108 protein-coding genes, 3 pseudogenes and 1 riboswitch are annotated in these 107,130 nt (G+C 62.5%); of the genes and pseudogenes, 40 read left to right on the plus strand and 71 right to left on the minus strand.

All coding sequences use genetic code 11. The features are described from left to right. From ACYP01_RS11455 to ACYP01_RS11490, 8 genes are all read left to right on the plus strand, one after another. A partial coding sequence (locus tag ACYP01_RS11455) for an MCE family protein (protein WP_459680017.1) occupies nucleotides 1-646 on the plus strand: 646 nt, incomplete at its 5' end. Continuing rightward, on the plus strand, nucleotides 643-1,653 hold the full coding sequence (locus tag ACYP01_RS11460; RefSeq protein WP_050656749.1) for an MCE family protein: 1,011 nt from the start codon (nucleotides 643-645) through the stop codon (nucleotides 1,651-1,653). The genes ACYP01_RS11455 and ACYP01_RS11460, both read left to right, overlap by 4 nt. Next, nucleotides 1,650-2,642 (plus strand): MCE family protein, encoded by a 993-nt coding sequence (locus tag ACYP01_RS11465; RefSeq protein ID WP_037132399.1) that lies wholly within the window; start codon nucleotides 1,650-1,652, stop codon nucleotides 2,640-2,642. The genes ACYP01_RS11460 and ACYP01_RS11465 overlap by 4 nt, the downstream gene beginning before the upstream one ends. Then, complete coding sequence (locus ACYP01_RS11470; protein WP_037132219.1) at nucleotides 2,639-3,718, plus strand: MCE family protein; 1,080 nt, start codon at nucleotides 2,639-2,641, stop codon at nucleotides 3,716-3,718. The genes ACYP01_RS11465 and ACYP01_RS11470 overlap by 4 nt, the downstream gene beginning before the upstream one ends. Next, nucleotides 3,718-4,791, plus strand: a complete 1,074-nt coding sequence (locus ACYP01_RS11475; RefSeq protein ID WP_459680020.1) for an MCE family protein — start codon at nucleotides 3,718-3,720, stop codon at nucleotides 4,789-4,791. Before ACYP01_RS11470 ends, ACYP01_RS11475 begins: the two co-directional genes overlap by 1 nt. Continuing rightward, complete coding sequence (locus ACYP01_RS11480) at nucleotides 4,788-6,026, plus strand: MlaD family protein (protein WP_003945746.1); 1,239 nt, start codon at nucleotides 4,788-4,790, stop codon at nucleotides 6,024-6,026. The genes ACYP01_RS11475 and ACYP01_RS11480 overlap by 4 nt, the downstream gene beginning before the upstream one ends. Further along, nucleotides 6,023-6,547 carry a hypothetical protein gene (locus ACYP01_RS11485; protein WP_003945512.1) on the plus strand — a complete coding sequence of 175 codons (525 nt, stop codon included), beginning with the start codon at nucleotides 6,023-6,025 and terminating at the stop codon, nucleotides 6,545-6,547. The genes ACYP01_RS11480 and ACYP01_RS11485 overlap by 4 nt, the downstream gene beginning before the upstream one ends. A gap of 129 nt (nucleotides 6,548-6,676) precedes the next feature. Continuing rightward, nucleotides 6,677-7,558 carry an HhH-GPD family protein gene (locus ACYP01_RS11490; RefSeq protein WP_007726916.1) on the plus strand — a complete coding sequence of 294 codons (882 nt, stop codon included), beginning with the start codon at nucleotides 6,677-6,679 and terminating at the stop codon, nucleotides 7,556-7,558. Here ACYP01_RS11490 and ACYP01_RS11495 read toward each other — a convergent pair. Continuing rightward, nucleotides 7,555-8,580 carry a hypothetical protein gene (locus ACYP01_RS11495; RefSeq protein WP_459680023.1) on the minus strand — a complete coding sequence of 342 codons (1,026 nt, stop codon included), beginning with the start codon at nucleotides 8,578-8,580 and terminating at the stop codon, nucleotides 7,555-7,557. The two genes, ACYP01_RS11490 and ACYP01_RS11495, sit on opposite strands and share 4 nt — an antisense overlap. A 59-nt stretch (nucleotides 8,581-8,639) precedes the next feature. Then, the gene (locus ACYP01_RS11500; RefSeq protein ID WP_230359481.1) at nucleotides 8,640-9,551 is read right to left on the minus strand and encodes a hypothetical protein; all 912 of its coding nucleotides are present in this window, start codon (nucleotides 9,549-9,551) and stop codon (nucleotides 8,640-8,642) included. Between the two features lie 224 nt (nucleotides 9,552-9,775). Here ACYP01_RS11500 and ACYP01_RS11505 point away from each other — a divergent pair, with 224 nt between their 5' ends. Then, nucleotides 9,776-12,463, plus strand: a complete 2,688-nt coding sequence (locus ACYP01_RS11505; RefSeq protein ID WP_459680026.1) for a helix-turn-helix transcriptional regulator — start codon at nucleotides 9,776-9,778, stop codon at nucleotides 12,461-12,463. Between the two features lie 39 nt (nucleotides 12,464-12,502). Beyond that, entirely contained in the window at nucleotides 12,503-12,928 is a 426-nt protein-coding gene (locus ACYP01_RS11510) for an HIT family protein (RefSeq protein ID WP_459680029.1), read from the plus strand. Here the strand turns inward: ACYP01_RS11510 and ACYP01_RS11515 are convergent. Beyond that, complete coding sequence (locus tag ACYP01_RS11515; RefSeq protein ID WP_007726925.1) at nucleotides 12,913-13,650, minus strand: alpha/beta fold hydrolase; 738 nt, start codon at nucleotides 13,648-13,650, stop codon at nucleotides 12,913-12,915. The two genes, ACYP01_RS11510 and ACYP01_RS11515, sit on opposite strands and share 16 nt — an antisense overlap. Nucleotides 13,651-13,695: 45 nt before the next feature. Between ACYP01_RS11515 and mhuD the strand changes: the two genes are divergently transcribed. From mhuD to ACYP01_RS11530, 3 genes are all read left to right on the plus strand, one after another. Then, nucleotides 13,696-14,004 (plus strand): mycobilin-forming heme oxygenase MhuD, encoded by a 309-nt coding sequence (mhuD, locus tag ACYP01_RS11520; RefSeq protein ID WP_007726927.1) that lies wholly within the window; start codon nucleotides 13,696-13,698, stop codon nucleotides 14,002-14,004. An 88-nt stretch (nucleotides 14,005-14,092) separates the two neighbouring features. Then, nucleotides 14,093-14,231: riboswitch (cobalamin riboswitch) on the plus strand. A 25-nt stretch (nucleotides 14,232-14,256) separates the two neighbouring features. Beyond that, nucleotides 14,257-14,451: a CbtB domain-containing protein gene (locus ACYP01_RS11525; RefSeq protein ID WP_003945915.1), complete on the plus strand. Its 195-nt coding sequence runs from the start codon at nucleotides 14,257-14,259 to the stop codon at nucleotides 14,449-14,451. Next, entirely contained in the window at nucleotides 14,442-15,218 is a 777-nt protein-coding gene (locus ACYP01_RS11530; protein ID WP_459680034.1) for a CbtA family protein, read from the plus strand. Before ACYP01_RS11525 ends, ACYP01_RS11530 begins: the two co-directional genes overlap by 10 nt. A 59-nt stretch (nucleotides 15,219-15,277) precedes the next feature. Here ACYP01_RS11530 and ACYP01_RS11535 read toward each other — a convergent pair whose 3' ends face one another. Both ACYP01_RS11535 and ACYP01_RS11540 read right to left on the minus strand, forming a co-directional pair. Continuing rightward, complete coding sequence (locus ACYP01_RS11535) at nucleotides 15,278-17,113, minus strand: NAD(P)-binding domain-containing protein (protein ID WP_459680038.1); 1,836 nt, start codon at nucleotides 17,111-17,113, stop codon at nucleotides 15,278-15,280. A 140-nt stretch (nucleotides 17,114-17,253) separates the two neighbouring features. Beyond that, nucleotides 17,254-18,399: a hypothetical protein gene (locus ACYP01_RS11540; protein WP_459680041.1), complete on the minus strand. Its 1,146-nt coding sequence runs from the start codon at nucleotides 18,397-18,399 to the stop codon at nucleotides 17,254-17,256. A 219-nt stretch (nucleotides 18,400-18,618) separates the two neighbouring features. Between ACYP01_RS11540 and ACYP01_RS11545 the strand changes: the two genes are divergently transcribed. Continuing rightward, entirely contained in the window at nucleotides 18,619-19,398 is a 780-nt protein-coding gene (locus ACYP01_RS11545) for an acetoin reductase (protein ID WP_020906092.1), read from the plus strand. A gap of 77 nt (nucleotides 19,399-19,475) precedes the next feature. Continuing rightward, a complete protein-coding gene (locus tag ACYP01_RS11550; RefSeq protein ID WP_459680241.1) occupies nucleotides 19,476-20,744 on the plus strand; it encodes a GAF domain-containing protein in 1,269 nt (422 codons plus the stop codon). Here the strand turns inward: ACYP01_RS11550 and ACYP01_RS11555 are convergent. From ACYP01_RS11555 to ACYP01_RS11565, 3 genes are all read right to left on the minus strand, one after another. Next, on the minus strand, nucleotides 20,723-21,367 hold the full coding sequence (locus tag ACYP01_RS11555; RefSeq protein WP_007726933.1) for a DsbA family oxidoreductase: 645 nt from the start codon (nucleotides 21,365-21,367) through the stop codon (nucleotides 20,723-20,725). The genes ACYP01_RS11550 and ACYP01_RS11555 overlap by 22 nt on opposite strands. Before the next feature lie 76 nt (nucleotides 21,368-21,443). Next, a complete protein-coding gene (locus tag ACYP01_RS11560) occupies nucleotides 21,444-22,097 on the minus strand; it encodes a response regulator (RefSeq protein WP_042451934.1) in 654 nt (217 codons plus the stop codon). 48 nt (nucleotides 22,098-22,145) lie between these two features. Beyond that, nucleotides 22,146-23,501 (minus strand): sensor histidine kinase, encoded by a 1,356-nt coding sequence (locus ACYP01_RS11565; protein ID WP_459680046.1) that lies wholly within the window; start codon nucleotides 23,499-23,501, stop codon nucleotides 22,146-22,148. A 24-nt stretch (nucleotides 23,502-23,525) separates the two neighbouring features. On the opposite strand from ACYP01_RS11565, the gene ACYP01_RS11570 reads away from it, so the two are divergent. Together ACYP01_RS11570 and ACYP01_RS11575 are read left to right on the plus strand one after the other, a co-directional pair. Continuing rightward, the gene (locus tag ACYP01_RS11570; RefSeq protein WP_003945701.1) at nucleotides 23,526-24,041 is read left to right on the plus strand and encodes a DUF4352 domain-containing protein; all 516 of its coding nucleotides are present in this window, start codon (nucleotides 23,526-23,528) and stop codon (nucleotides 24,039-24,041) included. Continuing rightward, complete coding sequence (locus tag ACYP01_RS11575; RefSeq protein ID WP_064111334.1) at nucleotides 24,038-24,520, plus strand: hypothetical protein; 483 nt, start codon at nucleotides 24,038-24,040, stop codon at nucleotides 24,518-24,520. Before ACYP01_RS11570 ends, ACYP01_RS11575 begins: the two co-directional genes overlap by 4 nt. On the opposite strand, the gene ACYP01_RS11580 is transcribed toward ACYP01_RS11575, so the two are convergent. Beyond that, entirely contained in the window at nucleotides 24,495-24,929 is a 435-nt protein-coding gene (locus tag ACYP01_RS11580) for an OsmC family protein (protein ID WP_007726950.1), read from the minus strand. The genes ACYP01_RS11575 and ACYP01_RS11580 overlap by 26 nt on opposite strands. Before the next feature lie 98 nt (nucleotides 24,930-25,027). Further along, nucleotides 25,028-26,251, minus strand: a complete 1,224-nt coding sequence (locus tag ACYP01_RS11585) for a TetR/AcrR family transcriptional regulator (RefSeq protein WP_039972781.1) — start codon at nucleotides 26,249-26,251, stop codon at nucleotides 25,028-25,030. A 339-nt stretch (nucleotides 26,252-26,590) separates the two neighbouring features. Between ACYP01_RS11585 and ACYP01_RS11590 the strand changes: the two genes are divergently transcribed. From ACYP01_RS11590 to fadD5, 3 genes are all read left to right on the plus strand, one after another. Further along, nucleotides 26,591-27,580, plus strand: coding sequence for an NAD(P)H-dependent flavin oxidoreductase (locus ACYP01_RS11590; protein WP_459680051.1), 990 nt, complete (start codon nucleotides 26,591-26,593; stop codon nucleotides 27,578-27,580). After that, nucleotides 27,577-28,356, plus strand: a complete 780-nt coding sequence (locus ACYP01_RS11595; protein ID WP_459680053.1) for an enoyl-CoA hydratase — start codon at nucleotides 27,577-27,579, stop codon at nucleotides 28,354-28,356. The genes ACYP01_RS11590 and ACYP01_RS11595 overlap by 4 nt, the downstream gene beginning before the upstream one ends. A gap of 95 nt (nucleotides 28,357-28,451) precedes the next feature. Continuing rightward, nucleotides 28,452-30,041, plus strand: a complete 1,590-nt coding sequence (fadD5, locus tag ACYP01_RS11600; protein WP_042451945.1) for a fatty-acid--CoA ligase FadD5 — start codon at nucleotides 28,452-28,454, stop codon at nucleotides 30,039-30,041. Nucleotides 30,042-30,098: 57 nt separating this feature from the next. Here the strand turns inward: fadD5 and ACYP01_RS11605 are convergent, their stop codons facing one another. From ACYP01_RS11605 to ACYP01_RS11640, 8 genes are all read right to left on the minus strand, one after another. Then, nucleotides 30,099-30,578, minus strand: a complete 480-nt coding sequence (locus ACYP01_RS11605; protein WP_054825400.1) for a nucleoside deaminase — start codon at nucleotides 30,576-30,578, stop codon at nucleotides 30,099-30,101. Between the two features lie 77 nt (nucleotides 30,579-30,655). Then, the gene (locus ACYP01_RS11610) at nucleotides 30,656-33,199 is read right to left on the minus strand and encodes an ATP-dependent Clp protease ATP-binding subunit (RefSeq protein WP_003945604.1); all 2,544 of its coding nucleotides are present in this window, start codon (nucleotides 33,197-33,199) and stop codon (nucleotides 30,656-30,658) included. A gap of 297 nt (nucleotides 33,200-33,496) precedes the next feature. Then, nucleotides 33,497-34,354 carry an esterase/lipase family protein gene (locus ACYP01_RS11615; protein ID WP_459680057.1) on the minus strand — a complete coding sequence of 286 codons (858 nt, stop codon included), beginning with the start codon at nucleotides 34,352-34,354 and terminating at the stop codon, nucleotides 33,497-33,499. Nucleotides 34,355-34,392: 38 nt separating this feature from the next. Then, a complete protein-coding gene (locus ACYP01_RS11620; RefSeq protein ID WP_047269726.1) occupies nucleotides 34,393-35,289 on the minus strand; it encodes an esterase/lipase family protein in 897 nt (298 codons plus the stop codon). 150 nt (nucleotides 35,290-35,439) lie between these two features. Continuing rightward, a complete protein-coding gene (locus ACYP01_RS11625; RefSeq protein WP_003945673.1) occupies nucleotides 35,440-35,778 on the minus strand; it encodes a histone-like nucleoid-structuring protein Lsr2 in 339 nt (112 codons plus the stop codon). Between the two features lie 642 nt (nucleotides 35,779-36,420). Next, a complete protein-coding gene (gene lysS, locus ACYP01_RS11630; protein WP_003945834.1) occupies nucleotides 36,421-37,932 on the minus strand; it encodes a lysine--tRNA ligase in 1,512 nt (503 codons plus the stop codon). Between the two features lie 11 nt (nucleotides 37,933-37,943). Then, nucleotides 37,944-38,447, minus strand: a complete 504-nt coding sequence (locus tag ACYP01_RS11635; RefSeq protein WP_054826783.1) for an anthrone oxygenase family protein — start codon at nucleotides 38,445-38,447, stop codon at nucleotides 37,944-37,946. Further along, complete coding sequence (locus ACYP01_RS11640) at nucleotides 38,444-39,277, minus strand: NAD(P)H-binding protein (protein ID WP_459680061.1); 834 nt, start codon at nucleotides 39,275-39,277, stop codon at nucleotides 38,444-38,446. The genes ACYP01_RS11635 and ACYP01_RS11640 overlap by 4 nt, the downstream gene beginning before the upstream one ends. An 80-nt stretch (nucleotides 39,278-39,357) precedes the next feature. On the opposite strand from ACYP01_RS11640, the gene ACYP01_RS11645 reads away from it, so the two are divergent. After that, nucleotides 39,358-40,317, plus strand: a complete 960-nt coding sequence (locus tag ACYP01_RS11645; RefSeq protein ID WP_459680063.1) for an AraC family transcriptional regulator — start codon at nucleotides 39,358-39,360, stop codon at nucleotides 40,315-40,317. Nucleotides 40,318-40,338: 21 nt separating this feature from the next. On the opposite strand, the gene ACYP01_RS11650 is transcribed toward ACYP01_RS11645, so the two are convergent. From ACYP01_RS11650 to ACYP01_RS11715, 14 genes are all read right to left on the minus strand, one after another. Beyond that, on the minus strand, nucleotides 40,339-40,761 hold the full coding sequence (locus tag ACYP01_RS11650; RefSeq protein ID WP_003945445.1) for a rhodanese-like domain-containing protein: 423 nt from the start codon (nucleotides 40,759-40,761) through the stop codon (nucleotides 40,339-40,341). Next, the gene (locus tag ACYP01_RS11655; RefSeq protein WP_007726989.1) at nucleotides 40,758-41,276 is read right to left on the minus strand and encodes a cysteine dioxygenase; all 519 of its coding nucleotides are present in this window, start codon (nucleotides 41,274-41,276) and stop codon (nucleotides 40,758-40,760) included. The genes ACYP01_RS11650 and ACYP01_RS11655 overlap by 4 nt, the downstream gene beginning before the upstream one ends. A 261-nt stretch (nucleotides 41,277-41,537) precedes the next feature. After that, nucleotides 41,538-42,353, minus strand: coding sequence for a type III pantothenate kinase (locus ACYP01_RS11660; protein WP_007726991.1), 816 nt, complete (start codon nucleotides 42,351-42,353; stop codon nucleotides 41,538-41,540). A 3-nt stretch (nucleotides 42,354-42,356) separates the two neighbouring features. Then, entirely contained in the window at nucleotides 42,357-42,803 is a 447-nt protein-coding gene (panD, locus tag ACYP01_RS11665; RefSeq protein WP_003945761.1) for an aspartate 1-decarboxylase, read from the minus strand. A 27-nt stretch (nucleotides 42,804-42,830) separates the two neighbouring features. Then, complete coding sequence (gene panC / locus ACYP01_RS11670) at nucleotides 42,831-43,763, minus strand: pantoate--beta-alanine ligase (protein ID WP_459680068.1); 933 nt, start codon at nucleotides 43,761-43,763, stop codon at nucleotides 42,831-42,833. Then, complete coding sequence (locus ACYP01_RS11675) at nucleotides 43,756-44,697, minus strand: Rossmann-like and DUF2520 domain-containing protein (RefSeq protein ID WP_003945822.1); 942 nt, start codon at nucleotides 44,695-44,697, stop codon at nucleotides 43,756-43,758. The genes panC and ACYP01_RS11675 overlap by 8 nt, the downstream gene beginning before the upstream one ends. Before the next feature lie 110 nt (nucleotides 44,698-44,807). After that, a complete protein-coding gene (locus tag ACYP01_RS11680; protein WP_215515638.1) occupies nucleotides 44,808-45,929 on the minus strand; it encodes a DUF6779 domain-containing protein in 1,122 nt (373 codons plus the stop codon). Nucleotides 45,930-45,997: 68 nt separating this feature from the next. Further along, nucleotides 45,998-46,465, minus strand: a complete 468-nt coding sequence (locus ACYP01_RS11685) for a DUF3180 domain-containing protein (protein WP_153213529.1) — start codon at nucleotides 46,463-46,465, stop codon at nucleotides 45,998-46,000. Between the two features lie 17 nt (nucleotides 46,466-46,482). After that, the gene (gene folK, locus ACYP01_RS11690; RefSeq protein WP_042451964.1) at nucleotides 46,483-46,986 is read right to left on the minus strand and encodes a 2-amino-4-hydroxy-6-hydroxymethyldihydropteridine diphosphokinase; all 504 of its coding nucleotides are present in this window, start codon (nucleotides 46,984-46,986) and stop codon (nucleotides 46,483-46,485) included. Continuing rightward, nucleotides 46,983-47,348, minus strand: coding sequence for a dihydroneopterin aldolase (folB, locus tag ACYP01_RS11695; RefSeq protein WP_003945780.1), 366 nt, complete (start codon nucleotides 47,346-47,348; stop codon nucleotides 46,983-46,985). The genes folK and folB overlap by 4 nt, the downstream gene beginning before the upstream one ends. A gap of 1 nt (nucleotide 47,349) precedes the next feature. Beyond that, on the minus strand, nucleotides 47,350-48,210 hold the full coding sequence (gene folP / locus ACYP01_RS11700) for a dihydropteroate synthase (RefSeq protein ID WP_020968349.1): 861 nt from the start codon (nucleotides 48,208-48,210) through the stop codon (nucleotides 47,350-47,352). A gap of 5 nt (nucleotides 48,211-48,215) precedes the next feature. Continuing rightward, nucleotides 48,216-48,833: a GTP cyclohydrolase I FolE gene (gene folE, locus ACYP01_RS11705; protein ID WP_019746783.1), complete on the minus strand. Its 618-nt coding sequence runs from the start codon at nucleotides 48,831-48,833 to the stop codon at nucleotides 48,216-48,218. A 59-nt stretch (nucleotides 48,834-48,892) separates the two neighbouring features. Beyond that, the gene (gene ftsH, locus ACYP01_RS11710; RefSeq protein WP_269614206.1) at nucleotides 48,893-51,475 is read right to left on the minus strand and encodes an ATP-dependent zinc metalloprotease FtsH; all 2,583 of its coding nucleotides are present in this window, start codon (nucleotides 51,473-51,475) and stop codon (nucleotides 48,893-48,895) included. A gap of 267 nt (nucleotides 51,476-51,742) precedes the next feature. Further along, on the minus strand, nucleotides 51,743-52,390 hold the full coding sequence (locus tag ACYP01_RS11715; RefSeq protein WP_459680076.1) for a FadR/GntR family transcriptional regulator: 648 nt from the start codon (nucleotides 52,388-52,390) through the stop codon (nucleotides 51,743-51,745). Between the two features lie 99 nt (nucleotides 52,391-52,489). Between ACYP01_RS11715 and ACYP01_RS11720 the strand changes: the two genes are divergently transcribed. Then, entirely contained in the window at nucleotides 52,490-53,830 is a 1,341-nt protein-coding gene (locus tag ACYP01_RS11720; protein WP_042451970.1) for an SLC13 family permease, read from the plus strand. Between the two features lie 28 nt (nucleotides 53,831-53,858). Beyond that, nucleotides 53,859-55,268, plus strand: a complete 1,410-nt coding sequence (locus tag ACYP01_RS11725) for an acyl-CoA synthetase (protein WP_459680080.1) — start codon at nucleotides 53,859-53,861, stop codon at nucleotides 55,266-55,268. A gap of 40 nt (nucleotides 55,269-55,308) precedes the next feature. Here the strand turns inward: ACYP01_RS11725 and hpt are convergent, their stop codons facing one another. Genes hpt through dacB form a run of 4 tightly spaced genes read right to left on the minus strand, consistent with a single transcriptional unit; the run spans nucleotide 55,309 to nucleotide 59,327 of the window. Beyond that, complete coding sequence (hpt, locus tag ACYP01_RS11730; RefSeq protein ID WP_003941159.1) at nucleotides 55,309-55,863, minus strand: hypoxanthine phosphoribosyltransferase; 555 nt, start codon at nucleotides 55,861-55,863, stop codon at nucleotides 55,309-55,311. Nucleotides 55,864-55,866: 3 nt separating this feature from the next. Next, complete coding sequence (tilS, locus tag ACYP01_RS11735) at nucleotides 55,867-56,844, minus strand: tRNA lysidine(34) synthetase TilS (protein ID WP_228401850.1); 978 nt, start codon at nucleotides 56,842-56,844, stop codon at nucleotides 55,867-55,869. After that, complete coding sequence (locus ACYP01_RS11740) at nucleotides 56,845-57,918, minus strand: zinc-dependent metalloprotease (protein WP_459680245.1); 1,074 nt, start codon at nucleotides 57,916-57,918, stop codon at nucleotides 56,845-56,847. Beyond that, nucleotides 57,918-59,327 (minus strand): D-alanyl-D-alanine carboxypeptidase/D-alanyl-D-alanine endopeptidase, encoded by a 1,410-nt coding sequence (gene dacB / locus ACYP01_RS11745; RefSeq protein WP_165638579.1) that lies wholly within the window; start codon nucleotides 59,325-59,327, stop codon nucleotides 57,918-57,920. Before dacB ends, ACYP01_RS11740 begins: the two co-directional genes overlap by 1 nt. Before the next feature lie 103 nt (nucleotides 59,328-59,430). Here dacB and ACYP01_RS11750 point away from each other — a divergent pair, with 103 nt between their 5' ends. Continuing rightward, on the plus strand, nucleotides 59,431-59,922 hold the full coding sequence (locus tag ACYP01_RS11750; protein ID WP_020968339.1) for an inorganic diphosphatase: 492 nt from the start codon (nucleotides 59,431-59,433) through the stop codon (nucleotides 59,920-59,922). 106 nt (nucleotides 59,923-60,028) lie between these two features. Here the strand turns inward: ACYP01_RS11750 and ACYP01_RS11755 are convergent, their stop codons facing one another. The 3 genes from ACYP01_RS11755 to ACYP01_RS11765 all read right to left on the minus strand — a co-directional run bounded on the left by ACYP01_RS11755 (nucleotide 60,029) and on the right by ACYP01_RS11765 (nucleotide 62,775). Then, nucleotides 60,029-60,859 (minus strand): crotonase/enoyl-CoA hydratase family protein, encoded by an 831-nt coding sequence (locus ACYP01_RS11755; protein ID WP_003941098.1) that lies wholly within the window; start codon nucleotides 60,857-60,859, stop codon nucleotides 60,029-60,031. Between the two features lie 46 nt (nucleotides 60,860-60,905). Next, nucleotides 60,906-61,112, minus strand: a complete 207-nt coding sequence (locus ACYP01_RS11760; RefSeq protein WP_124568973.1) for a hypothetical protein — start codon at nucleotides 61,110-61,112, stop codon at nucleotides 60,906-60,908. Between the two features lie 133 nt (nucleotides 61,113-61,245). Continuing rightward, nucleotides 61,246-62,775, minus strand: a complete 1,530-nt coding sequence (locus ACYP01_RS11765; RefSeq protein ID WP_233405644.1) for an LCP family protein — start codon at nucleotides 62,773-62,775, stop codon at nucleotides 61,246-61,248. A gap of 122 nt (nucleotides 62,776-62,897) precedes the next feature. Here ACYP01_RS11765 and ACYP01_RS11770 point away from each other — a divergent pair, with 122 nt between their 5' ends. After that, nucleotides 62,898-63,716: a polysaccharide deacetylase family protein gene (locus tag ACYP01_RS11770; protein ID WP_003941121.1), complete on the plus strand. Its 819-nt coding sequence runs from the start codon at nucleotides 62,898-62,900 to the stop codon at nucleotides 63,714-63,716. A gap of 4 nt (nucleotides 63,717-63,720) precedes the next feature. Then, entirely contained in the window at nucleotides 63,721-65,700 is a 1,980-nt protein-coding gene (locus tag ACYP01_RS11775; RefSeq protein WP_078377438.1) for an amino acid permease, read from the plus strand. Nucleotides 65,701-66,186: 486 nt separating this feature from the next. On the opposite strand, the gene ACYP01_RS11780 is transcribed toward ACYP01_RS11775, so the two are convergent. Further along, nucleotides 66,187-67,083, minus strand: a complete 897-nt coding sequence (locus ACYP01_RS11780) for an SDR family oxidoreductase (protein WP_459680087.1) — start codon at nucleotides 67,081-67,083, stop codon at nucleotides 66,187-66,189. Between the two features lie 140 nt (nucleotides 67,084-67,223). Here ACYP01_RS11780 and ACYP01_RS11785 point away from each other — a divergent pair, with 140 nt between their 5' ends. The 3 genes and pseudogenes from ACYP01_RS11785 to ACYP01_RS11795 all read left to right on the plus strand — a co-directional run bounded on the left by ACYP01_RS11785 (nucleotide 67,224) and on the right by ACYP01_RS11795 (nucleotide 69,305). After that, nucleotides 67,224-67,817: a TetR/AcrR family transcriptional regulator gene (locus ACYP01_RS11785; protein ID WP_459680091.1), complete on the plus strand. Its 594-nt coding sequence runs from the start codon at nucleotides 67,224-67,226 to the stop codon at nucleotides 67,815-67,817. Between the two features lie 97 nt (nucleotides 67,818-67,914). Further along, a pseudogene (locus ACYP01_RS11790) lies at nucleotides 67,915-68,355 on the plus strand (transposase); the annotation flags it as partial. Between the two features lie 608 nt (nucleotides 68,356-68,963). Further along, nucleotides 68,964-69,305 (plus strand): hypothetical protein, encoded by a 342-nt coding sequence (locus ACYP01_RS11795; protein WP_257899053.1) that lies wholly within the window; start codon nucleotides 68,964-68,966, stop codon nucleotides 69,303-69,305. Nucleotides 69,306-69,589: 284 nt separating this feature from the next. Here the strand turns inward: ACYP01_RS11795 and ACYP01_RS11800 are convergent, their stop codons facing one another. Continuing rightward, nucleotides 69,590-69,736 carry a hypothetical protein gene (locus ACYP01_RS11800; RefSeq protein ID WP_459680095.1) on the minus strand — a complete coding sequence of 49 codons (147 nt, stop codon included), beginning with the start codon at nucleotides 69,734-69,736 and terminating at the stop codon, nucleotides 69,590-69,592. Nucleotides 69,737-69,938: 202 nt separating this feature from the next. Next, complete coding sequence (locus ACYP01_RS11805) at nucleotides 69,939-70,184, minus strand: hypothetical protein (RefSeq protein WP_459680098.1); 246 nt, start codon at nucleotides 70,182-70,184, stop codon at nucleotides 69,939-69,941. Between the two features lie 457 nt (nucleotides 70,185-70,641). Between ACYP01_RS11805 and ACYP01_RS11810 the strand changes: the two genes are divergently transcribed. Then, nucleotides 70,642-70,884 carry a hypothetical protein gene (locus tag ACYP01_RS11810; protein ID WP_065351888.1) on the plus strand — a complete coding sequence of 81 codons (243 nt, stop codon included), beginning with the start codon at nucleotides 70,642-70,644 and terminating at the stop codon, nucleotides 70,882-70,884. Nucleotides 70,885-71,688: 804 nt separating this feature from the next. Further along, complete coding sequence (locus tag ACYP01_RS11815; protein WP_459680100.1) at nucleotides 71,689-72,723, plus strand: AurF N-oxygenase family protein; 1,035 nt, start codon at nucleotides 71,689-71,691, stop codon at nucleotides 72,721-72,723. A gap of 93 nt (nucleotides 72,724-72,816) precedes the next feature. Here ACYP01_RS11815 and ACYP01_RS11820 read toward each other — a convergent pair whose 3' ends face one another. The 15 genes from ACYP01_RS11820 to ACYP01_RS11890 all read right to left on the minus strand — a co-directional run bounded on the left by ACYP01_RS11820 (nucleotide 72,817) and on the right by ACYP01_RS11890 (nucleotide 82,635). Beyond that, a complete protein-coding gene (locus tag ACYP01_RS11820; RefSeq protein WP_459680103.1) occupies nucleotides 72,817-73,071 on the minus strand; it encodes a hypothetical protein in 255 nt (84 codons plus the stop codon). After that, on the minus strand, nucleotides 73,068-73,457 hold the full coding sequence (locus ACYP01_RS11825) for a hypothetical protein (protein ID WP_459680106.1): 390 nt from the start codon (nucleotides 73,455-73,457) through the stop codon (nucleotides 73,068-73,070). The genes ACYP01_RS11820 and ACYP01_RS11825 overlap by 4 nt, the downstream gene beginning before the upstream one ends. Before the next feature lie 43 nt (nucleotides 73,458-73,500). After that, nucleotides 73,501-73,650, minus strand: a complete 150-nt coding sequence (locus ACYP01_RS11830; protein ID WP_378505456.1) for a hypothetical protein — start codon at nucleotides 73,648-73,650, stop codon at nucleotides 73,501-73,503. A 62-nt stretch (nucleotides 73,651-73,712) separates the two neighbouring features. Further along, a complete protein-coding gene (locus tag ACYP01_RS11835; protein WP_459680109.1) occupies nucleotides 73,713-74,519 on the minus strand; it encodes a tetratricopeptide repeat protein in 807 nt (268 codons plus the stop codon). A 13-nt stretch (nucleotides 74,520-74,532) separates the two neighbouring features. Next, complete coding sequence (locus ACYP01_RS11840; protein ID WP_459680111.1) at nucleotides 74,533-75,147, minus strand: hypothetical protein; 615 nt, start codon at nucleotides 75,145-75,147, stop codon at nucleotides 74,533-74,535. Between the two features lie 353 nt (nucleotides 75,148-75,500). Further along, entirely contained in the window at nucleotides 75,501-76,286 is a 786-nt protein-coding gene (locus ACYP01_RS11845; RefSeq protein ID WP_459680112.1) for a hypothetical protein, read from the minus strand. Nucleotides 76,287-76,403: 117 nt separating this feature from the next. Then, a complete protein-coding gene (locus ACYP01_RS11850) occupies nucleotides 76,404-76,877 on the minus strand; it encodes a hypothetical protein (protein WP_452622151.1) in 474 nt (157 codons plus the stop codon). Nucleotides 76,878-77,007: 130 nt separating this feature from the next. After that, nucleotides 77,008-77,190, minus strand: a complete 183-nt coding sequence (locus tag ACYP01_RS11855; protein WP_452622150.1) for a hypothetical protein — start codon at nucleotides 77,188-77,190, stop codon at nucleotides 77,008-77,010. A gap of 25 nt (nucleotides 77,191-77,215) precedes the next feature. Then, a complete protein-coding gene (locus tag ACYP01_RS11860; RefSeq protein WP_452622149.1) occupies nucleotides 77,216-77,593 on the minus strand; it encodes a hypothetical protein in 378 nt (125 codons plus the stop codon). A gap of 321 nt (nucleotides 77,594-77,914) precedes the next feature. Beyond that, nucleotides 77,915-78,193, minus strand: coding sequence for a zinc-ribbon domain-containing protein (locus ACYP01_RS11865; RefSeq protein ID WP_459680117.1), 279 nt, complete (start codon nucleotides 78,191-78,193; stop codon nucleotides 77,915-77,917). A 65-nt stretch (nucleotides 78,194-78,258) separates the two neighbouring features. After that, complete coding sequence (locus ACYP01_RS11870) at nucleotides 78,259-78,801, minus strand: hypothetical protein (protein WP_452622147.1); 543 nt, start codon at nucleotides 78,799-78,801, stop codon at nucleotides 78,259-78,261. After that, entirely contained in the window at nucleotides 78,801-80,987 is a 2,187-nt protein-coding gene (locus tag ACYP01_RS11875; RefSeq protein ID WP_459680120.1) for a hypothetical protein, read from the minus strand. Before ACYP01_RS11875 ends, ACYP01_RS11870 begins: the two co-directional genes overlap by 1 nt. Further along, a complete protein-coding gene (locus ACYP01_RS11880; RefSeq protein ID WP_452622145.1) occupies nucleotides 80,984-81,388 on the minus strand; it encodes a hypothetical protein in 405 nt (134 codons plus the stop codon). Before ACYP01_RS11880 ends, ACYP01_RS11875 begins: the two co-directional genes overlap by 4 nt. Nucleotides 81,389-81,507: 119 nt before the next feature. After that, nucleotides 81,508-81,912: a hypothetical protein gene (locus ACYP01_RS11885; protein WP_063315417.1), complete on the minus strand. Its 405-nt coding sequence runs from the start codon at nucleotides 81,910-81,912 to the stop codon at nucleotides 81,508-81,510. Between the two features lie 120 nt (nucleotides 81,913-82,032). Continuing rightward, nucleotides 82,033-82,635, minus strand: a complete 603-nt coding sequence (locus ACYP01_RS11890; protein WP_459680123.1) for an MspA family porin — start codon at nucleotides 82,633-82,635, stop codon at nucleotides 82,033-82,035. 822 nt (nucleotides 82,636-83,457) lie between these two features. Here ACYP01_RS11890 and ACYP01_RS11895 point away from each other — a divergent pair. The 3 genes from ACYP01_RS11895 (at nucleotide 83,458) to ACYP01_RS11905 (ending at nucleotide 88,702) form a co-directional block, all read left to right on the plus strand. Beyond that, nucleotides 83,458-85,059: an ABC transporter substrate-binding protein gene (locus tag ACYP01_RS11895; RefSeq protein WP_459680126.1), complete on the plus strand. Its 1,602-nt coding sequence runs from the start codon at nucleotides 83,458-83,460 to the stop codon at nucleotides 85,057-85,059. A gap of 1,637 nt (nucleotides 85,060-86,696) precedes the next feature. After that, nucleotides 86,697-87,245: an AAA family ATPase gene (locus ACYP01_RS11900; RefSeq protein ID WP_459680129.1), complete on the plus strand. Its 549-nt coding sequence runs from the start codon at nucleotides 86,697-86,699 to the stop codon at nucleotides 87,243-87,245. A gap of 635 nt (nucleotides 87,246-87,880) precedes the next feature. Continuing rightward, nucleotides 87,881-88,702: an HAD-IIB family hydrolase gene (locus ACYP01_RS11905; protein WP_459680132.1), complete on the plus strand. Its 822-nt coding sequence runs from the start codon at nucleotides 87,881-87,883 to the stop codon at nucleotides 88,700-88,702. Here ACYP01_RS11905 and ACYP01_RS11910 read toward each other — a convergent pair. Next, nucleotides 88,702-88,908, minus strand: a pseudogene (locus ACYP01_RS11910) (lipid-transfer protein); the annotation flags it as partial. The gene ACYP01_RS11905 and the pseudogene ACYP01_RS11910 overlap by 1 nt on opposite strands. A 306-nt stretch (nucleotides 88,909-89,214) precedes the next feature. Here ACYP01_RS11910 and ACYP01_RS11915 point away from each other — a divergent pair. Together ACYP01_RS11915 and ACYP01_RS11920 are read left to right on the plus strand one after the other, a co-directional pair. Continuing rightward, nucleotides 89,215-90,441 (plus strand): MFS transporter, encoded by a 1,227-nt coding sequence (locus tag ACYP01_RS11915; RefSeq protein ID WP_021333800.1) that lies wholly within the window; start codon nucleotides 89,215-89,217, stop codon nucleotides 90,439-90,441. Between the two features lie 118 nt (nucleotides 90,442-90,559). Continuing rightward, entirely contained in the window at nucleotides 90,560-91,045 is a 486-nt protein-coding gene (locus ACYP01_RS11920) for a DUF6301 family protein (protein WP_459680135.1), read from the plus strand. 26 nt (nucleotides 91,046-91,071) lie between these two features. Here ACYP01_RS11920 and ACYP01_RS11925 read toward each other — a convergent pair whose 3' ends face one another. Together ACYP01_RS11925 and ACYP01_RS11930 are read right to left on the minus strand one after the other, a co-directional pair. Then, on the minus strand, nucleotides 91,072-91,374 hold the full coding sequence (locus ACYP01_RS11925; protein WP_459680138.1) for a hypothetical protein: 303 nt from the start codon (nucleotides 91,372-91,374) through the stop codon (nucleotides 91,072-91,074). Between the two features lie 223 nt (nucleotides 91,375-91,597). Continuing rightward, nucleotides 91,598-92,728, minus strand: a complete 1,131-nt coding sequence (locus tag ACYP01_RS11930) for a lipase family protein (protein ID WP_459680141.1) — start codon at nucleotides 92,726-92,728, stop codon at nucleotides 91,598-91,600. Here ACYP01_RS11930 and ACYP01_RS11935 point away from each other — a divergent pair. Then, on the plus strand, nucleotides 92,701-93,039 hold the full coding sequence (locus ACYP01_RS11935) for an IS3 family transposase (protein ID WP_459680144.1): 339 nt from the start codon (nucleotides 92,701-92,703) through the stop codon (nucleotides 93,037-93,039). The two genes, ACYP01_RS11930 and ACYP01_RS11935, sit on opposite strands and share 28 nt — an antisense overlap. Before the next feature lie 126 nt (nucleotides 93,040-93,165). Here ACYP01_RS11935 and ACYP01_RS11940 read toward each other — a convergent pair whose 3' ends face one another. Further along, entirely contained in the window at nucleotides 93,166-93,816 is a 651-nt protein-coding gene (locus ACYP01_RS11940) for a hypothetical protein (RefSeq protein ID WP_459680146.1), read from the minus strand. Nucleotides 93,817-94,087: 271 nt separating this feature from the next. After that, on the minus strand, nucleotides 94,088-94,420 hold the full coding sequence (locus ACYP01_RS11945) for a hypothetical protein (protein ID WP_020968326.1): 333 nt from the start codon (nucleotides 94,418-94,420) through the stop codon (nucleotides 94,088-94,090). A gap of 524 nt (nucleotides 94,421-94,944) precedes the next feature. On the opposite strand from ACYP01_RS11945, the gene ACYP01_RS11950 reads away from it, so the two are divergent. Next, nucleotides 94,945-95,466, plus strand: a complete 522-nt coding sequence (locus tag ACYP01_RS11950) for a 2-oxo-4-hydroxy-4-carboxy-5-ureidoimidazoline decarboxylase (protein ID WP_459680149.1) — start codon at nucleotides 94,945-94,947, stop codon at nucleotides 95,464-95,466. Nucleotides 95,467-95,522: 56 nt separating this feature from the next. Here ACYP01_RS11950 and ACYP01_RS11955 read toward each other — a convergent pair whose 3' ends face one another. From ACYP01_RS11955 to ACYP01_RS11995, 9 genes and pseudogenes are all read right to left on the minus strand, one after another. Further along, entirely contained in the window at nucleotides 95,523-95,978 is a 456-nt protein-coding gene (locus ACYP01_RS11955) for a tellurite resistance TerB family protein (RefSeq protein ID WP_003941110.1), read from the minus strand. An 84-nt stretch (nucleotides 95,979-96,062) separates the two neighbouring features. Next, nucleotides 96,063-97,619, minus strand: coding sequence for a TerD family protein (locus ACYP01_RS11960; RefSeq protein ID WP_083745009.1), 1,557 nt, complete (start codon nucleotides 97,617-97,619; stop codon nucleotides 96,063-96,065). 40 nt (nucleotides 97,620-97,659) lie between these two features. Further along, a complete protein-coding gene (locus ACYP01_RS11965; protein ID WP_047269678.1) occupies nucleotides 97,660-98,553 on the minus strand; it encodes an SGNH/GDSL hydrolase family protein in 894 nt (297 codons plus the stop codon). Nucleotides 98,554-98,711: 158 nt separating this feature from the next. After that, nucleotides 98,712-100,120 (minus strand): annotated as a pseudogene (locus ACYP01_RS11970) (TerD family protein). Between the two features lie 27 nt (nucleotides 100,121-100,147). After that, nucleotides 100,148-101,005: a hypothetical protein gene (locus ACYP01_RS11975; protein ID WP_007727039.1), complete on the minus strand. Its 858-nt coding sequence runs from the start codon at nucleotides 101,003-101,005 to the stop codon at nucleotides 100,148-100,150. Beyond that, the gene (locus ACYP01_RS11980) at nucleotides 101,002-102,111 is read right to left on the minus strand and encodes a cysteine protease StiP family protein (protein ID WP_003941082.1); all 1,110 of its coding nucleotides are present in this window, start codon (nucleotides 102,109-102,111) and stop codon (nucleotides 101,002-101,004) included. Before ACYP01_RS11980 ends, ACYP01_RS11975 begins: the two co-directional genes overlap by 4 nt. After that, nucleotides 102,108-103,397: a phosphoribosyltransferase family protein gene (locus ACYP01_RS11985; RefSeq protein WP_050655990.1), complete on the minus strand. Its 1,290-nt coding sequence runs from the start codon at nucleotides 103,395-103,397 to the stop codon at nucleotides 102,108-102,110. Before ACYP01_RS11985 ends, ACYP01_RS11980 begins: the two co-directional genes overlap by 4 nt. Beyond that, nucleotides 103,394-104,551 carry an HpcH/HpaI aldolase/citrate lyase family protein gene (locus tag ACYP01_RS11990; protein WP_042950575.1) on the minus strand — a complete coding sequence of 386 codons (1,158 nt, stop codon included), beginning with the start codon at nucleotides 104,549-104,551 and terminating at the stop codon, nucleotides 103,394-103,396. The genes ACYP01_RS11985 and ACYP01_RS11990 overlap by 4 nt, the downstream gene beginning before the upstream one ends. 92 nt (nucleotides 104,552-104,643) lie before the next feature. Beyond that, nucleotides 104,644-105,789 carry a hypothetical protein gene (locus ACYP01_RS11995; protein ID WP_007727045.1) on the minus strand — a complete coding sequence of 382 codons (1,146 nt, stop codon included), beginning with the start codon at nucleotides 105,787-105,789 and terminating at the stop codon, nucleotides 104,644-104,646. A 243-nt stretch (nucleotides 105,790-106,032) separates the two neighbouring features. Here ACYP01_RS11995 and ACYP01_RS12000 point away from each other — a divergent pair, with 243 nt between their 5' ends. Then, entirely contained in the window at nucleotides 106,033-106,608 is a 576-nt protein-coding gene (locus ACYP01_RS12000; RefSeq protein ID WP_003941199.1) for a TerD family protein, read from the plus strand. Between the two features lie 137 nt (nucleotides 106,609-106,745). After that, a partial coding sequence (locus ACYP01_RS12005) for a DUF475 domain-containing protein (RefSeq protein WP_459680157.1) occupies nucleotides 106,746-107,130 on the plus strand: 385 nt, incomplete at its 3' end.

Below are 107,130 nucleotides of genomic sequence, written 5' to 3' on the forward strand. Positions count from 1 at the left end.
GATCGGCGAATCGCTCGATTCAGTCCACCAAGCGTTGGTCGGTGCGCAGCCCGTCATCGACGGACTCGGTGACGACCTCGACGACATAGCCACCCTCGCCGACAGTCTCTCGACGAGTGCGCCGGACATGCTCGCCGCATTCGAGAACTCCATCACCACATCCAAGACCGTCGTCGAGAAATCCGACGGGTTGGCGGGGCTTCTGCGTGCCGGCACCAGCACGGGAGCTGCTGCCACGAGTCTGATCGGTGACAATCGCGACCGCATGATCACCTTGGTCGACGACGCCGATTCCCTGACCGGCGCAATCACTTCGCGGCCGGACCACATCACCACCTTCTACAACGGCCTGCGCAATCTCACGATCAAGCTCCCGCCCGCGTTGGCGCATGGTCCGTGGCTCAGCACCGATCTACGGCTGTCCGTCACAGATCTGTATCCGTACGGAAAGACCGACTGCCCACAGTACGACGGAAACCGCGGACCCAACTGTCCTGCCGCCGCGACCGCGTTCGGCGGAACCGTCGGCCCGGTCGGCAGCCCTGCCGAACAGTCCCTGATCTCGGCTCTCACCCAGGGCGGTACAGCTTTGGACACTCTCGTGGCGGGGCCGGTATTTCGCGGCACGACGGTGGTGGGCAGATGAGCGTGAAGAAATCTCTGATCAGGTTCGGACTGTTTGCTGCACTGTCGATTCTCGCCACCGTGGTTGTGGTGAGCACCCTGATCAACCCAGTCTCCGGGTCGAGTTCGCAGTACCGGGCCGTCTTCGTCAATGCCTCCGGCCTGGTCACCGGCAGCGATGTTCAGATCGCCGGGGTGCGAGTAGGGCGCGTCGACAGCGTCGAGTTGGTGAACAACCAAGCCGTCGTCGGCTTCGAACTCGAATCTGCACAACGTATTCCGTCCGACGGTCGCGCTGTGGTGAGGTACGCAGACCTGTTGGGAGCGCGAACAATTTCGATCGAACCCGGACAGGCCGAACGCGCAACAGGCAACTACCTCTCCCCCGGGGCCACAATTCCCGTGGAACAGACTCAGCCGGCGATCGACCTCACCGACATCCTCGGCGGATTCCGTCCCCTGTTCGACGCACTTGACCCCGCAGAAGTCAACGAGCTTGCCGCACAGGTCGTCCAGGTATTCCAAGGACAAGGTTCCACCATCGAAAGCCTGCTGGAGCGCACTGTTGCCGTCACCGAGAACTTGACGTCCCGGGACGCGATCTTGGACCAACTACTGAACAACCTCGACCGGGTCCTTACCGTGACCACGACGAATCGACCCAACTTCGTCGAGATGATCAACACGCTCGACACACTGGTCGGCGGTTTGGCACAGGACCGCCAACAGATCTCGGCCGCAGTGGATTCCGCAGGCGCCCTGACTTCTTCACTTCAGGACCTGGTGACGGGCGTGGAACCGGACTTGGCTGGCGCGCTGACTTCGATCGATCAGTCGGCTCGCGTCGTCGTCGACAATCGTGAGTCGCTGGCGACCGGTATCACCGCTTTCGATCAACTGTTCACCCAGTTGGGGATCGCGATGAGCTACGGAAGCTGGGCGAACATCTACATCTGCAACTTCCGGCTCAGCGCGCTGGACCAATCGGTGACTCTCGGCGGCCCCGAGCGTTCGGCGGTGTGCCGATGAACTGGCTCACCGTCAAGAACCCGGTCCGCAACGGAATCATCTGCATTCTCGTCGGAGTCGGTGTGGTTCTGGCCGCACTTGTTGTCCCTCAACTGATCTTGAAGGTCAAGACCAACGAGTACCACGCCGTCTTTGCCAACGCCACCGGGTTGACGCAGGACGATCCGGTCAACGTCGCGGGAGTCCCGAGCGGGGTGGTCACCTCGTTGGCGGTCAGCGGCAACTCGGTTGAAGTCACCTTCCGACTCGACGACGGCGTCACTCTCGGCGAAGACTCCCGTGCGGACATCAAGATCTCGACTCTGCTCGGCCGACGCTCGCTCGACGTCACTCCGAACGGATCGCGCTCGTTACCCGCAGGTTCGACCATCCCCATCGAGAACACGAGCGTTCCGTTCACTCTCGACGATCTCGGTCGAGGAGCACAATCCACGTCGGAAAACCTTGATCTGCAACAACTGCGAAATATGCTGACCGTGGTGTCCGACAACTCACCGGACGATCCCGAACTCATTCGCCGCTCACTCGAGGGAATCGACGCACTCTCCGGAGTAGTCAACGACAACGACGTTGCGCTCCGTTCACTTCTCACCGGAGCGCAGCAGACGACCGCAACACTGATCGAGCAGAAGGACACTCTGGAAACCCTTCTGGGGAATGCGGATCTGGTGATGTCCACGATCGCCGACCGGCGAGATGTGCTGAATGCGCTTGTACAAGACCTGAATCAGTTGAGCACCACACTTGCCCAGTTCCTGGGCGACAACCAGGCTTTGGTCGACTCGGTCATGGGAGACATCCACGTGGTGACGGGAGTTCTGTCCGAGAACGAACAATCACTGACCACACTGCTCGACAACTTCGCCCCCAGCGTCCGCTACGTCACCAACGCAACCGGTAACGGCAACTGGCTCGACCTCAACTCACCCTCCACCCTCATCCCGGACAACTGGTTGTGCGTCGTCGGGCTCGTTCAGGGGTGTCGATGACCACGACCGTCAAGAAACTCGCCGTGCTGGCAGCGATTGTGATCTGCGCGATCGGTGCCGTCCTGTTCGTCACGCGTGACGAACACAGACTCACTCTCACCGCCGAATTCACCTCGACCGACGCTATCTTCACCGGGAACACGGTGACGATTCTGGGAGTTCCCAGCGGGAGGGTCGAGAGCGTCACGCCGGAAGGGTCCCGGGTACGAGTGGCGCTGAGCCTGCCATCCGGAACACGTATACCCGCCGACGCGCAGGCCTGGGTCCTGTCTCCCTCGGTCATCAGTGACCGCACGATCGAACTCGGCCCCGGCTACGAGGACGGTGAGTTCCTCACCGACGGCGCGGTGATCCCTCTCGAACGCACTCACTCCCCGCTGACGTGGGACCAACTCACCGCATCGGTGAACGAATTGACGGTGGCGCTCGGCCCTGGCGCCGACGGCGGCGGGATCGGTGACCTCATCGGAGAAGGCGCCCACGCGTTGGACGGCAACGGGCAAGCATTCAACGATGCCGTTCGGTCCATCTCACAGGCCAGTTCGGTACTGGCGGGTGCAAGTCCCGACATCTCCGAACTGGTGAAGAACCTGAACACCCTCGTGCAGTTGATCGCGGACAACCAGACCAAGGTCGACTCCCTGTCGAACTCGGTGACAGTCACCGCCCGCACGTTCAGCGCCCAGCGAGAAGACATCAGCGGGGCGCTCGATTCCCTGACCACGTTGCTCGGACAGGTCTCAGCGCTACTCGCCGAACACGGCGAGGCGGTCACCGCCGATCTGGGTACGCTCGCACAGTTGGCCGGTGCAGTCGCGACCAAACAGGATCAACTGCGCGAGATCATCGAAACGGCACCAACGGGATTCGAGAACGTCGCCAACCTCGTCACCGAAGAAGGCCGAGCCAGAGCACGATTGAACGTCGCCACCGATCTCTCACAGTTCGACACGACGCGAGAACTGTGCGAGAAGATGCCGATACCGCTGTGCACCGGGCCGGGAATCGTCAATCCCATCGAATTTCCTTCGGCAGGCAGCTCCGACCTGGCACGCATCCTCGGTGGGGGCAACTGATGGCGTCGAACAAGTCCGTGGTGAGCGTTGTCGTGGCACTTGTCATCGCGGCGCCATTGACCGGCTGCAGTCTCAACTTCCAGCACCTCCCCCTCGGACGCGGTCTGCCAGGAGAGTCGTACCCGCTGAACATGGAATTCGTCGACGCGTCGTTACTTCCCGTCGGCGGCGAGGTGCGGATCGGCCAGGCAGTGGTCGGCAGAGTCACGTCGATGAGCGCGCAAACCTTTGCAGCCGTGGTACATACCGAAATCGCGTCGGACATCGAACTACCTGTCGGCACCCGCGCTCGGATCGAACTGTCGACCCCGATCGGCGATGCGTTCGTCAACCTCGAAGTTCCGGTCGATCCAGCGGGCCCCATTCTCGAACCAGGTTCCACCATCGAGCGATCGGAGACCGTGCGCGGACCCGATGTCGCACAACTGCTCGGCGCCGTCGGAACTCTGTTGAACGGCAGTGGGTTGGCGCAGGTCAAGAACATCGTCAGTGAGGCTGATCAGATTCTCGACGGCAGGGAGGAGACGATCCGCGATCTGCTTGCGCGCCTTGACACTTTTCTCGGAACACTTGACGACCGAAAGGAATCGATCAATTCGGCACTGGATTCACTGAACCGGCTCAGCGCTCTGATCGGAGACGAGAGCGCCACCATCGACGAAGGCTTGCGCACACTCACACCCGCATTGGGCGTGATCGCCGACCAACGACAACCGCTCCTCGATCTACTCGACGAAACCGATCGGCTCAGTACCGCAACCAATTCCGTACTCGACCAGTCGGCCGACCAGATTTCCGAGATCACCGGACGACTGTCACCCATCCTCGACCAGTTCTCGGCAATGGGGCCGACACTGGGTGAGACGATGGCCAACCTGGACAACGCAAGAGTGCTCCTCGCGCGTGCCAGCCCAGGCGATTACGTGAACATCGACCTCGACGTCGATGTCGAGGGCACCGTGACCGGAGTGCTCAACGAGATAATCCCGGGCGCCGCACCGCCACTGCCACCTCTGCCCGCCTCCGATCGGGAACTGCCGATCACGACACCCCTGCAAGGAGGAACGCGATGAAGAACCGAACCGTCTATTTCGAGATCGCCGCCTTTCTCCTCATCGCGGTGGTCAGCACGACGTACGTACTCCGGCAAGTCGGTGCCGGAGATCCGTTCACCGGAACCTTCTCGGTCACCGTCGAATTGGAGAACGCGGCCGGAATCGCTCCCGGTTCGGAAGTGGCCTATCGCGGAGTCACCGTCGGCGACGTCGAGTCGGTGGAGGTGGACTCTGCCCAGGACCTCGTCGTGATGACGTTGAGCATCGCCGCCGACAAACAGATCCCCAACGATTCGCATGTGGCCATCAGCCAGGACACCGCCGTTCCGGTATTGAAAGTTCAGTTGTCCTCGCAGACCGACGGCGGCCCGTATCTGGTTGAAGGTTCCGTTGTTCCGACTGAGCGCACTTCGATCCCGGTCGCGTTGGGAACCGTGATTGCGAATTTCAACGCTGCTGCCGACACCGTCGATCCGGCAGACCTGCGAACCCTCTCGCACGAACTCGGCGAGGGATTGAACGGATTGGGTCCGGATCTGCAGGCGCTCGTCGACAACTTCGACGTGCTCGCGCGCACTGTCCAATCCGATCAACCGCGTGTCAACACACTCGTCGAGAACTCGCGCTCACTGTTCACTGCGAACGAGGAAAATGTTGACGCTCTTCCCGAAGTTGCACTCACACTTCGCCAATTGACAGATCAGGTACGAAACTCCGATCCGCAACTGCGCACACTCCTCGATCGAAGCCCGAGTGTTCTCGACAATCAGATACTGCCTCTCATCGAACAGAGTCGTGAGCCGTTCAGTCTGCTGTTGGCCAATTCTCTCGTCTCCACTCAGATCGTCACTGCACGGATGCCCGCCGTCGATGCCTTGTTGGTGGTGGTGCCCAAAGGATTCGAGAAGTTCGGAAGTATCGTCAAAGACGGACGGGCACAGCTTGATCTGATCACAGCACTCGGACCGGTCTGTATCTACGACACGCCCCGGCGATCGGTACAGGACACCTCACCGACCACGCTCGACAAGAACCAACACTGCGCGGACCAGTCGGGCCGGATCCAGAATCGCGGATCGCAGAACGTCCCCACCGGAGCTGGAACGATCGACGGGGTTGCTGAATACGATCCTGCCCTCGGAACGGTCGCAGCCGGTGACGGAACGTCGATTCGTCTGGGCCTCAACGGTGGTCAGAACACCGTTCTCGGTGACAACTCGTTTGCCGCACTACTAGTACAAGGAACGCAATGACCGAGACAACCGAACCCCAGACGCCCACAATCGTCGACAAACCCAAGCGGCTTCGCAAGCAGACCGTAGCGATCGTTGCCGGCGCCCTGGTCGTGGTCGCGGCGCTCGGATGGGGCGCATTCGCGACCTGGCAGAAATCGGTCGACGAAAACGCGCGTACCAGCGCCCTGGACAGCGGACGGCAATTCGCCACTGATCTTGCGACGTACAACTTCCAGAACCTCGATCAGAATCTTTCCGTGGTCCGTGACAATTCTGTCGGCGAATTCGCCGGTCAGTACGCCCAGGTGGCAGCCAACCTGCAGAACATGATCGTGCAGTATCAGGCGACCTCGTCCGCTCAGATCATTTCAGCCGGGCTGGCGAGCAGTGATCGCGACAACGCCGAGGTGCTCGTGTTCCTCGATCAGACGATCACGAACACCAACTCCCCCGATCCGAGAATCGACCGCAACCGGATGCAACTTTCGCTGGTCCGCGAGGACGGCGAGTGGAAACTGAGCAACGTGCAGTTGTTGTGACCCGGCGGTCGGGCGTCAAAGACAGCCGTGTCGGCGACTGCCGATAAAGTGGCCCCCACAAGTCGACGTCTCCTTCGTCGACCGGGAGCGCAAGGTTCGAGGAGTGTGTCGGTAGCAGTGGCAGTGGCAGTGGCAGTGGAATCTTCGGTGCTGCTGAAGTGGTACTCCGAGACGGCTCGCGACCTGCCGTGGCGACGCGAGGGCGTCAGTGCCTGGCAGATCCTGATGAGCGAGATCATGCTCCAGCAGACGCCGGTGGTGCGCGTTGCGCCAATCTGGGAAGAGTGGGTCGAGCGCTGGCCGGTGCCGTCGGCGATGGCAGCGTCGAGCCAGGCAGAGGTGCTTCGCGCGTGGGGCAAACTCGGTTATCCACGACGCGCGCTGCGGTTACACGAATGCGCGGGCGTCCTGGCTGCCGAGCACGGCGACGTGGTGCCGGAAGACGTCGATACCTTGCTCTCCCTACCGGGAATCGGTTCGTACACCGCCCGCGCCGTGGCGTGCTTCGCCTACGGACAGCGAGTGCCTGTGGTGGACACCAACGTACGACGCGTAGTTGCGCGAGCCGTCCACGGCAATGCCGAACCCGGGAACCCGTCCAACACGCGAGACCTCGCCGACGTCGCGGCGCTGCTGCCGAGGACGCGTGCGCGCGCCGCCACCTACAGCGCAGCTCTCATGGAACTCGGTGCACTGATCTGCACGGCGCGGAACCCGAACTGCGAGAACTGCCCTTTGCCGAACTGCGCGTGGGTCGCTTCTGGCAAACCTGCACACACCGGACCACCCAAGAAGGTGCAGAAGTTCGCGGGCACAGATCGCCAGGTTCGTGGAAAATTGATGGCCGTTCTTCGCGAGAGTCACCGTCCGGTCGAGCGCGCGCAACTCGACATCGTCTGGCCGGCCGATCCGGGTCAGCGTGACCGTGCGTTGCATTCACTGCTGGTCGACGGACTGGTCGAGCAGACCGATGACGGCCTGTTTGCGCTGGCCGGAGAGGGTACGGCTTAGCCGACTCGCAGCGGGGTGCATTCTTCGGCTGTGGGTTCGTCGGTCTGGAGCGGTGCGACTTCCGGATCAGAACGCCGAAGTACAGCAGGAACGGCAGGCACCACCGGATCGCAAGGCGCAAGTGTCGGAATCTGTAGGGCAGCGCCGGGTGGGGGCCCGCTGGTGGAGGTCGCCGGCTCGGCGCCGACGTTCGGGCTATCCGTGGACACCGCGCGCGACCCGTCTGGGGACAGCGCGATCAGCAATCCCGTCAACATGAGTAGAAGCGGCAGTACTATTGCCGCCGCCCACCGGACCCTGTTGACGGGCCGGACAGCCATGCCGCCACCGGACCGAACTTCGCTTCCGCGATCGGCCGCTACCAGCGCAGCCCCTATCGCCAGTTGGGTCCGCTCGCCGAGAAACAGGAAGCCGAGACCTGCCAGTTCAGCGGCTTCCGCGGACGGCTGCCGAGAGTCTTCCTTCACGAGCATCGCGACGAGCATCTTGGGTACAGGGTCTCGTTCGGCGACGAGGAGGTCCAATGTCGCAGCAAATGTCGAGCTGTCCGCAAGCAACTCGGCCGTGTCGTAACGATGCGCCGAGTCCACGACGCCTGCTCTCGGGTCGACGGCCGCGATCACGGTCTCACTGCCGTCCGGCCAGAACGCGAGAATCGGCGAAACACCAATGAGAGCGTCGACCGTCCGCAGGTAGGCAAGCCGTGCGTCGAGGCCGTTGACCAACTCGATGTTCTCGAAAGGACTGGAGGACAACGAATCCGAGACAAGGTCGCGCACGTCCGCACGCTCGCACATCACTCCGACGACGGTGGGGCACAGATTCGAGCGCAGGGCTCGGCCGGTGGCGACCTCGGCCGCGGAGGCGAGTGCGCGCGCCGACGCTTGCGGAGAGGGAACAGTCCCGTCTGCACCCCAGGGGTGACGGAACTCGTCGATCGAGCCCAGGAGGGGCGTGTCTGCATCTACGAGAGCTGTTGAAATTGACTGATTTTCGAATACAACGCCCAGGCTTTCACGCACTGGATCCTCCATTGACTGCTACTGACTGTTACGAGTGTTGCCATTCCTGCGAAGCTGTATCAGAACGTCAGGCCACCGACCGCCATTGCACCTGGTTCCAGCACCACGTCCACCGGCGCTCGGCCGTCGACCGTGACGCGATACGTCCCCGGTAGCAGTCCGACAAACGAGAAGTGACCCTCGAACGGTTTCACCGTCCGCGCTGTCGCGTGCCCGCATTGATCGACGCCGTTGATCACCACCGCCTCCGAGATACCCGATGTCACCAGACCTGAGATTCGTCCATCTGCCGAGACAGCAGCCCACTGGCTTCTCTGACCACCAACAGAAATCCCGTACGGATCACACACTCCCGGGGTGGTCGCCACCCGCACCGTGACATCGCCCGACCGCACGCGAACCGCCCCCCGATCTGCGGTGACCAGTGCAGCGATCGGTAGACCGTCGGCGTCTTCCCGCTTTCCCGCAGTCATCGTCGCCGTTCGGGTGAAGTACCGGTCCGCTTCCAGATTGCCTATCAGGCAATGTAATCCGACCTCGTCGACACCCGAGCCGTCTCCGCAGTAATCAGGCACGGACGGCAGAACGAAACCTCGAGGCACCGGAAGTTGCACGACCACGTCGGAGAGCGGGTTGCCCCGGACACCGATGTCGATGACATACGTCACCGGATCACCCTCTCGGACAATGCCGTTGGACGGTCCCGAATCGAGCCCTGGACCGTCAGCGGGATCGAAGGGCGGTGCACCGTCAATCGCCGTCAGCTCGACGGTGAAGGGAGGCACGAACTCTCCCTCGGCCGCCAATCGAACATCCGACTGCATCGGCAGCAAGCCGAGCGCAGCAGCGCCGACCACCAGAGCTCCGGTCACGACAACTATGCCGATACCTCGCACTCCTCGGCGCCACGCTCTCGGCCGGAGTCCGACGACAACGGCCTTCGACCGCACCTCTGACAGACGAGTTCTCACGACGCTCCTTCGATGTCTGACTCTCGGGCCTCCGACAGGCGCTCGCGGCCACATTTGGCGAATCCCGAGCTACGTTCAATAGAAGTCGCTCGAGGGGCTCGAAAGCCAATGGTGACGGCGTGATTGTGTGGGTGAACTTCTCTCAGCCGGGGTGAATTCCCGGGTGAATTGCCCGGGATGGCACGCTCTGGATTCGCACCAGCTACGCTCCTCCCTGTAGATAGATGGATCGAGACAATCCGCCCAAACTCTTCAATCATTGCGGGGCGCGAAAGCAGAAAGGGTCCGCGTTGATGTTCGGGATGGACGGCCACGACTGGGCAGCTATTCCCGAAAGGCGCACCCTCGCGACGTCGATTCCCCGGCAAGCGCTCTTCGACAAACTTGACCGACGTGCCGCGCTGACCATCGTCCGTGCACCGAACGGCCACGGGAAATCGTCGTTGATCGCATCGTGGCTGCGCGCCCATTTGGCATCCGAACGAATACTCGTCTGGGTCTCGGCCCCACGGCCCTCGTCGACACTCGAAGATTTCTGGGCCGTTGTCCTCGATCGAATCCACGCTGCCGGAATCGCACTGCCCGACGTCGACGATCTCGCCGATCCTTTCACCGCTGTCGCCAAATCCCTGAACGCCCTCAGCCGCCCCGTGCTGCTCGTGCTGATCAGGCCGGATCTGATATCGGAACCAGAGTTGGACGATCAGTTGATCGAACTCCTCGCCCTCTGCCACAACCTGGACCTCGTGGTCACGCTCTCGGGCTTCGGCATGTTCTCCGAGCCGTACCTGCTCGACACCGACCACGAGGTGATAAGCGCGAGTGAGCTGTTGTTCACGAGAGCCGATACCGCCCATTTGCTCGCACAAGCTGACGTACACACGACTGACGGTGATGCAGAACAAATCACATCCCTGACAGGTGGGCTGCCAGCGCTGGTTCGTGTCGCCGTTCCCGCCGTCCAGACATCGGGTAGCCGCAACCGCGAGCAGATGATCAGGAAGAACATCGCGCAGGCGATCGACGACTACGTGAACAAATCCGTTCTCATGACCGCTGATCATGTGAAACAACTCGAGTTCCTGCTCGCGACGGCCTTTGCGCGATCGATCACCGTCGACATCGCCGCCATGCTGTTCGAGTCCCAACACCCTGAGGATGGCGAGACCGTTCATCAGATTCGCGTGCGCCTGGCGATACTGGAGACAGCCGGGTTGTTGTCACGGGTCGAGACCGAAGCCGAAGAAACCTGGGAGCTGCCTCCCGCCATTCGTCGATCGATACTCGCGCACCAAAAGCGCGCTGGAGTCGATCCGGCGCAACGTCTTTCGTTCCTCGCACACAACCGACTCGACCACGGTCATCACGCGTCGGCGGTGGACTACGCGGTCGAGGCACAGAACTGGACCCTGGCAGTAGACATCGTCGAGCAACACTGGGTGACGATGATCGTCCACAATCTGGACTCGGTTCGCTCTGCTCTCCAACGGATTCCGGCGGAAGCTGCGGACAAACACTCTGCCGTGGAGGCGGGGCGCGCACTGTTCACGATGCATCCGAGCGAGCGCTCGACGGTAGTCGACTTGCTACCCGAATCGCCGGCAGAACTGTGGGCTCTCGGCGCTGAATCCGGCGCGAAGGACGCCTTGAGCATTGCCTGCGTTCAATCGATCATGCTCAGGATGGCAGGCGAGTACGGGCTCGCAGCAGAAACCACCAGGCGCCTGTCTCATCTCAGTCGCAGTGCGCTGGAGAACAACCCGGAAGCGGTCAGCGCACAGCTCCCTCTCATGCGACTTCAATGGGCGATCAATTTTCAATTGAGCGGCAGGTTCACAGAATCCACGATCAAGGCTCGAATGGCGTACCACGGCGCCCTGTCTCATGGAGTCGACTTCATCGCTCGTAACTCTGCGGGAAGTGCCGCCCTGAATTGGGCGCTGGCTGGTGAGCCGCGGCAGGCCACACACTGGTCCGAACTCGAACAGAAGCATCCGGACCCCGGCGGTTGGCTCGAACCTGTGGTCAAGATCGCCGGCCTGACAGCACGGGCGCTCACTGCTCTCGACACACTCGACTTCGACGACGCACGTCTCGCATTGACCGAACTCGGTCTTCCGTCCGACACCGAGGAACTGTGGGCATTCGTCGTCTATGCGCATTGCCAATTCGCCTTGACCTCCGGCGACCACACTGCGGCACTACTGTTGCTCCACAATGCGATCGAAGCACATTCCAAGCAGTACACGGCTACATCTTTCGCGCTTCCTCTGTTGCAATCCGCAGAGATCGATCTCTTGCTCGCTCTCGGACAGGGGAACAATGCCGTAGCACTGGCCAAGGAGATCATCGATCCTGCAGCCAACCCGTGGACGCTCACGTCGGTGGCGCGTTTACGTCAGCGGATCGGCCAGAACGAGGCCGCGGTGGCGCTGTGTCACCAGTTCGACTGGTCTGGCGTATCCTATCCGCGGGCACAGATGGAATCGCTTCTGGTGCAAGCGGTTGCACACTCCGAGCTGGGTGAGCCACGCCTCGCCTCTCAGGAGTGGTCCAGAGCGTGCAGCATCGCGGATCAGACCGGACTTCTACGTTCGTTCGCGACCATCGCATCGTCGGACGTCGAGAAACTCGAATCGATGGCCGAAACGAAATCGCGTGCACTCGCCGAATTCTCGAAAAGGGCTCCTGCGGAATCTTTTCCGGAATTCGTACATATCGTGGAGCTGACCGAACGCGAACAGAAAGTCCTCTCACTCCTGGCGCTCGGCATGGGGTCGGCTGCGATGGCCGACAAACTGTACGTGTCCGTCAACACCGTCAAGACTCAACTGCGCACTCTCTACAAGAAGCTCGACGTACACAATCGAAACGAAGCGATCACGAGGGCACGCCAACTGCGCTTGCTGTAGTCCGGGGTCGGATCTGATTTCGGACTACATTCTGTAGGCATGAGCACCGATTCCTGCGTCTTCTGCAAGATCGTCGCGCTGACCGAGCCGGCGATTCTCGTTCACGAGAGCGAGACAACTCTCGCATTCCTCGATGCACGGCCGGTGAGTCGCGGACACACCCTGGTGGTCCCCAAGCGTCATGCAGAGAACCTCGATGCTCTCGAAAGTCACGAAGGCGCAGAGATGTTCCGCGTCGGCACGCTCATCGCAGGAGCTCTACGCCGCTGCGACATCGCCGCTGACGGAGTCAACTTTCTCGTCAACGACGGGCGTGCCGCGGGCCAAACCGTGTTCCACTCGCACCTGCACGTCGTCCCCCGCCATCGCGGCGACAAGGCGAAGTTCGCTGCTGGACTCCTCGCCGGGCGAGCCGTCGAGCTGGAGCAGGTGGGCGCGTCGATCCGAAGTCAGCTCACCGTGTGAAGGAATTCCGTCACCACTTCGCGATAGCGCTGCGGTTGATCGTCGTGGACCAGGTGGCCTGCATCGGCAATACGTACGTACCGAGTTCCCGGCCTCTCGGCCATCTCTCGCATCTGTCCCTCAGGGGTGATGGTGAACTCTCCCTCGATCAGCAAGGTCGGCACCTCGATCGCCTTCCACTGATCCCAGAAATGCCTCGTGCCCCACTCCTCCGAGATGTCGCGGAAGGTCGACACGTCGCCGTGCAGGTACCACCCGTCGTCGCGGCGGTCGAAAGAGTCGAGAAAGTACTGGCCGGCGACGGGGCCGAAGAATTCCTTCATCGCCTCCTCGGAAGCAAACGGCTGCGGCCACGCCGAGATCATCTGCGCCCAGTCCGCAGCGGTGCGTCCACGAAAGTCCGGGGCCATGTCTTCGAGGACCAGCGCACAAACCTTTTCGGGATGCGCGGCGGCGAAGCACCACGCATGCAGAGCCCCCATCGAATGACCGATCACGATCATCGGCTCCTCGATGGACGCAACCGCCGATGTCAGGTCCTCGACGAATGCCTCGGTAGTCAGTGCCGCTGGCGCCGGCCTGCCGTGACCGGCAGCGTCGAAGGTGTAGACGTGGCCGAACTCGCGGATCCACGGCACATGGCGACGCCACGTTCGGGAGCTGCCCATGAGGCCGTGCAACAACAGAATCGGTTGTCCCGTTCCACCTTCGTCATGCAACACGAGTGTCACGGTACGCGGTGAAGGTGCGCGGGTAATGTCGCTTGCATGGCAGTCGTGAAGATCAATGCAATCGAGGTCCCCGAGGGCGCCGGCCCCGAACTGGAGAAGCGCTTCGCAGCACGCGCTCACGCAGTCGAGAACTCCCCGGGCTTTCTCGGATTCCAACTCCTCCGCCCCACCGCCGGTGAGAGCCGCTACTTCGTGGTGACTCAGTGGGAGTCCGAGCAGGCGTTCGCCGATTGGCGTGACGGCCCCGCCCGTGAAGCCCATTCCGGCGAGCGCGCGAAGCCCGTCGCTTCGGGTGCGTCGTTGCTCGAATTCGAAGTTGTCCTGGACGTCGCCGCAAAGAGCTGATCTCGAGCGATTGTGCCTGCCTTGGCGGGCACAATCGACGGTCATCTCGGCTTCACGCGTTGACACGGTGCGGGCTGTAGTGCAAAAGTTCGCATGTAAACGCGATGGTCCGACAGGAATCCGGTGAAAGCCCGGAGCGGTCGCGCCACTGTAATTCGAGGTGAAGTGCCTTTTTCGGCACGACTATTTCGACAGCCAGACACTTCGGCCATCGCATGGACCTAGGGGACGCGAAAATCCCAGGAGGCTTCGATGGCTCTCGCCTATTCTCCCGATACGTCGATCGATTCGACTCGTCTTGCTTTCCTCGCCGCTGCAGTAGTTCTGTTCGCGATGCTGGCTCTCTACCTGGTCGGGTTCGACCAGGGCGCTATCTCTCGCACCGGCATGTACATGCATGAATTGATGCACGACGGTCGACACTTGATGGGCCTGCCGTGCCACTAGTCGACAATTTCACGAAGCTTCTCATTCGTGGTTTGTTGGCTGGTCTGATCGCAGGCATCCTTGCCGGCGGAGTTGCATTCGTGCTGGGTGAACCGCACGTCAACGCTGCCATTGCGATCGAAGAAGCCAACAGCGCCACCGGTGAGGTTTCCGGCGAAGCCGCTGGGCATTCGCACGGTGACGAAGAAGAACCACTGGTGAGCCGCGACGGGCAGCGCGCCGGGCTGTTCCTGGCCACGGCGCTTGCCGGACTGGCGCTCGGGGCGATCTTCTCGGTCGTTGCCAATTACGCTCGACGACTCACCGTAATGTCCGGGCCGTTGTTGGCGATCACCATCGCCGTCGGTGGTTGGCTGGCTATCGAGGCTGTCCCCTTTTTCAAGTACCCGGCCAATCCGCCGGCCGTCGGAGATCCCGACACCATCAACCAGCGCACACTGCTGTGGCTGGCCGCCGTGATTCTCGGGCTGCTGTCCGTCACCGCGGCAGCAGCGGCTGCAAAGGCAGTTTCCGGGCACGAGTTCCTCAGTGTGCGCATCGCTGCTCCGGTGGCTGCGTTCCTGGTGATCGTCGCGATCGGTTACGTCTCGCTTCCCGGCATCAACGAGGTGGGCGAGGACTTCCCGGCAACTCTGCTGTGGGAGTTCCGACTTTCCTCGCTCGCTACGCAGGCGACGCTCTGGCTCGTACTCGGGTTGGCATTCGCCTTCCTTACCGAGCGCGCGACCAAGAACACCGAAGTAGCAAAGAAGTACGCCCTTCGCTGAACCTGCTGTGCGCCTTTATTAACCTCCCGCGGTTAATAAAGGCGCACAGCAGTTCTTTTTCAGCTCAGATGATGCACTTCTTGCAGTCCGTACACCGGCGTCGGGATGCCCTCGTAACGCGCCTTCAATTGCAACGCCAAGTACAGCGAGTAGTGGCGCGACTGGTGCAGATTGCCTCCGTGGAACCACAGCGCTTCCTGCTGCGTCGGCTTCCACATGTTGCGCTGCTCGCCTTCCCACGGTCCCGGATCCTTGGTGGTGTTCGACCCCAGGCCCCACACCTTGCCGACCTTGTCGGCGGTGTCCTGACCGATCAGATCCGCCACCCAGCCGTTCATCGAGCCGTAGCCGGTCGCGTAGACCACCACGTCGGCAGGCAATTCCGTACCGTCTTCGAGGATCACGCTGTTCTCGGTCAGCTCACGAATGTTGCCGTGCGCGAGCTTGATGTCCCCGTTCGCGACCAGTTCGGCCGCGCCGACGTCGATGTAGTAGCCCGAGCCGCGTCGTAGGTACTTCATGAACAGGCCCGAACCGTCGTCGCCCCAGTCGTGCTCGAAGCCCGCCTTCTCGAGGCGATCGTAGAAATCCTTGTCGCGCTCACGGATTGCGTCGTACACCGGGATCTGGAACTCGTGCATGATCCGGTACGGCAGCGAACCGAACGTGAGGTCCGCCTTGTGTGTCGTCATGCCGGCGGCCAGTGCTCGCTCCGAGTACAGATCGCCCAAGCCCAAATCCATCAGCGAATCCGACTTCACGATGTGCGTCGAGCTGCGCTGCACCATCGTGACGTCGATACCGTTCTCCCACAGTGCGCCGCAGATGTCGTGCGAGGAGTTGTTGGCCCCGATCACGACGACCTTCTTGCCCACGTACTGATCCGGGCCGGGGTGCTTGCTCGAGTGGTGCTGATCGCCGAGGAACTTGTCCTGCCCGGGGAACGTCGGAACGTTGGCCTTGCCGGACATACCCGTCGCCATCACCAACTGCTTGGGACGCAACGTCAACTTCTCGCCGTTGCGGTTGACCTCGACGGTCCATTCCTGGGTCTTCTCGTCGAACGACGCCGAGGTGCAGGTCGTGGAACTCCAGTACGGAACCTCCATGACCTTGGTGTACATCTCGAGCCAGTCGCCGATCTTGTCCTTGGGCGCGAACACCGGCCAGTTGTCGGGGAACGGCATGTAGGGCAGGTGGTCGTACCAAACCGGATCGTGCAGGCACAGGGACTTGTAGCGTCCGCGCCACTGATCGCCGGGTCGCTCGTGGCTGTCGATCACGATGGCCGGTACTCCGAGCTGACGCATCCGGGCGCCGAGCGCGATGCCGCCCTGGCCGCCGCCGACGATCACGACGTAAGGCTGTGTGGTGTAACCGAGTTCGCGGTCTTCGATCTCCTTCTGCTCGGCCCACGTGATGCGGTTCGGGTCTGCCCCATGCTTGGCGCCGCGCGGACGACGAGTGCCCTTGCCTTCTTCGTGTCCCTTCAACTCCTGCAGCGACGTCAGCAGGGTCCAACCTTCATCTCCCTTCAAACGAAGGTGCCCGTGCGCGCGACCGGTTGCAGTCTCGAACTCGATCCAGGCTGACGTGACGCCGTCGGCCTCGTCGGGTGTCTCGGTCGTCCGAAATCCCGAAGGATCGGTGTCGTCGAGTCGCGCGGAGAGCATGTCGGCGATCTGCTCGCGACCCTCGACGGTCTTGATGTTCCAGGTGAACGACACCAGGTCTCGCCAGAAGCTGTCGAGTGCGAATTTGCCTTCCACACGCTCGATGTCACGAGCCGCGAGGGCCGACTCGAAATCCGCCAGCCAGGCGTCGACGCGCTCCTGAGGTGTCACCGCCGTCAACTTCACCTCGGGGGTGACTGCGGAATCGATGGTTTGCGTCATCACTTCTCCTTGTTTGTGAATGTGACACACAGCACATCCCATAAGTGGCCCCGGTCACAAGCGTTGCAGTCTGTTGCAATCAGTGGACGCGGTGCCGGCGTCCGATACCGGTTACCCGCACCGAGGTGCGGGCAACCGACTCACCCCTCAGCAGGCTTGAATCTGCCGAGTCCCAGCGACTGAAATCCCACGACGTAGAACAGCGTCCACAACACGGCCCAATCCACGAAACCCAGTGCATTGCCGTGCAATCCGTCGACAACTGCCGGCTCGTGAAGAATGTACTCTGCCGCAAAGCGGTAATAGAACAAGAATGTGACCACCGCGAGCGCAAACGTGAGCAGCGCGCGGATCGCCAGGTTGACCCCGTCCGCAAAGCCCGTGGGCTTGTTACCGAAGGCGTTGGCCCAGAAGATCATCCAGAAAGCCCAGCACACCCCGAGCTGCGCCGGGAATTGATGGATCACACCGCCCAACTCGGCAACGGCATCGCTTCCCACCAGCGTCTTCACGACCGGAAGTGCCACGAAGTACAAGCCGGTTCCGACGGCGAAGTTACCGATCGTGGCTGCGAGCGCCGTCTTACCCCCGCCGCCGAACAGTCGCCACGGCCAGTTGTCGAGCGTCTGGCCAGTCAGGATCACGACCACCACGACGCAGTAGAACCACCCGAGCACGGTGTCGACGGTCATCAACGGATCCGTGGCGGACAGCGACACGGACGGCAGACCGAACACGAAGTACAGCGCCAGCGTCGGGACGGCGACAAACGCGATCTCACACAAACCCACCAACGGCTGCTTCATCCCCAGGGAAGTCCACGGCCAATGCTGCCAGTTCAGGACCACCATCACCCAGGTCCCGAAGCCGAAGAGCACGAACAGCGCACCCGCGAAATATCCGAGGCCGCCCTCACGATCGGCCGCGAAATCCGGGTACAAACTCCCCAAGCCGTTTGCCAGGAGCCACGTCACCACGACGGCGAAGGCCGCGGTCGCGACCATGATCGCCAGGCCTTTCGCCGGCTGTGGGAGTCGATCGAAGCCGGCGAACTCGCAATTGAAGCCGATGAACACAACAAAAAGGATTGCCCAGAAAAGCGCCGCGTTGAACGGCAGAGGATAGAAACTCCAGGGACTGGTGGTCGGATCGGCCAGAAGGTACCAACTCGCCACGGCCAGCACGAGAACGATCACGAGGTTCGCGATCCCGAACCCGATCCAGCGGCGTGACGGTTGTCGGCTCGGCGTGGCCGGTTCCGTGGGTGTGTCGACTGTAGCGGTCATGTGCCCTCTCCCAGATTGTCTCGCAAGATGATTCGCGAAGTGGTGGCGCAACTATGGAACCGCCGCGCGGGGTACCGGGAGGGTTGCCGAGGGTTGCAACTGCTGTCCGATTTTCCGGAATTGCAACACGGTGCAACCCTTCCGCATTGTGGTCGCCGTCACATACAAATCACTCACCGGTTCACAACCGACTGGTTCACTGCTTACGAGGAGATCTGCATGAGCATCACGGGCAAGGTAGTACTGGTCACCGGCGCCGGCCAAGGAATCGGACGCGGAATCGCTCTCCGCCTCGCCCACGACGGCGCCGACATCGCGTTGGTCGACCTCGACCAGACCAAGCTGGATGCGGTTGCCGACGAGATCAGACAGATCGGTCGTCGTGCGACGACGTTTATCGCCGATGTCAGCGATCGCGCGCAGGTTCACGCCGCAGTCGAACACGCGCACAGTGAGTTGAGCGGATTCGACGTCATCGTCAACAACGCGGGAATCGCTCTCGTCGGCCCGATCTCCGATGCGACGCCGGAAGAGGTCTCCAAGATCTGGAGCGTCAACGTCGACGGTGTCCTGTGGGGAATTCAAGCTGCAGCGGCAAAGTTCCAGGCGCTCGGTCAGCGCGGAAAGATCATCAACGCGTCGTCCATTGCCGGTCACGACGGGTTCGCCATGTTAGGTGTTTACAGCGCAACAAAATTCGCGGTCAGGGCCCTCACTCAGGCTGCGGCCAAGGAATACGCGTCCGACGGAATCACCGTCAACGCGTACTGCCCCGGCGTCGTGGGCACCGACATGTGGGTGACGATCGACAAGAGGTTCGCCGAGTTGACCGGTGCGCCAGAGGGCGCCACCTACGAGAAGTTCGTCGGCGGAATTGCGCTGGGTCGAGCTGAAACCCCCGACGACGTAGCCGGTTTCGTCTCGTACCTCGCTGGGCCCGATTCCGACTACATGACCGGGCAGGCCGGTCTCATCGACGGCGGTCTCGTCTACCGCTGACCGAGGTGTCTTCACTGAAAGCGGCGTCTTCGCCGAAAGCGGTGTCTTCACTGAAAAAGCGGTTGCCAGAGCCTGCGATGCCGCCCGGCGAGGATCCTCGCGACTACGCGAGGACCCTCGCCGCGGTGTACGACGCGACGATGGCCGGAGACCGCGCACCGGCCCGCCCGAGGGACGTGGTTCGCCAATCGTGGCAGCGCCTGCGCGAACTCGGTATCGATCCCGAGCACAGCCGGGTCGAACCGTCGATGGACGTCGCGGAACTCGATCTCCGTCGTCGTGAGTCCGGACTGTACGACGTCCTCGACGACGTGACACGCGGACTCGAATCGGTCACCGCGAGCGGTGAGAACATCATGGTCGTCGCAGATCTTCGCGGAACTGTACTGTGGCGCAGCGGTTCCCATCGCGTACTGGACCAAGCTGCGCGTCTGGGATTTGTCGAAGGGGCGAACTGGGCGGAGGACAACGTCGGCACCAATGCCATCGGAACGGCATTGGTGTCACGACAGGCGGTTCAGATCTTCTCGGCGGAACACTATGCGCGCAGCCATCATCCGTGGACGTGTGCGGGGGCGCCCATCCGCGATCCGCGGGACGACCGTGTCATCGGCGTCGTCGACATCAGTGGTCCTGCCAAGACCGTCCATCCCACGACGCTCGCTCTGGTCGACGCCGTCGCACGCCTCGCTCAATCACACCTGCGCGACAAGCATCGGGACAATCTCGATCAACTACGTTCTGTTGCAGGGCCGATGCTTGCACGAAGCGGATCACCCGCATTGGTGATCGATACTCATGGCTGGGTAGCGGCGGTCGATGCGTTACCTCATCGCTCGCGCGTGCTGCTCCCCGCAGCTTTGGCTCCCGGCAGGACATGGTTCCCGGCCCTGGGCCTGTGCGAACTGGATCCGCTTCCCGGCGGGTGGCTGGTTAGACCGATCGCCACCGGCGAGAGAATCAGCGCGCCCACGGTGCATATCGATCTGCGCGATTCCGAGAACATGTCGGTGACCGTCACGTCGGGTTTCGGCGAATGGGCATACGCCCCCACCCAACGACATGCGGAGATTCTGTTCCTCCTCGGATCCGAGAGACGGGGACTGACTGCATCGCGGTTGGCGCAAGATCTGTTCGGCGACCCGGCCCGCACGGTGACCGCGCGGGCCGAGATGTCGCGACTGCGAAAGAACCTCGCCGGAGTTGTTGCAGCGCAGCCGTACCGGTTCGTCGATGCAGCGCACGTGACGTTGTCCTGCCCCGTGAACGGCGCACATCTGTTGCCGTTTTCGAATGCCCCGGCGGTGCGTGCCGCTCGCCTTACTCAGGCCGGTTCGGAGGCCTGAGTGAGCAACTGCAGAAACACCTCTTCGGGCTGAGCGCCGGATACTGCGACCGCACGGTTGGCGACAAAGAACGGAACGCCGCTGACCTGCAGTTGGCGGGCCATGGACAGATCTTCGCGGACAGCCTCCGCTGCGGCATCGGAGCCCAGTTGCTCGCGCACGACGTCGGCGTCGAGGCCGACGCTCACGGCCAGCTCGACCAGCACCTCACGGTCGTCGATCACCTTGCCGTCGCTGAAGTGCGCTTTGAACAGCGCTTCGAGGAGTTCGTTCTGCCGCTCACCCGCGAGATGCAGCAACCTGTGCGCATCAAAGGTGTTGGCGGCGATCACGGTGTCGAAGTCCAAGGTCAAGCCGACCTCGGCTGCCGTCGCGCTGACGTGGGCAAACATCTGACGTACCTGTTCAGGGGCCATCCCCTTCATCTCGACCAAGGCGTCGAGTTCGGTTCGTCCCTCTCCCACCGGGGTCTCCGGAGCGAGCTGGTACGAGCGCCAGATGACGTTGACGCGGTCCTTGTTCTCGAAACGATCCAGAGCCGAAAGGAACCTGGTCTTTCCGATGTAGCACCACGGACAAGCGACGTCAGACCACACTTCGATGGTCACGTCTTGGTCAATCACGATTTGATCAGTCACCGAAGGTGCAACAACGAACAGGGCCGGGATTAGTCCCGGCTCGCGTCACGAGGTCACAGAATCACGTGACCAGACCACACCGGAACGCGATCAACGACGCACTCACCCGGTTGGGCACACCGAGCTTGGCGAACAACGAGGAGATATGCGTCTTGACGGTGGTCTCACCGAGGTACAGCCGCTCCGCGATGACGCTGTTGGCCGCGCCTGTCGCCAGGATTGTCAGCACTTCGCGCTCACGCTCGGTGAGCGAAGCGAGGGGAGTCAGGTCGGGTGCTTGCCGACGCGGCGCCGAGGCCACGATGGCACGTAGAGAATCGGAGCTGAACAACGAGTGGTCCGACGCCACCACCCGTACTGCCTGCTGGAACGCCTGTGGGGCCGCGTCCTTGCTCAGAAAACTGTGCGCGCCCGCCTCGACCGCCTGCACGACCATGTCGTCGACGTCGAAGGCGGTCATCGCAATGACCTTCGGCGGATTGCTCATGGTCATCAACTCTCGGGTGGCCTCCAAGCCACCGACCCGTGCCATCTTCAGATCCATCAGCACCACGTGCGGACGAAACCGAGTGACTTTGGCTGCGACCTGATCGCCGTCCTCGGCCTCGGCAACCACCACGATGTCCGGCGCTGCTTCCAGGATGTCCTTCATTCCGCGCCGAACCCAGGCGTCGTTGTCGACGATCAAAACTGTGATGCGCGAGTCAGCGTCCATAGTGCGCTCAGATTACCCAGAGCCCCCGACAGTCGGAGGGTGGGAGGGTTACGACGACCAGGGCACCCAGCAACTGACGAGGAAATCGTCCCCCAGCGCGCCTGCCTCCACCTTGCCGCCGATTTCTCTTGCCTGTTCGGCCAACCCGCGTAAGCCGGACCGCGAACCGATCGACGTCATGGGTGCAAGCTCGCTCAGCTTGTTGCGTGCGAGGATACGAATTCCGTCGTGCGGCGACCCGGTCACCGAAATGACGAGCATCTGGTCGCTCGCGTACTTCTGGACGTTGGTCAACGATTCCTGAACGACGCGATAACAGACGTGCCCCGCCAACATTCCGACATCACCCGGGAGCAACTCCGATTCGAGACGGCAGTGAATGCCCGCGGCGCGTGCACCGTTGACCAGATCGCCGATCGCGTCGATCCCCTGGTGCCCGCCGTGTTCGCGGCGATCACCGCTTCCCCTGAGCACTCCGACGATTCCCTTCAATTCGTCCAAAGCCTCGTGCGCGGTGGTTCTGATCATCGCAGCGGTGTTGACGACCTTCTCGGGATTGTCTGCCGCGCTGACCTGTAACCCACCGGCGAACAACGAAATCCGGCTCAGACTGGCCGCGATCGTGTCGTGCATGTCGCGCGCGATCCGCGTTCGTTCCTCGGTGCGAATCATCTCGTCGCGCATCACGTCTGTTTTCTCGGTGGCAAGATCCCGTACGTGCTCTGCCTCGACGAGTTCGGTTCTGGTCCGAATCAGGAGCGAGAGCGCCACGACGATGCCGACCATGACGGCTGCGACGAGCCACGGGATCCAGATGGCGACGTCGTATTGAACAACCGCCGAACCGTCCTTGGGTTTCATCGTTCCCATCGTGAGAACGGAGTACTCACGATTGCGAAAAGCGTCGTAGGTCAACGAAATTCCGCACGCGACGAAGACAGCTGCCGCAGCGGCAGCAAGCCGAGGCCCACGCGCGATCCGAGCAACGGCGAACAATGCGATGAGCGCCGCCGTCGCATCGGTGGGGAAGAACAACGGGCCGACCAGCGTGATCGCCAGAACCACCCAGGGATACTGATGGCGCCACACAAGCGATATCCCACCGGCCACGCCCAGGACGAACCCGATACCGACCAATACCGGTGGCATATTTCCCGACGCGCCTGCGATGCCCACCGTCATGAAGGAACAGAAAAGGCTGAACGCGACAGCGGCGGTAGTCCATACGCGTCGTCGCACAACGGTTCCTTTGGTGCTGATCACCGAGCAAGCGTATCCACCGCCACCGACGCCTCGAATCAGCCGAACGGGTGGACGAACCGCCAGGCTCCGACCGAAAGGATGAGGCGGACCGATCTTTCGACCGAAGCGGTGAGCAGTCCTCACATCGTTGACTTGTGCCATACCAACTCTCGAAAGGCGCACATCATGCGATCACTCCGCACTCCCCTCGCCCTCCTCGCCGTCGGCGCAGCCCTGTTCGCAACCATCGCCTCGGGCGAGACCGACGAAGCGAAGAAGGTCGACGACAACGGTTCTTCCGCCGCACCTGCGGCCGCCTTCGGAATCGGTGACGTCGTCGAACTGGGCGACTGGCGCGTCCAGGTACACGGCGTCGTCGATCCCTACGTCTCGACCAATCAGTTCATCACCGCTGATCCCGGAAACCGCTACGTCGTGGTCGACACCGAGGTCACCAACAACAGTGACAAGCCGTCGACGGTCTCGTCGATGATGTGCTTCGAACTGCAGGACTCGGCAAACAAGTCGTACAACATCACGTTCACCGACAGCAGCACGTCGAGTGTCGACGGAGAGCTTGCGCCGGGCGCTGCCAAGCGCGGCGAATTGGCGTACGAGGTCCCCGAAGCCGCCACCGGTCTGCGCCTTCAGTTCAAGTGCGATCTGTTCTCGTCCGGCTCGGCAACCATCAACCTGTCGTGAATCGTCCGGGCGATCTGCTGCTGAATCCGTGGGCACTGGTCTCGGTGGCCGTCATCTTGATCAACGACCACGTACTCAAAGGGGCATTCGGGAACACGATGACGGGCAAGCTGTCCGACGTCGCCGGTGTGTTCCTGCTTCCCCTGCTTCTGCTCTCGGTTCTCGAGGTGCTCAGGCGAAGTCTGGTGGGGCGAGCAGCGATCGCCTGGTCCATCGCGGTCACGGGGATCGGCTTCGCCGCCGTGAAGGTGATACCGCCGATCGGCGACGCCTACGAGTGGGTGATCGGGTTTCTCCGCCTGACCGCAGGAGGATTCCGCGGAGATCTCTTGCCGATCCTGGTCTATCGCGATCCCTCGGACCTGTGGGTGCTCCCGATCCTGTTCGCGAGCTACCTGGTCGTCACACACAACCGCACTCGGGCGCCGGAGGGGGCGCCCGAGCGCGAGATGATCAGTCCAGGGCCGCATCCAACGTGATGTCGACGCCGGTCAGTGCCTTGCTGACCGGGCAAGTTTCCTTGGCCGCCTGGGCAACCTTGGCAAAACCGTCGGCGTCGAGGCCGTCGACCTCGGCGCGAACGGTGAGCTTGATTCCGGTGAGCTTGAATCCGACCGTGTCGGGGCCGAGTGACACGTCCGCGGTGATGTCGAGGCTCTGCGGGGTCCCGCCGGCCTCGGCGATCAGGGCCGACAACTGCATCGCGTAGCAGGACGAATGCGCCGCGGCGATGAGTTCCTCGGGGCTGGTGGTTCCGCCGGCCTCCTCAGCTGCGCGCTTGGGGAACGACACGTCGAAGGTGGCGACGCCCGAGCTGGTGAGTTCCACCTGTCCCGATCCGGCCTCGAGGGTGCCGTTCCAGGCGGTGCGTGCGGTACGAGTTGGCATTGCTGTCCCTACTTCCGTCTTCACATGATTCGGTGAACGCCTTGCGATCACGAACCTACCCGCGATACGTGAAGTCACACCTACTGTTTCGGGCGGGACTACCCGAGGAGCGTCGCGGACAGCAGTTTCTCGACGCGGGCCTGCGCGGAGTTCTCCGAGGAAAAGTGCACGATTCGGCCGATGTCGAAGACCAGTCCGAGCGCCGCGTGGACGAGGAACCGCGCTTGGACGATCGTCAACTCCGGACGCGCCTCGACACACAAGTGCGCCCACTCCTCGACGTTCAAACGCTGAATGTTGCGCAACTCGGTCCGTGATCGATCCGGCAAGCTGCCGATCTCGGCAAAGTACACGGCCAACAGTTCGCTGGTTCCGAACGAAACCTCGACGTACATCTTCGCCAACGTCTCGACGGCCGCGAGAGGAGTCTCCGACTCAGCCAACGCCGAGCCCAACGTCATAGTCAGACGATCGGACGCACGGTGGAAGGCCGCAGCAAGAAGGTCGGCCTTGCTCGCGAAGTGCCGATACACACTCGACGCGTTGATACCCGCCGCGGCACCGATCTCCTCGATGCTCACGTCGTGGTAGCCGCGCTGATAGAACAGCAACACTGCTTCCTGAAGCAGCACTTCGCGTTTCGACGTCCGTACGAGGCCTGTTTTGCGTTCGGACGCCCCTGCCCTCGCGCCGTCCTCCTCGGCAGCGGGCAATTCGACGCCGATGACGGACCAGCATGCCGCAAGAATCAGCGCTTCGATCTGCTTGGCGGACAACGCAGATCGATGACCGGTGATACTGGCGATCACACTGAGCACGGCAGGCGCGATGAGTTCTACATCCGCCGGGTCGAGTTCCGGACGAACCGCTGCCAGCGGCTCGGCGATCCGAAGATTGAGCGTGCGCATTCCCACCCGCAATTGCTCACGATCCTCGTCGACCAGATACCTGCCCTCCCATCGGTAGAGCCCTCCCCGGCGCCGATTCTCGATCGTCGCGCGGATGACACCCACCATCGTGGAGTTCAACTGCTCGCGTGGATTTTCGTTTCCGTGCACAGCTGGATCGCTGGCATCCAACAACGCCTGCGTCAGGTTGTTCACGGTGTAGACGAACAGGGCGTATTTCGTGGGGAAATGACGATAGAGGGCCGGACCGGAAATTCCGACCTTCGCGGCGATCTCGTCGATGCCCACCGCGTGGTAGCCACGTTCGCTGAATGCTTCCGCAGCAGCGGCCGCGATTTGCGCCTTCCGATTCTTCGGACGCGTCCGTGGTGCAGGGTCGCCGCCACGCACGGAGACGCGTGTCTGTCCGGGCACCTGACCCTCCACTTCCGTTGCTTTCTCTTGCACTGCCTTCGTCCGCTGCACCGCACTTCCACGAGCGCGAGTCCGAACGGATCATGTTAACCGTCGCGAAGGTCGCAATTCGCGCCCGGTACTGCTTCACCCGAAACCCTACAACGCAGTTGTAGCGGCGGACGGATTCCGGAAAAAGAGTCTTGACACCCGCTCTCTCAGCGGTGTTATGTTAGTGACGATTCGCACAATCTCGCACGTAGTCCGCTGGCGGGCTCGTTCCCTGCGGCGTGAAGTTTTCTTCGCCCGCAAGAGGGTTCGATGCCGAATGACCGACCGTAAGAAAGTAGTTGTGAGCAGATGATTCGCACTCGCTTCACCGAAATGTTCGGCGTTGACCATCCCATCGTGCAAGGGGGCATGATGTGGGTGGGACGGGCAGAACTTGTTGCGGCCACGGCAAATTCCGGCGCCCTCGGGTTCTTGACGGGCCTCACTCAACCCACACCGGAAGACCTCGTCAAGGAAATTGCTCGAACCCGCGATCTCACCGACAAGCCTTTCGGCGTCAATCTCACTATTCTGCCGTCGATCACGCCGCCGCCGTACGCCGAATACCGCCAGGCGATCATCGAATCCGGGATCAAGATCGTCGAAACCGCCGGTTCCAATCCGATCGATCATCTTCCGCATTTCAAGGACGCGGGCGTGAAGGTTATCCACAAGTGCACTGCAGTTCGACATGCGGTCAAAGCCGAGAGACTGGGCGTCGACGCCGTCAGCATCGACGGCTTCGAATGCGCCGGGCACCCAGGCGAGGACGACATACCAGGGCTCATTCTGATTCCGGCGGCCACGCAGCAACTCACGATTCCGGTGATCGCTTCAGGCGGAATCGCAGATTCACGTGGACTCGTCGCGGCGCTTGCGCTCGGAGCAGACGGCGTCAACATGGGAACTCGCTTCATGTGTACCGCGGAATCCCCTGTCGCACAATCGGTTAAAGAGCAGATTGTCACAAACACCGAACGCGACACCAAGCTGATCTTCCGGACGCTTCACAACACCGCGCGCGTAGCCGCGAATGCGATCAGTGCCGAGGTCGTCGACATCGAAGCACGTGGCGACGCGCAGTTCAGCGACATTCAGCATCTGGTAGCCGGAGCCCGCGGACGCAAGGTCTTCGAGGACGGCGACCTCGATGCAGGCATCTGGTCCGCCGGACAGAGCCAAGGATTGATCAACGACATCCCGACCGTCGCAGACATGATCGACCGCATGGTCTCGGAGGCCGAACACCTCATCACCTCACGGCTTTCCGGATTCGTCACCGCTGTGAGCGCGGTATGACCGCCACCGCCGAGACGGGTTTTCGCTCCGAAATCACCGACGGTGTACTGCGATTGACCTTCGACCGCCCGACGCGGATGAACGCGATCGATCTGCCCACGATGACTGCTTTCGCAGCTGCCGTCCACGACGGCGGCGCAGACCCGGCCGTTCGCACCATCGTCATCACCGGATCCGGTCGAGCGTTCTGCACCGGAGCCGACCTCGCCGCAGCGGCCACCAACCCCGCAGACCCGAAAGTCGTCATGGATGCGGCGACGTCGCTGATTCGCGCCATCACCAGCGCCCCGGTCCCGGTGATCGCCGCGGTCAACGGCCCGGCCGCCGGCGTCGGCGTGTCCATCGCTCTAGCCGCGGACCTGACGTACGCCGCATCGAGCGCCTATTTCCTCCTCTCCTTCGTCAACATCGGCTTGATGCCCGACGGCGGCGCCAGTGCGTTGGTACCGGCAGCGATCGGACGCGCCCGAGCGGCCGAGATGGCATTGCTGGGCGAGCGAGTTTCCGCCGAGGACGCAGAGCGGTTCGGGCTCGTGTCCCGCACCGTCGCCGACGACGCGTTCGACGCACTCGTCGACTCCGTCGTCGATCGCACGTCGAAGGCTCCCCGACGCGCCCTCGAACTCACCAAGCGCGCACTCAATGCGGCGACACTGGACCGCCTCGATGCTGCGCTGGAGCTCGAAAATACCGGTCAGGCAGAACTTCTCACTGGCGAGGACTTCAAAGAAGGCGCGATGGCGATGCTGCAGAAACGCGCGCCCCACTTCAAGTAATCACTGCGAATTTTCGTTAACAAAACCACTGTACGAATCGACGGCTCACTGTAGCCTGAGTCACACAATCACCCACGCATGAGAGGAACCCATCGATGGCCTCCACCGATGCAGTCTCCGAGGCGCAGCGTTCACGCCGCACCAACTGGAACAATCAGATCGCCAGGCATGCGCAGATGATTCCCGATCGCACCGCACTGCGATTCCTGGGCGATTCCATCACCTGGAGCACCCTCGACGCACGCGTCGAGAAGCTGGCGGACGCTCTTGCCCGACGCGGCGTCAGCTTCGGCGACCGCGTGCTCATCCTGATGCTCAACCGCCCCGAATACCTCGAGGTCGTGCTCGCGACCAACGCACTGGGCGCCATCGCTGTTCCGGTGAACTTCCGTCTGACACCACCCGAGGTCGCTTATCTGGTAAACGACTCCGGCTCCAAAGTCATTGTCGCCGAAGGACCGTTGGCTCCGTTGGCCGGAGCTGCGCGAGCCGCGTCCGAGGGTATCGACATCTCCATCACCGTAGGCGCCCCCGCCGAGGGTGACAGCCTGAATTACGAGGACTTGATCAGCGAAGAGGGCGAGTCGCACGCGTTCGTCGACATCCCGGACGACACTCCTGCACTCATCATGTACACCTCGGGAACCACCGGTCGCCCCAAGGGCTCGGTGCTCTCCCACTCCAACCTGTCTTCGCAAGCATTGACCTGTATCAGGGCCTTCCACCTGTTCAATGCCGATTCCATCGGCTTCTGTGCGTCGCCCATGTTCCACATCGCAGCCCTCGGTTCCATAGCGCCGAGCCTGCAACTCGGCACGACCACGGTGATCCATCCGGTCGGCGCATTCGACCCGGGTCAACTACTCGACATTCTGGAAGCCGAGAAGGTCACCAGCTTGTTCCTCGTGCCCGTGCAATGGCAGGCCGTGTGCGCAGTACAGAAGGCGCAACCTCGAGCACTGTCGCTGAAGAACATCTCGTGGGGCGCCGCACCGTCGTCCGATACGATCCTGCGGGCAATGGCCGAAACCTTCCCGGACGCATTCAATGTCGCGGTCTTCGGTCAGACCGAGATGTCGCCCATCACTTGCGTTCTCGACGGCGAGGATGCGATTCGTAAGCTCGGATCCGTCGGTCGGGTCATCCCGACCATCTCGGCCAGGGTCGTCGACGAGAACATGGACGACGTGGCACCCGGTGAAATCGGTGAAATCGTCTACCGCGGGCCCACGATGATGAGCGAATACTGGAACAACCCCACCGCCACCGCTGACGCCTTCCACGGTGGATGGTTCCACTCCGGCGATCTCGTTCGAGTCGACGACGAAGGCTTCGTCTACGTCGTGGATCGCAAGAAGGACATGATCATCTCCGGCGGAGAGAACATCTACTGCGCGGAGGTGGAAAACGTTCTCTACGAACACGAATTGATCGTCGAAGCGGCCGTCGTCGGTCGCCCCGACACCAAGTGGGGCGAGGTGCCGGTAGCGATCGTCGCGATGGCGCCAGGTTCAGCCGTGGACCTGACCATCGAGGAGCTGAGCAGCTTCCTCAACGATCGTCTCGCGCGCTACAAGCACCCGAAGGACATCGTCGTCGTGGAAGCACTGCCGCGCAATGCAAGCGGCAAGGTCGTCAAGGGTGAACTGCGAGAGAAGGTTCGAGCGGTCGACGCAGTTTCCTGACTTCACACGCAAACGGGCGGCACCTCCAGCGAGGTGCCGCCCGTTTGTGTGTGCCCGTCAAGCACTCGGCGAATGCAACTTCCGATGCAGTTCTCGCACCAGCGGAACCAACTCCGGCACCGGGCCTTCGACCGGGACGTTCGGCGCAACCTCGTTGACGGACAGAGACTTCACCGGCGCCGGGGACACACCCCACTCCGCGAGCCAGTCGCCGAGTTGAGCCGAAGAGCAGATGTAGACGATACGTCCGAGGCCCACCCACGCGTGCGCGGCCGAACACATCGCGCAGTGCTCTCCCGAAGTGAACACCGTTGCCGTCGAACGCTCTTCCGGCGTCAGATACTGAGCCGCCCACCGAGCCAGCTCGAACTCGGGGTGGCGAGTGTTGTCGCCGCCCGCGATCCGGTTACGATCCTCCGCCAGAAATGTTCCGTCAGCCGCTGCCAGGACGGAACCGAAAGGTTCGTCGCCCGCATCCAATGCTTCCGTTGCCAATTCGACGCAACGACGCAGGTGACCCAGTTCGATGTCGTTCATGTGTACGCCCTCTCCCGTGATACACGAAACGGGCGGCACCGGTGAGGTGCCGCCCGTTCGTTACCTACTCTGCTGTACTACTCTGCTGCGCTTTCGCTTTCGCCGGCCTTGGTCAGCTCGATCGGCGGTGCGTCCGGCACGTCGATCGGCTTCTTGGTAGGCGTGAACGTGAACTTCGCGTCCTCGCCCGAGCCTTCGCCGTCCCAGTTCTCGACGTCGACGAGCACGATGTGGCCGGGTCCGATCTCTCCGAAGAGGATCTTCTCGGACATCTGGTCCTCGATCTCGCGCTGGATGGTGCGACGCAGCGGTCGTGCACCCAGTACCGGATCGAATCCGCGCTTGGCCAGAAGCGACTTGGCCTTGTCGGTGACCTCCATGGCCATGTCCTTGTTCTTGAGTGCCGCCTCGACGCGAGCGAGCATCAGGTCGACCATCTGAACGATCTGCTCGTTCGTGAGCTGATGGAAGACGACGATGTCGTCGATACGGTTCAAGAACTCGGGACGGAAGTGCTTCTTCAGCTCGTCGTGAACCTTGAGCTTCATGCGCTCGTAGTTCGACTCCGTGCCCGTTCCCGAGCTGAAGCCCAGGCCGACTGCCTTGGAGATGTCAGACGTACCGAGGTTGGACGTGAAGATCAGCACCGTGTTCTTGAAGTCGACGGTACGTCCCTGACCGTCGGTGAGACGGCCGTCCTCGAGCACCTGCAGGAGGGTGTTGTAGATCTCCTGGTGTGCCTTCTCGATCTCGTCGAACAGGACAACGCTGAACGGCTTGCGGCGCACCTTCTCGGTGAGCTGGCCACCCTCTTCGTATCCGACGTACCCGGGAGGGGCACCGAACAGACGTGAAGCGGTGAAGCGGTCGTGGAACTCGCCCATGTCGATCTGGATCAAGGCGTCGTCGTCGCCGAACAGGAAGTTGGCGAGCGACTTCGCGAGCTCCGTCTTACCGACACCGGACGGGCCGGCGAAGATGAACGAGCCCGAGGGACGCTTGGGATCCTTCAGACCTGCACGCGTACGACGGATCGCCTTCGAGACGGACTTGACCGCCTCTTCCTGGCCGATGATCCGCTTGTGCAGTTCCTCTTCCATGCGGAGCAGACGAGTGGTCTCCTCCTCGGTGAGCTTGAAGACGGGGATACCGGTCCAGTTGCCCAGAACCTCGGCGATCTGCTCGTCGTCGACCTCGGCAATGACGTCCAGGTCGCCCGCACGCCACTGCTTCTCACGCTCAGCGCGCTGAGCAACGAGGGTCTTCTCCTTGTCACGCAGGTTCGCAGCCTTCTCGAAGTCCTGCGCGTCGATCGCGGACTCCTTCTCGCGACGCGCGTCGGCGATGCGATCGTCGAATTCGCGCAGGTCCGGCGGTGCAGTCATCCGACGGATGCGCATTCGCGCGCCCGCCTCGTCGATGAGGTCGATCGCCTTGTCCGGCAAGAAGCGGTCGTTGATGTAGCGGTCGGCCAGCGTCGCCGCTGCCACGAGAGCACCGTCCGTGATGGAGACACGGTGGTGAGCCTCGTAGCGGTCACGAAGACCCTTGAGGATCTCGATGGTGTGCTCGACGGTCGGCTCGCCCACCTGAACGGGCTGGAAACGACGCTCGAGGGCAGCATCCTTCTCGATGTACTTGCGGTACTCGTCGAGCGTGGTGGCACCGATGGTCTGCAGCTCACCGCGAGCAAGCTTGGGCTTGAGGATGGAGGCCGCGTCGATAGCGCCCTCGGCCGCGCCCGCACCCACGAGGGTGTGCAGCTCGTCGATGAACAGGATGATGTCGCCGCGGGTGTTGATCTCCTTGAGAACCTTCTTCAGGCGCTCTTCGAAGTCACCGCGGTAACGGCTGCCGGCCACGAGCGACCCGAGGTCGAGCGTGTACAGCTGCTTGTCCTTGAGGGTCTCGGGGACCTCACCGTTGACGATTGCCTGAGCCAGGCCCTCGACCACAGCGGTCTTACCGACACCGGGTTCACCGATGAGAACCGGGTTGTTCTTGGTACGACGCGAGAGAACCTGCATGACACGCTCGATTTCCTTCGAGCGGCCGATGACCGGGTCCAGCTTGCCTTCGAGGGCAGCTTGCGTCAGGTTGCGACCGAACTGGTCGAGCACGAGCGAGGTGGACGGCGTGCCGGCCTCTCCGCGGGTGCCACCGGTTTCGGTGGGCTCTTTGCCCTGGTAGCCCGACAGCAGCTGGATGACCTGCTGGCGGACGCGGTTGAGATCGGCACCGAGCTTGACCAGAACCTGGGCTGCTACGCCCTCACCCTCACGGATGAGACCGAGCAGGATGTGCTCCGTACCGATGTAGTTGTGTCCGAGCTGCAGCGCTTCGCGCAGACTCAGCTCGAGGACTTTCTTGGCGCGCGGTGTGAAGGGGATGTGACCGGACGGAGCCTGCTGGCCCTGGCCGATGATCTCCTCGACCTGGCTGCGGACTCCCTCGAGGGAGATACCCAACGACTCCAACGACTTGGCTGCGACACCTTCGCCCTCGTGAATGAGGCCGAGAAGGATGTGCTCCGTGCCGATGTAGTTGTGGTTGAGCATCCTGGCTTCTTCTTGAGCCAGGACAACAACGCGCCGCGCGCGATCGGTGAACCTCTCGAACATCGCTCTCCCTCACACTCTCCGGCGGGCAGGTTCGAGACCGGATGTCTCGTCCCTGGTCGCCGCGTTTCGCTCCGGCACTACAGACTGATCGCCTCGCCGGTCAGCGGACTGACGTCCACGAATCGACAAAGGTTGCACGACCCCACTTATTACTCTAGAGGGCGCGAAGTCCACCTGCTGCTCCTCCACCCGATTGGCGGCGGAAGCCGGACTGCTTACCGTTCACAACGTCGCAGCTGAGGGAATCGTTTCCCGGTTCCTGTACGCCTGAAGCGAACAGCGATTTTCGACGCCTGATCAGCCGAATATCGGGAGTACCCGAGCGCACGGCACCTCACGCGGATTCGACGGATCCAGCGCGTTGAGCATCAGAGTCGCCGTTCGCTGCGACGCCACCAGCGCGATGTGATCCGACAGGTCCTGCTCGCAACCGTCCTGAACAACTATGTTCGACGCGTTCGACGCGGCCAGTATTCCGCTGCTGTACGGAACGACCACTCGATCGAACCGAGTCACGATGTTGGTGTACTCGACGTCATCGGAGTAGACGCCCGCGTCGCGCAGTTCGGTGACGAAGGTGGCGTTGTCGAAATCCGGTCCCCCGACGCCTTCCGGCGGCCCGACCTCCGAGCCGTCCCACAACGGAGCGATGGAGACGATCTTGGAAACCTTCGCGTCGCCGCCGAGAAACTTGGCGTAGTACGCACTGACCGTCGTCCCCTGAGAGTGTCCGATCAGGTCGACCTTCGAGGCACCCGTCGCAGAGAGAACGTCGTCGACGAAGTCCGACAACTGCCCTGCGCTGTCTCCGAGTGGTGCGAGACCGCCGGCTGCGGAAATCGGCCACGGCTGGTCCGTTCGCTTCCCGAAGGTGAGCGCAAAAACGCAGTGTCCCTCGTTGACCAGTACGGGTGCGAGTACGCCCCAATTGGTCTGACGGTTGGCCGCCGTCCCGTGCACAAGGACGACTGGATCAGGATGAGCAGCGGAAGGCGTGCACGAGAAGTCGTTGGTGCCAGGGGCCGATCCGCCCGGGTTGGTCGCTTCGAGGGCAATTCCACTGAGGAAACCGGACGGAACGGGAAGAGGTTCGTTCGCCGACGCAAGAGACGGCGCGGACGCGGCCACGGCTCCCGCCACAGCGAGAGCGCCCACGCATGTTCGAATCCCCACCGAAGGCCTCCGCAAATTGATCAACCCACGACGGGCAATACCGAGTTGCACGGTACCGGCCGCTGATGCGCGGGGTCGAGTGCATTGAGAGCAAAAGTCGCGGCGCGCAGCGATGCCGCGATTGCCAGGTGATCGGAGATGTCTTGCTCACAACCGTCCTGGACGACGATGTTGGTGGCGTTCGGCCCAGGCTCCAGCCCATTTGTATACGGCAGCACCAGTTCGTCGTAGCGGGTCGTGATGTTCGTATAGTGAACACCCGGCGCGTAAACGCCTCCCGCACGGAGATTTTCGATGAACTCCGAGCCTGCCCCCATGTTCAGACATGCCTTGCAGATCGGGAATCCGGCCTGCGCTGCCTCGGATACCCCGAGTTCGCGAAGGCTGCGGCCGACACTTGCCTGCTCGTTTCCGAGCGTCCCCTTCCACAGCGACGCCACCGAGACGATGTTGTCCACTTTATCGGCACCACCGAGGAACTTCGCGTAGTACCCGTTGATGATGGTGCCCTGGGAATGTCCGATCAGATCTACCGATGTAGCACCCGTGGCATCAAGTACTTGATCGACAAAATTCGACAATTGTGCTGCGCTGGAAGGAATTTCCTGCATTCCACCGATGGCCGACAACGGCCACGGCTGCTCGGGGAAGTTGCCGTATGTCAGCGCGAAGACGCAGTAGCCCTCGTTGGCGAGCAACGGCGCATAGGTGGCCCAGTTGGTCTGCCTGTTTCCACCCGTTCCGTGAACGAGCACAACCGGATTGGGATGTTCGGCAGTCGGTTTACACGAAAAGTCATTGGATCCAGGAGCTGAACCGCCAGGATTTCCCAACTCCTGAGGAACACCGGCAAGGAAGGCATTGGGCACGGGCAACGGGGCCTGAGCCGAAGCCACGGAGGTGAACCCGACGAGCATCAGAGCGGCAAGAACCACGCCCCCGAACAACCTGTTTCTGTGCACGACCGACTCCTCTACGAGAGATGCGAACCGTGCAGACGCTAACAAACTAGAACGCGTTATCAATCCGTTTCGGCAAAATGCGCCCGAATCCATTCGCGATCCATTTCAGACGGCCTTTTCGTAGGCTCGGCGCACCTCGGTGGAAATACGACCGCGGGCCGAAATCTCGAAGCCGGCACCCTTGGCCCATTCGCGGATGGCGGCACTCTGATCGCGGTCCGCAACGGGACGGGATTTGGTCACCGCTCCGTTGACTGATTTGGCGGAATTCGACTTTCTCGCATGAGGAATCCACTTTTTCAGTGCATCGCGCAGTTCCGCGGCGTGGGCGGCGGTGAGATCGATTTCGTAAGCAACTCCGTCGACGGAAAACTCCACAGTTTCGTCCGCGGGCGATTTTTTGTCCAGATCGTCAACCATCGTGACAACAACCTTTTTCACCACGACCATTCCTCCCCAGATCCTTCGATAAGCAGCGACAATAGCACCTGGACAAACGTCCTGTCTCGGCTCGTCAGGATGATTGGGACTTCTCGCCGCCGGGTATGCCGGTCGACTTGTCTTGCGACAAGCACAGTGCCGATACACTCCTCGCGACGCATCGGGGGATGCATCCAGACGGGGGAATCATGACAGACGACGGCTCGAGAAAAGACCTCTACCGAGCGCAATCTTCGCCTCCAAGAACGGCACTCTCGCCAGTATCGCTTACGGCGGACCCACGAATTTCACCATCTCCGGACGCCCTGCGATCCGGCACGCCGCAACCGTCACGAATATCCCGGCGGACAACGAATGCTATCCGCCCTCAGCACAATTCGATGTCGTCACCACACCCGGATACTCCACAGCCGAGGTCATGGTCTTCCTTGTCCAGTCGGATCAGGGACTACCTGACGCACTCAACCAGGGCACGATCGACCAAATCATCGCAACAATTCGAGAGTCCGAAACTCGGGCGACCGCGCATGGATGAATCCTTTGCCGCAGGCGAATGTCGTTGGGAACTATCGAATACCTTGGGAGCGCCTCAACTGAAAAAGGTTCGGCCGCAACATGTGCGGCCGAACCTTGATCGAAGTAAAGCTAGCGAGCGGACGGACGAACGATCGGGAAGAGGATCGTCTCGCGAATACCGAGACCAGTCAAAGCCATCAGCAGTCGATCGATTCCCATGCCGGTGCCGGTGGTCGGCGGCATGCCCTGTTCCATCGCGGCGAGGAACTCCTCGTCCAGCACCATCGCTTCGTCGTCGCCTGCCGACGCGAGGCGCGCCTGGTCGACAAAGCGCTCACGCTGGATGACCGGGTCGACAAGTTCGGAGTAGCCTGTCGCCAACTCGAATCCGCGGATGTACAGGTCCCACTTCTCGGTGACACCCTTCTTGCTGCGGTGATCACGGGTCAGGGGCGACGTCTCGACCGGGAAGTCACGGACGAACGTCGGCACGTACAGCTGATCGCCGCACTGGTGTTCCCACAGCTCCTCGACAAGCTTGCCGTGGCCGTAACCCTTGTCCTTGGGAACCTCGAGGCCGACCTTCTCCGCCAGAGCGAGAAGCTCGTCGACCGTCGTATCCGGCGTGACCTCGGTGCCGATGGCAGCCGACAGCGACGGGTACATCTCGAGAACCTGCCACTCGCCACTGACGTCGTACTCGGAACCGTCGGCGAGGGTGAGGACCTGCGTGCCGAATGCTTCCTGCGCAACTTCCTGGACGAGTTCACGAATCATCTTCGCGGAATCGTCGTACGTGCCGTAGGCCTCGTACGTCTCGAGCATCGCGAACTCGGGCGAGTGAGTGGAGTCGACGCCCTCGTTGCGGAAGTTGCGGTTGATCTCGAAGACCTTCTCGATACCGCCGACGACGCAACGCTTGAGGAACAGTTCCGGCGCGATACGCAGGTACAGGTCGATGTCGAGGGCGTTCGAATGCGTGACGAACGGGCGAGCTGCCGCGCCGCCGTGCAGCGTCTGCAGCATCGGCGTCTCGACCTCGAGGAAGCCGCGGCTCTCGAGTGCATTGCGCAGCGCACGGACAACAGCGACGCGCTTGCGGGCGTTGTCCCGAGCCTCGGGGCGAACGATCAGATCCGCGTAGCGCTGACGCACCCGGGACTCTTCGCTCATTTCCTTGTGAGCAACCGGCAGGGGGCGCAGCGACTTGGACGCGATCTGCCACGCGTCAGCCATCACGCTGAGCTCGCCGCGACGGGAGCTGATGACCTCACCGTGGATGAAGACGAAGTCGCCGAGGTCGACGTCGGACTTCCAGGCAGCCAGTGCCTCTTCGCCGACGCCGGCGAGGCTGATCATGGCCTGCAGCTGGGTACCGTCGCCTTCCTGCAGAGTCGCGAAGCACAACTTGCCGGTGTTGCGCATGAAGATGACGCGGCCGACGACGCCTACCAGCACACCAGTCGCCGTGTCCGGCTCGAGTTCCGGGTACTCCGCGCGGATCTGCGCGAGCGTGTGGGTGCGATCGACCGAAACCGGGTACGCCTCCTGCCCCTGCGCCAGGATCCGTTCACGCTTCTCGCGCCGGATACGGAGCTGCTCGGGGGTGTCGTCGACTGGCTGGGCTTCTACATCACTCACGGGGTACAAGACTACTGGGCCGTGTCCACCGCGTTTGTTGCTGGTAGCACCGCGGCCACCGCGAGCACGATTCCCGACAGCAGGTACAGCCCGACCCGAACGTGATTCCACATAGTCCAACCCGCCTCGTACGACGCCCATGCGGCCGCGTCGGTAGTGCTGACCGAGGCAAACGCGTCGTTGCGAGGGACGTGGTAGATCGCGGTCACCGCGAAGGACGCGAGCACCCCGACGCAACCAACGACAGCAAGGACCCAGCCGTCCGGTCTGGAGATCGCTGCCCAGATTCCAGCGGCGATCGCGGTGAGCGCCGATCCGACCAGCGGCAGCATCAACGCACTACGCGGCGCTTCGACGTTGATCGCCTGCATCGACGTGATCGCGGTATGTGCATCGACCGACCGCAGAGCGGGCATCACGAAGGACGAGAAGGCAAACAACGCACCACCGGCGACGAGCGCGCCGAGCGCAGTCACCCCGAGCAGCAGCTCCAAGAAAATCTCGGATTTCTTCACGACCAGACCCCCGTTCGGGCAGCCTCGGCGGCAAAAGTGGTGAAATCTCGAGCGGGTCGTTCCAGGACCGCTTCGACGACGCCGGTCACACTTTGATTTCGTCCGTCGAGAACCTCGGCAAACAGGTACATGAGTAACTCCACGACGTCACTCGGGACGCCGACCTCCGCCATGCCGTCGGAAAACTGTTTGAGTCCAATTCTTTCGAATGTCACGAGACGACCCGACGCCGTCGAAATCGCATCCACCGCCGCCGCGAAAGTGAGCAACTCCGGACCTGTCACCTCGAGAACTCGGCCGAGGAGGTCGGTTCGAGTCAATGCGGCCACCGCCACGTCGGCGAGATCGTCGACGTCGATGAACGGCTCCCCCACCTCACCGACCGGAAGTGCCAGGTGGCCTTCCCGAATCGGATCGAGTAGGTACCCCTCACTGAAGTTCTGGGCAAACCAACTGGCCCGCACCACAGCCCATTCCAGACCGCTGTCGGCGAGAACCTGCTCGGCTTTCTGCGCCGCCGGTTCACCGCGCCCGGACAGGAGCACCATGCGACGAACCCCTTCGCGGTACGCAAGCTCCGCGAACTCCTCGATGTGAGCGCTCGATTCCGGAACAGCCAGATCTGGCGCATACGTCACATATGCCACGTCGACGCCGGACACTGCTGGCTGCCACGTCGTCTGATCGTTCCAGTCGAAACGCGTCCCGGATGTTCTCGACGCGATTCGGGTACGGATTCCCACCGCCGTCAGCCTCTGCGCAACGCGCGCACCGGTCTTGCCGGTACCACCGATCACTACTGCCGATTGAATGTCGCTTGTTGTCGTCATGCACTCATTCGACCGCGGAGCGTCAATACGATCCATAGCCGAAGGTCGCAAAAACATACGCCAGCGTCTACCGTCGAAGCATGGATGCATTGTCGATGATGCTGGCCGGATCGCGGGCGGAGGGCGCTTTTCTACTGCGCTCGCTGCTCGATCCACCGTGGTCATTACGTATCGAGGACCACGCACCGATCACCGTGCTGGTTCTGGTTCGAGGCAGCGCGGTCGTCGTCTCCGACACCGGACAGACAGAAGATCTCGAGGCCGGCGACGTTGCACTGTTGCGCGGCCCCGATCCGTATACGGTCGCCGATCACCCGGACACACCAGTCCACGTACTGATCGACGAAGCACAGAATTGCGCTGCGGTCGACGGCACAGCACTCGAGGACATGTCGGTTCTCGGCGTTCGCACCTGGGGCAACTCGACCAGTGGTCAGACCGTCATGCTCACGGGCACATACCGTTTGGACTCCTATGTCAGCCGTCAGATCCTCGACAGCCTGACACCCGTCGCGGTAGTACGACGCAGCATCGAAACCGCGCCGATGACAAACCTTCTGGAACAACAGATCGCCGCCGACGGGCCGGGGCAGGAAGTGTTGCTGGACAGGCTCCTGGACCTTGTCCTGATATCGGCGGTCCGTACGTGGTTCGCCGAGAACCCGAATCGATCACCGCGATGGATCAAGGCCTACGAGGATCCCGTCATCGGGCATGCCTTGCGGCTCATACACAATCGGCCGGAACACCCCTGGACAGTCGCGAGCCTGGCCCAGGAGTCCGGCAGCTCGCGAGCGGCCTTCGCGCGCCGGTTCACCAGCCTCATGGGGCTCGGACCTGTCGGCTATCTGACCGAGTGGCGACTGTCCGTGGCGGCGGATCTACTCGCAGACCCGGCACGAACGGTGTCGTCGATCGCGCGAGAAGTGGGCTACTCGAGCCCCTTTGCCCTCACAACCGCGTTCACCCGTCATCACGGAATGAGCCCGAAGATGTACCGCCAGACCCGCTGTGCGCCTTTATTAACCGCCCGCGGTTAATAAAGGCGCACAGCAAATACCTCAATGAGCCGAAACCGCCGCCAACTCGCGGGAGCAATGACGAACTCCGCTGAGCGCACCGAGCAGGCCGGCGGCCTTGATCGCCTGGTACCCGCCCACGAGATCGGTGGCCTTGTGCAGACCCAACTGCTGCAACGACGCTGCGGCCAGGCTCGAGGTGTACCCCTCGGAGCAGACGATCACCCACTCGACGTCGTGGTCGGTGGCCAACGCGAGGTGTGCGCTGCTGGTGGGGTCGAGGCGCCATTCGAGCACGTTCCGCTCGATCGCGAGTGCGCCGGGAAGAGTTCCCTCGATGGCGCGCTGCGCCTGCGGGCGAATGTCGACGAAGATCGCGCCGCGGTGGAAGGCTTCGGTGAGCTGGAAGACGTACATACGATCGATCTGTGCGCGAGCGTCGTCGAGCATTTGGTCGATGGTCATTTGGTGCCCCCCTCGGGCAGGTCGGTCAGCTCGGTACGGGTGCGACGAAGTGTCCGGTGATCCGTCACTTCGTAGAAGGACATTGCCGTCAGCGGCGGCGAGTACGCGTGAACGCTTAGAGTCGGTGCATCAGAGCTGATTTCGATCGGAGCACCGGGAGCATCCGTCGAACGCACGACATCGTGAACCCAGCCGAGCGGGAACGAAGCCTGGTCGCCGGCGTCGAGCTGGCGTTCCACCAGGGCGTCACCGGCCCAACGGAATTCGGTGAGCGAACCACTGAGGACGGTCAAGGCGCCGAACGAGCCTGCGTGGTCGTGCAATTCGGTGTTGCGTTCGGGTACCCAACTGATGAGCCACACATCGACGTCGTCGTCCGCGTGCAAGCGGGTGGACCAACGGTCGAGCGTCGGGAAGGTGTCGGGGATGAGGTGGTCGAAACGGCCGTCGAGCACGCCGTTTGCTCCCTCGTCGGTCAGCCGCAGCAGATCGGCCGGGCGAAGGCGGGTGGGCAACGACGCACCACTCGGGCGGCGTCCGGACGCCCCACGATTAGCGCTACGACCTGCGGAAACCGCACGGTCAGCAGTAAGGGTCGGGGCCAAAACAGAGAGATCTGCAGAATATGTGGATAGCACGAGCTAGCTCCAAGGAATGTGAATTGGTCAAGGCAGCGGTCAGCCTCGACAACACTCCTGAGCACCCATGCAGCGATTCACGAGCACCATTGTGGCATAACTTTTGCAATCGCGAAACCGCTGGAACGAAACCATCGATCAGGCGACGGGTCGTCGACCGGATCCACGACGCGCCTGATTGCGCTCGAAGACCAACCTCAGCCCCTCGAGGGTGAGGTCCCGTTCGAGGTGATCGATGGTGTCGGATTCGGGAATGATCAGCGGTGCGCTGTCCCCGGTCGCGATCACGGAGACGTCGTCACCACCGAACTCCGGTAGTTCGTCGCGGACGCGGTTGACCAATCCGTCGACGAGGCCTGCAAAGCCGAATACCGCACCGGACTGCATGCATTCGACGGTATTCTTGCCGACAACCGAACGCGGGCGCACCAATTCGACCTTGCGCAGCGCAGCGGACTGCGACGCCAAGGCATCGGTCGAGATCTCGAGTCCGGGCGCGATGCAGCCGCCCAGAAACTCACCCTTGGCGGAAACGACGTCGACACAGGTCGACGTACCGAAGTCCACGACAATGCATGGCCCCTCGTAAAGATGGTGAGCGGCAAGGCTGTTGACGATCCGGTCGGCTCCCACCTCTTTGGGGTTGTCCACCAGCAGTGGCACTCCGGTGCGAATACCCGGTTCGACCACCACATGGGGAACGTGACCCCAGTACCGCTCGAGCATCACACGGATTTCACGCAAGACGGACGGCACTGTCGACAGCGCCGCAACGCCGGTGATCTGATCGACATGAGAACCCAACAGCCCACGGAAGGTCAACGCCAACTCGTCGGCAGTCATCCGAGGATCGGTTCGCATTCGCCAGTCCTGCAACAGCTTCGAATACTCACCAGTCCCGGAGAACAGACCGAGAACGATGTTGGTGTTCCGGACGTCGACCGTGAGCAGCATGGATTACACCAGGCTGGATTCGCGCGAGGCCTCGAGCGTCGACAGCATGCGTGGGGTGATCAGACCCGAACCCTCCGGCGCGTGAGCCGGGTCTGAACCGAGTTCGATCTGCTTGTTGTCGGCATCGACGAAGACTACGCGCGGGGAGTACTCCTTGACTTCCTGCTCGTTCATCACGCCGTAGGCGATGAGGATGACCAGGTCGCCTGGCTTGACCAGATGCGCTGCCGCACCGTTGATTCCGATGACACCAGTTCCGCGCTCGCCGGCAATGACGTACGTCTCGAGACGCGCACCGTTGTCGATGTCGACGATGCACACCTGTTCGCCTTCGAGGAGGTCTGCGGCGTCCATCAGATCCTGGTCGACGGTGACGGAGCCGACGTAATGCAGGTCGGCGTGAGTCACGGTGGCGCGGTGGATCTTCGACTTCATCATCGTGCGAAACATATCCAGGTCCTTACTCGTGAAAAGTGCTCAGTGAGACAGCAGGTCGTCGATGGCGTCGGCGGATGGGTCGGTGTCACGCTCGAGGAAGCCGGTTCCCACCGCGACACCGACGTTGTCGATCAAACGGGTGGTTCCGAGCTTGGCGGCCACCAACAGTCGGCCGTCACCTCGCTCGGGCGCGGGGCCCAGATCGACGCCCCGAACCTCGAGGTAGTCGACCTCGATTTCCGGAACAGCTGCCAGAACAGCGCGTGCGGTTTCCAGGATTGCTTCCGCTCCCCCAGCCGCCGCGTGTGCACCGGCGATCAGAGCGGCGGACAGCGCGACCGCTGCCGCGCGCTGGTTCTCGTCGAGGTAGCGATTGCGAGAGGACAACGCGAGGCCGTCGAACTCGCGAACCGTCGGAACTCCGATGATCTGTACATCGAAGTTGAGATCCCACACCATCTGACGGATGAGCGTCAGCTGCTGGTAGTCCTTCTCACCGAAGTACGCGTGATTGGGTGCCGCGATCTGCAGCAGCTTCGCCACTACCGTCAGCATTCCCGCGAAGTGAGTGGGGCGCGCTCCGCCTTCGAGTTCGCTACCCAACGGGCCCGGCACGATGGTGGTGCGCTGACCACGCGGGTACATCGTCTTGGCGCTCGGCGCGAACACCAATTCGACGCCCTCGGCGCGCAACAGGTCGAGATCCGCATCGAGAGTGCGCGGGTACGCGTCCAGGTCTTCACCGGCACCGAACTGGAGCGGGTTCACGAAGATGGAAACGATCACGAGGGCGCCGGTGACCTTGGCCTGACGAACCAGTTCGATGTGGCCGGCATGCAGCGCACCCATCGTCGGAACGAGCGCCACCTGACGCCCGACACCTCGCAGTGCCCGCGAGACGCGCCGAAGCTTGTCCGGATCGTGGTGCACCGTCAGTTCGCCGCGCTTGTATCCGCCCTGCAGATCACTCACGACGGTCACCTCCCGTTTCAGTCAAGATGTCGAACAATTCGGTGGGGGCGCCCACCCGCTGGGCCGATCGCAAGGACATTGCCCGATAGCCGGCAGCGAGCTCCGGATCCAGGTCTGTCAGTACGCGCAAATGTGTGTCGACGGCAGCAGCGTCGCCGCGTGCCACCGGGCCGGTCAACGCCGAGGGACCGCGTCGTAGCGCGTTGTCCAAGGCCGCCGACAGCAGCGGCTGCAGGACTCGCTCGGCCACTCCACCCGGATCGCCGTCGACCAACTGCTGACCGAGCAGCTCGTCACCTTGCAACGACGCTCGCAGGGCCTCGACGGCGTCGACCACGAGCGTGACCAGGTGATTACTGCCGTGAGCCAGTGCGGCGTGGTAGAGCGCGCGGTTCTCCTCGCGCACTCGGACGGGCTCGCCGCCGATCTCGAGGACCAGTGACTGCGCGATCGCGTAACCGATGTCGTCGGCAGCGGTGATTCCGAAGCATGCCGACGACAGCCGTGCGGTGTCCTCGTCGTGACCGGTGAACGTCATCGCCGGATGGATAGCCAGGGGTAGTGCGCCCAGTTCGGTGAGTGGAGTCAGGATCGCGATCCCGTTGGCACCGGACGTATGGGCGACGAGCGTGCCCGGCTTGACGGCATGGGTGGCCGCCAGACCTCGAACAAGATCCGCAAGCTGATCGTCAGGAACGGCGAGAATCAGCAACTCGGAACGAGCTGCGACGTCGGCAGCCGGAAGAATTTCGGTATCGGGAAGCCGCTTCACAGCGCGGGCAACCGAGGCGCTGGAAACGGCGGAGCAAGCGCTGACAACATGACCGGCTCGCTCCAATGCGGCACCGACAGCTGTTCCGACCCTGCCTGCGGAGACAATTCCTACCGTCAATCGCGCAGGTGCAGGTCCATTAGTGATCCCGAAGGAAGTCACCGGATTCCTCTCGTTCGTTCCAGTCCCGCTCGGCGGGTACCAGACGTTCTGCGTCCGAGGATATCCTTCGCCCGAACCGTCATGCCATGGCCGGGCGAGTGATCTGCGACTCAGTCCTCTCGGCGACGGCGTCGACCGGAGCCTTCGGACGGGTTGTTCGAACTCAGATTCGCCATGATTTCGGCGACGGTCAATCCGTTGGAATGAGCACCACTGGCGGCATCTTCCGGAGCAGCACGGCGACGACGTCGCGGCTCCGCGTCAGGCTCCGCAGCGGATTCGGGTTCAGCTTCCGCGACAGCTTCGGGAACAACCGCGGGAACAACCTCGGGCACCTCTTCGACGACAGCGTCTTCGATGACGGCATCTTCGATGTTCGGGGCCTGGGCGGGAGCCTTGACTTCAGGCTCGACCGGCGCGACCGGCTCCGAATCCTTCTTCACCGGAACGTCTTTCACCGTTCGTGTCGGCGAGGAACTCACCGGAGAACTCGGTGCTTGGTTCCCGCTCTGGGGCTTCTGCGTCTCTTGTGGCTTCTGCGTCTCTCGAGACTTCTGGGTCGGGATGACGCGCGGCGCCACGAAGCTGCTGTCACGCCACGACGTCTCCGCGAACACGACGGTTGTCTCAGCAGTCACCGGATCGTCGTTGGGTGAAGCCAAGCCGCCGACGTTCGGTGCCGGTTGGCTGGGCCCGCTCTGGCCGGCGCCGGGAACGTACAACCCCGACGGTGCCGGCTGGTACGCGCCGTACGAACTACCGCCAAGTTCCGGCACTCGCGTCGAATCGGTCTTGAGCGCGGTCTGTTCGGGCAGCAGCCCACCTTCGAACAGTGCTTCGAGGTTTCGGCGCAGCGCCACCAATTCGGCGCGCAACCCGGCCAGCTCCTCCGCGTCCGCGGTCACCTCACGTCGCACGCGACCTTCGACGCTCAGTTCGTACTCGCGTCGAGCAGAAATTTCACGTTCGAGCTGCAGTTCGTACACGGTCTGCAGATCGGCAACCTTGGCTTTGTCCAGTGCCGACTCACGCCGATACTTGGTCATGGCGATAGCGCCGAGGGTGGCTGCCCACAGAGCGACGACCAGACCCACCCGAAGAAGCTGAACGCTGTTGCTGAAAATCAGAAACAGCGAAGCAATGACAGCAAGTGCCAGAAGAGCAGCAATGATCATCTGGCTCGCGCTGCGCTTGCTTCGGCGCGCAGACTTCGATCGACCAGAATTTGTCATGGTTGCCAGGGTACTTGCCGAGACCGGGGTCGCCACGTACCTCGGTGGGTGATTTGCCGACCAGGCTGTCAGTGCGCAGGCTCGTCAGGTGTATCTTCCGGCGTCTTGCAACAATGTTCGAGCCACAGAGCTGCCGCTACCAGCGCAATTGCGGCGCCCAACCCCACCCACGCGCCCGGCGTGTCGGAGGCTGCAGCCTGCAGAACCGAGCGCTGTGGGATGAGATACACCAGCACTCCGACCCAGACACCGACGGTAGCTGAACCGACCAAAGCGGATGCTTTGGCCAATGCCAGCGCTCGGGCGGCGGTGATCGGATGAAGCTGTCTGAGCCCGTCGCCGACCTGCCGGTTCTTGACGCGTGAACGAATGACAAAAGCGAAGACGGCCTCGGCAACGGCGACGAAGTAGAGCGACGCTCCCGCATAAACGGGGATGGGCGGCATCGAACCGTAGAACACGCGAATCAGAATCCAGGTGGCCACGGCCGCCACTGCGGCGAGTACCGCGAGTTCACTGATCCGGGTCGGCTTCAAACCCTTGTCTTTTTCGGTCACCGCGCAAGCACCATATCGGTAGTGCGGACACCTTCGCGCTCAGTGCGATCGAGGCCGTCGAGAATTTGTGCCACCGGCAACTTCTGGCCGTCGACGATCAGCGTCGCGTCAGGCTCGACGTCCAGCCAGGGAACGAGAACGAATGCCCGAAGATGCGCGCGCGGATGCGGAAGTGTGAGCACGGGATCGGAACTGACGACGCCTTCGCAGTCGACTACGTCCACGTCCAGGCTCCGTGGCCCCCACCGCTGTTCGCGCACCCGGTCTGCGGCTTCCTCGAGAGCTTGCGAGCGGCGAAGCCATTCAGCGGCATCGGCTTCGGGATCGTCGACCACCACCACCGCGTTGTAGAAATCCTGCTGCTCGACGCCACCCCACGGCGCGGTCGAGTAGACCGGTGAGACAGCAACGACGGCGCTGCCCAACCCGTCGACAACGGACTGCAGGTGAGCCACGCTGTCGCCGATGTTGGAACCGATCGACAGAACAGCGCGCGTCATGCCGATCGGGTCCGATGCGCGACGACGGCAACGTCCGCAAAAACCAGCGGAATCGGTGCCGACGGTTTGTGGACAACAACCTCGACGCTCTCGACTCGCGAATCTTTCATGACGTCGTCGGCGATCTCCGCGGCGACGGTCTCGATGAGATCGCGCGACGGGCCGGCGACTATCGCTGCGGCGGCTTCCGCCAACTCGCCGTAGTGCAGGGTCTGCGTCAGGTCGTCCGACGCCGCGGCGGGAGCCAAGTCCATCCATACGGTGATGTCGATGAAGAAGTCCTGACCGTCACGCTTCTCGTGGTCGAACACTCCGTGATTGCCGCGAACCTTCAGTCCGCGCAATTCGATTCGGTCCCCCATGTCAGGCCCTTTCTCGTCCACGGTTCCAGGCGTCGACCACGGCAATGGCGTCGAGCGAAGCTTGTGCGTCGTGCACCCGAACTCCCCAGGCGCCTTCGCGCGCTGCAAGGGCGGAGACCACGGCCGTCGCAGTCTCGCGGCCACCAGGTGGACGCGGATTGCCGTCGGGATCGCTGAGCAGAGACCCCAGGAACCGCTTGCGGGAAGCGCCGACCAGTACCGGGAATCCGGTCGCGTTGAACTCGGGTAGTGCTCGCAACAGGGCCCAGTTGTGGTCGGCGTTCTTCGCGAACCCGAGGCCGGGGTCGAGGATGATCGACGACGAATCGACCCCTGCCTTCAACGCCAGATCGACCTGCGACAGCAGTTCGTCACGGACGTCGCGGACCACGTCGTCGTAGTGATCGGCGCTGCCACGATGGACGTAGTCACCGGCCGAGCGCCAATGCATGAGGATCCAGGGCACTCCGGCGTCGGCCACAACGGAGGCCATGTCGGGGTCTGCGCGACCACCCGATACGTCGTTGACGATGCCTGCGCCCGCTTCGATCGCGGCGGCGGCAACGGAAGCACGCATCGTGTCGACGCTGACGCGAATTCCGGCTGCCACGAGTTCTTCGATCACCGGGGCAATTCGGTCCGCCTCGAGTTTCGGATCGACGCGGGTGGCTCCGGGGCGCGTCGACTCGCCGCCGACATCGACGATGTCGACGCCGATGCGTTGCAGTTCGAGCCCGCGAGCGATCGCCGCGTCACGATCGAGAAATTGACCACCGTCGGAAAACGAATCGGCAGTGACGTTCAGAATCCCCATCACGACCATCCGGGCCGGATCGCTGCCTGCAACGGGAGCCGCGGACATCTTGCTCACTTACGCAGGATGAGGTCCAGCGCTTCGGACCGTGAGGCCGCGCTGGATTGCAGGAGCCCACGAACCGCAGACGTGGTCGTGCTGGCTCCGGGCTTGCGGATACCGCGCATCGCCATGCACAGATGCTCGGCTTCGATGACGACGATGGCTCCACGCGGGTCGAGCTTGCGCATCAATGCGTCCGCGATCTGACTGGTCAGGCGTTCTTGAACCTGCGGACGCTTGGCGTACAGGTCGACGACGCGCGCAAGCTTCGACAAACCGGTGACCTTGCCCGACTTTCCCGGGATGTAGCCAACGTGAGCAACACCGTGGAAGGACACCAGGTGGTGCTCGCACGTCGAGAACATCGGAATGTCTCGCACGAGCACCAATTCCTGGTGACCCTCGTCGAAAGTTGTGTTCAACGCGTCGTCGGGCTCGGAGTACAAACCCGCGAAGATCTCCTTGTACGAGCGCGCAACCCGGGCCGGCGTATCGAGCAGGCCTGGGCGCTCCGGATCTTCCCCGACCGCGATCAACAATTCCCGTACGGCAGCCTCTGCCCGCGCCTGATCGAACGGGCGGCCCGTTCCGAGCGACACCAGTTCACTGGCCACATCATTCACCGACAACCGAACTCTCCTCGAGAATTGTTCACAGGTCCCCCGCCGCAGAGCCTAGTGGCGCAAGGTCAGCGAGATCCGTCCGGTCCGTCCCAGCGAACGGTGCTCGGTCCCTCGTCCTCAGCCGAATGATGCGGAGGAGGAGTTTGCGGCTGTTCCGGTGCGGGGCTCTGCCACTGGTTTTCACCCGACGGGTTTCCCCGGTTCGGATCGGCGAAGGGTCCACTGTCCGGATACTGCACCGGGTAGTCGGGCTGCGCGGGGTAACGACGGCCGGGGTGCGGCTGCTCCGGGTACGCCTGCTGTCCCGGGTGCGGCTGGCCGTACTGCCCCTGATCGGGCTGGGGCTGACCGTGTTGGGGCTGACCGTACTGGCCCTGCGACTGGTTCGGCGGGGTCGGATTCTGTCCACCGGTGTACCCACCCGACTGCTGTCCGGGGTACGTCGGCGACGGGTTCTCACGCGGAGGCCAACCCGGTGCCGACCATCCGGCGGGCGCTCCGTAGTCGGGTGTTCCCGGTTGCGGAGTCTGCTGCGGAGCACTCGGCTGCGGGTACGAAGGCTGTGCGTAGCCGTTCGAGGGTCCCTGGTTGCCGTTGTTGGGGAGACCACCGTTGTTGGGGAGACCACCGTTGTTGGGGAGACCACCGTTGGGGGCACCGCTGTTGGGTGCACCTGCCTTGACGAGAACAGGTGCGGCAGCGGGCTCCGGCCAGGTTTCGCCGCGCTCGATCGCGAGTTCGCGAGGAGTCTTCACCGGCGGACGATCCGAAGGCGTGCGCCCACCGAAATCGTTGAAAGCCGTGATGCGCGGACGCTTTTCGACGCCGGCAAGGATCTTCTCGAGGTCCTTGCGAGTCAACGTCTCACGCTCGAGCAGTTCGGTAGCGATGAGGTCGAGCGCATCGCGGTACTCGTTGAGGATTGCCCACGCTTCGGTGTGCGCTGCCTCGATGAGGTTGCGCACCTCTTCGTCGATTTCACGGGCGATCTCGTGTGAGTAGTCGGACTGAACGCCCATCGAACGGCCGAGGAACGGATCCCCGCCCTCCTGTCCGTAGCGAACCGCGCCGAGCTTGGCACTCATGCCGTATTCGGTGACCATCGCGCGGGCGATCTTGGTCGCCATGTCGATATCGGACGACGCTCCGGTGGTGGGCTCGTGGAACACCAACTCCTCGGCGGCGCGTCCACCCATTGCCATGACGAGACGAGCGATCATCTCCGAACGCGTCATCAAACCCTTGTCGTCCTCTGGCACGGTCATCGCGTGGCCACCCGTGCGACCGCGAGCGAGGATCGTGACCTTGTAGACCGGCTCGATGTCAGGCATTGCCCAAGCAGCCAGCGTGTGACCGCCCTCGTGATACGCCGTGATCTTCTTCTCGTGCTCGCTGATGATGCGACTCTTACGCCGCGGTCCACCGACAACACGATCCACCGATTCCTCGAGCGAGGCTTCGGTGATGACGGTTCCGTTTTCGCGTGCGGTGAGCAGCGCAGCCTCGTTGATGACGTTGGCGAGATCAGCACCCGACATTCCGACGGTCCGCTTGGCGAGACCTTCGAGGTCGGCGTTGGGATCGATCGGCTTGCCCTGCGAGTGCACGCGCAGGATCGCGCGGCGACCGGCGAGGTCGGGGGCGCCGACCGGAATCTGGCGATCGAAGCGTCCCGGACGCAGCAGTGCGGGGTCGAGGATGTCGGGGCGGTTGGTTGCGGCGATCAAGATGATGCCGGTGCGATCACCGAAGCCGTCCATCTCGACGAGCAACTGGTTGAGTGTCTGCTCGCGCTCGTCGTGTCCGCCGCCCAGGCCTGCGCCGCGCTGACGACCGACGGCGTCGATCTCGTCGACGAAGATGATGCAGGGGCTGTTCTGCTTGGCCTGCTCGAACATGTCGCGAACACGCGAAGCACCGACACCGACGAACATCTCGACGAAGTCAGAACCGGAGATGGTGAAGAACGGGACGCCGGCTTCGCCTGCGACAGCGCGAGCGAGCAGCGTCTTACCGGTTCCGGGAGGGCCGTACAGCAGCACACCGCGCGGAATCTTGGCGCCGAGCGCCTGGTAGCGAGCCGGGTTCTGCAGGAAGTCCTTGATCTCGTACAGCTCTTCGACAGCCTCGTCCGCACCGGCGACGTCGGCGAACGTGGTTTTCGGCATGTCCTTGGTGAGCTGCTTGGCCTTCGACTTACCGAATCCCATGACTCCGCCGCGACCACCGCCGCCCTGCATCCGGTTCATGACGAAGAAGAAGATGCCGAACAGAATGATCATCGGCAGCACGAACAGAAGGATCGACGTCAGCCAGCTCTCCTGAGTGACCGTCGTGTTGAACTTGTCCGCACCGGCGCCTTCGACCTTGTCGAAGATCTGCTCCGACGCACTCGCGGGGTACTTCGCCAGGATCTGCGTCTTACCGTCGGTGGCGTCGTTGCCGTTCTTGAGCCACAGACGAACCTGCTGCTCACGGTCGTCGATCTGCGCTGACTCAACGTTCTTGGCGTCGAGTTGGGAGATCGCGACCGAGGTGTCGACGGTCTTGAAGTCGCGGGTGTCGTTGCTGAAGTAGCTGAAGGCATAGATCACCAACAGCACGACGGCTACGAGTAGCACGTTACGGAACACAGTCTTACGGTTCATACAGGTCGGCCGATGTGGCCGGTCCTTTCGAGAGTGCGGGTCTGCCAGGTCGCCTTCCGGCTGCCAACCGGACACCTGCAGGTTACCGCGATCGGCCCCATCGATGCCCGCCAGCGGCCGTGCCGCTTGGTTGGAACGGTCGTCACTGTGTTCAACGTGCGCATTGCCGATCAGGTTCCCGGGCTACGTCGCAGCACAGTTTCCTGTGAGCGAACATGCTCATAGTGGTTATCGTGCGTTTTTCCGACGCTTGTCCGTCGTTATTCGTCAGGCCGTGTCGGAGAGGATTCCCGCAACAGCGTCAGCGGCGCCCGATTGGTCACCGTCGATGATGCGGTGAGCGAGATGATCGAGTCGCGAAGACAGTCGAGCCGAGGATTCGGGCACGTCCGCCTGCTGGGCGATGGTCTCGTCGAGGTCAGCCAGTAAACCACCTCCGGCCAGGTGCCTGACGCAGCGCCACGTCTCGGCGAAGTTTCTCGCGGTCCCGTCGTCGGTCAGCATCGCGACCCGCAGCGCAGCGTTGAGATTCGACGCCGCCGCCCGGGCCAGGCCGGCCATGATCGCTTCCCTGGCAGCAGTCAGTTCGTCGACGGTTCGGTCTTGCAACCGCACTCCCGAGTCCGCAGATCTACCCGCGTCGGCCGTCGGAGCTTCGCGAATCACCGCTCCGTTACCGTGCTGGATTTCGACTCTGCCCCGAATCTCGAGGGCCACGAGCGCTTGAGCCAGCGACGCGCGACTCACGCCGAGTTCGGCAGCCAGGCTGCGTTCGGGAGGAAGCCGATCGCCGGGCGAAAGGCCTTGAGCCTCGATGAAATTCGAAATGTGCTCGGCCAACTGCTCGTACAGACGCGGACGCTTCAATCGTCCGGGCAGGCCCGAGCGCGAGCCGGGCGATGACGTCGAATTCATGCCTCGGAGTGTACTTGACAAATGGAGCAGTGGCAGAGAGGCTAGGCCAATTCCAAGTGATGCAGACCACAAGCTGGTCGCGAACGGATTGAGAGTTCGATGGCAAATGTCATAGCCCTGTCAGTACTTGTCCTGGTGTTCGTCATATCCACCGTGAGGTCGGTGAACATGGGTGCGCTTGCCCTGGTGGCTGCCTTCGTCGTCGGAACACTGGTCTTCACCGTCGATACCAGCGAGATCCTCGACGGCTTCCCGGCCAGCCTCTTCGTCATCCTGGTCGGCGTCACCTATCTGTTCGCGCTGGCCAGAAACAACGGCACGGTCGACTGGATCATTCACGCGGCCGTTCGGGCGGTCAGAGGACGAGTGGCTCTCGTGCCGTGGGCGATGTTCGCGGTGTGCGCGGCCGTCACCGCCATGGGCGCGGTCAGTCCCGCTGCCGTCGCCATCATCGCGCCCGTGGCAATGGGCTTCGCCACCCGCTACCGAATCCACCCCATGCTGATGGGCTTCATGGTCGTCCAGGGCGCAACGGCGGGCAGCTTCTCCCCCATCGGAATCTTCGGTGTCATCACCAACGACGTCATGCGCCAGAACGGCCTCCCGTCGAGCCCGGCCTTGCTGTTCGTCTCGACCTTCGCGGCCGCGGCCGTTGTTGCTGCCATCGCGTACGTCTCGTTCGGCGGTCGCGCACTGATTGCGCGCGGCGCCTCCGAGCGCGTGCTCGTCAACGCAGTCGGCAACGCGTCTGGCGGTGGCGACACCATCACCGGTTCGGGTTCCGGTGACAGCTCGAAGGGTGGCGGCAAGTCCTCCGGTGGGACCGCTCCGCACGAGGGAGCACTCAATCTAGAGCGCCGACTCACCCTGCTCGGACTGGCTTCACTTGCACTCGGCGCCTTGGTCTTCGACCTTGACGTCGGCTTCACCGCACTGACTGTCGCGGTACTTCTCACCCTGATCTTCCCGGCCTCCGCCCGCGGCGCCGTCGACAAGATCAGCTGGGGCACCGTGCTCCTCATCGGCGGAATTGTCACGTACGTCGCTCTTCTGCAGAACCAGAACACCGTCCAGTGGCTCGGGGATTCGGTTGCACACGTCGGCATTCCACTTCTCGCAGCCTTCTTGATCTGCCTGATCGGCGCGATCGTATCGGCGTTTGCATCCACCACCGGAATCCTGGGAGCACTTATCCCCTTGGCTATTCCCTTCCTCATGACCGGTCAGGTCAATGCAACCGGTCTGGTCATCGCGCTGGCAATCTCCTCGTCTCTGGTCGATTGCAGTCCGTTCTCGACCAATGGCGCTCTGGTGGTGGCGAACGCCGCTCCGGAAGAACGCGACGTGGTGTTCGGGCTGACGATGCGGTGGGGCATGACCATCATGGTGGTGACGCCGATTCTCGCCTGGCTGCTGTTCGTTGTTCCCTGGTCCGTCTGAATCTTCACTCAAAGAAAGGGAACTCGCGATGAACAGCGAATCCACACTTCTGCGCTCCCTCGACCCCCGCATCTTCGACGATCACGGAGCGGCGGTCAGTTTCGGCGAAGGCGCAACCCTCTCTCGCGCCGACTTGTTTGCCGCCGCCACCGCGGTCGCCGATCGAATCCATGGTGCACAGCGAGTGGCAGTACAAGCCGCCGCCCGCCTCGAGAAAGTGGTCGCCGTCGCCGGCGCGCTGATCGCCGGTGCTGCCGTGGTCCCGATCCCACCGGACTCCGGCCCGCTCGAACGTCAGCACATCATCGCCGATTCCCAGGCCGAACTGATACTCGGAGACGGACCGTCGGATTCGAGTATCCCGTTGATTCCCATCGATATTCACGCGCGATCTGCGACGTCCTATCCCGAGCCGAGCGCGGCAGCTACCGCACTGATCATGTACACCTCAGGAACCACCGGAGCTCCGAAAGGCGTTGTCCTCTCGCGAGCATCGATCGCAGCGGATCTCGACGCGCTCGCTCATGTGTGGAATTGGACGCCAGAGGACACACTCGTCCACGGACTGCCCCTCTTCCACGTCCACGGGTTGATTCTCGGCGTGTTGGGCGCCTTGCGCGTGGGTTCGCCGCTGATTCATACCTTCAGACCAACTCCGGATTCGTATGCCGCAGCGGGTGGCTCGTTGTACTTCGGTGTTCCGACCGTCTGGTCACGCGTGTGCGGTGAGCCCTCGGCGGCAGCAGCATTGCGATCCGCGCGCTTGCTCGTGTCCGGAAGTGCACCACTTCCGGTTCCATTGTTCGAGCGGATGAAATCGCTGACCGGGTTGGCTCCCGTCGAGCGCTACGGAATGAGTGAAACCCTCATCACCGTCAGCACGACGCACGACGGCGAACGTCGCCCGGGTTGGGTCGGGCACGCCGTTCCGGGAGTCAGGACGAGGTTGCGCGGCGAGAACGGCGAATTGTCGGCGCACGACGGAGAGCAGCTTGGGCAACTGGAAGTTGCGGGCGCCGTTCTCTTCGACGAGTACCTCGGGAACCCCTCGAAGACAGCGGAATCCATGACCGAAGACGGCTGGTTCCGCACCGGCGACATCGCGGTGATCGACGACAGCGGATTCCACCGCATCGTAGGTCGCGAGTCGGTCGACATGATCAAGTCCGGTGGATACCGCATCGGTGCAGGCGAGGTGGAACAGGCACTTCTGGCATACCCCGGCGTTCGCGAGGCCGCCGTCGTCGGTATGCCGGACGACGATCTCGGCCAGCGCATAGTCGCCTTCATCGTCGGCGACGTATCGGACTGTGCAGTGGTTTCGGACTTCGTCGCCGAATCACTGTCGATCCACAAGCGCCCACGCCAGGTTTGTCTGGTGGACAGCTTGCCGCGCAACGCTATGGGCAAGGTCCAGAAGAAGCTGCTGACGCCCTGAGTCGGGTTCGCGCCTGAGCCGCACTCAGGCGCGAGCAGGCTCAGCCGCCGTAGACCTCGGGGTCCAGGGTGCCGATGTACGGCAGATCGCGGTACCGCTCGGCGTAGTCGAGGCCGTAACCGACGACGAACTCGTTGGGGATGTCGAAGCCCACGTCGCGGACGTCGACGTCGATCTTGACCGCATCCGGCTTGCGAAGCAATGTGACGACCTCGAGCGAAGCGGGGTTACGCGTCTTGAGGTTGCGCATCAACCACGACAGCGTGAGACCGGAGTCGATGATGTCCTCGACGATCAGCACGTGGCGACCGGCAATGTCCTTGTCGAGGTCCTTGAGGATGCGGACGACGCCCGAAGACGAGGTCGAGGATCCATAGGAGCTGACGGCCATGAATTCCATCTGCGACGGGATCGGCAGGGCGCGGGCGAAGTCGGTCATGAAGAAGACCGCTCCCTTGAGGACGCCGATCAGCAGGAGATCCCCTTCGGGGGCGCCTGCCGGGTAACGCTTGGCGATGTCCTCAGCCAGTTCCGCCGTTCGTGCACGGATCTGTTCTTCGGAGATCAGTACCGATGCGATGTCGCCCTCGTACACGCGTCAAACCCTTCGTCGGTCTTCGAATCCGAGGATCAGCCTGCCACGTCGCCGGGCCGCCACCAACCTCGCCTCCGGTGTTCCGCCCCCGATCGCGACGCCGCCTTGCCCCCGCCAGTCGGTCACCAGGGCGTCGACTGCGCGTAACTGTTTGTCCGTCAATGCTTTTGCGCCGCCCTGCAGCAGCCAGGCCCGCAGAGCGCGTCGGCGGATTGCGGTGGGCGCTTCGGCAAGTGTGTCCACTTCCACTTCTCCGTCGACGACAACCCGTAGGAGTAGGGCTTCGGCGTACTCGTCGAGCGCCTCACCGTCCTCACGCAACTGCGTCGCGGTTCGGGCCAACGCTTCGGGAACTCCCCCGCCGAGAATTTCTTCGAGCAGCGGCAACGCCTCGTGCCGCAGACGTACGCGAGTGAACTCGGGATTGTTGTTGTGCGGGTCCTCCCACGGCGTGATTCCCAGGTCGACGCAGGCCGCCCTGGTCACCGATCGCCGGATGCCGAGGAGCGGCCGTCCCCAGGGAGCGTCGAATGCAGCCATACCTTGAATCGATCGCCCACCGGACCCGCGCGAGAGTCCGAGAAGCACGGTCTCGGCCTGATCGTCGAGCGTGTGTCCGAGCAGAACCGGGAGGTCAGCCCTCGCGTCGCGTAGGGCGTTATACCGAGCCTCACGCGCAGCGGCTTCGAGACTCCCACCATCGGCTACGTCGACTGTCAGCACCGTCGCGGTCCGGCAACCCAGCGCCAGCGCCTGGTCTGCGGCCGAGCGCGCGACGGCATCCGAACCATCTTGTAGGCGATGGTCCACGATCAACGCGTCGACCGAATCGGTTTCCGCCACCGCTGCTGCTGTCAGCGCCAACGAATCGGCTCCCCCCGACAGGGCGACGACCACACGGCGTCGTGGCTCGAATGCGACCGTCCACGCCCGCACGGCCTGTCGCAGCGCCAGGAGGGCAGGCGTCTCAGGCAACAGCATCTAGCCGAGAACGCGCTTTACCCACGCGTCGGGATTGTCGATCTCGTCGAGCAACGGCAAGGTCTCGGGCCCGGTCCAGATGGTGTTGAACTGCTCCATGCCGACCTTGAGAACTACCGCGTCGACGAAGGCCTTGCCGCGTACGTACTGCGCCATCTTGGCGTCCATGCCGAGAAGCATCTTGATGATCCGCTGCACGGGGTTGGACTTGCGCTGCCGACGCTTGTCGAAGGCCGCGCGGATAGTTGCCACCGACGGCACCACGGCGGGGCCGACGGCGTCCATCACATGGTCTGCATGCCCTTCGAGGAGGGTGCCGAGTACAAGCATCCGATCCAGCGCGTCACGCTGAGGCTCCGCCTGCGAGGCGCGCAGCAGCCCGATGATGCCGCCCGCCGTCGCACCGTCACTGGAGTCGGGTTCCTTCCGCGAGCGCAGCTCTGCAGCAAGGCGCCCGACAACGTCGGTCATCGACTCGTCCACCGTCGCACCGAGCGTTTCGACGGATTCCTTCATGTACTCCGCTAGCCACGGCGAGGACGAGAACTGAACCCGGTGCGTGACCTCGTGCAGGCAGACCCACAACCGGAAGTCACTCGGGTTCAGCCGAAGGGACCGTTCGACGGAGACGATGTTCGGTGCGACCAGAAGCAGGGTGCCGTGCTCGCCGGTGAACGGGTCGTACTGCCCGAGGATCGCCGAAGACAGGTACGCCAGCATTGCACCGGCCTGCAAGCCCGCCGGCTTTCCGACGATGAGATTGCCACTGCCGTCAGGGTCGGCGCCGGTGAGATGTGCCATCGACCGCGAGGCCGCCGTGATCCACCCGGCCCGGTCAAGCACGTCAGCAGCCGGGACCGGTAGACCGTCGGCCAGCCCGGTCACTTCACGAACCGGCAGTTCTGCGCGCTCGGACGCTTCGGCGAGTTCTGCGGTTGCCGTCTCGGCCGTGTAGCGAGACATCGCGGGGCCGCCGCGCGCCAGTTTTATCCCGGCTTTGGCGGCAAGACTCCAGTCGACGGCACCACCGAGCGGAGCCGAGGCTTCATCATCTTGTGGAGTCTTTTCGGCCACTATTGGCACCCGCAATTCCTCAATGCTCCGGCAATCGCGTCCAGGGCAGGACGGCTCACTTCTGGCGGCCGGTCATTGGACATCAGTGCGAAGGTGAGCACTCGCCCGTTCTGATCGACCACGAACCCTGACAACGCGCTGGCCGTTGAGAGAGTTCCCGTCTTGGCTCGCACCCAACCCGCACCGGTTCGGTTTCCGGACGCGTAGCGGTCGGACAAACTTCCTGTTCCGCCGGCCACCGGAAGGTAGTCCAGCAGCGGACGCAGTTTCGGATCACCGTCACCGGCCGCAGCCGTCATGACGCGATCGAGTACCTGAGCGGGAATGAGATCGTCGACGGACAGTCCGCTGGAATCGTGCAGCGATACACCGGTGTAGTCGAACCCGGCCGCCTGCAGGGTCTTGCCGGTCGCGTCGACTGCTCCGGTGAACGAGGCTTCGATTCCGGAGGCAATCGCGACCTCACGCCCGATGGTCTCTGCGAGCACGTTGTCGGAATGTTCCATCATCTGCAGCAGCCGGTCGCTCAGCGGCGCCGACTGCACGGTGGCGATCGGCTTGGCACCGGCAGGCGCCGCGCCGAGACTCACGTTGGCGGGATCGACACCGAGGGCCTGAGCGAGGACCTTGCCCGCGTCCAACGCGGGCGTTTCCGAACGCGGCGACTCGTCTTGAGTGCCGTCGTACCGACCACCTTCGATCATCACCGATTCGATCGGGGTGATGTAGCCGGCCGCGATGTCAGCGGGGAACCATCCGGTGGCCATGTTGTCGCCCTTGAACAAGCTCGAGTCGACCACGACGCTGGTCACCGGCGTACCGGCAGCCTTGATCTGGTCGACGAGATCCGCGATGTGAGCCGCATTGGCGTAATACCCGCTCTGCCCCTTCGGCGTCGCGGTCAGCGTCGGGTCACCACCGCCGACCAGAACGACCTGCCCGGGGCTCGTTCCGGGAACCACCGTCGTGGACAGCCGGTGGTCGAGCGGCAACTTCAGCAGTGCCGCCGATGCGGTCAGCACCTTCGTCGTGGACGCGGGCGTCATCGGCGTCGACGGGTCCGTGCTCCAGAGAATGTTTCCGGTGAGCGCATCAGCGACTACTCCGGTGAACTTCCCCAGATCCGGGTTGGCCACGGCCGGGCCGATCGCCGCTGCGATTCCCGACGCGCTCGGGATCGGTGCGTCCGTCGGGACGGGCACCACCTGGGGTGACGGCGTCACGAGCGCAGGCTGAGGCGACGTAGTCACGGTCGCGCTGCCCGCGGTGTCGTTCGACGTACCGAGTTTCACGACGACAACTCCGGCGACGGCCAGTACAACCACTGCACCGACCGCCAGAAGGATGCGGAAGTTACGCCGTCGACTCTCTTCCAACGAGCCGATCTTCTTCTTTCCTTGGCCCGCCAACGCCCCTCCGTCTGTGCTCTGCCTACTGGGTGGTCAGGCAACCTTATCCTTGACCCGATATCCTTCCGACGAATCATTACCGACACGACAGCGAGGAATCGGCGTGGAGTTCGACGTCACCATCGAGATCCCCAAGGGTCAGCGCAACAAGTACGAGGTCGACCACGTAACCGGTCGCGTCAAACTCGATCGCTACCTCTACACAGCTTTCGGCTACCCGGCCGACTACGGCTTCATCGAAAACACCCTGGGTGAGGACGGCGATCCGCTCGACGCCATGGTCCTGCTCCCCGAGTCGGTCTTCCCCGGCGTCATCGTCGAGGCTCGCGCAGTCGCGATGTTCAAGATGGTCGACGAGGCCGGCGGAGACGACAAGGTCCTCTGCGTTCCGGCCGGCGACCCCCGCTGGGATCACATCCAGGATCTGGGTGACATCTCACAGTTCGAGCTCGATGCGATCAAGCACTTCTTCGTCCACTACAAGGACCTCGAGCCGAACAAGCACGTCGAGGCAGCCAACTGGGTCGGCCGCGCCGAGGCAGAGGCCGAGATCGAGGCTTCGATCAAGCGTCTCGCTGCCGACGGCGGTCACTGAGCTCGAGTTCTCAGGCCTTACGAAAATCCCCGCACATCGGAAGATGTGCGGGGATTTTTGTGCTGTTTTTACTCACCCTTGCAGTTCCTACTCACCCTTGCAGTTCCTACTCACCCTGGAAGACTGGCGGGCGCTTCTGGAAGACGGCGGTGATGGCCTCGGTCAGATCCTGCGAAGGCAGGAACGCCGCGTTCCAGGCTGCGACGTAGCGAAGGCTGTCGTTCACGCTCGCGCTGCGGGTGTGATCGAGCACGTCCTTGATCCCGTGGACGACGAGCGGCGGGTTGAGCGCAATCTCCTTGGCGGTCGCGCGCGCCGCTGCCAGTACCGCGTCGGCATCGTCGAAAACGTCGTTGACGAGGCCGATCTTCTCGGCGCGCGCTGCGTCGATGTCCTTGCCGGTCAGAGCCAACTCACGCAGGTGTCCGTCGCCGATGATCGCGGGCAGACGTGCGAGACTGCCCATGTCTGCGACGATCGCGACCTTGACCTCTCGGATGCTGAACTTGGCATCGGCACTTGCGTAGCGGATGTCCGCCGCCGTGATGAGGTCGACGCCGCCGCCGATGCACCAGCCCTGAACAGCTGCAACGACGGGCTTGCGGCAGTCTGCGACGGCATTGATGCCCGACTGCATGCGCTTGATCATGTCGTGGAACTTGGTGCGCGGGCCTGCCTGAGCCTTGTCTGCGAGGACGGCACCGAATTCACCGCTCATCGCCGGCAGGTCCAGTCCGAACGAGAAGTGCTTGCCGGAACCGGCGATGACGATTGCACGCACCTCGGGGTCGGCGTCGAGGTCGGCGAAGATTTCGGGGAGTTCACTCCAGAAATCCGGCCCCATCGCGTTGCCCTTGCTCGGCCCGATCAGCGTCACCTGGGCGATGTTGTCTTCGCGCTCGACGGTGAACGCATTCCAGCTCTTCTGTTCAGTCATTACTCAAGAGTAACTAAAGGTCGGGCTCAGCCGAAGACCGCTGCCTTCATCCGAAGATTCCTGCCTCGTCAAGTACCAGTACGACGAGGGTGACGGCCATCAGGGCGAACATGATGAGCATCGCCATCCTGGCCGCCCGCTCACTGGTCGGTGGGAAAACGCGCTGCGCCGGATGCTCGGCCACGTACTCGGACAAGGACATGGTCCTGGCACGTGAGCGTGTCGGATTCTGTACCGCTGCTGTTGTAGCCATGTCGGTGATCCTTTCAACTACGCAATCTCAGTCAGGTACCCCAAAGGTGAAGTACCCGACTGAGTTCGACTTCTCCAATGTAGACCCGCAGATCGAAGAAGTCAGCGTGAGTTTGGTGCAAATTACCTGAGAATCAGTCCACACAGGGAATGCCGCCATTCGCGTCGGCCCGGATGGGTGATCCCTGCGCTCCCGTATCGGGAACGGTGCCGGCGGATACCGACGAGTCCGACTGCGCCGGAGCGGCCGAGAACACGGTCTGCGCATTGTCCTCACCGATCAGTACAGACACTGATTCGGCCGCTGCCTGCTCGTTAGGCACTGCGGCCACGCCCAACTGCTCGGCCAGCGCCTCTGCGACGGCTTTGGCGCCGACTCCATAGCTGACCACCGACTTTGCCGTCGCAGCTGCGGTGCTCACCTCTCCGACTTCGACTCCCGACGCTTTCGTCGCCGCTGCCAACGCGGCGCCCAACCCGTCCGTCGCGGTTCCGTTGCGGATATCCACAACTTCGTTCCCGGTCGAGACAGCAGTGTCCATCGCAGGTGCAGATGCCGAGTCACCTCCCGCGAAGATCCGCGACACTTCACTACGCAGACGCGCCGGATCGACCATGTTGACGTCCTGGCCGTCGACGGTCTCGTATCCCTCGATGGGCAGGGTGTAGAAGTCGATGTTCCCACCTGCGAGAGCGCTTGCCTGAGAAGCGAATCGGACGGGATCCATGGCAGAATCGATCACCACGTCCTTCTTCACCACGTCGGCCAGTGCCGTCATCTTCGGAATGTTTCCGATGACGCCGGAGCCCTTCAAGTTGGCGATCACCGCGCTGATGAAAGCCTGCTGCCGGTGGGTGCGATCCAAGTCCCCGTTGTCCAGGCCGTGGCGTTGACGGACAAACGAAAGTGCCTGTGACGCATCGAGAGTCTGAACTCCGGCCGGGAAGTTGGCGCCCGAGAAGTCATCCTGCACCGGATTGTTGAGGCACACCTGAACGGGGCCGATAGCCGAGACGACGTCGTAGAAGCCCATCAGGTTCACTTCGGCAAAGTGATCGATCGGAACCTTGAGCAGATTCTGCACGGTGGTCAGTGTCGACCGTCTTCCGACTTCACGCGCTTGTTGTTCTCGTGCAGCAGGATCCGTCACCCCGTCCGCTATCAGTTTGGCGTCCGCATCAGCCTTCGCCATTCCGTACGCTTCCTTGATCTTGGCCATTCCGTAGCCGGGAACAGCGACGTAGTCGTCGCGCGGGATCGCCACCGCACTGGCCTTGCCGCCATCGCCCGGAACATGGAGCAGGATAAGCGTGTTCGTGTTGTATCCACCCACATCGCTGTCCCCCGCATGCAGCTTGTCGGTGACGAACTCTGCCGGCAGATCGCTGCCGTCCATCGCCTTGCGACTGTCGAGCCCGATCAACAAGATGTTGGTATCCCCGTCGAGCGAACTGCCGGCGTCGTCACCGAGGGCGGAGAGCGCATCCGACCGGTACAGCCCCGACGTCAGATCCGACTGCACGTACCACCCGATTCCGACGCCCACCAGAATCGTCGTCGACAGGGACGCCGCCGCCAGCTTGCGCCCCACCGAGAGCGTCGACCGCTGCGGTTGACGCCTACGCCTGTGCCTGGTTGCCGAGTGTCGAGGTCGCGGTTCCACGGCCGACACGCTATCCACCGTTCCTGAGTAGAACCTGTCGATACCGGACACGGCTGGTCTTTCGCTGAAAGAACGCTGAGAATGAAGTCCGAATTAGGCAAATCTGCTCTAGGCTCCGCCCTGTGGACCGCCGACGCTTCCTCAGTGCCCTCGCAGCAGCAACTCTGACCGGAACCGCCGCGGTGACCATGGGAACCGCGTGTTCGTCACGTTCGGTCGGGACGGCAATCGCTGCAGCCGACGAACCAACCGACCCCGTCCCTGTCCCGGATCTCCCGCCTGCCTTGTTGCCGCCTCCACCGCCGTCTGCCCGGGTGCCGCTGCCCGCCGGCGGATCGTTGACCGCGTTACCCGGCGGTGGGGATCTGTTCGCCCTGACGGTTGACGACGGAGCCAGCTCCGAAGTCGTGCGCCTCTACACACAGTTCGCAAAAGACACCGGCATCCGTTTGACGTACTTCGTCAACGGGCAATACAACTCGTGGACCGAAAACGCCGGACTTCTCAGACCGCTGGTCGAGAGCGGACAAATTCAGCTCGGCAATCACACCTACTCGCACCCGGATCTGACGTCCGTGCCGAAGCAGCAGATCGCCGACGAGCTGACGAAGAACGGCACGTTCCTGCGCAACACCTACGGCGTGGACGCGGCGCCGTACTTTCGGCCGCCTTACGGAAGGCACAACGCGACAGTCGATTCCGTGGCCGCGAGCGTCGGCTACACCGTGCCCACCCTCTGGTACGGGTCACTGTCGGATTCTTCGTTGATCACCGAGGAGTACATCCTCCAAATGGCGAACCAGTACTTCAATCCGGGGGCCATCGTGATCGGACACCTCAACTATCTGCCCGTGACCCACGTGTATCCGCAACTGGTGGACATCATCCGGAGCCGAAACCTGCGGACTGTCACGCTCAACGATGTCTATCTGAAGCCGTGACGCCGTGGTGACCGCAGCCGACAACGAGGTCCCGGCCGACAACACGGCTCCGTCTGTGAAACAACGCACCGAGGCCTGGCTGCTCGCGGACATCACCGAGGAACCAGCCGGACATCTGGGGCCACACCGGATGGCGCCGAAGAAGGAGAAGCGCCACCCGTGGTGGAAGGTGATGTGTCTGACGGGTGTCGATTACTTCTCCACTCTCGGTTACCAACCCGGTATCGCGGCACTGGCGGCCGGCACGTTGGCTCCCATCGCGACAGTCGTATTGATCCTGCTGACACTCTTCGGCGCTCTACCGGTCTACCGGCGAGTGGCTCGCGAGAGTCCGCATGGCGAGGGTTCGATCGCCATGCTCGAGAAGCTGCTGCCCAAGTGGCGCGGCAAGATCTTCGTTCTCGTGCTTCTCGGCTTCGCGGCCACCGATTTCCTCATCACTATGACGCTCTCGGCTGCCGATGCCACGGCGCACCTCGTCGAGAACCCTTTTGCTCCAACCTTTCTCTCCGGACACACCGTCGCCGTCACCCTGGTTCTGCTCGCGCTCCTCGCTGCGGTCTTCCTCCGCGGATTCACCGAAGCGATCGGTATCGCGGTCGGATTGGTCGCCGTCTACCTCGCCTTGAACGTGGTGGTCATCTCCGTAGGTCTGTGGCACATCGCGACCGCGCCGTCGTTGGTCACCGACTGGACGCGCGCCATGACCACCGAGCACGGAAACCCGGCGATGATGATCCTGATCGCGCTGATCGTCTTCCCGAAGTTGGCTCTCGGTCTGTCCGGCTTCGAAACCGGCGTCGCGGTCATGCCGCAGATCAAGGGCGATCCGCACGACACCGAACAGAATCCACGTGGCCGAATCAAAGGCGCACGGCGCCTGCTCACCACTGCGGCGCTGATCATGAGCGGATTCCTGCTGACGTCGAGCCTGGTCACCACCATCCTGATCCCAGAAAACGAGTTCCAACCCGGAGGCGCTGCCAACGGTCGCGCGCTTGCCTTTCTCGCCCACGACTATCTGGGTGAGATCTTCGGAACCGTCTACGATCTCAGCACGATCCTGATCCTTTGGTTTGCCGGTGCGTCGGCAATGGCAGGGTTGCTCAATCTTGTTCCGAGGTATCTCCCCCGCTACGGCATGGCGCCGTCGTGGGCCCGAGCCGTGCGTCCGCTGGTCCTCGTGTTCAGCGTCATCGCCATCACTGTCACGATCTACTTCGACGCCGGTGTCGACGCTCAGAGTTCCGCGTACGCAACCGGTGTCCTCGTGCTCATCTCGTCGGCGACCGTCGCCGTTGCACTGTCCGCTCGTAAGCACGGTCAGCGAAAACTGTTCGTGGGGTTCAGTTTTGTTGCAGTTTTGTTCGTCTACACGACGATCGCGAACATCTTCGAACGTCCAGACGGTGTGAAAGTGGCGTCGTTTTTCATCGCCGCGATCATGGTGGTGTCCTTCCTTTCCCGGATCTCGCGAGCCTTCGAACTACGGGCAACCTCTGTCGAATTCGACGAGACCGCGCTGCAATTCATCGCCGAGGCAGCCGAGAAGGGTTACCTCGCGATGGTGGCGCACGACGTCGATCGTCTCGACGAGGACGAGTATCGGCAGAAGGAATCGCAGCAGCGCGCCGAAAGCAACATCCCGGAGGCGGAGTCGATCATCTTCATCGAAGTAAATGTCACGGACTCCTCCGAATTCAGCACCGACCTCCTCGTCCACGGCCGACAGCGCGGTGAGCACCGGATCCTCTGGGTCGACAGCCCTGCTGTCCCCAACACCATTGCGGCGGTTCTCCTGCGGACGAGAGACATCACCGGCGTGATTCCCGACGTCTACTTCGAGTGGACCGAGGGAAACCCGATCATGTACCTGCTCCGCTTCCTGTTCATCGGTGAGGGCGAAACCGCTCCCGTGACCCGTGAGGTCCTCCGCCGCGCCGAACCCGACCAGTCCCGCCGGCCACACGTCCACGTCGGTTGACGCGGCAAACGACGAGTAGAGGGTTGGTCCAGGCCATGCCCCAGGAAGATCGCACAGAAAGAAGTGCTGCGTGCCTATATTCAGGCGAAACTCGCGGATATCACATCTTGCGTGCGAGGCTCGCCCTGAAATCCATTGCGATGGTGCGGATCTATAGGACGATCGGCCCCCGCTGCACCCACACGTCGAAGCGACTGGCTATCGCAGGTTCGATTCGTCTGCCACCAAGCGATAAAGGACGTATCCAGAAAACACTATTATGGAGACGACGCAGAGAACGAGCATGATGTCGAAGAAGATAGTCATGTTTCCCCTCATGGGTTCGACCAGAATCGATTCGTTTATCCCCGCGGAAGTTTCTCCGCGAAAATGTCCTGTTCCGCAACTCCAATCGTGTGACGGCGATTGCGCCTCACCACCCGAGGCACGGCTCAGCACTACTCAGAGTGAGGGCTTGGCAGTGTCATGCGCTGCGCGAAGGGTCACTTACGATTCCTGATCCGCTGACACGAGGTCGCGGAAGTAGTCGGAGAGACGGTGAGTGCCAGTCCGCTCGCCCACCGACTCACGTTGGAGCCCTTCGATGAAGAATCGAGCCAGCGACGACGGGCGCGGCCCCAGGCGATCCGCGGTCCAGATGACAGGCCGGACGAATCCGGCAGGGACCGGGACCATTCGGGGCCGCTTGTCCACCGCGGCGAACGCCAAGTCCACGATGTCGCGATACCTGTAGATGTCCGGGCCACCGACATTCCACTCACCGGACTCGTCCCCGAGTCGGTCGACACAGAAGGCTGCGAGGTCGGCGCCGTGGATCGGGTTCAGTCGCGCAGTTCCGGCACCGAGGCCGAACGCAAGGCCGCGACGGGCCATGTCGAGGAACTCGGAAGCGTCCGAGAAGTACCCCGAGGGATTGACGATCTGCGAAGCCGCCTCGCTCCGCCGCAGCGCCTCCACGAACGCCGCCTTCGACCGCATCACCATCGAGGTGCCCTCGTGGACATGCATGACGTTGACAAACAGAAACGACGACACCGAGTCCAGCTCCGCCAACTGCAGCAGACGCAAGTTTGCTTGAAAATCGATGTCCCAGGGGTCAGCGTGTTGCCTCGTCACACCCAACGCTGAAACCACCCGGTGCACACCGTGACACAAATCTGGAATCGTACTGCGATCGCCGATGTCTCCGATCACCCACTCGTCTACCAGGCCGCTTAGAGATGGAGCTCCGAACGCCCCCGAGCCCTCCGCCCGATCGCGTGAACGCACCAGCGCCCTCACCCGATAGCCGCGTTGATGGAGCTCACGCACCAGGTACCTACCCATATACCCCGTCGCCCCGGCAACTAGTACGGTCTGCGCTTCCACGTGCACCCCCTCCATTCATGTACTGCCTAGTCCAAGAATACAGTACTGCCATGCGATGACTTCGACACGCCAAAGGAGGTCCTGTCGGCCCACCTGGACAATGGGAACGTCGGGCCACCTCGGATAGCCGGCAACAATGAGATGGAGGAAACGTGATGGCGCGTCCCGCACGACCGTTGGACCCGGCGCGCTCTCGCGCGCTACTCGATGCCGCCGGCGTCGCATTCGCAACACACGGTTTCGAGCGGGCCTCGCTCAACTCGATCCTGGCCGAGGCGCGATTCCCGAAGAGCTCCTTCTACCACTACTTCGGGGACAAGACGACACTGTTCGAGCGCGCCGTGGAAGCCGGAATGGACGCGCTGCGCGCAGCGGTGACACCACCGAACATCGACTCACTCGATCAGCACAGCTTCTGGCCGCAGATACGTCAACTCGGTGATCAACTCCAGATCGCCGCCACCTCGGACCCACGCACCCAGATTGCCGGACGCCTGCTTCACGCCGCCGACGTCCCGCCCTCACCCACGCTCGACGCTCTTCGCCACTCGATAACGAACTGGCTCACACACGCACTCGAAAGAGGCCGCGACCTCGGCCAGATTGACCTCGACACCCCCCTGGAGCTTCAACTACACCTACTGATCGCCGTCCTCACGGAAGTCGACCGATGGGTGCTCGCCCACAACGCGAACACCGACTCCACGTCCGCGGCACTGCGCGTACTCGAACGCTTGCTCGTCGCGTGATCATGGCTCCTGAATATGTCAATCGGAACTATCAGATAAACGGTTGAGTCGGTCTTGGTTCGACACGCCGAGCTGAGCTAGGCGAGAAGGATCGATCATGACCGAAACACTGGATCCCATGGCGGCCGAGGTGGATCAGAAACAGCTGGCCGAGCAACTTCTGGCACAAGCCAAGGAGCACGGCGTGGAGTTGATGGGCCCGAACGGGCTGCTCAATCAACTCGCCAAGAATGTCCTCGCTTTGGATGCGGAGATGACCGAGCACCTCGGCTACGACAGGCACGACTCGGCCGACCGGGGCAGCGGCAAACTCTCGAAACGGTACCGGTCGAAAACGGTCTTCACCGAGACTGTACCGGTGGAGATCGGCGGAGATCGGTGTCCGCGGGACATCGATTCCTCGTTCGCCCCGCAGATCGTCAAGAAGCGACAACGCCGCCTGGCCGGTATCGACGAGATGGTATTGTCCTTGTCCGCAAAAGGAATAACCACCGGGGAAGTGTCCGACCACTTCCAGGACGTCTATGGGGCAACGGTCTAGAAAGACACAGTTTTCGGGATTGCGGACAGAAGCGTTCCGTCTAGCAAGGAGGTTTCTCGGAATGTCCTTGCTTTCTTCGAACCTTCGGAGCGTTTACCCGCGATGAACTCGGTTGGACATGGCCACCGGATACCGCGCATGAACGTAAGACCCTCGCGGATTCTCTCCACAGCACACCCGCCTTCGCATGTCTGAAGCAGGTATTTCAGCTATCTGACGGCCTGAACCTGGTGTTTTCGCCACCACCATGCACCGTGCGCTCGCTCAGAATCTTCGTGCCGTGCCCCCATTTTTGGGGGCACTTGGCGATGTTCGCGGACCTGCAGGTCGCACTCGCGACATTGCCGCCGCCATTCGAACCGCAATCGCTCGAAACGAAGACGCCGATACCATCGATCAACGTACTCAGGCGGCCGAGGACGGAGGCCTCCCACTGTCGCTCTGGTAGAGCGCGACATCGCTCGGCAGGACCTGCGTGGGATTGTAATTCGTTGCAGTGCATTGCATTTACCATATGTTGGTTATCGGCGATCATTATTCGCACTTGGATTGCAAACTCGAAGTACTCAGACGTGCCCGACCTTGCCGATCAAAGGAGCCATCGGGTGGCACGCTTGCCGATCAAAGAAGCCATCGGCTGGCGCGCTGCCCGCGATGGCGGCTCAGGCGAACCGTTCACCGACCTGTGGATCGAAGAGTCGGTAGCCGAGGGGGCGCATCGCGTCGATGACCGCATTCGCATGCTCGCTTTGGAATCCGTAGCCAATGAACTCGATCAATTGCTCACCGATGTACACATCGAACATTGGGGTGCCCTCCGCGGCAGTCCCTGGCGGGCGCAAGAACTGCCCGTCCCACGCCCAACCTGGGAGATCCTCCACAAATGCCTGCAAGATGCAATCGCGGTCTACAGCATCGACGCCGCTCACGTGCTGCTCGTCGTTTAGCCGCGCGTAGACGTGGGAGAGGTCGAGATCATCGCCTCCCGCCCAGAACGCCAGGTTGTAGCTCATGGCTCTTAGTATGCCTGCGCCTTGACCTCTGTCGAGATTTCTTTACTGACTGCCGAGCAGGTGAGCCGAATTCCGTTCCGATGCAAACCGTCTCGAATCATGTTCTGACGCATTAATTCAGGCAGTGTCGGCCTGAACATGGCAAGATCCGCGCGGTTCTGCGCTGTAGGAGCACTGGAGACAACTCTCGTAACTGGTCGATACCGGCTGTGTGGCGTTCATTCCGCGATGTTCACTGGATCGATCGGGTGCTGAATTGTCGGGTTCCACGAGGCAGCGGCGACGTAGGACTCGAAGTCGCGCGCGGGTTTACCCAGGACGTGCTGGACGGTGTCGGTGACAGCCGCCGCTTCTCCGTCGCGCACCAGGCCCAGGTATCCATCGAGAACCTGGACGTCTGCTTCGGGAAGCCCCGAGCGATCAGTCCGGTGTTGAACTCCACAGGCGCGATGTCGGCGAAAGTTATCTCGCGGCCGGCCGCAGCGGAGATAAGAGAGAACGCTTCGCTAAGGGAGTAGGCGCGGGGACCAGTAAGTTCGTACGTGCACCCCGCGTGGCGCGAATCGATCAGTGCGGCAACGGCAACCTCTGCGATATCCCATGCGTCGATAAACGACTCCTTGCCTCACCCACAAGCAGGATCAGCGATCCCGAGAGCACCGCGTCGCGGAAGAAACCCTCGTCGAAGTTCTGGTAAAACGACGACGGCCGCAAAATTGTCCAATCCATCCCGGACTCCTTGACCGCTCGTTCCGAAGTCAGATAGCGCGGATCACCCACGTGATCGGCGCCGCGTCCGGAGAGCTGGACCACCCGGCGCACCTGCTAAACACCGGGCCGCGAGCACGCCGCTACGTGGGTGCAACACGCGCAGTCCGCTTGACCTGCCAAACAGCGTTTCGGACTCCGTGGCGCTGTTCATGTTGTTCGCGAGCCATTCCGCGTCCGGCTGGACCATCGGTTCTCGCAGGCAGCAGCGGCCGCCGTTGTCTTGGATGTAGTGGGTGAAGTCCTCGTTCTCGTACCACCGCGTTCTCCGGTGCGAGGTATCACGACACAGCGTGTGGGAGCAGCTGTTTCGGTCGTGGTGATGCCTTCCCGCGAGTCGGTAGAGTCGCTCCCCTGCCACCATGACGAGTGTTTCCATCAACTTCGCAATGCCAAACAACCGTCTCGGGCTCAGCACCGATATCGAGAGTGCTCGACTACAGTCCCCTTCATAGGACGGTCCTGTGGAGTCGGATATGTGGCGACATCGTGAGCAGAAGCAATGGGCGAGGTTTCTCCGACAGTCAATCGTTCACCGTTTCGCCGCTCCCTCACAGCCGCGGTGATCAGTTCGGCCGGCTCGTCGGTGACAGCGGTGGCGATGCACACTTGGGGCGCCCACCTCGTCTACAGCCCAACGCGTTCCGGCTTGGACCGCTTCATGCTCGGTCCCGCCGAACACGTCGGTCAGATTCTTCCTGCCGCCCACAGGACGGCGCGCCGCGACAGCAACACCCACCACTAAAGCCAGTGCCGTATAGAGCGCGATCACACCATGAAGGCCACCGCCGATCTACCGGGAGCGCCCGACGCGAACTCCGCTCTTGCAGGGCTCGGCACTGAACAAGTCTCAGCCAACCGACGGCACTTCGGTGATGGCGTCGGCGGTCACGAGCATGTCGATCTCGACGCTGTTGGTTCCGTCGCCATCGGTGACGCGCACAGTTACCCCTGCCAGAGCCATTGGTCGTCGTGCATTTCCGCCCAGAATTTCAATTCAGATAACGACTTCCATCGAAACTGGTTGTTACACAGTCACTTAAGAAAGAGAACTGACACAACTTGAAAGTTACCGGTGAGATATTTCCACTGTTACCGATCGCCATCCGAGCAACAAACCACGGGCCATCGGATCCCCGTCGCGTGACGAAAGACGTGCGGGCCGATCCACATGATCAACTGTCTGCGCCGCCTCGGATGTCGTCGCGGTGCAGGGACGCGAGTTCGGCGAGGTGAGTTCCGACCCGATCAAGCGGGACACCGACCGTGACGAGATCGCGAGAACCTCGTCCTGCACCTATCCCACCGTATAGGTCGGCAGATGCACACAACGGCCTAACGTCGACCACGTCCAGCGCCGTAGTCTCGACAGCAGGACCCACACCACCATCAAATGCCGAGAGCTGCGTGCATGGTGCGATATTGAGCGTCCCTTTCGCCCTTCCGGACTTACCCGTGGACGTGCAGACTCATACAGTTACTGTGGACGCGTAGTCACACTTAGTTTACTGTGGGCACATCTGAGATAGATGCCACAAAGGAGCCCGAAATGCAGTTCCTAACACTTCGTCGCACACGGCGTAACGCGCCATCTGTCCGGTTAGCTCCGGGGCGCAATACCGTCAACGAACATCGCGATTACCACGACACTCTGCGCACACTGTCCGAGGCATCCTCGACAGGGCTCCACTTCGAGGCGTTCAAAGACATCGCCTGGAATTCGCCCGAATTCGCCGCCCCCGCGGACGACCCAAGATGGACACTCCCCGCGGTCGACCCCTTGTCCCACACCGACTGGTACCACGCGCTCTCACCCCAGGAACAACGGCGGGTTGCCCGGATTCGGCTCGCATCTATAACAAAGACCGGCTCCCAGTTCGAGCAACTGCTCCTTCTCGGCGGTACCCAGTTCTTGATGGGCCTGGCGAACGAGAACCCCGAATTCCGCTACTTCATGCACGAACTCACCGAAGAGACACACCACATCCAGATGTTTCAGGAGTTCACCAACCGGGTGGCTCCGGAGGTACACGGTGCCCCAACGTGGCTTGTCAAGGCCTTCCCCCTGGTCGGTTCGCTGGGATCGCTGTGGCCCAGTTTCTTCTTTCAGATCATCCTCGCTGGAGAGGAGCCGATCGACCACATCCAGAAGAGCATCATGCGCGGCGGTGGCATTCACCCGCTCACCGACCGCATCATGCAGATCCATCTCGCCGAGGAAGCACGTCACATCGGGTTCGCCCATGCATGGTTGCGCCATCACGCTCCGCGCATGAGCCGATTCAACCGCCTCGCACTCGGCCTCACCACGCCTGTAGTCATGCGCATAGGGTTTTGGTCCATCGTCGTCCCTAGCCGGCAGGACGCGACGTTGCTGGGTATCCCCCGCAATGTTCTGCGCGAGACCTATTCGATGCGCAACCCCGATTTCCGGCGACTCCTTGCAGAGTCCTGCGCAGACGTCCGGAGCCTCGCCGACGCCAACGGAATGCGCACCCGGCTCACCCTCTGGTCCTGGCGGCTTACCGGAACCGACGGCCGGCTGTCGCGTTACCGCAACGAGCCGTCGAGGGCCGCGGCTTGACGATCTGCAACCCGCGACGCAGCTGCCCCTCTCCCACTTCGACAGACAGCTGCGTTACCCACTCACCGCGGTCGAGGCAATGGCGCACAGATATCAGCGCGCCAACCACAGGCCCACACCCGAATCGCCCCATCGAACGGTCAACATGGATACACCGGCGAGGATGCCGCACAGCGCCCCGGTGATACCGAGTGCGTACGGGGCGGTGGAGGTGGCCTCGTACATCACGATCGCCCCGACGCCGACGATAACGCTCATGATCATCACGCCCAGGAAGGCGACGGAACCCCATCGCCGCTCCCACTGCGCGTACAGCGCCTCCGGGAGATCCTCGTAGGGATCAGTCATGGCGCGGCTCCGTCGTCGGGGTGCGTGCCTCGAACCTGATGGTCGTTGCGCGTGTAACCAGGTTTGTCGTATCGGTTCACGGGCCGCTTGTTCCGGTCGATGATTCGTGTCAGCCACAGCATGTAGACGTAGTCGAATCCGTTGGGGTGCTTCTTCGTCAGGAAAGGAGTCCACAGCCACGCCATCCATACCGCGAGGAGACCACCCAACACCAGGTAAGCAAGGATCGACTGCTGCGTATCAGCGAGCCACAGGAAAACGATCGCCGCTACCCACGAAGACCAGTAGATCAATCCGGCGTGGCGACGGTGCATCACCGGCGGCGTCGAGACGATCATCGCCGTCACGGCCGCGGCACCAGCCGCCACGGCAAAGAACGTGGTCATCGCGGCAACTCGAATTGCCCTGCAATCCCGGTACGCGCGCTCATTAGAATCCGGTCTTGCCACGGTGTGGTGGGGAAAGCTCATGGGGGACATCGAAATCGACGGCGCTGTAGCGTGCACCCCGCGATTCGTCCGTCGGCGAGACGTCCGCAGGGAGGGCGGTGTAGTCGATCGGAGCCTGCTCGTCCGCCATGCCTGTCGATCCTTTCAATTCAGTACCCGTGAAGGCTGTTTCGTCGATAGCGACTAGCCCAGTCAGGGGCGGGGGTAGCCCTTCTCCTTCAGCAACTGCTGAGCCCGCTCGTACCCGGCATCAGCCGAAGCTGTCATCCAACGCCGACCCTTCTCCGTGTCCCCACTTGCCAGATACGACGCCGACAGCAGGTACATCGCTTCACCGCTACCCACTGCGGCTGACTTCTCCAACCACACCCGCGCCCGGCCGTGCACACGTGCCTTGATGAAATGCCCGCCCAAAAGGTTCGCCGCCCGTATGTGACCGGCGCTGGCGGCCTTCTCCAACCACGCGAGCCCGGTGCGTTGGTCGGTGTCGAGAAGCTGCGCACCGACTTCGGACATCGCGTCGACCTGGCCCGCCTCGGCTGCTTTTCGCACCCAGTCGAAACTTTCGTCGCGATGTCCGTCGAAGCTCAGATCGCGGCCGTGCTTGTACATTGCGTCCGGATCACCTGCCTGTGCTGCGGTGCGGGTCGCCTCGGGGTCGTCGCTGACCATCATCATCGGAAGTCGAAGGATCATGTCGTGAGCGCGCGTATCTCCGGCATTGTTCGCTGCCTCGAACCACGTTCTCGCGGCGACGAAGTCATCTGCTCGCATCGAGATGAGTCCCATCCAGAACATCGAGATGGAGCTACCGGCCTCCGCTGCGCGGGTGAACCACACTGCGCCGCCGCCGAAATCGTCACGCGCACACATCACTAAGGCCACATTGGTCATGGCGCCGACGTCGCCCGCTTCGGCGCTGCGAGTCGCAGAGTCGAGCTGCTCGTCAGTGAAAGCGGTGGTGTCCGGGAATGGCAGCTCACCGATCAAATCGAACATGGTCGCCGTCCCTTCAGAGAATCTTGATGGTGTCGTGAAGCTGTTCGGCGTCGTCGATCTGTTGTTGAGTGGCGCCGTCGGAGACAGTGGTCGTCAGGAAGAGGATCGCCAAGCCCGGTCCGTCGATGCGAGGAACCGCGATCACCGTGGACTTGGAGGCGAGAGTGAGATAGCCCAAGTCCCCGCGTGTCTCGATGACCACCGCGTCGTGTCCGTCGATTGTTGTCGGCGTGGATGTCACCTCCGCGCCTTTCGCCACGGAGGTGACCATGTCGATTCCGACCTGAAGTAGTTCGGCAGAGCCGACATCCGGGTTAGGTGCGTTCTTCGATGCGAAGCCCGCGACATCTCGCGCTGCGGGACTTGTCGCGGTCCTTTTCCGGGTGAAGCTGAGTGTGTCGTCGAAGCCTGGTGTGTCGTCATCGACGGCCCAGCTGCCAGGTTTGAGGACCGACCACCTCGGCGGTCCGACTTCTCCTGGCTGACTGACGAATTCGGTTCCCCTGGAACGCTGCGCATCTACCTCTGGCGCACCAACCGACGAACCTTCAGCGCTGCTGCTGCAGCCTGCCACGACAGGAAGGAACACTGTCGCACTGAGCACCAACGCCGCGAGTGCTTTCTTCATCGTGGACTCCTCGTCGTGGCTGCACCACGCCGCGCATTGCGCAACGTGTAACCCGGATTGTCGGGTTCTGGACATCCAGTCAACGATATCCTGCAAACAAGTAGCAACCGGCGCTACTTACTTGAGAGTCAGATCACAAGAATCGGAGATTCGACAACGGTGAACGCGTCAGCGTTCTCGGGAATACGTTGCCTCTGAAGAACCCGCTCCCCACCCTGATGGCGATCGCTATGGAACCCCTCACGAACCCCATGTCGCCCCTCAAGATATCCCCGGCAAGTCCGTCAATCTGCGGCCATGCGGTGAGAGACGTTCCGGCAGGGCAGCTCCCGCTTCAGCGCTACGAAGATCTATCACACCAGTCGTGAACCTTTCGGTAGCCTGATCTCCCGTCGTTCGGTGGGCAGGCTTGCCGCGGCACGGATGCCGCGGATGTCATCGGCAGTCAACGGCGCGGACAGATCGCGCTGTATGACCACGGTGCCGTCCCGATACCGAAATGCCTCCACGGTGGGCGGGAGCTGGGTTTCGTCGACGGGGAACTCCTGACCCAAATAGGTGCAGCTGCCGATCGTCGCACCGCCTGGCACGTACCTCTGAAGCCGCGACTCAGCTCGCCGGTAGAGGACCGCTGTGGGGGCGTCCCAGATATCAGTCAGCCCTTGAACGAGTCTCAATGCCAGTGTGATCCGAGATTCGTCGGCGAAAGTGCAGATGAAACTTCCCGTCCCCGAAGTGCCCCCGAAACCGGCCACCACTCGAATATCTCCGGCATGCGAGTACAGGCTTATGTGTTGTGGGAGCGAGAGTGGATACATTCCACCGGTGGCGTGGCGTGATCGCCGCTTCTCGATCAGTGCGGTTTCGATCGATTCTTCCGTCGGCGGCACCAGGATCTGCCGAACGTTCGAGGCGAGTATCTGCTCGACCGTCGCCTCGGGGGGGGGGGAGAGAGAGAGATCGTCGCCTACCGACTGATAGAGGTCGACACCGAAGACCGGGTCGATGTCGCGAAGTAACTGCAGCGAACGAACAACGAGAGCGGCGGTGACACTTTCGGATGCTGGCAGCCCCTCAGGCGAGATGGCTCTCAAGGTCAGTCCGTCCGTCATGGTTCGGCGCAGTGATGTCGACGGCATTTTCATTCCTTTCTCGTCGTAGCTCAGTCGAATCGTTCGCTGATCTGCGGGTCGCAGAGTCGGTAGCCGGGGGGCGTACTGGGTGTCATAATTCGATCATCAGGGCCTGCAGAGGTTTCATCGCTTCCACACGATGGTCACGAGTTCGTCTCCCCTTGCCGCCAGCACTAAACTGCGTCCGCCCAGGTCGAAGAGTGCAGTGACTGGTTTGCCGTCCGCCACGGTGTCGACGGTAAGTGCTTGGATCTTGCGGCCGACGAGGGCGGACACGTCAGATCCCTCGCCTGGGTCGAACACTGTCCATTTTCCGTATTCGGCTACGTACCGGGCGTTCTCGGCTTCACTTTCGGGATCTGCGCCAGCACCGACATCAGCAAACGGATCGATCCACGGGCCTTCTCGGCACACCAATTCTTCTCCGTCAGGACCTGCATCGAAAACAAGAGGCGCTCGGTCGCCGACAGTCACCTCGACGGGACCGTTCCGCGACTCGATCGTATCTCCGCGAACGTAGTGCACGCGTCGGATCTTGGTGATCCGATCGCCGACAACGCTCCGTTGAACACTTGTGAGCGAAAGCTGTTCTGCCATCGTTGTTTCGCCCCTCCTTTGACACAGCACCTCGCAATGCTGGCGGCGCAACCGCCCGATCGCAGGTGGTCTGACCGCCGCCGTACCGTGGAAGATCAAACGCCACAACGAACCTGACAGCCACACAACTTCAGCACCCGCACACGGTCCCTACTGCGAACAGGGTGACACCGAGCGCCACTGCTGCGGCGGAAAGGTTCGTCACCAGTCGGCGATCGTCGGGATCGTCGATCACGAGGGCCGCGAACCGTAACGCTGCCGCGACGACTGCGATGAGGAGCCCCACGATCGTGAGACAGCGGGACGGGGTCACCGCGACGAACCTGGCTCGGAAGTCTCTACCAGGCGCTCACCCCGTAGAAGATGTTCCCCAGGTTGATCGCGGGGTCGATGAGATAAAGCCCGACACGACCTCCGGGGTGCGCTGCCGCTTCGTCGACGAACTGATCACCGGTGACCGGGGTCCAACCACCGGTATTCCAGATCGAATCGTCCGGCAAATCGACCGTCCAGCGGTCTCCGAACGCGGCGTTGATCAAATTGCCCGCGTTGACCTGACCGGCGATCACAGTCTCGTGGTGATCGAGAATGACACCGGCATACCCGTCTCCGGAGATCGGAGTCGCAGCGGACGCGCAACCGGCGCCGGCAACAACCACAGCCCCCGCAACCGCCGGGACAGCCAGAGCAGCAACAACTTTGTACATACGAGTCATGGGGAAGTTCCTCTTCTCTAGTCCGGTCCCGGCACAGGCCTGGACCCGAAAGTCCGAAACCCGGTTTGTCGGGTTCTCACCTCTCCAGTGAACAGCATCAGGCAAACAGAGAGCAACCTGGACGGGTTTGACGGAGAGCCAGATCACATCTAACAGTTGAGGGCTCTTCTATTGCAGCCGTTGATATCTCGAATAACTCCACGACAGAATCTCACCGCACTACTCGTATCACCACATATGAAACAGACTTACAGCTACCGACACGTGCACGAAAGGAGGGCCGCTGCCGCGTCGTCGACCGCGATGTACGGGTGGGGCATTTCAGCGAAGCGTTTCGGTGTTGAGACGCTGGGCTTCGTAGTGTGCGGCGTCGGCGGCGAATCGTTCGACATCGGGGCGAGCGAGAGCGGTGGCTTGTCCGCAGTGTGCGCAGGCCATGAAGCCCTGACCGTGTCCGAACGGGAAGATCGGGAGGATGAACAGGGTGAACCAGGTGCGGCGACGGTGCAGGCGCTGCGCGGCGGTGACCCGACACAACTGGCAGGCGAAGAACAGCGCCGCGATGAAGGTTGTTTTCGTGCGTGTTCCGAAAATTAGCATTCCGTTCGCCTCAAGTGAGCATCGAAATTGCTCCGTCGCAACAGTTTTCGGGGGCCAATCTGGGACTATTGCGCGTGGGTGTCTCCGGCGTCGGTGGTGTCGACGACGTTGATGTCGAGTGCATCGTCGGGACGGCGGCGGATGAGATCGACCGCGACGGAGGCGACGTCGTAGTTCACCAGCGCCCCGTTCTCGATGCGGCAGTGCAGCGAGAAGTACACGATCCCGTCCACCACACGGTGGGTCTGGGCTTGGACGCGGAAGTCACCGCCCAACACAAGCCCAGCGCGGTACAAGGACATCGGCCCGTCGGGAATCCCCGGCAATGGGGGGATTTCGTCGATACCGCCGTCGGGGAGCATTCCGTCGACGCCATAGACGATCGGATGCCCATCCGATTCCTTGGACACCACTGCCAACGGCATCGACGCCACGTTGAACAAGATTCTGGGCGCACCACATAGAAGGGCATCGATGACAAGGGAATCACCTTCTGAGCCGAAGGAAACTCCAATGACACGAATCTCCTGCCCCGTGACCAGCCGAGGCGCGTGAACTTCCAGGTCGAGGGCAGGCATACTCGGCCAGGGCTTGCTTTCGACCAACATCAGTTCACTCCTAGGAAGCGTGCGCCTTTGTTCAACGCGTTCTGGTAGGCGTTGTCGCCCTGGATCTTCTTGATCAAAGACTGGGGTGCGCCTTCGAATTCTTGGGTGTTGAAGTTGTAGTAGTACTTCCCACCGCGATCATCCTGCAAGTGCATCTGTCCAGCCCGCACGCCTGGGGCAGGGTTTTCGATATCGATCCGATAGTACGGGCCGTTCGGTGGAATCTTGTCGGTCATGGTTCTGCTGCCGGGTAGTTGTGTTCCGCTCTGGCCTAGCATCTCCCCATTGGGTGCGGTTTGCGCGCTAGGACTCGGTTTCGGGGTACTGCCCGAATTACCGGAAGTCCCATTCCCGGAGCGGCGGGCCTCGAAGTTGGTTGCGATGTCGGGGGCGACCTCGGCCATCCCAGCACCCGCGAAGGCGGCGCCGCCTGCGATCGCCGCGGCACCAACAGCGTTGAGCGCCAACCCGGCCGGTAGTCCGATACCGGTCGCATCGAGCAAGACGCCCCCGCCCTCCACCGTGCCGCCCAGACCGGCCAGGATCATTCCACCGACAATCGATGCGGCGGCGGCCGGATTGTCGAGCATCGCCTGCGCGAAGGCCCCGGCAGCGTCGCCGGTGACATCGAGGGCTTCGTCGCCGAAACCCCAGACGTTGTCCCATACCCGCCGCGCCAGACCCGGTTCGTCCTCCTGTTCACTTGTCTCGCGTTCGACTTCGAGTATTTCGCGGTCGATGGCCGCCTGCTCGGCCGCGGCCGCGGCCTCCTGGTTCGCGTGCTCCTGCTCAGCGGCCATCGTGTCCAGAGCCTGCGTGGTGGGCACGTTCGTGACCTCCAACCCTGCACCGGCCGAATCACCAGGTTTGGTGTAGTTGTTGGTGGTGCCGTCACCTTGATCGACGGTCATCGGGACATCCGGCTTCATCGTCTCCGGGTTCGGCACGTACGCCGAGCGCCCGTCATCCGGGGTGCCCACCACCGCGATACCGCCGGGCTGTCCCGTGATCGCTTCCTGCCCGTTCGGCAGTTCGACCGCAGAGATCTGATGCCCGGTGGCCTCGTTGGTGCCGCCGTCGAGGCCGTCCGCGAAGATCGGATACAGCACATCCGGTCCGGGTTCGATGTGCTGAATCAGGGTGGTTCCGTCGTCGGCGACCTCGTACCATGTCGGCACCGGACGGCCCAGAGCGTCGTACGCCCACGGCGGAGCCTCATGCGAGACCACAGCGCCGTTCACGTCGAGGATGTCAGCGGAGCCGTCTGCGTTGACACGCATATGACCACCTGGGGGAACCTTCTTCGGGAAGTAGTACTCACGAGGTGATTCCGGCCCGTTGAGAAGATCGAACGTCTGCTCCGCACCACCAGGCCACACCACCGTCAATTCCTCGTAGCCGGGGCGAAAGATCCCACCCGATCCGAGACCGCTCATCGACGTCTGCGGTAGCGGAGTGACCTTCCCGCTCTCACGCGCACTGAACGGTCCGGGCCTCCCCCGCACTCCGATACCGGCGGCAGTGAAACCTGCCGCGCCGACCAACACAAGTTCGAGGTAGCGGTCACGTCCGTCGCCTTCACCGAGACCGGCGGGCGTCACCACCGGCGTTGATTCTTGCGGTGCGGGAACACTATTCGACGTCGTTGCGGGTACTGGTCCGGGACCACGATCGGTGGTGGTTCCCTCACCCGGGGTGGGTGTGGGTGAGGGAACCGCTGATGCCGATGCATTGGGGAATGCACCGACACCAGTTTCCGAGGTCGGGGACTCGGAAGTAATGGGCGGAACCTCGATCGTCGGAACCGGGACGATGGGGGTGCCGTTGTAGGTGGGAAAGTTCGTCGGAGCATTGGCCCCGACGTTGGGGCCGCCGCCCGGAGCTGGCGCGCCCGGTAGTCCGACCGTTGTTGTCGGGGCGGCTGCCGGGGTCGTGGTGGGAGCGGTCAGGCACGGGTTGATGTACTCGGGTGGGATGGGGGCACCGGGTGGCAGTGAGGCGATCAGGTTCAGGTAGATCTGATGATCACGTGCCCGCACCGCGGCGCAGTCCTCTGCCGGTCCTGCGGAGGAGGTCGGGGCGAAGATCAGCAGCGCCAGCAGTGCGATCACCATTGCCGCGAGCACCACCACGGTGGAGATCACCGTGGTCGGTGAGGTGCGGTCGAACCGGCGCGCAGGCTTCACCGGCGATCACCCGTATTCGACTTCTTCCGAAATTCGGCGATGAGTGTGTCTGCGCCCCACCAGAACACCCGCCCCGCGATCGACATCCACAGAAAGAACGCCAGATACACCAGAATCGTCCCGTAATCGGCGGCCCACCCTCCGAGGCGTCCGATCACCGCAAACGCCGCGATCAACAACGCGAGCCCGAACACAGTCGCGATCACAGCCTTCGACATCTGACTCAGTTCACTGTCACGATCCCATCCCTGATCACCTGCACCGACTGCATCGCGGGGTAGATCCTCATCCGCCGATGCCGGAGCTGCAATGGTTCCTGGCGGCACGTACGGCAACGCAGGCTTAGCTGTGACGTCGCGGCGGGTGGGTGAGGTCATCGGGGCGTTCGCTGAGGTGGTCATCGGAGGTGAATGCCTTTCCCCGCCAACTAAAAACGCGGGACTCGAGATACCCGACACCGACCAAAAGAACGGGCAGTCACCGGGAGGAGATGCAGCAGTGGACAGGAAGAGGGTGCGCTCTACCAGGGGCAGTTGACGTACGAGGTAGCTCCGGCGAGCCACCCTCCTGCCGGCGGGAGATAGAACTGGTACGAGGCGCACCCGTTCGGATACTGGGCAGCAATTGCCGTCCGGCGCGCCAGGACATCAGCCGACACGTCGATCACGGTCTCCCACCCGGGAACGGGGATCATGACGTTCGCGTTCGAGAGTGCCGTCACGATTCCACTGTCGCGGGCCGCCACGGTCAAGGCGTGGCCCAGGGGAACCTGCACCACCGGTGCACCGTACTGCGCCGGAACCGGCCCCTCGAACATCACGGGAGCAGCCATTGCGGCTGGGGCGGTAGCGAGCAGAATCCCGCCGACAGCGAGTGATGCAGCCGCGGTCGTGGCTGCGATTTTCTTCGTGCGAGTCAAAGACATGATGCTCCTTTGAGGGATGGAAAAGTGGAAAGTGTTGGGTAACAGCGCCAACGGCGGACCAGCACGGCAACCGAGATAGGCGATTGCGGGCGCGGAATGCCGTTGACGACAGTCCCTGCGTCAGAGCCAGGTGGGATCGGAGTACACGAACACACTGTTATCGGCCGTCGCCGTTGACACCGCGAACTGCGCGTACGAACGGATCGTGACCGGGCCCATGCACGCATCGACCTTGACGTGCACGTTCTCCGCCGTGATCGAGGCTTTCGCAGCCTCGAGGTCCTTCTTCCCGAGCGGGATCGTGGTGATGGTGCCCGGTGCGATGGTGGTCTGGATGCTCGGGTTCACCGAGGCGTTCACGCCGATGTTCGCCGACGGAACCCCCGAAATGCTGACCCCGACGGACGGGCCGAGGGAAAAACCAAGTCCCACGCCGAGGCCGGAGGACACATCGATTTGGCAACCGATCTGCAACCCCTGCTCGACGTAGCCCGTCTTCACCGCAGAATTGCCGGCTCCGGAGATGGTGCCGGTGACCTTCGCCGACACGAACCCCTCGCGAGTGAACGCTGTTGTCGCCAGGTTCGGGACCGGGTTCGCCGAAAGTTTGGTAGCCGTCAGATCCAACGTCCAACCGTCGTCGGTGACCGTGCTCGCAAACTTGTCCGGCAGCGCCGTCGGGGTCGCCGACGCGCCGCCGGCGAACGCGAGAGAGCCAGCCATCAAAACTGACAAAACCGCAGTATAAGCACCCACCGCCTTGCCGATTCGACGCTTTCTTACCTGCGTGCGAGTGGTCTCGAGGGACGTGATGGCCATGGTCGGTCTCCCGGGGGATGAGTAGATAATTCAGCAACCTGAGCGATTGCCAAAACTTAACTGTTACGTCTGACCGGGACGCTACAACACCGTCCCTATGTCCGACTAGCCTCCAATGCCCGAATCTGTCCGCCGAAAGTCGTACTCGAAGTTACGTAAACATTTCCCGAACACTCGGACCAGGCGGTTTGTTCACGCGAGGGGTGTGACGAGCCTCATGATCACGAAACGGTGACTACTTGTTCAGGCTCAGTGATTGTTCGGCAACCCGGTCTCGGAAGGTGTCGACGGCCGGTACGTTTCATATCCTCAGATAGTGATCCCGGTCGTGTTGGCGGGTCCGCTCAATGGTGACAGGGAGGGATCACCCCGCCCCAAAGTCCCTGTGTTCGTTCCACACGAAAGATTCGCTGGCGCGATGCGACGCGGTTTCCAGCTCCACGCCCGCGCAGAAATCTTCGTTTCGACATCGATCGCTCTGTCTCGCACTTCTACCGGAGGGCAGCGGCGGCAACCGACTTAACCCGCCTGTTTCACCGGTCGCTGCCCGATTGTCGACAGGTAATTACTTGTCAATTCAATTCTCGTGGGAACGGACAAAAACCGACCGGATTCTTGTGAGAATCGACTGAGATGGGCGTCACGTCATGCGTCAAGATTTAGCGGTCGACACTTAACCGCGCCCTCATCTTTTTGCTCGGGCCCCGGCTCCATCACGGAGGCACCATGAAACACCGCTCCTATCCAACACTTGCAGCCGTCGCAGGGCTCGCTCTCGTGTTGTCCGCCTGCGGCTCGGGAGGCACGTCCTCGGGCCCCGGCGGCGGTGACCCCCTCATTGACGGAACCTTCCGATTTGCACTGGAGGCCGATCCAGGCGCACTCAACCCGGTCATGACGGCATCCTCTGCTACCGGCGAGATTTCGCGGTTGGCTTACGACTCCCTGGTTTACCAGGATCCCGATACCAGCAAAGTCGGACCGTGGTTGGCAGAAAAGTGGGATGAAACCCCGACGTCTGCATCCTTCACCATCCGTGAAGGCGTGACCTGTACCGACGGGTCCACGTTGGCCCCCCAGACCGTCGCGGACAACATCAACTTCGTCGCCAATCCGGACAACGGTTCACGGTTGCGTGGCTCGGTTGTCCCTACCGGTGCATCGGCGACCGCTGACCCCGCTACGCGTACCGTCACGGTGAACACTGCGGCTCCCAGCCCGTTCCTGCTCCTTAATGTCGGGCGCCTCCCGATCCTGTGCGAGGCCGGAGTGAAGGACCCGACGGCATCGAACAAAGCCTCGCTCGGCACCGGCATGTTCCAAGTCACCGAAATCGCCGCCGGCAGTCACTACACATTCGAGCGCCGCGAGGGCTACAACTGGGGGCCCGACGGCACCACCTCCGACACACCAGGCGTCCCCAAGACCGTAATCGCCTCAGTAGCACCGAATGTCAGCACTTCCGCGAACCAGCTTCTGTCGGGCGAACTCCACGCAGCACCGATCGACGGGCCGGACAAGAGCCGAATCGAGGCCGCCAATTTCACCTCGATCAAACGACCGATGTCGGCCGGTCAGATGTACTTCAATCAGACAGCAACCAACCCGACCAGCGATCCCGCCGTCCGCAAAGCACTGATCCAAGCGGTCAATCTCGATGACCTCGCTCAGGTCGTCACCGCAGGAAACGGGATTCGGGCAACCAGTCTCGTCGCCGTCGAACCGCGCGCCTGCGTATACGACTCTGTGACCGCCAATCTTCCCGAGTTCGATCTCAGTGCGGCACAAGCAACCCTGGACGCCGCTGGTTGGACCGCCAACGTAGACGGCAAGCGAAGCAAGGACGGAAAGCCGCTGAACCTGCGCCTCGTCTACGACGGTGTCGACGATCCGCGAAATGCAGCAGCCGAACTCGCGCAGTCGGCGTGGACCCAACTCGGTGCAAACGTCGAGGTGACAGGTGGCGACGAAAACCGGATCATCGACATCATTCTCAGCGGTAAGGACAACACCGCGTGGGACATCGCGTGGATCCAGATCAATTCTTCGCTCCCGAGCACGTTCACCGGATACTTCAGCGGACCCGTTCCCGCAGCCGGTAAGAACTTCTCGTCTATCAGCAACCCCGCATACGACGCAGCAGTAACAAAGGCCTCCGGATTGACTGGCGAAGCAGCCTGTGATGCCTGGGCCGACGCAGAGTCGGAGATCGTGAAATCGGCTTCTGCTGTGACCTTTGCCGACGCGATCACGAACCTGTACTTCAACAAGGCCGGGCTCTCATTCGGTAAAACGCTCAACGGTTCTGCTCTCCGCCTCTTCCAGTAAACGAGTTACTCACTCAATTTCCTTGCGGTAGAACTACTTCCACTCCAACAACCGAAAGCGGTGCGACTCCCCTGAACGTCCAGCGCGAACTCCGGACCTCTGTCGTCCAGCTCATTCTTCAGAATCGGGAACTGATCTAGCTACTCTCCGACACCTCCGTCACTTCGATGCCCCCTCCACCCACACTGGAGGGGGCATCGAAGTCTGGGCACTCGACCATCTCTTCGTCACTTCAGCAGCGGGTGCCGATCTCTACCCGCGCAGTTTCCGGTGAGAACGTGGCACCGCGGATGACAAGAGTCGTAGCACTAGAACCCAAGGGTTAGATGCGGGTAGAGCCAGATGACAACCAAATCCACACGTTGTCGAGCGGCTTCCGCTCTCGTGCTCGACGCTCGCGCCCTCGCACCAGAAGTACTCCGAGGTTCAGAAGGCCGCCTATGACGTGACTTTGGAGACGGAGGAGGATTCCCCCGCTCCACCGACCAGTCCCTGCGCGGCGATGCCTGCCGGGAAAGCCGACCGACCCTGCGGGGCGCGAAGGCCACGCTTTCGGCCGCCGCCATCGAGGGTAGGACCGCCTTGGTGCTGGCCGTGCTTAGTGGACAATGCGAACATGACGACCTGCGCTCCTGCTCAAACCGTGCACTTTCATCAGAAGCATTACACGGCAGTGGTTTCTGGCGCGAAAGTTTCCACCGTCCGCTGGCGCGAAGACATTCACGAAGGGCCGGCAATTTTCATCTTCGATAATCACCCGACCGCCCGCCCCCTTTCAGGACAGGTCACCGCTGTAGAAACGTACGATCTCGCTCATCTGTCGCCGCTAGCAGCCCGCCAGCCAGCCACCCGGCACCGACATGACGAATTTCGCAAGACAACTCCGGGTCAACTACTACCCCGAGATGCCTGAAGACGCTGTTGTTCAGGTGGTCGTCATAGCCAGTGGTCACCAAGGGGATTCGTCATTGCCCACGACGTAGTGCGACCGACCTCAGCCGTCGAAAACGTCTGTTGTATTTCTGTGTGCGTCGAGGTCTGCGCTACCGGCGCCGATCCACCGACCGGAGTCAGTGTGGGTGCGGCTTTGAGGAGCCGATCAGGTCGTTGCGGCCCATTCTGGCTGGGTTGATCGGTCCAGGCGCGCTGGCACTCGTCCGGGGTCAGCGTTTTCGTGGATCCTCTGCGACAGGACCGCCTTCGTTTTCCCACCGATCCAGTGCGCGTTTTTCCTGCTTGGCGGCGGTGTCTTTGCGCGATCCGAGTGATTTTACGGACTTGAGTAGTTCTGTGAGTCGGCCCATGACCGGACCATACTCGACTTTCCGGCGATGCTGACCCAGGGTTGGACGTATCTCCATCGGAGATGCCATAGGAGACTTCGACAGCGTCGACAACCACGAAACCCTCCGCCCAGCCCTGCTTGCACTACCCGCACGATCCGGGTGCATGGCGGCGAACTGCCAGCGCGGGCCAACTTGGAGTGCGATTTCGGGACCGAAATGTTCGCGGCCAAACCGCGAGCACGACGGCGGCGACGCTTCGCACGACATCGCCGCGTCGTTCGGCGAGAACACTGGACCTAGGCCGGGAAAATCGGGTGCTTCAGCCGTCGAGATAGGGATAGGTTGTGGTGCGTGAGCGCACAAGTGATCATTCTGACCGGCCCACCAGGGGCAGGGAAGTCGACCCTCGCCGCGAAACTTGCCCGCGGTTACAGCAAAGGCGTTCATCTGCACACAGACGACTTCTGGCACTGCATCGTTTCGGGCGCGATACCTCCGTACGAGCCCACGTCCGATGCGCAGAACCAGACTGTCATGGATGTGATCGCCGGCGCCGCCTATACCTATGCTCGCGGCGACTTCACCACGGTGATCGACGGAATCATCGGGCCGTGGATGCTCCCCCACTTCCGAACACACGCGACACAGCACCCGAACTTGGCGGTCCACTACATCGTGCTCCGGCCGCAGCGCGACATCACGCTGAAGCGAGCCCAAGCCCGAACCGCGCCAAGCGCCTTGATCGATGAGGGGCCAGTCCTCTCGATGTGGGATCAGTTCTCCGACCTCGGCGAGCTCGACGATCATGTACTGGACACGTCGGGCGACGCGGAAGAACAGAGTGCCCAACAAGTGGCAGCGGCCATTCGCGACGACCGTTTCCGACTCTTTGCACAGTAGCGGCTCAATCCGCCGGAAACCGTCTTCTTGCAGGACATCTCGCGGGCCATACGAGGCATACCAGCCAGGGACCCTCCAACCAGAGTGGAAAGCCCTCTTTGGTTCGCCGACTGCGGTCTCGGATTTCGCTGTCAGTCTCAGAATCGGCCGTGAACTGTTGAGACCAAGGCTGTTTCTGAGGCACCGGAGGATGAGACGTGTTCCCTTATGTGACTGAGAAATGAGTGCAGATCACCAGCTAACCCTCGTCCGCCGACAGAAAACAGTTCCGGAGCAGAATCGATTTCAACAGTTGTCGAATCGACAGCGCGTCCGAGAAACCCGTCTCACCTTGTGGGGAGTTCATTAACCAGGTCTGACATTTCTGATTCGGGCATTTCATGGCCGCGGGCGACCTCGCGTGATCCGATGACCGCAGCTCAGGAACCACCGTCCGTCCTCGGTGGTGTCGAATCCTTCTGTGAGGGAGCGGAATGCGATGCCGCGCCCGCCGAGGCTGTGGACGGTGCCGATAACGTGGCGGACACCGCTTCTGTTTGGGCGACGAATACCGATTCGAGTATGTTGCACCCGAACCGACCTACACACGGTCTACCGATGAATTTTGTCGAGTTGACACTATCGAAGGATGACCCTTGGTTTTCGAATCCGGCCACCCGATGATGATTGCCCTCGACATTGACGGCACCCTGCACGTCGCGGAGGACACGAATCCGCTCGCGCACGAAACGATCAGCATCGCAGTGAGATCGGCTGTGCGGGCCGCTGTTCGATCCGGAGCCCACGTCGTGCTGTGCACCGGCAGACTCGCCCCCGCCACACGACCGTTCCTACTCGAGCTCGATATCATGACGGGGTTCGCGATCTGCTCCAACGGGGCCGTGCTGATCGATGCCGCAACCGGGAAAATCGCGGAGCAAGTGGTCTTCGATTTACGCACTCCCATCGCGGCACTACGCGAACAACTACCCGGCGCGATCTTCGTAGCCGAGAACCCGGGCATCGGGGTCAGAGCAACCGGCCGTGTCGACGACGCGGATATGCACCACGGCGAGGTCGAGCTGGTCGATATCGACGAACTTGCGACCACGCCGACCACTCGACTAGCGATCCACTGGCCTGGACGCAGTGGGCAGGAGCTGACCGAAATCTTGTCTACTCTCGACCTCCCCGGCATTCGAAGCCTGTGCTACGAAGACGAACCACTGGCCGACTTGACCGCAGCCGGGGTAAGCAAGGCTGCGATGCTGGAAAGGCTGCGCATCGAGCTGGGCGTCGCCGCAACACGGACCCTAGCCGTCGGTGACGGCATCAACGATCTGGAAATGCTGGACTGGGCAGCTCACGGCGTGGCCATGGGTCACGCACCCGCTTCCGTGCATGCCGCAGCCGACCAGATCTGCCCACCAGGCACCGAGGACGGTCTTGCCACCGCATTGTCGACATGGTTCCGATAGAACATCTGGGCTGTGCGCGGCGCGTCGTGGACGCCTTGGATCTCGGTCATCAGATCGTCGAAACGGAACATCGGCGCTGGGCGGTCGTCCCAGACCCGCTTGAGTGCGCCGGGTTTCATCTGCTCGAAGCCGACAGCCAATGCGCATTCGACGGTGCCGCTGGCGACGGCTTGGCGTGCGAGGAAAAGGGCCGAAGATCCTGTGGCGCCCTGACATCCAGCGGTGGAACATGCCTTGGACGTAATGGGTGAAGCACTCATTCTCGTACCTGTCGCGTTCTTCAGTGCGGGATATCACGAAAATGCGTGTGGGAGAGCCTGTTTCGATCATTATGATGCCTTCCCTCGAATCGGTAGAGTCGCCCCCTGTCACCATGTCGAGTACTTCTGTCAACTTCGCAATGCCAAACAACCGTCCCGGGCTCAGCACCATATCGGGCGTGCTCGACTACAGTCCCCTACATGGGACGGACCTGCGGAGTCGGACATGTGGCGGCATCGTGAGTAGAAGCGATGAGTGAGGTTTCTCCGGCCGTCAATCGTTCATCATTTCGCCGCTTCCTCACGGCCGCGGTGATCAGTTCAGCCGGCTCGTCGGTGACAGCGGTGGCGATGCCCATTTTGGTAGTGCAGCTTCTAGACGCGACGCCCTTCGAAGTCGGTATGGTGAACGCGGCTCAGTTGATTCCTTATGCGGTGCTCGGGTTGTTCGCGGGGGTTTACGTCGATCGGTGGCGGCGCAAGCCAATCCTAGTGTGGGCCAGCGTCGGTCGAGCGGTAGCACTCGGCACTGTTCCGCTTCTGTGGCTCGCCGGCCTTCTGCACATCTGGGTCCTGGTCATCGCGTTGCTGTTGTTCGGCTCCTTCTCGGTGTTCGGCTTCGCTGCGATGCAGTCCTTGTTACCCCGGCTGGTTCCACGCAGCCAACTGGTGAAAGCAAACGCTCGACTCGACCAAGCCGACGCAGCAGCAACGACATTGGGGCCAACGGTCGGGGGCGCACTCGTAGGCCTGCTCGGCGCTCCCGTGGTGATTGCCGTCGACGCAATCAGCTATCTCGCTGATGCCGCACTCAATTACGGTCTCGACGTAGACGAGCCGCGACCCGCTTCTCGCTCCCGCAACCTGATGAACGAAGTGCGTGAGGGTCTGAGATTCACCTACCGCCACCGCACTCTCAACCCGCTCGCAATATCGACACACGTGTGGTTCCTCGCCAACGGAGCCGCGTTGACTGTGCTGTCTCTCTTCGCCCTCCGCTCACTCGGGTTCAGCGCGTACACATACGGCCTGCTTCTGACGACGTTCGGTGTCGCAAGCCTCCTCGGAGCGTCCAGTGCACATGCGATCGGCACGCGAATCGGACCAGGACGAACGGTCATCCTCGCCCGCTCGCTGTATCCCCTCACCTGGCTTCTCGTTACCTTCGCGACCGACACACTTGTTGGCCATCTCCTTCTCTTCGCAGCTCTTGGCCTGCAGGGCTTGGCAGCAGGCGCGGAGAACGCGAACGAGATGGGCTATTGGCAAGCGCTCACTCCGGATGAGCTTCTCGGGCGCGTGAATGCCGCCCGGCGTTCCGTCAACCGCACCATGGCCGCCCTCGGTGCCGTGACAGCAGGCCTGTTGGTCGGCGCGATCGGCGAACGCCCCACCCTGATCGGCGTCACCATCGTGTTCGCCATCGCAGCAGGCACACTGGCGTTCTCGCCGCTGCGACACTCGGCGCGGGATCTCTGACCTCGGCGTTCAGCGCAGGTCTACCTCCGCGGCGGCCGAGTTCTCTGACAGCGTGTAATTCCTAGGAGCGTCCGTTCCAGGTACAGGTCATGTTGACACTCGCAGATAGCATCCACGCATGCACGTCGACATCGAGGGCGCCACCCGGATCGCCCGCCTCGCCGCAGAATTCGACTGGACCTGGGCCGTCGACGACCTGGAACCCTTCTGCGCACAGGCTGGATGGGAGCTCGTCGAACTCAGGCATGCTGGCGGCTCGATTCGGACGAACTTTCATGTCAGCCGGCCGACGGCGAACATGTTCGGGCGGCAACACAGAATGGATTCGATCTCGATCTTAGTCACGGGCGTGGCAGATGATGCTACGCCCATGACCGTGGTGCGTCCGTTGCTGGTCGAAGGATTCACGAACCTCGATGTGGCACTAACTGCACTCCTGGGGACAGCCACGAGCGCCGAACCTGAGGCAACTATCCGGTGGGATCTGCCGAAAGCGGTCATCACACTGAACCGGGGTGTCAGTGCGATCCACCTGCATCTGAAGAGTCCGGGATATCAGGCATGGGCGGATGAGCCCGAACCGGAGTACGAGGACGAGGACTAGCGATCGAGGTCATCTCCTGACCAGGTTCAGTCGAATTTTGTTGCCAGGAAGAATATTTCAGCAGAACGGTCAAAGTCGGTTCGCCTGGTCGCATCGCACTGCGGCTGGAATGGATCGATGCCGTCGACGGCCTCCGAGCAGTCGAATTCTTCCTGAAGACCGGCGAGGTGGGGCGGTGCACAAGTATGCGCGGATAGGGTGGCTGTAGCGATATTTCCGTGCTGTACCTCCAGTCCGCTGAACCACACCCCTGGCAGCCCGCTGGATTCAGCTTCCTGTGTACCCAAGCGATCCGTAACGTCGAAGTCGATCGCCTGGACGCTGTACATGTCTAGATCCGCGGCCCGCAGGACATGCGATGTCGAGGTCTATGGTTATTGACGCGCCTCGCTCCCGATGTTAGGTGACGGTCCAACCTGCGGCGGGGGCAAGGGCCTCGACGCCATAGCTGCAACGCTCGGCTTCGGCAGATCCTCGGTCAACCGCGCACTCCTGACGGTGCTGAGAGGATCAAAAGTGGGTCGGACAAGCTCTCACGAAACGCATGATTACCTACGGCTGGAAGAGATTCCGGACGAAGGAGAGGCTTTCGGGGAGCGCTGCCCGCATCGTCTCGATATGACCGGTCGGATATGTGCGGAATGTGACTGGCTGGCGGTTGGCGGCGAGTTCGGCCGCGAGTTTCAAAGCCAGCGGTGCCGGCACCATCTCGTCCGTCAGTCCCTGCCCGAGGAACACTGGCCGGTCGTACCCGGTCGTCGGGATCTCCAGCATGCCGCGAGCAGCAGCCAGCACCGCGGGATCGTCGAGGGGCCGGTTCACCAGATCGCCGATCGTGACGTCGCCGAGGCCCGATGCCATGTCCTGGTAGCAGTCGGTTTCGGCTCGGGCCAGGGCATCCGTGCCGCGTGGTGTCAGGTAGCGATCGATGTCGAGATCGGGTCGCGCCGCCCGGAGTCCGGCCAAGAGGTACGAGACGAACACGGTGCTGCCCGTCAGCGGCAAGCGGGGAAAGTCCGGCCCCACGAGTGGTGCAAGGTTCTCCAGATTGGACGGCGCCCCGGTCGCGACCGCGCCCCGGTAGTCCAATTCAGGTGCGTACCGTGTGGCGATCGCTGCCGTGACCATAGCGGCCTGCCCGCCCTGAGACTGTCCGAGTGCCAACCACCGCGGTGAGAGCGACGGTTCGACCGCACGCGCGGCACGCACCATGTCGATCACGCTGTGCGCCGCCGACGGTCCGTCCAGGTACGCGTGGATTCCCGGCGTGCCGAGCCCTACGTAGTCGGTCGCGACGATCGCGTAGCCCTGCGAGAGCCAGTTCGTGAGGTATGGACTGCCGACGGTCCCGGTCACGGTGGGAGCGCACTGGTCGGAAATACCTACAGTGCCGTGAGCCCACGAGATGACCGGCCAGCCGCCTTCGGGTGGATGGCCGGGGGGCAGGAAGAGCGCGCCCGTACTCAACGCGGGCCGGTTCAGCGGTCCTGTGGACCAGTACGTGAGCTTTGATGCGTTGGCTGTGCCGGGAATCCAGAAGGAGTGCGGCAGGGAAGTTGCCGCGGTCACTGTGCCCGGCGTCGTGATTGACGACGGTTCCTGCGCGTGGACGGGCGCGGTCGAAACGGCCGCGGAGGCGAGCGCGATCACCATCAATGCTTGGCCGAGCCGTCGTCGGATCATTGCACCGCTCCCCGGGTTCATCCGCGTGTACGCCGACTACCATTCTGCGCGAACCGGAGGTGCCGGTATACCGGTTCGACCATCTTCGGGTGCCGCCCCTTCAGTCGAGGGGCCAGCGGACCGTGCGCGACGAAGAACTTAAAGCCGAGGTCAGCCGTGTGCGTACCGAGAATTATTCGGTCTACGGCGCACACAAGGTGTGGCTGGAAATGCGTAGTGAGGGCATTGATGTGGCACGGTGCACGATTGATGGGTGTCTTCGGGCTCGAATGCGCACGAAGAGGCATGCCCAAGGGCTACCTCGAGCATGATCGGTCCGTCGACGTTGAGCCAGTGAGGTGGGACTTTGATGCGAGGGTGCTCGAGGCTGCGGTTGGCGAGCGCTTCGCGGCGTTCGAGGCAGGGCAGGTGGTCGTCGACGTGCCGTCGATGTCGAACTACCTACCGATTCGTTCGACGCGCCACGGGGGGATATCCCGCCGCGGCCTGACCTTGATCGCACGAAATTTGTATCCGTCCTGGTCGATGACCGGCTCCCATTCGAAGTCGACCTGCTCTCCGACGACGAGAGCGCTGATCCCTCCGCCGATGCTGAAACTGTCGCCCGGCCGAGCGTTGATGACTTCGTCGGGGTGTAGGGCGCTGTAGAAGGTCCAACAACCGCCCGGAGTGTCCGCGGAGTCGATGACTCCCCAGCCTTCCTCACCATTCCACTTGGTGACGACACCGATCGCTGGGGTGCCGATCGGGGGCGCGATCGTATCGTCGAGGTCGGTGATGTCTAGATCGGTGACCTCGTGAACGGTGCCGTCGGGATCGATATCCCAAGCCCTGAAACCGGGCGGTCCCGGCGGCGTGTGGTCCTCGCCGACTGGCCACGCCTGCACGGTGTGAAAGTCGTAACCGACTGCCGGCTCGTCGAGTTGATTCCACTCGAACTCGACTTCCTGACCTTCGACCAAACCCGGGAACCCGTGGACCACTACAGATGTCCATGAGGTCCAGCTACCGCCCGGAGTGTCTGCGGAGTCGATCACGCCCTGCATGCCCCCCACGTCCCAACTACGTACCACTCCTCGGCTCGTCATGACCTCAGTATGTCCAAGACCACGGTGGCTAATGAGCGGAACCCGAAAGCCTGTCCAGAACGGGCGGAACTGGGGTAACGAATCTGTGGGGTACTTGATCACCTATGCAACCCGGGACCAAAATTGTTTTCCTGCAACACTTCTGAATTTCTTAACGCGGTTCTTTTCGGGAAGTTCGAGAGGGTGATCACGTTGGGTATAAGCATTTTTTCGATGCACACGGTCATCGAAAAATCCGAACGCGTGAACGACCAGGAAGGCGAATAGACATTCACCAACAAAGGCCCGAGGCAGTGGCGAGCATGTTGACCACGACCAGTGTCGACGATACGACCGACAGTGTCGCGAGCACGGCCGCAGTCACGGTGCGGAGACGAAGCGCGCAGACGACGAATGCCCCAGACCATACGGACAACGTCGCGATCACCAGCCATCCGCCACCGGCCATGTCGCGTTCCGCAGGTCCGTCACAGCTCGTGTCGATTGAATCCCACAGACCGAACAACACCAAGGCCGCCGCCACGAGCGTCCAGACCAATGCAAGGAACAACACGCCGATCTTCCGCCAGATGGTCACATCCTGAGCCTGCACGCGCAGCGACACCCGCGAATCCGTACAACTACTCAACGTCGACCGTGGAACTGGTCTCTGCGCACTTTTTCGCAGCGAGCGCCCTATTAACGACCTTGGTGTTCGTTGTGAGCTTGCTGGTGATGGCGATGGTTGCGCTGTCGACGTTCGCAGGGAAGATCCCGACGAGGTTTTCGATGATCCGTGCTTGCAGTGTGAGGTCTCGTTGCACGGCGAAAGAAGGTCCGAAGGCGCCGGTGGCGATCGCGAGCCCGAGCGAGCAAAGCGCCTAGCTGGATACGGGCGGGCCAGAGAAGAAAGTCAGTCATGATCGGGTTTTTCCTTCCAAGGGGTCCCGGTCTGGAGCCTCGCCGGTTGTCGCCGGTGGGGCTCCTGCGTTGTGTGGGTCAGCTCGTTACGCCGCGTTAAGAACCTGAAAACTCGGTGAGCAAACCTTCCTTTCCCAGGTGAAGCGGCGGATTATCGAAGTGGCCGCGCATCTGGTTACCGCGCGGCATGTCGAGCGCGCCTGAAGGCACAACGGGCCGGGAGGTCACATGCTGCTACATCAATCGATCGGGTTGGAGCGCTTCAACGAACTACCGCGGCAGAAGGCAGTTCACGCATTGTTCGAGTGCTGCTGCTCGCTGACGTGGGCCGGGTGGGTCAGCGACGGACGTCCGTTCGCCGACCACGCGGAGATCCTCTCGCGCGCCGAGGACGCGATTCTCAAACTCTCGGACGAGGACGTCGAACGCGCCCTGCAATGCCATCCACCCGTAGGCGTGCGCAAGAACAGCGTGCCGTCCCACCTCGAGCAATGCTCGATCTGGGTTCCGGACGACGCCGTCATGGCAACCATCTATCGCGCCGGCGAGGAGTACGAGCGGAACTTCGGCTTCCGGTATCTGTGGTGTTCGCACGGCCACGACGCCGACGACCTGCTCGAGAACATCGGCCAGCGCATGTCCAACGAACGGTCCGTCGAGCGCAAGGTCTGCGTCGACGAGCTCGCCAAGATCACGCGGACGAGGATCGAGCGCATGCTGGGACCCGAGGACGGCTATCCCGAGTACTGAAAAGAAAAGCGGGTGCAGCGCTTTCGCGCCGCACCCGCTTTCATGCTCTGAATCGATCAGAGATCGAACTCGGCCGGAGAAATTCCGACTGCAAAACACATGTCGCGTACGACGCCGCGCTCGTGCTCGTCGAAGTTGCCGTCCGCGCCGCCGATGATGATGCCGATCTGGATGACCGCGCGGGCCTGATCCTGCTTCGACTTGAGCTTGGCGATGGTCGCGGTTGCCTCGACCTTGCCGAACTCGTAGTCCGAGGACAGCTTGCTGCAGTACCAGTCGAACTGCTCACGAAGCTCGTCCGGCGGGAAGACCGCGAGCGACTCGTTGCTCATGATCAGCGCGGCGGTCTTCTGACGCTCCGACGGATCGATCGAACCGTCTGCGGCGGCGATCAACGCGCACATTGCCATGCTCGCGTTCTTGAATTCCTTGTTCTGGAACTGGCTGGTCTTTGTCTTGAGCTGGCCGTTCATCTCCTGAGCCTTAGCCTTCAACTGATCCCAGAATGCCATGAGTCTCCTCGAGTATTGCCGCCACACACCGCGCGTGGTCGTACCACCACTCTGCCTGTGTGCTCGGCAATCCGCCATCGGCCGCTAGGTGCGGTCGAACACTGCCAGAATTCGCGACTCGGAGATCGGGTCGAGCACGTCCGGGGTGAAGTGCCATTGCGTGCGGGTCCACGGATCGTGAACCTCCGTCTGCCCTGCTGCCGAAAGATGTTGGCACCCCTCGGACAGTGCGGCGACGGATTCTTCCGCGAAGTTCGACTCGTCCTCTCCGACAATCAGTATGGACAAACCGATTGCCGGCCCGCGTTCGGCGAGGAACATGATGGTCTGTGCGTCTTCGGCGGAGTATCCGTGCGGGAAATCGCTGAGGATCAACAGGCGCAGGGAACTCGGCCCGTCGGCGACGCCACTCATTCGCGCGAGTTCGCCCATGTCGACGGCCTCGGCCAGTGCCCGCAAGCGCGCCGAGATCTCGGTGTGAGCGGTGATGACCGGCCCCGCGAGCATCGGTGCCAGTCGGTCGGTCAGTGGCGTGAGCGAGCCGGTCAGGTCGACGACGTCGAGTAGCGGCATCGGGCCGGCGGCCATGACGCGCACGGTGACGGCACTGATCAGACCGAGCGCTGCTTTGCTCGACGTACTGTCCACCCAGATCGGCCGGCGCAATGGCAACGGGACGCAGTACGGAACGGTGAGTGTGCCGCGGTCCGGAGCCGACAGCTCGCCAAGACGCATTCCGTCGCTGACGGCTGTGATCTGGGCCGGATCGGTTGTACCCGCCCACGACACCGACTTCCACGACGCCATCGACCGTGGGAGCACGCCGTCGATCACACCGAGTTCGTGCGCAAGCTGAGCGCTGTCGCGGGCGTGGTTGTCCCGTGCGAGTGAGACGAGGTCGTCGTGACGCTTCTGTGCGGCATCGCGCGCCGCCACTCCCGCTGCCGAGTTCCGCAACGACGGATCTGCGACGGCTGCGGTCAGATCCTCGTCCAAACGGGCAAGCGCGTACTCACTGCTGGAGACGAAGGAAGCGGCAGAACGCGAGGCGTCCTCGAAGATCATCCACGCGCGCTCTAGGCCTCGGCCCACCTCCAACGGCTCCACGGCGGAGTCCCACGCGGGCGCGGCTGTCGGGGCTGGTTGTGCCGGCTCGTCGTCGACCTCGACGCCGTGCACCGAGATCAGTTCCGCCAGACCACCCGCATAGCCCTGCCCTACGGCCCGGATCTTCCAGGCACCGGACTTTCGGTACAGCTCCCAGCAGATGACCGCTGTCTCGGTACCTGCGGTGGGGATCGCGAATTCGGCCAGGACCGAACCGGATTGATCGCTCAGGGTGGCGGAGAGCCCGGCCGTGCGAAAGGCTCCCGCGGCCGTCGCTGCCGGATCCACGCTCACGATGCACAACACCGCTGCCGCATCGGGGTGAAGTCGATCGAGTTCCACCCGGATGCCACTCTCGTCGAGTTGCACTCCAGCGGTGGACGGTTGGTTGTAGAAAACGAAGTCCGCGGACGTCAATGCCCGCAGGTTCGCGTCCGCTACCAGCGCCGACACGTCGAACGGCGTCTGGCTCTCGGCTCGAAACGTCACCACGGGCGCCTGCAGCGGCGCGTTCTGTCCGGGAACAAAAGTCATACCCACAGCAGCGAACTATGCCATGACCGGGCTCTCTCGGTCAGCCTTGCACGTCCGCCACCACTAGATCGGCCACCGCGGTCATCCCAGCGTCCGTGAAGTGCAAGCGCTGCGCCGTCGACTCCGAGAACAGGCCTTCGAACCAACGCTGATCTGCACTCGCACATGCGTCGTGCCCGCCGGCGATGCTCGCCGCCGCAATGTCGACAGTGCGCACACCGTGGGCGTGGGCGACCTCGTCGAACTTCGTGTTGTAGCGAGCGAAGTAGTCCATGAACCAGGATGCGTCGGCGTCTGAGAACGGAATGTTCGGCCAGCATCCGCGAGAGGAGATCATGCCGCCCTCTCCGATCAGGTAGATGCGAGCGTTCGGCGCGCGCTGCGTGACCGCGGTCAGGATGCGATCCAATTCTCCGGCAGCCCGGTCGATTCCGGATTGGGCGACGGAATTCGCGAGCGGGTCGTACCGGCATCCACGATCGGTTCCTGGCCCCGGAGCGACGCACAGGGGGCCGAGGAAGATGCTGTTGGAGTCGTTGCCGCCGATCGAGATGGTGATCAGGTCGGTGTCCGGGTGAACGGCATCGAGTTGGACAGGCCAGTAGTTCGGAATCAGCTGTGGAGTGTCGATGATGTTCTCGGCGCGTGCCGCGCTGCAAGAGACGTCGGCGAACTCCGCGACCTCGAGTGCCCGAGAGATCTTGCCCGCGAAGTTCTCGTACGAACGCGAACAGGCGTCGGGGTACATCGGTTCCAGCCTTGGGCCGGAGGCGCGGGAGTCACCGAGGGCGACGTACTTGATCCCGGTGCCGGATACACCTGACAGCGTTTCCGACTGCGGCACCGAAGCCTGCGCGATTCCGGTGCTCACGAGCGCCAGCACAACGCCTGCGACGGCCGCCGCCCGACCGAGAAGTTTCCCTCGAATGATCATCTACTGTGCCAAGTCCTCTCGCGCACGGCCGCTCGACTGACGGCTCGACATGCCGCATGAGGTTAACGCACAGAGGGGGAAACGATGTCCGGTTCGACGGACGGCGATCGAAATCACCTACCGCCGAACCGGATTCATCTCGACTATGCAGTCTCGACTCAAGCAGTGAGGAAACGGCCCAGCTGCGGCGCAGCTTCTCCTGCGTGCTTGGCCTGGATACCTTCACCGATGGCCTGCAGCTTCCATTCACCGTTCACGCGGTACACCTTTGCCATCACCATTCCGGTGAAAGCCATGCCGCCCTGGAGCGTGTATCGAGCGAGCTCGGAGTTGGTGGTGCTGTCCACGAGACGGCAGAAAGCGTTGGAGACCTGCTCGAACGTGTGTCCGCGGTACGAGGTCACGGTGAAGATCACGGTGGTCACGTGAGCCGGGACCCGCTGCAGATCGACGAGCATGACCTCGTCGTCGCCGTCTCCGTCGCCGGTCAGGTTGTCACCCATGTGACGGACCGAGCCGTCCTTGGACGTCAACTGACCGTAGTAGCAGACGTCGACGAGGTTGCCGTCGGCGTACAGGAGTGCCGAAGCGTCGAGGTCGACGTCGGCGGTACGGCTTCCGAACAGGCCGCTCTTCTTGATCGGATCCCAACCCAGACCCATCTGGATCATGGTGAGCGCGACGCCGCCCTCCTTGCGGAGTGTGACCTTCTGTCCCTTGGTCAGGCTGACGGGGCGTCCCTTGACCAGGCTCACCTCGGGCTGCTGCGCCGGCGGCTGGTTCTGCACGGAGGCGCCGGGGGTGCCTGGTTGTACGTCGGCTGCTGGTTGTACGTCGGCTGCTGGTTGTACGCAGGCTGCTGCGCCGGCGGGTAGGCCGGCGGCGTCGGTCCCTGGTTGTAGGCAGGCGGCTGGTTGTACGCGGGCGGGGCCGGCGGAACCGGCGGCGCGTTGTACGAAGGCTGCTGCTGCGGCTGGTTGTACGCCGGCGGTGTAGGAGCGACGGACGAGGGCGGGGTGATCGGCGCCGGAGCCGCGACCGGAGTGGGCGGCGGCGGCGCGGGCGCATCGTCGACCGACACACCGTGATCGGTGACCAGCGCGGCAAATCCACCCGCGTACCCCTGGCCGACGGCGCGCACCTTCCACGCACCCTGCCGTCGGTACACCTCGAGCGCGATGACGATGGACTCGGTGGTGAGGCCGTCGATCACGTACTCGTACAACACATTCCCGGCCGCATCGGAGACCCGAGCGGTCGGTGCAGCAGTGCGCCCGAAGTTCGACGAAGCGTCGTCGAGCGTGATGACGGCGCGAACCTGCTCGATATCGGCGGGTACGCCGGCGAGTGAGACTCGGAGTGAGGCAATGCCACCCGGGTTGGGTACCAATTGCACGCCGGGTCCGGTCGGCTGGTTGAAGAAGACGAAGTCGGCGTCGGAACGAACTTTTCCGTTGCTCGTCACGAGGAGTGCAGACAGGTCAGCGGCCGCAGCCAGCTGAACCGAGACAACTACATCCGAGACGTCCAGCGGGCCGTTCTGCCCTTTGGCAAGCGATACAGACAACTAAATCCCCTTCATAGAGAGCGTGTATTACCCGAGCGCGGAAGAGAACCACCGCAAGATCTCCGCGCTCGCTGCGATACCGGACCTTTCTGTCACAGTAACGGTCGGCCGTTGCCAATTCAGTTCTTCCAGCTCACCGTGCCTGGGCCTGATCGCGAAATCGGAGTATTCGAGCATGTCCGCATCCAATGCGCCGTCACCAGCCGAGATCACGACGGCGGACTGATCCAGATCACCCGACTCGACCAGTCTGCGGCGCACCTCTGCCAGCGCTCGTGACTTCGAGACCGCGTCGGGCATCGTGTAGATCTTGCGGCCTTGACGCGAGACATTCCAGCCCCGCGTCACGCACCACCCATTCCATTCGGTTTCGAAATCACTCGGCATCACGGCCAGATCGACGACCAGGTATGGAAACAGGTCGTCGGCAACACGAATGGAGCTGACCCAACTCGAGTCGATCCGCGATTCCAGTTCCGCCTGAACCTGCGGCAACTCGGCGCCGGACTTACGGGTCGAACGGTCGATCTCGTTTCGCCAGTCGCGATCGGCCTCGCCGTCTACGAGGATGTTTCCGCCGTTGCTCGTGATCGCGTACTTCCACGGTCCGCCGGGAAGATCGATCCGCTGGAACTGCGCAATGGTCCTGGTCGTCGTCGGAATTACCGGAACCCGCGAGCTGAGCGCGGTCAGCAGTTCGATCGATTCGACGCTCATGTGCGAGAGCGGACCGCCGTTGTAGTACTCGACGCACAGCGGGCTCGGTGCCGAATCCAGGTCGGAGCCACTGGGATCGCCGCCGATCGCGGCCTGCGAATAGATCATCGTGCGATCCAGATCCGTGGCGATCAGGACCTGGGACGCAGCGGTGTCCACACGGCTCACGTGATGTCCTTGATCAGGCCGACACACGAGTAGGCGAGATCCGGGACGACCTCGACCGGGACCCCACGGGCCTGTGCCAACAACCGGATGTGTGCGTGCTCCGGGGCTTCGAGTTCGCGCACCAGAACCTTCCAGGGAAGCCGGCGCAGCAGCACCCTGGTTGTTTCTCCGACACCGGGTTTGACGAAGTTGACCGTCGAGATCCCGTACTCGGCCTGCACCTTCTCCACCGACTCCCAACCGGCCCAGGTCGGCGTCCGATCGGAATCGAGCACTGCAGCAAGAGAATCCGCTGCGTCGCCGCGAACCGAATCGAACTCGGCCGAGACCACGTCGAGCAACCTGTTGGAAACGTCGACGTCGGCGAGGTCGGCGTAGAACTTGGCGCCGTGGAAATCGCCGGGCCCGATGAGGGTGTCGTTGAGGACAGTTCGTGAGACCAAGCCGGACACCGTCGAATTGAGGCACGCCGACGCGATCAGGAAGTCGTCACGGGTCCCGTACGTTCGCACGCAGTGTCCGGGGTCGGCGAGAACAGCCAGATCGGAGTCGAACTTCGCTCCGCCTGCCTCGTGGTACTCCGTCAACGCTGCGTCGAGTTCGCGGGCGATGGCGCCCTTGCCCGTCCAGCCGTCGACGAAGACGACGTTCTCCGAGTCGTGATGGTGCGCAAGATAATCGAGTGCGACGGAATCGATTCCTTTGCCACGGACGATGGACACCGCATAGTGCGGCAACGTCAACCCGCGGGTCTGCTGGGCCCAGCGCCGCATCAGAATCCCGATCGGTGTTCCGGCCCGGGCGAGTGAGACCAGCGTGATGTCACTCCCCCGCTCGGCCAAGACCAGGTCCATCACGGTCCCGACAGCGCGCGCCAACCGTGGAGCGCTCTCGGCGAGCACCGTCTCGAAAAGATCCCGGTATGCCTGATCGGGTTGGTACTCGATGGGGAGAGACTCGGCATAGTGCGCCTCACCCGACTGAATACGCTTCTCGCGCACGGATACATCCGCTTCGAGATCCACGTGCGAGAGATCCTTGAGCAGCCACTTCACTTCGCCCGGCGCGTACGAACCGAATTCGGGCCCGACCAATGGTTCGTTCATGACGAGCTCCCTGCTCTGGAATCTCGCAGCGCCGACGGATCGGCCCCGCGAACGGTGGCGACCAGGACGTCGGTGCCGGAGTTCCGCAACACCTCGACCACTCCGTCCATCGCCGTCAACCGATCGGTGTCGGCGGGCTCGTCGATGACCAGCAACGCAAGGGCGTCGACCGCCGCATCAGGCCACTGCGCGTTGTAGACGTATCGGGGTTCGTTCTCGCCCAGTTCGGGCGCCGAAAAGGTGAACCCGCGACGCAGCGGGTATCCCGGCACGTCAACGACGTAGGCGGGTGAACGCGTCGTGGTCTGGTAACGAACTGCTCGCCCAGAGCTTTCCAAGCCCGCAGCGATGCGCAGTGGCAGGTACATCAACTCCTCGTGACCGATCACGATCACAGCACGCGACGCGTCGATCGACGATCCGAGAATGGACACCGCTGCCTCGACGGCTGACTCGAATGCCGCGGTGTCGCCATCGAGAAAGCCATGCCTGCCACCGTCGGGGACATGTGCCGGCCACGGCAGATCGATCCGTGCCAGCGTGCCACGGCGGTCACCGATCGGATTGAGATCCGGAGCATCCAGCGCCGTGACGCGCTCGGTCAGGCCGTCGGGCAGGACCGTCGAACCCGAAGCGAGAGAGACGTAGTCGATTCGTACATTCAACTCTGCCGCCGCGGCTTCGCCGGCGACTCGGTGTTCCTCGGTTCTCATGTCCACCAGCGAGGCCACGACGTAGCGGCTTCGCGGGCATTGCCCGTGCAGCGCCCGGATGGCATCGATCGCGGTGGCGCCGGTGGAGATCTCGTCGTCGACGAGGACCAGAGGCAGGTCGTTCTCGAACAGTTCGGCGGACGTCGGCTGCATCAGATGGCTCGTGGCGTGCGAGTGCCCCTCCTCGAATCCGGCGAGCGTCGTAGCCCCTGGTACGTCTCGGCGCGTGGAGTGCAGGTAGCAGTGAGCGTGCAGGCGAGCTGCGACGCAGTGGCCCAAACCTGTTGCGGTTTCGGCAAACCCGAGAACGACGACGTCGACACCCTCACCGAGGGTTGTCCGCACCAGATCGCCGAGGTCGTCGGCAGCGCCGATGACCACGGACGGCTCGGTGGGCACGTGCTTTCCCAGCACGGTGGACACCAGCAGATGAGCGCGACGCGGATTCCGCCGAAGTCCCGGGATCACCAGATCGGGCACCGAATGCCCGAGTGACGAATCACCGTGAACGAGGTCCAAGCCGAATTCTGCTGTAGCCCAGGGAACGTCCTTGGACTGGACAAGCTCTGTCATCGATCGACCAACGCCGTCAGCAACTCGACGAACGTGATTCCCTTGTTGGTCACACCGAACACGTGAGCTCGGAGCGCAGTCTGATGGGCCCAATTGCGGTGCGGCTTCATCTCGTTCATCTTGTTCCGGTAGCCGGACGCCTGAACTCCCCCGGCGTCGGCACCGAGAATGTCGAGGGCATCGTGATATTCCTCGTGCGTGACAGCGGACAGTGCATTGACCGCTGCGACGTGCGACGGGTGGATGACCGTCTTGCCCTGGATTCCGTTGGCTCGGTCCAGCGCGATCTCACGGAGCAGACCGTCGAGGTCGCGGCTGACGAGATGCTGACGGAACCGGACGGCGTCGTGTTCCTCGAACGGGGTGGCGCGCAGCATCGGCCGGAACATGCGTTCGTGATCGGCGAAGTACTCCCACACGGGCCCGGTGATGACAAAACCCGAACCGTCCGCGCGCCCGAGATAGTTGACGATGTCGGCGATGACGTCGACCACCACGCGCACGTCGTAGATGGTCAGATCGCGGTCACGACGGATGCCGAAAGTGCTGCACATGTCGGTGGCGCCGATGCGGACGGCAAGGATTCGATCGCGGTGTTGCGCGAGAATCCCACTGATGGTGCGCAATTCGAGATCGCGAGTATCGCGGTGCACAAGCGCGGGTGATTCGAGTACCGGCATCGCGTAGAGATGCTTGCCCAGCAACTCGGATGCGTCCGCGACGGCGTCGAGGAACACAGGGCCGGACTCGCTGCCGAACTTCGGGATGACGAACCCGGTGAGCGCGGCGCGCCCCTCGGTCAACGACGCGGCGACCTTGTGGATGTCCGCGACTTCACGAACCCGCACGAACAGCAGCATGCCGACGGCGTCGGTGGACGCGATCTTGTCGAGAGCGTCAACCGCGTTCGCTCGCGCTGACTCCACCTCGTGATCCGCGACGGCGTCCTCGAGATCGAGCACCATCGAGCTGACGCCCTCGGACGCACGCTTGACCACGATGTCGGCCAACCCGGCCCGGGTGGCAGGAACGTAGAGAGTTGCACCCAGAGCAATCGCGAGCAGATCCCTCTCGTCGGAATCCGCGAACGATCGAGGCGCATGCAGGAACAGTTGCTCCCGCACGTCATCCTCGAGATGTTGAAAGTGCTGCATTTCTCTTCTCTCTGTAACCGCAATCAAGTCCATGAAACGACCCCCTGTGACAACGCGTCGGGCAACTCCGATCCCCCGATCGGCCCGACCATTCAGTTTTTGCCGGCTCGCGCCCGCATCTTCTCGACAACTTCGGTGATGAACGTCGATACCGAGTCCAGCTGTAATACATACGACCAGTAGTCCGGATGAGTTCCCGACAGTGACGCACTCGCTCGCTCGATCCTTGCTAGTTGAGCATCGAGTACGGAGCCCCACTCCGCCACCAACCCTTGGTTAACAGCGAACATCTGGGCGTCTTTCAGCCGGAAACGAACCTCACGTTCCTTTTGGCTCGGATCTGCCCGAACTGCACGCAGAGTAGCGAGACGGTCCGTCACGGCGTCGGCACACGCTTCGGCGTCGGCGAGGTGCACGCGGGCTTCGGCCATCAAAGCCAGTGCATGTTCGGGGTTTCCCGCAGCCAGCGACTGCTTCGCTTCCTTGAGATCGATGTCGGCCTGATCGATATGCGCTCGGCTGCGACTGCTGTTGTCGACGAGGTCAGCGGAACTCGCGGCGTTGAACTCGCGCAGCAATGCGGAGTACGCCGGATCCAGGCGGTCCACTCGAGTGCGCACTGCCGACAACCTGGTCGAGACCGAGGAAATCGTCATCTCGGCACGGTGCTGGGTCGACGGGGCTTCTGCCAATGCTTCCTCGAGCGCCGATACCGCTTCGCGGACACTCTCGGCCCGCGTGCGGACTGCGTCGGCGCGACCGGATGAGCGCGCATTGTCGAGCGCTGCAACCGCGTCGTCGAGGTGTTCGGAGGCCGTCACCACCGACGGGTACTCGCGATAGCGCTGATCGGTGGCAGCCAGTTTTTCCCGGACGGCGTTCGCCAGGGTTCGGGCCTGCTGGCCGAGGACGGGAATGGCGGACATCGTGACCGTCGCCTGCTCGAGGTGCGCACGATGCCCGTTGTAGAAGGCGTCGACGCCCTTCGCCGCCTCGACGAGTTCGGCTACCGACTTTTCGAACGCCGCCCGAGCACCGTTCGGGTTCTGGTGAAGTACCTGATCGTTGCCATAGCGCTCGGATGTGTCGAGGTAGTCCGACGCAGCCTGGAAGCACCGATCCCGAACGGGTTCCCACGCAGCGCGCAGCCCTCGCTCGGGGTACAGCTCGGCGGAAGCGTCGACTGCTGCCGACGCGATGGTCTGCCGCTTGTCCATGTCGAGGAACGCCGAAACCATGGCCGTCTGCGCCTCCCGCGCACGACTGACCGACTCCCCCACTCTTGCCCCCCGATTGAAGCGCTCCGACCATCTTCCCACCACGATTGAATCCTACGGGTCCAGCACTTCGCTTCTCGGTTCGTAATTCTGCTGTTACGGCGAACACACCGGAACTGCGGTTAGGGTGGTGGAGGTAAACACACTCCCAAGACGACTTCGCGTCGTAGTGGGCCTTGTCTCTCCTCTTGAAAGGACCCCTGAATGGGCGTCAGCTTGACCAAAGGCGGCAATGTCTCTCTCACGAAGGAGGCCCCGAACCTGACTGCAGTGGTCGTCGGCCTGGGCTGGGACGCACGTTCCACCACCGGAGCTGCTTTCGACCTCGACGCCAGCGCAATCGGCGCAGGCTCGAACAAGAAGGTCCTCTCCGACCAGCACTTCATCTTCTTCAACAACCTCCGTTCGCCCGACGGCTCGATCGAGCACAAGGGTGACAACACGGACGGCGAAGGCGAAGGCGACGACGAGCAGATCGACGTGAACCTCGCAGCGGTTCCTGCCGAGGTCGAGAGCGTTGTCTTCCCCGTTTCGATCTACGACGCAGAAGCTCGCTCGCAGTCCTTCGGCCAGGTCCGCAACGCGTACATCCGCGTCGTCGACAAGTCGAACGGCAACGAGCTCGCTCGTTACGACCTCTCCGAGGACGCTTCCACCGAGACCGCCATGGTCTTCGGTGAGCTGTACCGCAACGGTGCAGAGTGGAAGTTCCGCGCAATCGGCCAGGGCTACGCGTCCGGCCTCGCGGGCATCGCGCGCGATTACGGCGTCAACGTCTGATCTTCGCTCTCGACGAGCTGACTCGGGGAAGGTTCCGCAGTAGTCTGTGGAACCCTCCCCGTTTTCACGTTCGGATGCGGTGAGAGACCGCTTGCAGTAACCACTCTGCATTGACCAACTAGAAAGGGCCACGCTCCGTGGTACTGCGAATATTCGGTTTATCCATCGCAATTTCGATCCTCGCGATGATCGTTGCGTTCATCTACGGCGGACCCGAGGCACTGTTCCTCGTCATCATCCTGTCGATTCTGGAAATCTCGCTTTCCTTCGACAACGCCGTCATCAACGCCACTGTTCTGCAAAGAATGAGTGAATTCTGGCAGAAGATCTTCCTCACCATCGGCGTCATCATCGCCGTCTTCGGTATGCGTCTGGTGTTCCCGCTCGTGATCGTCTGGGCTGCATCCGGTCTCGGACCCGTAGCTGCACTCGACCTCGCACTGAACCCGCCTGCGGACGACGCCGCGTACTTCGCCAACGGCGAGCCGAGCTACGAAACCATCCTCACCGACGCTCACCCGC

This window comes from Rhodococcus sp. no. 34, from assembly GCF_054589475.1.

Bases quoted from the DNA above. Each gene is read 5' to 3' on its own strand.
- ACYP01_RS11460 (WP_050656749.1), top strand. From the start codon at position 643: ATGAGCGTGAAGAAATCTCTGATCAGGTTCGGACTGTTTGCTGCACTG.
- ACYP01_RS11465 (WP_037132399.1), top strand. From the start codon at position 1,650: ATGAACTGGCTCACCGTCAAGAACCCGGTCCGCAACGGAATCATCTGC.
- ACYP01_RS11470 (WP_037132219.1), top strand. From the start codon at position 2,639: ATGACCACGACCGTCAAGAAACTCGCCGTGCTGGCAGCGATTGTGATC.
- ACYP01_RS11475 (WP_459680020.1), top strand. From the start codon at position 3,718: ATGGCGTCGAACAAGTCCGTGGTGAGCGTTGTCGTGGCACTTGTCATC.
- ACYP01_RS11480 (WP_003945746.1), top strand. From the start codon at position 4,788: ATGAAGAACCGAACCGTCTATTTCGAGATCGCCGCCTTTCTCCTCATC.
- ACYP01_RS11485 (WP_003945512.1), top strand. From the start codon at position 6,023: ATGACCGAGACAACCGAACCCCAGACGCCCACAATCGTCGACAAACCC.
- ACYP01_RS11505 (WP_459680026.1), top strand. From the start codon at position 9,776: ATGGATCGAGACAATCCGCCCAAACTCTTCAATCATTGCGGGGCGCGA.
- ACYP01_RS11510 (WP_459680029.1), top strand. From the start codon at position 12,503: ATGAGCACCGATTCCTGCGTCTTCTGCAAGATCGTCGCGCTGACCGAG.
- mhuD (WP_007726927.1), top strand. From the start codon at position 13,696: ATGGCAGTCGTGAAGATCAATGCAATCGAGGTCCCCGAGGGCGCCGGC.
- ACYP01_RS11525 (WP_003945915.1), top strand. From the start codon at position 14,257: ATGGCTCTCGCCTATTCTCCCGATACGTCGATCGATTCGACTCGTCTT.
- ACYP01_RS11535 (WP_459680038.1), bottom strand. From the start codon at position 17,113: ATGACGCAAACCATCGATTCCGCAGTCACCCCCGAGGTGAAGTTGACG.
- ACYP01_RS11540 (WP_459680041.1), bottom strand. From the start codon at position 18,399: ATGACCGCTACAGTCGACACACCCACGGAACCGGCCACGCCGAGCCGA.
- ACYP01_RS11545 (WP_020906092.1), top strand. From the start codon at position 18,619: ATGAGCATCACGGGCAAGGTAGTACTGGTCACCGGCGCCGGCCAAGGA.
- ACYP01_RS11550 (WP_459680241.1), top strand. From the start codon at position 19,476: ATGCCGCCCGGCGAGGATCCTCGCGACTACGCGAGGACCCTCGCCGCG.
- ACYP01_RS11560 (WP_042451934.1), bottom strand. From the start codon at position 22,097: ATGGACGCTGACTCGCGCATCACAGTTTTGATCGTCGACAACGACGCC.
- ACYP01_RS11565 (WP_459680046.1), bottom strand. From the start codon at position 23,501: ATGGCACAAGTCAACGATGTGAGGACTGCTCACCGCTTCGGTCGAAAG.
- ACYP01_RS11570 (WP_003945701.1), top strand. From the start codon at position 23,526: ATGCGATCACTCCGCACTCCCCTCGCCCTCCTCGCCGTCGGCGCAGCC.
- ACYP01_RS11580 (WP_007726950.1), bottom strand. From the start codon at position 24,929: ATGCCAACTCGTACCGCACGCACCGCCTGGAACGGCACCCTCGAGGCC.
- ACYP01_RS11590 (WP_459680051.1), top strand. From the start codon at position 26,591: ATGATTCGCACTCGCTTCACCGAAATGTTCGGCGTTGACCATCCCATC.
- ACYP01_RS11595 (WP_459680053.1), top strand. From the start codon at position 27,577: ATGACCGCCACCGCCGAGACGGGTTTTCGCTCCGAAATCACCGACGGT.
- fadD5 (WP_042451945.1), top strand. From the start codon at position 28,452: ATGGCCTCCACCGATGCAGTCTCCGAGGCGCAGCGTTCACGCCGCACC.
- ACYP01_RS11605 (WP_054825400.1), bottom strand. From the start codon at position 30,578: ATGAACGACATCGAACTGGGTCACCTGCGTCGTTGCGTCGAATTGGCA.
- ACYP01_RS11610 (WP_003945604.1), bottom strand. From the start codon at position 33,199: ATGTTCGAGAGGTTCACCGATCGCGCGCGGCGCGTTGTTGTCCTGGCT.
- ACYP01_RS11620 (WP_047269726.1), bottom strand. From the start codon at position 35,289: ATGCTCGTCGGGTTCACCTCCGTGGCTTCGGCTCAGGCCCCGTTGCCC.
- ACYP01_RS11640 (WP_459680061.1), bottom strand. From the start codon at position 39,277: ATGACGACAACAAGCGACATTCAATCGGCAGTAGTGATCGGTGGTACC.
- ACYP01_RS11645 (WP_459680063.1), top strand. From the start codon at position 39,358: ATGGATGCATTGTCGATGATGCTGGCCGGATCGCGGGCGGAGGGCGCT.
- ACYP01_RS11650 (WP_003945445.1), bottom strand. From the start codon at position 40,761: ATGACCATCGACCAAATGCTCGACGACGCTCGCGCACAGATCGATCGT.
- ACYP01_RS11660 (WP_007726991.1), bottom strand. From the start codon at position 42,353: ATGCTGCTCACGGTCGACGTCCGGAACACCAACATCGTTCTCGGTCTG.
- panD (WP_003945761.1), bottom strand. From the start codon at position 42,803: ATGTTTCGCACGATGATGAAGTCGAAGATCCACCGCGCCACCGTGACT.
- ACYP01_RS11680 (WP_215515638.1), bottom strand. From the start codon at position 45,929: ATGACAAATTCTGGTCGATCGAAGTCTGCGCGCCGAAGCAAGCGCAGC.
- folK (WP_042451964.1), bottom strand. From the start codon at position 46,986: ATGACGCGCGCTGTTCTGTCGATCGGTTCCAACATCGGCGACAGCGTG.
- folB (WP_003945780.1), bottom strand. From the start codon at position 47,348: ATGGGGGACCGAATCGAATTGCGCGGACTGAAGGTTCGCGGCAATCAC.
- folP (WP_020968349.1), bottom strand. From the start codon at position 48,210: ATGTCCGCGGCTCCCGTTGCAGGCAGCGATCCGGCCCGGATGGTCGTG.
- ftsH (WP_269614206.1), bottom strand. From the start codon at position 51,475: ATGAACCGTAAGACTGTGTTCCGTAACGTGCTACTCGTAGCCGTCGTG.
- ACYP01_RS11715 (WP_459680076.1), bottom strand. From the start codon at position 52,390: ATGAATTCGACGTCATCGCCCGGCTCGCGCTCGGGCCTGCCCGGACGA.
- ACYP01_RS11720 (WP_042451970.1), top strand. From the start codon at position 52,490: ATGGCAAATGTCATAGCCCTGTCAGTACTTGTCCTGGTGTTCGTCATA.
- ACYP01_RS11725 (WP_459680080.1), top strand. From the start codon at position 53,859: ATGAACAGCGAATCCACACTTCTGCGCTCCCTCGACCCCCGCATCTTC.
- tilS (WP_228401850.1), bottom strand. From the start codon at position 56,844: ATGCTGTTGCCTGAGACGCCTGCCCTCCTGGCGCTGCGACAGGCCGTG.
- ACYP01_RS11755 (WP_003941098.1), bottom strand. From the start codon at position 60,859: ATGACTGAACAGAAGAGCTGGAATGCGTTCACCGTCGAGCGCGAAGAC.
- ACYP01_RS11760 (WP_124568973.1), bottom strand. From the start codon at position 61,112: ATGGCTACAACAGCAGCGGTACAGAATCCGACACGCTCACGTGCCAGG.
- ACYP01_RS11780 (WP_459680087.1), bottom strand. From the start codon at position 67,083: ATGGAGGGGGTGCACGTGGAAGCGCAGACCGTACTAGTTGCCGGGGCG.
- ACYP01_RS11785 (WP_459680091.1), top strand. From the start codon at position 67,224: ATGGCGCGTCCCGCACGACCGTTGGACCCGGCGCGCTCTCGCGCGCTA.
- ACYP01_RS11810 (WP_065351888.1), top strand. From the start codon at position 70,642: ATGGGCGAGGTTTCTCCGACAGTCAATCGTTCACCGTTTCGCCGCTCC.
- ACYP01_RS11815 (WP_459680100.1), top strand. From the start codon at position 71,689: ATGCAGTTCCTAACACTTCGTCGCACACGGCGTAACGCGCCATCTGTC.
- ACYP01_RS11820 (WP_459680103.1), bottom strand. From the start codon at position 73,071: ATGACTGATCCCTACGAGGATCTCCCGGAGGCGCTGTACGCGCAGTGG.
- ACYP01_RS11825 (WP_459680106.1), bottom strand. From the start codon at position 73,457: ATGACCACGTTCTTTGCCGTGGCGGCTGGTGCCGCGGCCGTGACGGCG.
- ACYP01_RS11830 (WP_378505456.1), bottom strand. From the start codon at position 73,650: ATGGCGGACGAGCAGGCTCCGATCGACTACACCGCCCTCCCTGCGGAC.
- ACYP01_RS11835 (WP_459680109.1), bottom strand. From the start codon at position 74,519: ATGTTCGATTTGATCGGTGAGCTGCCATTCCCGGACACCACCGCTTTC.
- ACYP01_RS11840 (WP_459680111.1), bottom strand. From the start codon at position 75,147: ATGAAGAAAGCACTCGCGGCGTTGGTGCTCAGTGCGACAGTGTTCCTT.
- ACYP01_RS11845 (WP_459680112.1), bottom strand. From the start codon at position 76,286: ATGCCGTCGACATCACTGCGCCGAACCATGACGGACGGACTGACCTTG.
- ACYP01_RS11850 (WP_452622151.1), bottom strand. From the start codon at position 76,877: ATGGCAGAACAGCTTTCGCTCACAAGTGTTCAACGGAGCGTTGTCGGC.
- ACYP01_RS11860 (WP_452622149.1), bottom strand. From the start codon at position 77,593: ATGACTCGTATGTACAAAGTTGTTGCTGCTCTGGCTGTCCCGGCGGTT.
- ACYP01_RS11865 (WP_459680117.1), bottom strand. From the start codon at position 78,193: ATGCTAATTTTCGGAACACGCACGAAAACAACCTTCATCGCGGCGCTG.
- ACYP01_RS11870 (WP_452622147.1), bottom strand. From the start codon at position 78,801: ATGTTGGTCGAAAGCAAGCCCTGGCCGAGTATGCCTGCCCTCGACCTG.
- ACYP01_RS11880 (WP_452622145.1), bottom strand. From the start codon at position 81,388: ATGACCACCTCAGCGAACGCCCCGATGACCTCACCCACCCGCCGCGAC.
- ACYP01_RS11885 (WP_063315417.1), bottom strand. From the start codon at position 81,912: ATGTCTTTGACTCGCACGAAGAAAATCGCAGCCACGACCGCGGCTGCA.
- ACYP01_RS11890 (WP_459680123.1), bottom strand. From the start codon at position 82,635: ATGGCTGGCTCTCTCGCGTTCGCCGGCGGCGCGTCGGCGACCCCGACG.
- ACYP01_RS11895 (WP_459680126.1), top strand. From the start codon at position 83,458: ATGAAACACCGCTCCTATCCAACACTTGCAGCCGTCGCAGGGCTCGCT.
- ACYP01_RS11915 (WP_021333800.1), top strand. From the start codon at position 89,215: ATGAGTGAGGTTTCTCCGGCCGTCAATCGTTCATCATTTCGCCGCTTC.
- ACYP01_RS11920 (WP_459680135.1), top strand. From the start codon at position 90,560: ATGCACGTCGACATCGAGGGCGCCACCCGGATCGCCCGCCTCGCCGCA.
- ACYP01_RS11925 (WP_459680138.1), bottom strand. From the start codon at position 91,374: ATGTACAGCGTCCAGGCGATCGACTTCGACGTTACGGATCGCTTGGGT.
- ACYP01_RS11935 (WP_459680144.1), top strand. From the start codon at position 92,701: ATGCTTGGCCGAGCCGTCGTCGGATCATTGCACCGCTCCCCGGGTTCA.
- ACYP01_RS11930 (WP_459680141.1), bottom strand. From the start codon at position 92,728: ATGATCCGACGACGGCTCGGCCAAGCATTGATGGTGATCGCGCTCGCC.
- ACYP01_RS11940 (WP_459680146.1), bottom strand. From the start codon at position 93,816: ATGACGAGCCGAGGAGTGGTACGTAGTTGGGACGTGGGGGGCATGCAG.
- ACYP01_RS11950 (WP_459680149.1), top strand. From the start codon at position 94,945: ATGCTGCTACATCAATCGATCGGGTTGGAGCGCTTCAACGAACTACCG.
- ACYP01_RS11955 (WP_003941110.1), bottom strand. From the start codon at position 95,978: ATGGCATTCTGGGATCAGTTGAAGGCTAAGGCTCAGGAGATGAACGGC.
- ACYP01_RS11960 (WP_083745009.1), bottom strand. From the start codon at position 97,619: ATGACTTTTGTTCCCGGACAGAACGCGCCGCTGCAGGCGCCCGTGGTG.
- ACYP01_RS11965 (WP_047269678.1), bottom strand. From the start codon at position 98,553: ATGATCATTCGAGGGAAACTTCTCGGTCGGGCGGCGGCCGTCGCAGGC.
- ACYP01_RS11980 (WP_003941082.1), bottom strand. From the start codon at position 102,111: ATGAACGAACCATTGGTCGGGCCCGAATTCGGTTCGTACGCGCCGGGC.
- ACYP01_RS11985 (WP_050655990.1), bottom strand. From the start codon at position 103,397: ATGACAGAGCTTGTCCAGTCCAAGGACGTTCCCTGGGCTACAGCAGAA.
- ACYP01_RS11990 (WP_042950575.1), bottom strand. From the start codon at position 104,551: ATGCAGCACTTTCAACATCTCGAGGATGACGTGCGGGAGCAACTGTTC.
- ACYP01_RS11995 (WP_007727045.1), bottom strand. From the start codon at position 105,789: ATGGTTTCGGCGTTCCTCGACATGGACAAGCGGCAGACCATCGCGTCG.
- ACYP01_RS12000 (WP_003941199.1), top strand. From the start codon at position 106,033: ATGGGCGTCAGCTTGACCAAAGGCGGCAATGTCTCTCTCACGAAGGAG.